Origin of the sequence: Desulfitobacterium sp. LBE, assembly GCF_007830365.1 — a bacterium.
GTDB lineage: Bacteria > Bacillota > Desulfitobacteriia > Desulfitobacteriales > Desulfitobacteriaceae > Desulfitobacterium > Desulfitobacterium hafniense.
In genome coordinates, this window is sequence record NZ_VLKD01000001.1 from 4,348,999 (window position 1) to 4,464,341 (window position 115,343).

The 115,343-nt window shown below is 47.1% G+C and carries 117 protein-coding genes, 4 tRNA genes, 1 pseudogene and 1 other annotated feature (2 of these 123 only partly in view); of the genes and pseudogenes, 90 read left to right on the plus strand and 32 right to left on the minus strand.

Features of this window, described 5'->3' with window-relative positions; all coding sequences use genetic code 11:
• From DESLBE_RS20450 to DESLBE_RS20510, 14 genes are all read left to right on the plus strand, one after another.
• Positions 1-607, plus strand: the end of a protein-coding gene (locus DESLBE_RS20450; protein WP_144678098.1) for a cell wall-binding repeat-containing protein. 2,015 nt of this gene lie to the left of the window's left edge; only the last 607 of its 2,622 coding nucleotides appear in the window; its start codon lies off the left edge, out of view; it ends in the stop codon at positions 605-607.
• A gap of 159 nt (positions 608-766) precedes the next feature.
• The gene (locus DESLBE_RS20455) at positions 767-1,462 is read left to right on the plus strand and encodes a Wzz/FepE/Etk N-terminal domain-containing protein (protein WP_144678099.1); all 696 of its coding nucleotides are present in this window, start codon (positions 767-769) and stop codon (positions 1,460-1,462) included.
• 14 nt (positions 1,463-1,476) lie between these two features.
• Positions 1,477-2,169, plus strand: coding sequence for a CpsD/CapB family tyrosine-protein kinase (locus tag DESLBE_RS20460; RefSeq protein ID WP_282433892.1), 693 nt, complete (start codon positions 1,477-1,479; stop codon positions 2,167-2,169).
• A 17-nt stretch (positions 2,170-2,186) separates the two neighbouring features.
• Positions 2,187-3,014 carry a CpsB/CapC family capsule biosynthesis tyrosine phosphatase gene (locus DESLBE_RS20465; protein WP_144678101.1) on the plus strand — a complete coding sequence of 276 codons (828 nt, stop codon included), beginning with the start codon at positions 2,187-2,189 and terminating at the stop codon, positions 3,012-3,014.
• Positions 3,015-3,406: 392 nt separating this feature from the next.
• Positions 3,407-4,801: a sugar transferase gene (locus DESLBE_RS20470; RefSeq protein ID WP_144678102.1), complete on the plus strand. Its 1,395-nt coding sequence runs from the start codon at positions 3,407-3,409 to the stop codon at positions 4,799-4,801.
• 127 nt (positions 4,802-4,928) lie between these two features.
• Complete coding sequence (locus DESLBE_RS20475) at positions 4,929-5,792, plus strand: DUF4422 domain-containing protein (protein ID WP_243131361.1); 864 nt, start codon at positions 4,929-4,931, stop codon at positions 5,790-5,792.
• 370 nt (positions 5,793-6,162) lie between these two features.
• Positions 6,163-6,402 (plus strand): hypothetical protein, encoded by a 240-nt coding sequence (locus DESLBE_RS20480; protein WP_144678103.1) that lies wholly within the window; start codon positions 6,163-6,165, stop codon positions 6,400-6,402.
• Between the two features lie 213 nt (positions 6,403-6,615).
• Positions 6,616-6,912, plus strand: a complete 297-nt coding sequence (locus DESLBE_RS20485; RefSeq protein WP_144678104.1) for a hypothetical protein — start codon at positions 6,616-6,618, stop codon at positions 6,910-6,912.
• A gap of 208 nt (positions 6,913-7,120) precedes the next feature.
• A complete protein-coding gene (locus tag DESLBE_RS26675) occupies positions 7,121-7,291 on the plus strand; it encodes a hypothetical protein (protein ID WP_172625469.1) in 171 nt (56 codons plus the stop codon).
• Positions 7,292-7,680: 389 nt separating this feature from the next.
• Positions 7,681-8,940: a glycosyltransferase family 4 protein gene (locus DESLBE_RS20490; RefSeq protein WP_144678105.1), complete on the plus strand. Its 1,260-nt coding sequence runs from the start codon at positions 7,681-7,683 to the stop codon at positions 8,938-8,940.
• A 97-nt stretch (positions 8,941-9,037) separates the two neighbouring features.
• Positions 9,038-10,288 (plus strand): hypothetical protein, encoded by a 1,251-nt coding sequence (locus tag DESLBE_RS20495; protein WP_144678106.1) that lies wholly within the window; start codon positions 9,038-9,040, stop codon positions 10,286-10,288.
• Entirely contained in the window at positions 10,269-11,345 is a 1,077-nt protein-coding gene (locus DESLBE_RS20500) for a polysaccharide pyruvyl transferase family protein (protein ID WP_282433900.1), read from the plus strand. The genes DESLBE_RS20495 and DESLBE_RS20500 overlap by 20 nt, the downstream gene beginning before the upstream one ends.
• 306 nt (positions 11,346-11,651) lie before the next feature.
• Positions 11,652-12,872 carry a Coenzyme F420 hydrogenase/dehydrogenase, beta subunit C-terminal domain gene (locus DESLBE_RS20505; RefSeq protein WP_144678108.1) on the plus strand — a complete coding sequence of 407 codons (1,221 nt, stop codon included), beginning with the start codon at positions 11,652-11,654 and terminating at the stop codon, positions 12,870-12,872.
• A gap of 21 nt (positions 12,873-12,893) precedes the next feature.
• Positions 12,894-13,904 (plus strand): glycosyltransferase family 2 protein, encoded by a 1,011-nt coding sequence (locus DESLBE_RS20510; RefSeq protein WP_144678109.1) that lies wholly within the window; start codon positions 12,894-12,896, stop codon positions 13,902-13,904.
• A gap of 217 nt (positions 13,905-14,121) precedes the next feature.
• On the opposite strand, the gene DESLBE_RS20515 is transcribed toward DESLBE_RS20510, so the two are convergent.
• The 3 genes from DESLBE_RS20515 to DESLBE_RS20525 all read right to left on the minus strand — a co-directional run bounded on the left by DESLBE_RS20515 (position 14,122) and on the right by DESLBE_RS20525 (position 15,300).
• Positions 14,122-14,577 (minus strand): DDE-type integrase/transposase/recombinase, encoded by a 456-nt coding sequence (locus tag DESLBE_RS20515; protein ID WP_172625470.1) that lies wholly within the window; start codon positions 14,575-14,577, stop codon positions 14,122-14,124.
• On the minus strand, positions 14,546-14,941 hold the full coding sequence (locus DESLBE_RS20520; protein WP_144678111.1) for an IS3 family transposase: 396 nt from the start codon (positions 14,939-14,941) through the stop codon (positions 14,546-14,548). Before DESLBE_RS20520 ends, DESLBE_RS20515 begins: the two co-directional genes overlap by 32 nt.
• Before the next feature lie 71 nt (positions 14,942-15,012).
• The gene (locus tag DESLBE_RS20525; RefSeq protein WP_144678112.1) at positions 15,013-15,300 is read right to left on the minus strand and encodes a transposase; all 288 of its coding nucleotides are present in this window, start codon (positions 15,298-15,300) and stop codon (positions 15,013-15,015) included.
• Positions 15,301-15,578: 278 nt separating this feature from the next.
• Here DESLBE_RS20525 and DESLBE_RS20530 point away from each other — a divergent pair, with 278 nt between their 5' ends.
• The 6 genes from DESLBE_RS20530 (at position 15,579) to DESLBE_RS20550 (ending at position 22,445) form a co-directional block, all read left to right on the plus strand.
• Positions 15,579-17,531, plus strand: coding sequence for a pyruvate formate lyase family protein (locus DESLBE_RS20530; protein WP_144678113.1), 1,953 nt, complete (start codon positions 15,579-15,581; stop codon positions 17,529-17,531).
• A 6-nt stretch (positions 17,532-17,537) separates the two neighbouring features.
• A complete protein-coding gene (locus tag DESLBE_RS20535) occupies positions 17,538-18,980 on the plus strand; it encodes a flippase (protein WP_144678114.1) in 1,443 nt (480 codons plus the stop codon).
• Positions 18,977-19,756, plus strand: coding sequence for a radical SAM protein (locus DESLBE_RS20540; RefSeq protein WP_144678115.1), 780 nt, complete (start codon positions 18,977-18,979; stop codon positions 19,754-19,756). Before DESLBE_RS20535 ends, DESLBE_RS20540 begins: the two co-directional genes overlap by 4 nt.
• A 29-nt stretch (positions 19,757-19,785) precedes the next feature.
• Complete coding sequence (glf, locus tag DESLBE_RS20545; RefSeq protein WP_144678116.1) at positions 19,786-20,892, plus strand: UDP-galactopyranose mutase; 1,107 nt, start codon at positions 19,786-19,788, stop codon at positions 20,890-20,892.
• Positions 20,893-21,319: 427 nt separating this feature from the next.
• Positions 21,320-21,478: a hypothetical protein gene (locus DESLBE_RS26680; RefSeq protein WP_172625471.1), complete on the plus strand. Its 159-nt coding sequence runs from the start codon at positions 21,320-21,322 to the stop codon at positions 21,476-21,478.
• A gap of 316 nt (positions 21,479-21,794) precedes the next feature.
• Complete coding sequence (locus tag DESLBE_RS20550; protein WP_144678117.1) at positions 21,795-22,445, plus strand: hypothetical protein; 651 nt, start codon at positions 21,795-21,797, stop codon at positions 22,443-22,445.
• A 299-nt stretch (positions 22,446-22,744) separates the two neighbouring features.
• On the opposite strand, the gene DESLBE_RS20555 is transcribed toward DESLBE_RS20550, so the two are convergent.
• On the minus strand, positions 22,745-22,945 hold the full coding sequence (locus DESLBE_RS20555) for a hypothetical protein (protein ID WP_144678118.1): 201 nt from the start codon (positions 22,943-22,945) through the stop codon (positions 22,745-22,747).
• Between the two features lie 192 nt (positions 22,946-23,137).
• Between DESLBE_RS20555 and DESLBE_RS20560 the strand changes: the two genes are divergently transcribed.
• From DESLBE_RS20560 to DESLBE_RS20575, 4 genes are all read left to right on the plus strand, one after another.
• Positions 23,138-23,563: a hypothetical protein gene (locus DESLBE_RS20560; RefSeq protein WP_144678119.1), complete on the plus strand. Its 426-nt coding sequence runs from the start codon at positions 23,138-23,140 to the stop codon at positions 23,561-23,563.
• Between the two features lie 81 nt (positions 23,564-23,644).
• The gene (gene galE, locus DESLBE_RS20565) at positions 23,645-24,637 is read left to right on the plus strand and encodes a UDP-glucose 4-epimerase GalE (RefSeq protein ID WP_144678120.1); all 993 of its coding nucleotides are present in this window, start codon (positions 23,645-23,647) and stop codon (positions 24,635-24,637) included.
• 18 nt (positions 24,638-24,655) lie between these two features.
• On the plus strand, positions 24,656-25,123 hold the full coding sequence (locus DESLBE_RS20570) for a VanZ family protein (protein WP_144678121.1): 468 nt from the start codon (positions 24,656-24,658) through the stop codon (positions 25,121-25,123).
• A gap of 3 nt (positions 25,124-25,126) precedes the next feature.
• On the plus strand, positions 25,127-25,339 hold the full coding sequence (locus DESLBE_RS20575) for a transcriptional regulator (protein WP_144678122.1): 213 nt from the start codon (positions 25,127-25,129) through the stop codon (positions 25,337-25,339).
• 12 nt (positions 25,340-25,351) lie between these two features.
• On the opposite strand, the gene DESLBE_RS20580 is transcribed toward DESLBE_RS20575, so the two are convergent.
• From DESLBE_RS20580 to DESLBE_RS20600, 5 genes and pseudogenes are all read right to left on the minus strand, one after another.
• Positions 25,352-28,105: a phosphodiester glycosidase family protein gene (locus tag DESLBE_RS20580; RefSeq protein ID WP_144678123.1), complete on the minus strand. Its 2,754-nt coding sequence runs from the start codon at positions 28,103-28,105 to the stop codon at positions 25,352-25,354.
• 288 nt (positions 28,106-28,393) lie between these two features.
• Positions 28,394-28,705, minus strand: a complete 312-nt coding sequence (locus tag DESLBE_RS20585) for a type II toxin-antitoxin system RelE/ParE family toxin (protein ID WP_172625472.1) — start codon at positions 28,703-28,705, stop codon at positions 28,394-28,396.
• A complete protein-coding gene (locus DESLBE_RS20590; protein ID WP_005817008.1) occupies positions 28,692-28,964 on the minus strand; it encodes a type II toxin-antitoxin system Phd/YefM family antitoxin in 273 nt (90 codons plus the stop codon). Before DESLBE_RS20590 ends, DESLBE_RS20585 begins: the two co-directional genes overlap by 14 nt.
• Positions 28,965-29,042: 78 nt before the next feature.
• Positions 29,043-29,609, minus strand: a complete 567-nt coding sequence (locus DESLBE_RS20595) for a DUF3102 domain-containing protein (RefSeq protein ID WP_144678125.1) — start codon at positions 29,607-29,609, stop codon at positions 29,043-29,045.
• A pseudogene (locus DESLBE_RS20600) lies at positions 29,602-30,468 on the minus strand (DUF3102 domain-containing protein). The gene DESLBE_RS20595 and the pseudogene DESLBE_RS20600 overlap by 8 nt, the downstream one beginning before the upstream one ends.
• A 156-nt stretch (positions 30,469-30,624) precedes the next feature.
• Between DESLBE_RS20600 and DESLBE_RS20605 the strand changes: the two are divergent.
• From DESLBE_RS20605 to DESLBE_RS20620, 4 genes are all read left to right on the plus strand, one after another.
• A complete protein-coding gene (locus tag DESLBE_RS20605; RefSeq protein ID WP_144678126.1) occupies positions 30,625-31,005 on the plus strand; it encodes a hypothetical protein in 381 nt (126 codons plus the stop codon).
• A gap of 183 nt (positions 31,006-31,188) precedes the next feature.
• Positions 31,189-33,357, plus strand: coding sequence for an aminodeoxychorismate synthase component I (gene pabB / locus DESLBE_RS20610; RefSeq protein ID WP_144678127.1), 2,169 nt, complete (start codon positions 31,189-31,191; stop codon positions 33,355-33,357).
• Positions 33,358-33,365: 8 nt separating this feature from the next.
• Positions 33,366-33,527: a hypothetical protein gene (locus DESLBE_RS20615; protein WP_243131362.1), complete on the plus strand. Its 162-nt coding sequence runs from the start codon at positions 33,366-33,368 to the stop codon at positions 33,525-33,527.
• A 23-nt stretch (positions 33,528-33,550) separates the two neighbouring features.
• Positions 33,551-34,366 carry an aminotransferase class IV gene (locus tag DESLBE_RS20620; protein ID WP_144678129.1) on the plus strand — a complete coding sequence of 272 codons (816 nt, stop codon included), beginning with the start codon at positions 33,551-33,553 and terminating at the stop codon, positions 34,364-34,366.
• Positions 34,367-34,434: 68 nt separating this feature from the next.
• On the opposite strand, the gene DESLBE_RS20625 is transcribed toward DESLBE_RS20620, so the two are convergent.
• Positions 34,435-34,806, minus strand: coding sequence for a helix-turn-helix transcriptional regulator (locus tag DESLBE_RS20625; RefSeq protein WP_011460970.1), 372 nt, complete (start codon positions 34,804-34,806; stop codon positions 34,435-34,437).
• Positions 34,807-34,956: 150 nt separating this feature from the next.
• On the opposite strand from DESLBE_RS20625, the gene DESLBE_RS20630 reads away from it, so the two are divergent.
• The 3 genes from DESLBE_RS20630 to DESLBE_RS20640 all read left to right on the plus strand — a co-directional run bounded on the left by DESLBE_RS20630 (position 34,957) and on the right by DESLBE_RS20640 (position 36,339).
• Complete coding sequence (locus DESLBE_RS20630) at positions 34,957-35,190, plus strand: helix-turn-helix transcriptional regulator (RefSeq protein ID WP_144678130.1); 234 nt, start codon at positions 34,957-34,959, stop codon at positions 35,188-35,190.
• Between the two features lie 273 nt (positions 35,191-35,463).
• On the plus strand, positions 35,464-35,637 hold the full coding sequence (locus DESLBE_RS27150; protein WP_243131409.1) for an HD domain-containing protein: 174 nt from the start codon (positions 35,464-35,466) through the stop codon (positions 35,635-35,637).
• A 222-nt stretch (positions 35,638-35,859) separates the two neighbouring features.
• Positions 35,860-36,339, plus strand: a complete 480-nt coding sequence (locus DESLBE_RS20640; protein ID WP_005816992.1) for a hypothetical protein — start codon at positions 35,860-35,862, stop codon at positions 36,337-36,339.
• A gap of 117 nt (positions 36,340-36,456) precedes the next feature.
• Here DESLBE_RS20640 and DESLBE_RS20645 read toward each other — a convergent pair whose 3' ends face one another.
• The 4 genes from DESLBE_RS20645 to DESLBE_RS20660 all read right to left on the minus strand — a co-directional run bounded on the left by DESLBE_RS20645 (position 36,457) and on the right by DESLBE_RS20660 (position 40,015).
• Positions 36,457-37,971, minus strand: coding sequence for a VanW family protein (locus DESLBE_RS20645; RefSeq protein WP_144678131.1), 1,515 nt, complete (start codon positions 37,969-37,971; stop codon positions 36,457-36,459).
• 174 nt (positions 37,972-38,145) lie between these two features.
• Positions 38,146-38,709 carry a polymer-forming cytoskeletal protein gene (locus DESLBE_RS20650; protein WP_144678132.1) on the minus strand — a complete coding sequence of 188 codons (564 nt, stop codon included), beginning with the start codon at positions 38,707-38,709 and terminating at the stop codon, positions 38,146-38,148.
• Between the two features lie 4 nt (positions 38,710-38,713).
• A complete protein-coding gene (locus tag DESLBE_RS20655; protein WP_144678133.1) occupies positions 38,714-39,640 on the minus strand; it encodes a M23 family metallopeptidase in 927 nt (308 codons plus the stop codon).
• A gap of 30 nt (positions 39,641-39,670) precedes the next feature.
• A complete protein-coding gene (locus tag DESLBE_RS20660) occupies positions 39,671-40,015 on the minus strand; it encodes a LapA family protein (RefSeq protein WP_015945215.1) in 345 nt (114 codons plus the stop codon).
• A gap of 338 nt (positions 40,016-40,353) precedes the next feature.
• Here DESLBE_RS20660 and DESLBE_RS20665 point away from each other — a divergent pair, with 338 nt between their 5' ends.
• From DESLBE_RS20665 to DESLBE_RS20715, 11 genes are all read left to right on the plus strand, one after another.
• Positions 40,354-41,412, plus strand: coding sequence for a PP2C family protein-serine/threonine phosphatase (locus DESLBE_RS20665; protein ID WP_035243138.1), 1,059 nt, complete (start codon positions 40,354-40,356; stop codon positions 41,410-41,412).
• Positions 41,413-41,465: 53 nt separating this feature from the next.
• Positions 41,466-41,915 (plus strand): ATP-binding protein, encoded by a 450-nt coding sequence (locus tag DESLBE_RS20670; RefSeq protein ID WP_026198754.1) that lies wholly within the window; start codon positions 41,466-41,468, stop codon positions 41,913-41,915.
• 19 nt (positions 41,916-41,934) lie between these two features.
• Positions 41,935-42,237: an STAS domain-containing protein gene (locus DESLBE_RS20675; RefSeq protein ID WP_005816983.1), complete on the plus strand. Its 303-nt coding sequence runs from the start codon at positions 41,935-41,937 to the stop codon at positions 42,235-42,237.
• Between the two features lie 31 nt (positions 42,238-42,268).
• Positions 42,269-44,194 (plus strand): methyl-accepting chemotaxis protein, encoded by a 1,926-nt coding sequence (locus DESLBE_RS20680; RefSeq protein ID WP_144678134.1) that lies wholly within the window; start codon positions 42,269-42,271, stop codon positions 44,192-44,194.
• A 259-nt stretch (positions 44,195-44,453) separates the two neighbouring features.
• Complete coding sequence (locus DESLBE_RS20685; protein ID WP_005816981.1) at positions 44,454-44,630, plus strand: aspartyl-phosphate phosphatase Spo0E family protein; 177 nt, start codon at positions 44,454-44,456, stop codon at positions 44,628-44,630.
• A 91-nt stretch (positions 44,631-44,721) separates the two neighbouring features.
• Positions 44,722-45,609, plus strand: a complete 888-nt coding sequence (locus tag DESLBE_RS20690) for a D-amino acid aminotransferase (RefSeq protein WP_144678135.1) — start codon at positions 44,722-44,724, stop codon at positions 45,607-45,609.
• Positions 45,610-45,702: 93 nt separating this feature from the next.
• Positions 45,703-46,950 (plus strand): A/G-specific adenine glycosylase, encoded by a 1,248-nt coding sequence (gene mutY / locus DESLBE_RS20695; RefSeq protein ID WP_144678136.1) that lies wholly within the window; start codon positions 45,703-45,705, stop codon positions 46,948-46,950.
• A 22-nt stretch (positions 46,951-46,972) separates the two neighbouring features.
• Positions 46,973-48,637, plus strand: coding sequence for a S41 family peptidase (locus tag DESLBE_RS20700; RefSeq protein WP_144678137.1), 1,665 nt, complete (start codon positions 46,973-46,975; stop codon positions 48,635-48,637).
• A 51-nt stretch (positions 48,638-48,688) separates the two neighbouring features.
• A complete protein-coding gene (locus DESLBE_RS20705) occupies positions 48,689-49,027 on the plus strand; it encodes a MazG-like family protein (RefSeq protein ID WP_005816977.1) in 339 nt (112 codons plus the stop codon).
• Between the two features lie 203 nt (positions 49,028-49,230).
• Positions 49,231-50,091 (plus strand): cell wall hydrolase, encoded by an 861-nt coding sequence (locus DESLBE_RS20710; protein WP_144678138.1) that lies wholly within the window; start codon positions 49,231-49,233, stop codon positions 50,089-50,091.
• 109 nt (positions 50,092-50,200) lie between these two features.
• Positions 50,201-51,208, plus strand: coding sequence for a hypothetical protein (locus DESLBE_RS20715; protein WP_144678139.1), 1,008 nt, complete (start codon positions 50,201-50,203; stop codon positions 51,206-51,208).
• A 92-nt stretch (positions 51,209-51,300) separates the two neighbouring features.
• On the opposite strand, the gene DESLBE_RS20720 is transcribed toward DESLBE_RS20715, so the two are convergent.
• Genes DESLBE_RS20720 through DESLBE_RS20730 form a run of 4 tightly spaced genes read right to left on the minus strand, consistent with a single transcriptional unit; the run spans position 51,301 to position 52,760 of the window.
• Positions 51,301-51,510: a hypothetical protein gene (locus DESLBE_RS20720; protein WP_005816973.1), complete on the minus strand. Its 210-nt coding sequence runs from the start codon at positions 51,508-51,510 to the stop codon at positions 51,301-51,303.
• Entirely contained in the window at positions 51,507-52,094 is a 588-nt protein-coding gene (locus DESLBE_RS20725; protein ID WP_005816972.1) for a hypothetical protein, read from the minus strand. Before DESLBE_RS20725 ends, DESLBE_RS20720 begins: the two co-directional genes overlap by 4 nt.
• 19 nt (positions 52,095-52,113) lie before the next feature.
• On the minus strand, positions 52,114-52,239 hold the full coding sequence (locus DESLBE_RS27355) for a hypothetical protein (protein WP_005816971.1): 126 nt from the start codon (positions 52,237-52,239) through the stop codon (positions 52,114-52,116).
• Positions 52,240-52,250: 11 nt separating this feature from the next.
• Positions 52,251-52,760, minus strand: a complete 510-nt coding sequence (locus tag DESLBE_RS20730; RefSeq protein WP_005816970.1) for a YlbF family regulator — start codon at positions 52,758-52,760, stop codon at positions 52,251-52,253.
• A gap of 207 nt (positions 52,761-52,967) precedes the next feature.
• Here DESLBE_RS20730 and DESLBE_RS20735 point away from each other — a divergent pair, with 207 nt between their 5' ends.
• From DESLBE_RS20735 to DESLBE_RS20775, 9 genes are all read left to right on the plus strand, one after another.
• Positions 52,968-53,264: a UxaA family hydrolase gene (locus DESLBE_RS20735; RefSeq protein ID WP_005816969.1), complete on the plus strand. Its 297-nt coding sequence runs from the start codon at positions 52,968-52,970 to the stop codon at positions 53,262-53,264.
• A complete protein-coding gene (locus DESLBE_RS20740; RefSeq protein WP_005816968.1) occupies positions 53,254-54,408 on the plus strand; it encodes a UxaA family hydrolase in 1,155 nt (384 codons plus the stop codon). Before DESLBE_RS20735 ends, DESLBE_RS20740 begins: the two co-directional genes overlap by 11 nt.
• A 74-nt stretch (positions 54,409-54,482) precedes the next feature.
• Positions 54,483-55,769 (plus strand): nickel-dependent lactate racemase, encoded by a 1,287-nt coding sequence (larA, locus tag DESLBE_RS20745; protein ID WP_005816966.1) that lies wholly within the window; start codon positions 54,483-54,485, stop codon positions 55,767-55,769.
• Positions 55,770-55,989: 220 nt separating this feature from the next.
• A complete protein-coding gene (locus DESLBE_RS20750; protein ID WP_005816965.1) occupies positions 55,990-56,973 on the plus strand; it encodes a tripartite tricarboxylate transporter substrate binding protein in 984 nt (327 codons plus the stop codon).
• Positions 56,974-57,055: 82 nt separating this feature from the next.
• Entirely contained in the window at positions 57,056-58,567 is a 1,512-nt protein-coding gene (locus DESLBE_RS20755) for a tripartite tricarboxylate transporter permease (protein ID WP_005816964.1), read from the plus strand.
• Positions 58,560-59,012, plus strand: coding sequence for a tripartite tricarboxylate transporter TctB family protein (locus tag DESLBE_RS20760; RefSeq protein WP_005816962.1), 453 nt, complete (start codon positions 58,560-58,562; stop codon positions 59,010-59,012). Before DESLBE_RS20755 ends, DESLBE_RS20760 begins: the two co-directional genes overlap by 8 nt.
• Positions 59,013-59,158: 146 nt before the next feature.
• A complete protein-coding gene (locus tag DESLBE_RS20765) occupies positions 59,159-59,884 on the plus strand; it encodes a FadR/GntR family transcriptional regulator (protein WP_018212372.1) in 726 nt (241 codons plus the stop codon).
• A 56-nt stretch (positions 59,885-59,940) separates the two neighbouring features.
• The gene (locus DESLBE_RS20770; protein ID WP_144678140.1) at positions 59,941-60,996 is read left to right on the plus strand and encodes an Ldh family oxidoreductase; all 1,056 of its coding nucleotides are present in this window, start codon (positions 59,941-59,943) and stop codon (positions 60,994-60,996) included.
• 98 nt (positions 60,997-61,094) lie between these two features.
• Positions 61,095-61,781, plus strand: a complete 687-nt coding sequence (locus DESLBE_RS20775; RefSeq protein WP_011460949.1) for an SGNH/GDSL hydrolase family protein — start codon at positions 61,095-61,097, stop codon at positions 61,779-61,781.
• Positions 61,782-61,843: 62 nt separating this feature from the next.
• Here DESLBE_RS20775 and DESLBE_RS20780 read toward each other — a convergent pair whose 3' ends face one another.
• Positions 61,844-62,578 carry a ZIP family metal transporter gene (locus DESLBE_RS20780; RefSeq protein ID WP_005816957.1) on the minus strand — a complete coding sequence of 245 codons (735 nt, stop codon included), beginning with the start codon at positions 62,576-62,578 and terminating at the stop codon, positions 61,844-61,846.
• Between the two features lie 136 nt (positions 62,579-62,714).
• Here DESLBE_RS20780 and spoIIR point away from each other — a divergent pair, with 136 nt between their 5' ends.
• On the plus strand, positions 62,715-63,365 hold the full coding sequence (gene spoIIR, locus DESLBE_RS20785; RefSeq protein WP_011460947.1) for a stage II sporulation protein R: 651 nt from the start codon (positions 62,715-62,717) through the stop codon (positions 63,363-63,365).
• Positions 63,366-63,444: 79 nt separating this feature from the next.
• Here the strand turns inward: spoIIR and DESLBE_RS20790 are convergent, their stop codons facing one another.
• Positions 63,445-64,251, minus strand: a complete 807-nt coding sequence (locus DESLBE_RS20790) for a LytTR family transcriptional regulator DNA-binding domain-containing protein (RefSeq protein ID WP_011460946.1) — start codon at positions 64,249-64,251, stop codon at positions 63,445-63,447.
• Positions 64,252-64,467: 216 nt separating this feature from the next.
• Between DESLBE_RS20790 and DESLBE_RS20795 the strand changes: the two genes are divergently transcribed.
• From DESLBE_RS20795 to DESLBE_RS20850, 12 genes are all read left to right on the plus strand, one after another.
• Positions 64,468-65,187 carry a GerMN domain-containing protein gene (locus DESLBE_RS20795; RefSeq protein ID WP_011460945.1) on the plus strand — a complete coding sequence of 240 codons (720 nt, stop codon included), beginning with the start codon at positions 64,468-64,470 and terminating at the stop codon, positions 65,185-65,187.
• A 315-nt stretch (positions 65,188-65,502) separates the two neighbouring features.
• Positions 65,503-66,009: a MarR family transcriptional regulator gene (locus DESLBE_RS20800; RefSeq protein WP_005816949.1), complete on the plus strand. Its 507-nt coding sequence runs from the start codon at positions 65,503-65,505 to the stop codon at positions 66,007-66,009.
• Positions 66,010-66,057: 48 nt separating this feature from the next.
• Positions 66,058-66,672, plus strand: coding sequence for an HD-GYP domain-containing protein (locus DESLBE_RS20805; protein ID WP_005816947.1), 615 nt, complete (start codon positions 66,058-66,060; stop codon positions 66,670-66,672).
• Positions 66,673-66,766: 94 nt separating this feature from the next.
• Complete coding sequence (gene murI / locus DESLBE_RS20810; RefSeq protein WP_005816946.1) at positions 66,767-67,654, plus strand: glutamate racemase; 888 nt, start codon at positions 66,767-66,769, stop codon at positions 67,652-67,654.
• 31 nt (positions 67,655-67,685) lie between these two features.
• Complete coding sequence (gene glmS / locus DESLBE_RS20815) at positions 67,686-68,096, plus strand: methylaspartate mutase subunit S (protein WP_005816944.1); 411 nt, start codon at positions 67,686-67,688, stop codon at positions 68,094-68,096.
• 9 nt (positions 68,097-68,105) lie between these two features.
• Complete coding sequence (gene glmL, locus DESLBE_RS20820) at positions 68,106-69,488, plus strand: methylaspartate mutase accessory protein GlmL (protein WP_015945203.1); 1,383 nt, start codon at positions 68,106-68,108, stop codon at positions 69,486-69,488.
• 20 nt (positions 69,489-69,508) lie between these two features.
• Positions 69,509-70,963 carry a methylaspartate mutase subunit E gene (locus tag DESLBE_RS20825; protein WP_015945202.1) on the plus strand — a complete coding sequence of 485 codons (1,455 nt, stop codon included), beginning with the start codon at positions 69,509-69,511 and terminating at the stop codon, positions 70,961-70,963.
• 22 nt (positions 70,964-70,985) lie between these two features.
• The gene (locus DESLBE_RS20830) at positions 70,986-72,254 is read left to right on the plus strand and encodes a methylaspartate ammonia-lyase (protein ID WP_015945201.1); all 1,269 of its coding nucleotides are present in this window, start codon (positions 70,986-70,988) and stop codon (positions 72,252-72,254) included.
• A gap of 109 nt (positions 72,255-72,363) precedes the next feature.
• On the plus strand, positions 72,364-73,371 hold the full coding sequence (locus DESLBE_RS20835; protein ID WP_015945200.1) for a 2-hydroxyacyl-CoA dehydratase family protein: 1,008 nt from the start codon (positions 72,364-72,366) through the stop codon (positions 73,369-73,371).
• Positions 73,372-73,417: 46 nt separating this feature from the next.
• Positions 73,418-74,218, plus strand: a complete 801-nt coding sequence (locus tag DESLBE_RS20840; protein ID WP_005816935.1) for an acyl-CoA dehydratase activase — start codon at positions 73,418-73,420, stop codon at positions 74,216-74,218.
• Positions 74,219-74,265: 47 nt separating this feature from the next.
• The gene (locus tag DESLBE_RS20845) at positions 74,266-75,135 is read left to right on the plus strand and encodes a fumarate hydratase (RefSeq protein WP_005816933.1); all 870 of its coding nucleotides are present in this window, start codon (positions 74,266-74,268) and stop codon (positions 75,133-75,135) included.
• 2 nt (positions 75,136-75,137) lie between these two features.
• On the plus strand, positions 75,138-75,695 hold the full coding sequence (locus DESLBE_RS20850) for a Fe-S-containing hydro-lyase (protein ID WP_015945199.1): 558 nt from the start codon (positions 75,138-75,140) through the stop codon (positions 75,693-75,695).
• Between the two features lie 94 nt (positions 75,696-75,789).
• On the opposite strand, the gene DESLBE_RS20855 is transcribed toward DESLBE_RS20850, so the two are convergent.
• A complete protein-coding gene (locus DESLBE_RS20855; protein WP_015945198.1) occupies positions 75,790-76,545 on the minus strand; it encodes a cytochrome b/b6 domain-containing protein in 756 nt (251 codons plus the stop codon).
• Entirely contained in the window at positions 76,526-77,560 is a 1,035-nt protein-coding gene (locus DESLBE_RS20860) for a 4Fe-4S dicluster domain-containing protein (protein WP_018305608.1), read from the minus strand. Before DESLBE_RS20860 ends, DESLBE_RS20855 begins: the two co-directional genes overlap by 20 nt.
• A gap of 781 nt (positions 77,561-78,341) precedes the next feature.
• Here DESLBE_RS20860 and DESLBE_RS20865 point away from each other — a divergent pair.
• The 16 genes from DESLBE_RS20865 (at position 78,342) to DESLBE_RS20940 (ending at position 92,482) form a co-directional block, all read left to right on the plus strand.
• Positions 78,342-79,589 carry a globin-coupled sensor protein gene (locus DESLBE_RS20865; protein WP_005816927.1) on the plus strand — a complete coding sequence of 416 codons (1,248 nt, stop codon included), beginning with the start codon at positions 78,342-78,344 and terminating at the stop codon, positions 79,587-79,589.
• Positions 79,590-79,657: 68 nt separating this feature from the next.
• Entirely contained in the window at positions 79,658-80,881 is a 1,224-nt protein-coding gene (locus DESLBE_RS20870) for an HD-GYP domain-containing protein (RefSeq protein ID WP_015945196.1), read from the plus strand.
• Between the two features lie 138 nt (positions 80,882-81,019).
• Positions 81,020-81,706 (plus strand): O-methyltransferase, encoded by a 687-nt coding sequence (locus tag DESLBE_RS20875; protein WP_005816924.1) that lies wholly within the window; start codon positions 81,020-81,022, stop codon positions 81,704-81,706.
• Between the two features lie 110 nt (positions 81,707-81,816).
• Positions 81,817-82,701: an alanine-tRNA synthetase second additional domain-containing protein gene (locus tag DESLBE_RS20880; RefSeq protein ID WP_005816923.1), complete on the plus strand. Its 885-nt coding sequence runs from the start codon at positions 81,817-81,819 to the stop codon at positions 82,699-82,701.
• A 104-nt stretch (positions 82,702-82,805) separates the two neighbouring features.
• A complete protein-coding gene (rph, locus tag DESLBE_RS20885) occupies positions 82,806-83,549 on the plus strand; it encodes a ribonuclease PH (RefSeq protein ID WP_015945194.1) in 744 nt (247 codons plus the stop codon).
• A 14-nt stretch (positions 83,550-83,563) separates the two neighbouring features.
• Positions 83,564-84,172 carry an XTP/dITP diphosphatase gene (locus tag DESLBE_RS20890; RefSeq protein WP_026198757.1) on the plus strand — a complete coding sequence of 203 codons (609 nt, stop codon included), beginning with the start codon at positions 83,564-83,566 and terminating at the stop codon, positions 84,170-84,172.
• A gap of 70 nt (positions 84,173-84,242) precedes the next feature.
• A tRNA-Pro gene (locus DESLBE_RS20895) sits at positions 84,243-84,319 on the plus strand.
• A gap of 52 nt (positions 84,320-84,371) precedes the next feature.
• Positions 84,372-84,448, plus strand: a tRNA-Arg gene (locus tag DESLBE_RS20900).
• A gap of 15 nt (positions 84,449-84,463) precedes the next feature.
• Positions 84,464-84,539: transfer RNA gene (locus tag DESLBE_RS20905), tRNA-His, on the plus strand.
• A gap of 367 nt (positions 84,540-84,906) precedes the next feature.
• Positions 84,907-85,593 carry a DUF3800 domain-containing protein gene (locus DESLBE_RS20910; RefSeq protein WP_015945192.1) on the plus strand — a complete coding sequence of 229 codons (687 nt, stop codon included), beginning with the start codon at positions 84,907-84,909 and terminating at the stop codon, positions 85,591-85,593.
• Positions 85,594-86,092: 499 nt separating this feature from the next.
• Positions 86,093-86,866, plus strand: coding sequence for an IclR family transcriptional regulator (locus tag DESLBE_RS20915; protein WP_015945191.1), 774 nt, complete (start codon positions 86,093-86,095; stop codon positions 86,864-86,866).
• Positions 86,867-87,090: 224 nt separating this feature from the next.
• Positions 87,091-87,729, plus strand: a complete 639-nt coding sequence (locus DESLBE_RS20920) for a hypothetical protein (protein ID WP_005816917.1) — start codon at positions 87,091-87,093, stop codon at positions 87,727-87,729.
• Between the two features lie 206 nt (positions 87,730-87,935).
• A complete protein-coding gene (locus DESLBE_RS20925; RefSeq protein WP_011460927.1) occupies positions 87,936-89,180 on the plus strand; it encodes a (Fe-S)-binding protein in 1,245 nt (414 codons plus the stop codon).
• 53 nt (positions 89,181-89,233) lie between these two features.
• Complete coding sequence (locus DESLBE_RS20930) at positions 89,234-90,526, plus strand: FAD-binding oxidoreductase (protein ID WP_015945190.1); 1,293 nt, start codon at positions 89,234-89,236, stop codon at positions 90,524-90,526.
• A 19-nt stretch (positions 90,527-90,545) separates the two neighbouring features.
• The gene (locus tag DESLBE_RS20935) at positions 90,546-91,925 is read left to right on the plus strand and encodes an FAD-linked oxidase C-terminal domain-containing protein (RefSeq protein WP_005816912.1); all 1,380 of its coding nucleotides are present in this window, start codon (positions 90,546-90,548) and stop codon (positions 91,923-91,925) included.
• A gap of 203 nt (positions 91,926-92,128) precedes the next feature.
• Positions 92,129-92,482 carry a cupin domain-containing protein gene (locus DESLBE_RS20940; protein ID WP_015945189.1) on the plus strand — a complete coding sequence of 118 codons (354 nt, stop codon included), beginning with the start codon at positions 92,129-92,131 and terminating at the stop codon, positions 92,480-92,482.
• Between the two features lie 389 nt (positions 92,483-92,871).
• On the opposite strand, the gene DESLBE_RS20945 is transcribed toward DESLBE_RS20940, so the two are convergent.
• Positions 92,872-93,219, minus strand: a complete 348-nt coding sequence (locus DESLBE_RS20945; protein ID WP_005816909.1) for a metalloregulator ArsR/SmtB family transcription factor — start codon at positions 93,217-93,219, stop codon at positions 92,872-92,874.
• Between the two features lie 377 nt (positions 93,220-93,596).
• On the opposite strand from DESLBE_RS20945, the gene DESLBE_RS20950 reads away from it, so the two are divergent.
• The 5 genes from DESLBE_RS20950 to DESLBE_RS20970 are packed head-to-tail and all read left to right on the plus strand — an operon-like array spanning position 93,597 to position 99,604.
• Positions 93,597-94,409, plus strand: a complete 813-nt coding sequence (locus DESLBE_RS20950) for a class I SAM-dependent methyltransferase (RefSeq protein WP_144678141.1) — start codon at positions 93,597-93,599, stop codon at positions 94,407-94,409.
• A 57-nt stretch (positions 94,410-94,466) separates the two neighbouring features.
• Positions 94,467-96,038: an ABC transporter substrate-binding protein gene (locus tag DESLBE_RS20955; protein ID WP_011460923.1), complete on the plus strand. Its 1,572-nt coding sequence runs from the start codon at positions 94,467-94,469 to the stop codon at positions 96,036-96,038.
• Positions 96,039-96,041: 3 nt separating this feature from the next.
• The gene (locus DESLBE_RS20960) at positions 96,042-96,998 is read left to right on the plus strand and encodes an ABC transporter permease (RefSeq protein ID WP_011460922.1); all 957 of its coding nucleotides are present in this window, start codon (positions 96,042-96,044) and stop codon (positions 96,996-96,998) included.
• The gene (locus DESLBE_RS20965) at positions 96,999-97,880 is read left to right on the plus strand and encodes an ABC transporter permease (RefSeq protein WP_005816902.1); all 882 of its coding nucleotides are present in this window, start codon (positions 96,999-97,001) and stop codon (positions 97,878-97,880) included.
• 26 nt (positions 97,881-97,906) lie between these two features.
• Positions 97,907-99,604 (plus strand): ABC transporter ATP-binding protein, encoded by a 1,698-nt coding sequence (locus tag DESLBE_RS20970; RefSeq protein WP_144678142.1) that lies wholly within the window; start codon positions 97,907-97,909, stop codon positions 99,602-99,604.
• Positions 99,605-99,725: 121 nt separating this feature from the next.
• Here DESLBE_RS20970 and DESLBE_RS20975 read toward each other — a convergent pair whose 3' ends face one another.
• Both DESLBE_RS20975 and DESLBE_RS20980 read right to left on the minus strand, forming a co-directional pair.
• Complete coding sequence (locus tag DESLBE_RS20975; protein ID WP_144678143.1) at positions 99,726-100,181, minus strand: hypothetical protein; 456 nt, start codon at positions 100,179-100,181, stop codon at positions 99,726-99,728.
• Between the two features lie 171 nt (positions 100,182-100,352).
• A tRNA-Leu gene (locus DESLBE_RS20980) sits at positions 100,353-100,435 on the minus strand.
• Positions 100,436-100,595: 160 nt separating this feature from the next.
• On the opposite strand from DESLBE_RS20980, the gene DESLBE_RS20985 reads away from it, so the two are divergent.
• From DESLBE_RS20985 to clpX, 3 genes are all read left to right on the plus strand, one after another.
• Positions 100,596-101,714 carry a glycosyltransferase gene (locus DESLBE_RS20985; protein ID WP_005816897.1) on the plus strand — a complete coding sequence of 373 codons (1,119 nt, stop codon included), beginning with the start codon at positions 100,596-100,598 and terminating at the stop codon, positions 101,712-101,714.
• A gap of 394 nt (positions 101,715-102,108) precedes the next feature.
• Complete coding sequence (gene tig, locus DESLBE_RS20990) at positions 102,109-103,389, plus strand: trigger factor (protein WP_005816896.1); 1,281 nt, start codon at positions 102,109-102,111, stop codon at positions 103,387-103,389.
• A gap of 39 nt (positions 103,390-103,428) precedes the next feature.
• Complete coding sequence (gene clpX, locus DESLBE_RS20995; protein WP_005816893.1) at positions 103,429-104,694, plus strand: ATP-dependent Clp protease ATP-binding subunit ClpX; 1,266 nt, start codon at positions 103,429-103,431, stop codon at positions 104,692-104,694.
• A gap of 182 nt (positions 104,695-104,876) precedes the next feature.
• On the opposite strand, the gene DESLBE_RS21000 is transcribed toward clpX, so the two are convergent.
• The 7 genes from DESLBE_RS21000 to trpC form a co-directional block, all read right to left on the minus strand.
• Complete coding sequence (locus DESLBE_RS21000) at positions 104,877-105,470, minus strand: aminodeoxychorismate/anthranilate synthase component II (RefSeq protein WP_011460918.1); 594 nt, start codon at positions 105,468-105,470, stop codon at positions 104,877-104,879.
• Positions 105,471-105,518: 48 nt separating this feature from the next.
• The gene (locus tag DESLBE_RS21005) at positions 105,519-106,970 is read right to left on the minus strand and encodes an anthranilate synthase component I family protein (protein WP_144678144.1); all 1,452 of its coding nucleotides are present in this window, start codon (positions 106,968-106,970) and stop codon (positions 105,519-105,521) included.
• Entirely contained in the window at positions 106,961-107,827 is an 867-nt protein-coding gene (trpA, locus tag DESLBE_RS21010; protein ID WP_015945185.1) for a tryptophan synthase subunit alpha, read from the minus strand. Before trpA ends, DESLBE_RS21005 begins: the two co-directional genes overlap by 10 nt.
• Positions 107,828-107,904: 77 nt before the next feature.
• Complete coding sequence (gene trpB / locus DESLBE_RS21015; protein WP_144678145.1) at positions 107,905-109,104, minus strand: tryptophan synthase subunit beta; 1,200 nt, start codon at positions 109,102-109,104, stop codon at positions 107,905-107,907.
• Positions 109,105-109,137: 33 nt separating this feature from the next.
• Positions 109,138-110,148, minus strand: a complete 1,011-nt coding sequence (gene trpD, locus DESLBE_RS21020; protein ID WP_005816888.1) for an anthranilate phosphoribosyltransferase — start codon at positions 110,146-110,148, stop codon at positions 109,138-109,140.
• Positions 110,145-110,858, minus strand: coding sequence for a phosphoribosylanthranilate isomerase (locus tag DESLBE_RS21025; protein ID WP_144678146.1), 714 nt, complete (start codon positions 110,856-110,858; stop codon positions 110,145-110,147). The genes trpD and DESLBE_RS21025 overlap by 4 nt, the downstream gene beginning before the upstream one ends.
• Positions 110,846-111,658 carry an indole-3-glycerol phosphate synthase TrpC gene (gene trpC / locus DESLBE_RS21030; protein ID WP_144678147.1) on the minus strand — a complete coding sequence of 271 codons (813 nt, stop codon included), beginning with the start codon at positions 111,656-111,658 and terminating at the stop codon, positions 110,846-110,848. Before trpC ends, DESLBE_RS21025 begins: the two co-directional genes overlap by 13 nt.
• A 75-nt stretch (positions 111,659-111,733) precedes the next feature.
• Positions 111,734-112,214 (minus strand) — a binding site (T-box leader).
• Between the two features lie 134 nt (positions 112,215-112,348).
• Here trpC and lonB point away from each other — a divergent pair.
• Together lonB and lon are read left to right on the plus strand one after the other, a co-directional pair.
• Positions 112,349-114,088, plus strand: coding sequence for an ATP-dependent protease LonB (gene lonB, locus DESLBE_RS21035; protein ID WP_144678148.1), 1,740 nt, complete (start codon positions 112,349-112,351; stop codon positions 114,086-114,088).
• 106 nt (positions 114,089-114,194) lie between these two features.
• Positions 114,195-115,343, plus strand: partial view of an endopeptidase La gene (gene lon, locus DESLBE_RS21040; RefSeq protein WP_018305616.1) — the 5' end (the start) only. It continues 1,266 nt past the right edge of the window; 1,149 of the gene's 2,415 nt are visible here — the first part of the coding sequence; the start codon lies at positions 114,195-114,197; its stop codon lies beyond the right edge, outside the window.

A 115,343-nucleotide genomic window follows, 5' to 3' on the forward strand; every position in this document is an offset into this window, starting at 1 on the left:
AGCGAGTCCGGAACTTGTAATTACGTCTATAAAATCAAGAGATGTGAATTGGCTCGAATTCGGCAAGAGCATCAAAGCAACTGTTAGTGCGGATGGAACCGTAGCTATGGACACATTGATGGGCGGTTTAGATACAAATAACAATGGTGTGTCATTAGGTGCCTTTCGGATGGCTTTTGGTGCTGATAGTGTTGTAATCACAGGAAAACTCCAGAAATCAGGTTATACTGATAGCAGTACGATAACGGTAACCATTGATCTGGGTGCGAATCTAAACACATCTAGAATCGAGAACCAGTGGATGGTTATAGAAAAGGAAGCCCAAAAGCAAGTTAAGGTCACAATCAAACCTGGCCAAGGCACCGTTACCTTGGGTACTATTACCCAAGGCGGGAATTTTAACTTTGCGCAAGTTGTTGCCGCTTTGGCCATCGATGAAATAAATTATACGGGTGGTGCTCTGTCAGCGGAACAACTTAAAGCCCTAATTGGTATTGCATCCAATGAAGCTTTTAATGCGGTAAAGCTAAGCCAGCTTGTTGATAAAACTATTACTTTTGGCGGAGCTGGAAATAACGAGTACACAGTAACTTTTGTACAAGGATAGTTTCATTTCAACCCGAAGACTTTAAAGTGGATAAGGCTCTCATTGGCTTGTCAAGGAGAGCCTTATTTAATTGTACTTATAAAAAGCAGATAGAGCAGGATTTAGTCATTTCTTGGCGAATAATGATTAATTGGAAAGATCTGCAATAGGGGGGCCACTATGGAAGAGCAAGAAATAGATCTGATTGAGCTATGGGAAGCTATAAAAAAACGCTGGATAATTGTAGTGATTATCCCTCTTATTGCCGCACTAACTAGCGGGATCGTGAGCTTTTTTATTCTTGATCCCGTTTATAAGGCATCTACGACTTTAATCGTAGGGAAAAAGGCATCTGAGGAACAACAAGCCTCACAGCTTTTAGACAATAGTGTCTTGCAGGCCAACAAACAATTGGCTCTCACTTACAGTGAGATTGCTAAAAGCAGAACGGTTGAAGAAAATGTGATTAATAAGCTGAATCTCCAATATACAAAGGAAGAGTTAGATAAGAAGATTACCGTGGAATCGGTTAAGAACACGGAGATTTTGGCCATTTCCGTACAGGATAAAGATCCCTTACTGGCTGCTGCAATCGCTAATACCATGGCTGAGAAGTTTTCTGAGTCGGTCATTAATATAAAAAAGGTAGACAGTGTGAGTATTGTTGATAGGGCGGTTTCTCCGAACCAGCCGGTAAAACCCAAGAAAACCCAGAATATTTTGATCGCCTTTGCTGTAGGACTCGTAGTATCAGTGGGCTTGGCTTTGCTGCTTGAGTTCTTGGACAACACCATCAAAAACGCCAAAGATGTAGAAAAGATTTTAGGTCTCCCTGTCCTGGGGGAGATTCCTATATATGAGACAGATAAAGCCTAGGAAGGAAGATTGTTTTGCGTCGTTATAGTGTTGAGACTTTAGCTAATCCAAAATCCGCTGTTTCAGAGGCATATAGAACTCTGCGCACTAATATTCAATTTGCCAATGTGGATAATGTAATCAAAAAGATTCTGTTTACCAGTGCTGGACCCGGAGAAGGCAAATCTTCAACCGTCGCTAATTTGGCGGTAAGCATCGCTCAATCCGGAAAAAGTGTTCTCATCATCGACGGAGACCTGCGCAACCCTACACAGCATAAGATTTTTAATGTCCCTAATACTCATGGCTTATCCACAACTCTTGTGGAGGAGATCCATAGTTTGACCCATAGTGTTAAAACCTTTACCGAAGGCTTGGAGCTTCTTCCGGCAGGACCTATTCCTCCGAATCCTGCAGAGCTTTTAGGATCTAAAAAAATGAAACAGCTTCTTTTTGATGCAGCCAAGGCTTATGATATCGTCTTGATCGATTCTCCTCCCACCATCGCTGTAACAGATTCCTCAGTTCTTGCCCAAAGCGTAGATGGCGTGGTTCTTATCCTGGCTGCAGGAGAAGTGAAGCAGGAATATGCCTTAAGGGCAAAAGAACAGTTGGAAAAGGTCGGAGCTAAAATCATCGGCACAGTCATAAACAAAGTGGAGTTAAAGACCAAGGAGCATTATTATTACTATTACTATCATGGTGAGAATCGGTCCCAATCAATTTAGATTGTGAAGTGAGCTTAATGATCGACTTGCATTGCCATATTATTCCAGGTGTGGATGATGGAGCACCGGATCTGAGCGAATCGCTGTTGATAGCGCAGCAGCTTGGCCGGGCAGGATTTGAGACGGTGGTCGCAACCCCTCATGTCTTGGAAGGCAGGAATTACCTCACTTGCCAGGAGATACTTGAGGGAACCCGGATGGTTAATCAGGCCATTGAAGAAGCTGGACTTAAGCTAAAAATTCTACCAGGAGCAGAATGCTATATCTTTCCCGAGCTGCCTCGCTGGGTGAAAGAAGATAAGATTATGACTCTGGGCAATATGAAAAAATTTCTCCTTGTAGAGTTACCTATGCTTGATGTTCCCTTATATACCGAGAAAGTATTTTTTGAACTGCAGGTCATGGGAATCACTCCCATCCTCGCTCATCCGGAACGGAATAAAGAATTGGCCGATACACCCCTGCGGTTAGTGGAATGGGCCAACAAAGGGGTCCTTCTTCAGTTGAATTTGCGCAGCCTGGATGGCCGGTATGGAGAAAAGGCGAGCCAGTGTGCTCAGCTGCTCTTGGAAAACAGGCTGATTCATTGCATTGGCTCTGATGCCCATCGGGTTATGCAGGAGAATGCCTATCAGAACACCTTGAGCATATTGCTGGATGCTATAGGAAAAGATGCCTATGAAGATATTACCATCAACCTACCCAATCAGGTTCTTGCGGGAGAGAGGTTGGAACACCTGCGTGAGTATTGGCTCACACAATATAATAGGACAAAAAAATCCGGATTTTGGAATAATCTGTTGACCGGCAATCTCTTGAAAAGAAAAAAGCCCTATAATATCTAAAAGAAAAGTTTTAGGAAAGAATAAAATCGGATATTGTATAAATTTTTGTAGTTTCATAGAGAAAAATGTCGAAATAATTTTGTGCTATAATAAAAGGAAATAAGACATTTGTGTAGAAAATTAAATATATTATAGAGGGGCTAAAGTCCTATAGGGCTTATTAGGGCTTATTAGGGCTTTGGCCCTTTTTTAGTAGATGGACAGATTAAAGATTAAAACGAAAAGTGTGATATTTTTTGAGATCAGCTTGAATTGCATCCATATAATTGCCTGAATGTTCTATTGTGCATTTTGCTTTAAGGCTTGGGTGAGGATCCAAGTCTTAATTCTTTAGTAAAGGAGTAATCAAAGCTGATTACTTCTGATAACCGGAACAGAAAGGTAGCGATCGAATGTTAAGGGAAAATGGGGGAGTATTGGATCAACTGTCTGAATTAATGGATATCTCTCTTATGGGGCTGAGTTTTTATCTTATCATCAATCTCTATGAGGCTAAGGGGGTATTCACTGATCTGGATATTCCGCTGAGTTATTTTTTGTTCTTTTTTATCTATATCCTTCTATGGATACTCAGCGCCAATGCTTATAGAGTATATGGTTCTAGAAGGTTCATGTCCTTGCGGCGTGAACTAATACAACTCACTAAGGCTCACTTTTTGGCTTTCGCCATAGCTCTTGTGTTGCTCAGCTTATATAACCCCCGCTTCATTAACAATCGCTTTGTATTCTATTACGAGGCGACCGTTCTTCTGCTTACCTTCAGTGTTCATATACTCATCAGAGTCATTCTGCAAGGGATGCGGAAATCCGGCCGCAACACTCGGTATGCCCTCTTACTGGGAAGCGGTCCTGCTGCTAAACAGTTCCTTGACAAAGTACATAAGAACCCTCAGCTGGGTTATAGAGTGATCGGGTATCTGGCACCGGAGAGAAACGGTGCGAATCTGCATTATCTGGGCGATTACGGGATGCTGGAAACCGTATTAAAACAAAAGATCATAGATATAGTCGTAGTTACAGCTTCCATATCTGACGAAGGAATAAAAGAATGTCTTGAATTGGTCAATACCATGGGTAAAAATGTGGTGATCATGCTGGATGAGACTGTATCCAAGGTGGCACGTAGCAGACCCGTGGATTTTGGCGGCTTGCCTATGGTGGCTTATGATAGCTATCCTAGGAGGCCCTGGCAAGAAGCTGGCAAACGCCTTTTTGATTTTTGGATGACAGCCATAGGTCTACTGCTCATCAGCCCTTTGCTGGGCCTCATCGCCTTAGCGATCAGGTTCACATCTAAAGGTTCTGTGATTTTCGCTCAGGAACGGGTAGGGCTTAACGGCAGGGTGTTCAAGATGTATAAATTCCGCTCCATGGTCCAGGATGCTGAAAAGCAAAAAGAAAAGTTGACCCACCTTAATGAGATGACTGGTCCGGTATTTAAAATCAAAAATGATCCCCGCATCACTCCGGTGGGCGGATTCTTAAGAAGAACCAGTCTGGACGAGTTACCTCAACTCTGGAATGTGCTCAGAGGAGATATGAGCCTGGTAGGCCCCAGGCCACCCCTGCCCAGTGAGGTCAACCTCTATGACCCCAAACACCGCAAACGCCTGGCAGTCAAACCAGGGATCACCTGCATCTGGCAAATCAGTGGCCGAAATGAGATAGACTTTGAACAATGGATGGAGATGGATGCAGAGTATGTGGATAAGTGGTCGTTGTGGTTGGATGTGGAGATATTGGCGAAGACAGTGCCGGCGGTGCTGATGAGGAAGGGGGCAAGTTAGGGCGGGGAGGTTAAATTACAGGATGGATTATTTTTGGAGAGAGAATGCGGAGTCAGATAGTGTGAATGAAAAGCATTCTTCATTGGGGGAACGATAAGAGAGTGATTTGGCGAGGAGGCGTGAACAAGTGACAAGAGAACTGAATATTGAAGGTTCGAGCCATTGGGAGGCACCCGCAACAGATGGTACCCAATGGGTTTCTAATACCCCAACCCAAAAAGATATAAAAATCTTAATCGCTACGCATAAGCAGTACCGTATGCCGGCCGATGATATTTATCTCCCCATTCATGTTGGCAGAGCCGGCAAGGAATTAAACATTGGAATTCAAAGTGATGACATAGGCTATAATATCTCCGCTAAAAATCCCTGTTTCTGCGAACTTACCGCTCTTTACTGGGCTTGGAAAAACCTTCAAGCCGATTATATAGGGTTGGCTCATTACAGACGGCACTTTATAATTGGGCGCAGTTCTGACAAATGGGACAACATTCTAAGTCGAGAAATACTAGAGCGCCTGTTGCATAAAACGGATGTAGTGTTGCCTGAAAAAAGAAATTATTATATAGAAACCAATTATAGCCATTACATACATGGGCATGAGCGTATGGGAATAGATAAAGCTATAGATATACTTAAAAGGGATTATCCTGATTATGCTTTTTTCTGTGATAAGGTAATGAAAAGGACTTGGGCCCATATGTTCAACATGTTTATTATGAAAAAGGATAAGTATGATGCCTATTGTGCTTGGATTTTTGATATTCTTTTTAAGTTGGAAAAAGAAATTGATATTTCGATGTGGTCAGCGTTTGAGAAGCGAGTCTATGGGCGCATCAGCGAAATGTTTCTTGATATTTGGGTAGAAAGAAATAAGATTAATTATGCGGAAGTGCCTGTCGCTTTTATGGAGAGGCAGAATTGGTTGCATAAGGGCGGGATGTTTTTAGCTAGGAAAATGGGGGTTGTAAAGAGAAATGAAAGATTTTAAAATCAAGAGTGATGCAGTTCTACAATAGTATTTCCAACTCCATAACCCGAGTTCCAAAGATCATGGGTCAAATTTATCAATAAGGACTTGAAAAAACGCTTGTTTACCGTGCCAAAATAGATATGGATCAACTGCTCGCAACAGCGAATCCGGCAGTCGGCGTTGAAAAGGTACCTGACCACTTCGCAAGGGAATGGGGCTTGCTCGGCATCTTCTTTAGTACGCTATAAGGGTTTTTGCCGTTCTCCATCTCCTTGAATAGGCTGTAGCAGCTGTTTGCTTTTTGTAACCAAGATTCCCGCCGAAAAATAACGAGGTGAGGCACCTATTATCCATCAAAGAGACAAAGGCTCCGGGATTACCTACGCCTATGAATCTGTTTCGTATTAGGACAAAGAAACAATCGCGTGCTAAACGTACATTTATTGGCCGGGTAGACCCGGATACGGGGGAAATCCTCCCCATAGGCGGCAGAGGCCGGAAAAATCAAGAGACTACTGTCGCTGTAAAAAGAGGGCCGGTTCCCTCCCATCAAACGGCAGGGAAGTTCTTTCGAACCACTTATCTTTTCGATGCCATTGGGGAAAACTCGGCATTGCACACGATTTGAAGCAATGCTTTCCAGGGATAGAGAAACAAACATTATCGATTGTCTATTACTTAATCCTTGAGGACAAAAAACCCTCTATCGCTTTGAAAAATGGAGCCATTTACATAAGCATCCTTATGGCAAAACATCTTCTCCCAACGCTACAGCGAAATCTTGGCTTCCATTACAGAAGAGTCTAAAAGCCAGTTCTTTCGTTTGCAAGGGAAACGGCGAATGGACAAGGAGCTCTGGGCCTATGATATCACGTCCATTTCCAGCTATTCGGAAGGGTTGCGTCAAGCCCACTACGGAAAAAATAAAGAAGGGGACCCTCTGGCATCATTGAACTTGGCGCTGGTCTTTGGCCAAACGTCTAACCTCCGTTTTACTACCGCAAGTTGCCTGGAAACAAAGATCACCATGAATCTGCTGGCGGAGTTCTCTATACACGGCTACCCCAAGGTCAAGCTTGTGATGGACCGAGGATTTTACAATGACGCAGCATCAACGCGCTGTTCAAAGTACATTTGAAATTTTAGATTTCGGCCAAGATGTCCCTGTCTTTCATCCGCAAAGAATTGGATGGGCTCTTTGACCGCTTTCGCACGTTTGAACACTACAATGAGAAGTGCGAACTCAACGAACCGCTCCTATAAAGGCGATACAATCAACGCACCCAGACGCTTCTGCCTGCACTATTATTACAACATCGACCAAGTTGCCGAGGATGGAAAAGCCCTTGGATCGCAAGTTGATTGGGTTACGGCAGGAGCTGGAGTTTGGCCGCAGAAGGTTGGAGCATGAGTCGCAGTACAAGAAATACTTTGAGGTCAAGACCACACTCAAACGGGGACCACGGGTTACCGTCAACGAAGAAGCCTTTGCCAAAGCCAAACGATATTATGGGTAACGCTACTGTCGAAGAGCAAACAAAGAACGGGAATCTTTTTAAAGTTAAGATGCTCAATTTTAGTATCGTCTAAGACGATCATATCGCCAACAGTCAGTCTAGTATCTATGTTTTTCCTGTAGTTGAGCAAGCCTAACCAAGGAAAGCCGGAGCCACTGAAACGGCCAAGAAAAAAGCCGATGAAAGGCACTTTGAGCGATGTTCTCACCCGAAAGAACCTGAATACGTCCTACGCGATTATGGGGGCGGAAACGTCTAGTCTTTTTTAGAGATTTGCGAAATAATTTTTGTTTATTGTCGAGGTTTTGAATAGCCTATAAATGGCAATCAACTGCATAAGGCCTGTGAATTAGAACTGGAGCTCCCTGCTTTAAGTAGGATACTGAATATTGATTGCGTTTATAGAATTTGGATCTGGCTCGCTAAAGATGATTATTTTTTATTTAGAAAGTTGCGTGGTTAATGTGGATAATATATCGCATAATTTAGTAAAATTACCAGGCAAACGCATAATGTATTGTGATTGCAATTATCCTTTAGATTCAAGGCCGCAAAAAGAGATTAAGACTCTAATAGAGCACGGATTTGATGTATTTTGTGTGGCATGGGGAAGAACAAAGACGGCTCCGATCGAAACCAAGAAACCCTTGGATGCACACCGCAATTACATAGGTGCCTTTATTCACGAAGAATCTGTTTACGGTGGTGGCTTTTTGAAAAATATATTTCCGCTTTTGAAATTCCAGATCCGCCTGTACCGTTTTCTTAAAAAGAGAAGAGATCAATATGATGTCATACATGCGTGTAATTTTCAAACTGCGTATGTGGGGGAAAAAATTGCACGTAGATATGGGAAAAAGCTGGTATATGATATTTTCGATTATTATGTGGACAGCCATACTTTTCGTGGCCCGCTGAAGCTTTTGAGAGGGATTGTGGAGAGCATAGACATTTGTGTGATAAACAGCGCCGATGCAGTGATTATCTGTTCGGAAAAGCGCCGAGAGCAAATCAGAAAAGCTTCTCCGAAACTTCTTGAAATTATATACAATACACCGCCTAAAGTCGAGATTAATTGCTGTAAAGATCAAATTCAACTCGATACACAGGGGTTGATCAGGGTTGGATATGTAGGACTACTTAACGCTGAAAGACCGATTGTGAAATTGGCTGAGATTATTTCTGAAATTGATGGTATTGAATTACATTGCGCAGGTTATGGACTGGATGCACAAACGATAGCATCGCTGTCGGTTAACTTCCCAAATATATTTTTTTACGGACAGCTTTCTTATGAGCAAACTCTTTCTTTGGAATCAAAATGTGATATTCTTCCCGCACTGTATGATCCGGAAATTCCAAACCATTATTATGCTGCTCCAAATAAATTTTGTGAAGCTTTAATGCTGGGCAAGCCTCTGATTATGATCCGGAATACTGGAATGGATGAGTATGTGTCTATGTATGATATTGGAGAGATTGCTCAATCGGCAAACAAACAGGATATCAAAGTAGCGTTGCTCAAGCTTATTGATCGGAAAGAGGAATGGGCAACTATGTCCGTCACTATGCAACGTCTATACGACCGCGAGTTTAGTTGGGCTGAGATGGAAAGGCGGTTATTTGACGTTTATGATAGAATCAAATAGGCATTTTTGCAAGAATTCAATCAATTATCGCACACATATACGCAGAAATTCGCTCCTTTCAACTATCTTTACTGTTGCCATTGTTTTGAGTCCCATTTTGAATATCTATTACAGCATACCTCCGGTCGGATGGGGCGATTTGCTTTTAGTAACAGTTACGCTATGTGTAATGATTGATACAATAATTACTCGAAAAGGTTATAAATTAAATTTATATATATTGTTTTTAGCCTATTCTTTTCTTGTTTCACTTTTTGTTTCCATGTCTTTAGATAGTTTCCCTATTTATGAGTATATTTCTAAATATGCCCGAATCATTCTCTATGCACTGATTTTTATTTGCTATTCGCGGGACTATTTCAACATCCTCTTTGGGGCGAGATTTATTCGAAACTTATCTATTTTTGTATCCTTAATTCTAATTATACAAGCGATTTACCATAGACTGTTTAATGTAGGGACATTTTTGATAATTCCCAACACGAATTTAAATTACAGTATAGTAAACTACGCAGAATATTTGCAAAGTTATTATTTCTTAGCTTACCGACCTTCATCTATTTTCCTAGAGGTCGCACACTTTGCTCAATATACAGCTGTTGGTCTTGTGCTGGCCCTGTTTCCATTTGACCAAAAAGAAAAACCTCATTTTAAGGCAGCAGTTATCATTACTATAGCGATTCTATTTTCCTTGTCTTCCAATGGGTTGGTAATCGCGACTATAGTTTGGACAATCTATTTGTACAAAAGCAGTCTTTACAGATTAAACTCTCTTAAATTGCTTCTGACCTTCACCTTCTTACTAGCTGTTGGCTGGTTTATCATCCAAAAGACAAATGTTCTTGATATGTTTCTTTACCGGCTATCTACAATCGGAGTACAAGACTCAACAACTGGAAGCCTTCGTCTTTTGCGTGGATTGGACTATTTTCGCCAATTCGATCTTGTGAATCAAATATTTGGGATTGGGTTCGGCAACTATGTGGACTATGTTACAGATCACTCCTTGTTCTCCATCTATAATGGGAATATTGAGACAACCAACGAGTATATGAATGCACTATCGTATGTGTTGGTGTCTTGCGGACTGGTTGGATTTGTAATATATCTTCTTTATTGGTTCGTATGTTTCAAAATTGCGAATACTTCGCAAAAAGTGATGCTCGTTGTTTTTTTTATGTTGCTTTCCACATCTAGTATTTTTTTGATGCCTATATATATGGTTTTTGCTGTTTTTATTTCACATCGTGATGCTACGATTCCATTTTTGAAAAAGAAGAGCATGGGTAGCAGGTGCTTAATATTTAGGAGGAAGTACATTGAAAGTTTTGACAATCACTTTACATAATTCGTTAAATTGTGGATCGTCCCTTCAAGCATATGCATTGCAGCAATTCATCCGCAGCTTAGGGTACGACACCCAAATCATCGAATACAACCCTAAGTATGTGGCCAATGAAGGACATATAGTCAGAAATTTTCTCAAACGTATATTCATGGGCAGGCAGTACAAAAGCAAGCGGAGGTCTTTTCAAATGTTTAAAGAACGTTATCTTGTTTGCACGGATCGATGGTATTCGTCTCTCAGCGAGCTGGAAACTGATTGTCCTCAAGCTGATGTCTATATCACCGGGAGCGATCAAATTTGGAATACGGGATACCCTTGTGGAAGGGATCCTGCTTTCTATCTTTCTTTTGTGAGGAATAAGCCGAAGATTGCATATGCTGCCAGCCTTGGCGAAAGGCATGAGAAAAATGAGAATATGGAGCTTAAGGGATGGTACAAAAATAAGCTTAACGTTTTTAGCTATATTTCCGTGAGAGAACGCGCATCAAAAATCTTTTTAACGGATGCGGGCCTTCAAAATATTGATTTTGTATGTGATCCTGTTTTGTTAGTTGAGCGGCAGGACTGGTTGAAATTTTGTACTTCTAACCCTTATGGCGATTATATCGTGGTTTATCTTGTGGAGAAAAGCAAGTTGCTGAATCAGTATGTAATGTACCTAAAAAGATTGTATGGATGCAAGGTTATCCTTATCGGTAGCTTTTTAAATAAATGCCATAATGATATTCAAATCTATAACGATGCTCCCATTGATTTTGTTAATTTAATATACCATGCAAAATTTATTATTACCAGTTCGTTTCATGCGACAGTATTCTCTCATATTTTCTCCAAGGAGTTTGCTGTTATAATGCCTAAAAGCAACGCTGAAAGAATTGAAGACTTTCTTTCTCTAACCAATATGAAGGATAGAATTGTGCAGTCGGATACAGATTTTTCTATAGCCACTAGACGGCCTGATTATACAAAAGCGCATCAACTTTTGGATAAGCTAATTTTACACTCTAAGGATATGATTAAAAGTGAACTAGCCAAGCATTGCAGGGGGAAAGAGTAAAAAAGGCTATACTGTTTTTTAGCATTGCCCTGAAGCGGTCAAATGTACCCATTAATCCGGGAACTAAGAATGAGACCAAGCAATTGTAAATCATCTTGTGTGTAGCAGGGCAGCATGTTACGGGGAATGCAGCCATAGATGCTCTGAAAACAACTATATTCGAACAGTATCTAGAATGGTCTAAAGGCAGTCCCTTTTGTTGGTTAGAACAAAGCTTCCAACTCCGTATGGATATGAAAGGCTTCTGTGTGGAGTGCAGATGTTTTGAAACAAGCATAGCATCATTAAGGAAAAGGGGGAAAGAATATGCGTGTTGATGAAGTAAACAAGACAGATTGCACCGGTTGCAGGGCTTGCGAACATATCTGTCCCAAACACTGTATTACTATGAAAGCGGATGCTGAAGGATTCCTCTATCCTTTCGCGGATGAGAGCGCATGTATAAATTGTGGGCTATGTTTCCAGCGTTGCCCGCAGACCTTTTTGACAATCCCTCCCAACGCATTTCCAGCTCCCCTTGTTTACGCCGCCAAGCTTAGGGATCGCACAGTGCTACTCAAAAGCTCCTCTGGCGGTATATTCACTGCGCTTGCCCAGTCTGTACTGGATAGAAACGGAGTTGTGTTCGGCTGTGTGTTTGATAAGGGCATGCATGCTATCCATACCGCTTCCCAGGACATAGCTGGCACATATCCAATGCGAGGTTCCAAATATGTACAGAGTGACACCGGAGATACATACGTGCAAAGCAAACAACTCCTGGATGGCGGACGCATCGTTTTATACACAGGGTGCCCCTGCCAAATAGCAGGGTTGCGTTCTTACTTGGGAAGAGATTATCCTAATCTGCTGGCCATTGATCTGGTGTGCCATGGGGCACCAAGTCCGAAGTTGTTCGCAAAATATCTCATGTGGCTCGAAAAAAAATATAAAAGCAAGATCTTCTCTTATGAGTTTCGCCATAAAGGAAAAAATGGTTGGGGCATGGGGCTGCGTGTCCGCATGAAAAAAGGTGAACATATTTTTGTGCGAGAACCTATTGCTGCGTTGGATCCGTATATGTCAAGTTTTTTGGAGGCACGAACCTATCGTTCCTCTTGCTATGCGTGCCATTATGCCACAAAGAAGCGTACAGGAGATATCACAGCCGCCGACTATTGGGGGATCGAAAGATTCCATCCGGAGTTTTACGATGCATGCGGTGTTTCTCTTGTGCTGGTGAACACCTCCAAGGGCACTGAACTGTTTAAGAGTATATCTGGGAAAATTGAATCTCTCAACTCTACTTTTGAAAACGCATCGAATATGAATACCAATTTATATAGATCGGCTCAAAAGCCTGCAGACCGTGATCTGATCTACGCGGACATTGATATCTTGGACTTTGAAGCGATTACCCGCAGGTATCTTCGCCCATCCCTTCCCAAAATCACGCTGATTTTACTAAAAGCATCAGTTCCGCGTGCCATGAAAAAGCAAATAAAAAAAACCTTAAGATTCTTTACTCGTAGAAAGGATTCTTTATAAGAATTTAGGAGGATAATATGCATGGATAAGATATTAACAGTTGTAGTGCCTGCATATAATGTGGAGCGTTATCTCTCCGAAACGCTTGATTCCATGATAAGGATTTCCAATCTGGACGTGCTCGAAATCATTGTTGTAGACGATGGGTCTCAAGATGGCACCGCGCAATTTGCTCAAAAGTATGCGGAGCAATATCCTGATACGATTTTTATCATTTCTAAGAAAAATGGAGGGCATGGCTCCACGATTAATGTTGGAATCCAGCACGCCAACGGTAAATATTTTAAAGTGATCGATGGTGATGACTGGGTAAATTCGGAGGAATTTGATGAATTCATCAGGGAACTTTTATCTTCTGACGCCGACCTAGTCGTCAGTCGGTATCATGAGGTAAATACGAATACAAAAGAGCACAAGGCAATCCATGTATTTCAAAATCCTTGTAATATTATCATACCATTTGACCAGGCGGGAGATGACATTTTCTACCCTATGCACGCTTTTACTATTAAGACAGATATATTAAAAACTTATGGTATTGTGATAGACGAAAATTGTTTTTATGTAGACATGGAGTTGGTGCTGCTCCCAATTCCATATATCAATACTGTTTTGTTCGTTAACCAGTATGTGTATATGTACCGTATAGCCCAAGTCGGACAAAGTATATCTGCGCAAGGTTGGTATAAACACCGAAATGATCATTTGACGGTACTGACCACATTGCTATCGTTTTATGATAAGATACAGAAAGATTCGCGTATTCCTTCTTTTCATAAGCATTACATATATAAAAGGCTGGTACAATCTGTTGCCGCACGTTTTACAATCGGGCTTAAGTTTGAGTTTGAGCAAGCAGTTGCTTATGCGCTTGAAATAAAGTCATTTGACATATGGCTCAAAGATACGTATCCGTGTTTTTACAAGGCGATTGCCAAGCGGGGTTTCGTTCGCTTTTTTAGAAAGCTTGGATATAGCCCTGGGATTTATGGCATATCATCCGTTATTCGTAAGCGAGTCAAATTTTACTAATGAAAGGAATTGGAATTATCAAATTTAGTTTAGTCCCGAAACTCGTAAATCCGGCAAATACCTATCCTGCGTCCCCCGGTGAAGTCAAGGGTAAGGTGGAGATTTTTCAGCGGCTTTTTGCTGAAAAATACGACCTGACCTTGACGAACTCCTTTTTTACCAGACTGGAAGGAGGTCTTGCGACATTCTTTCGGAGCAAGGCCTTGATTACCCGGTTCTACACCGCCTTGCTTAGCTGATCTCTGTAATAGAGAGAACGCTTGACGAGCGGAGGATACCCTTCGTTCGTCGTGTAAATCCTTCTTCGGTTGTAATAACTCTCTATAAACCTAAACACTATGCTCTTTACAGTTTCCATCTTCATGGTTTCGGTTCTAATCTTATAGATCCGTTCCTTCTTCAACGTGGCGAAAAAAGATTCCATTCTGGCGTTATCAAAGCATCTTCCGGTATGACTCATGCTCTGTATCGCTCCATGGGCGGCTAACATATCACGGTAAATCTTGCTGGTAGACTGACTGCCCCTATCACTGTGGAAAATCATACCATACGCCTGATACGTCTTAGCCGCTGAAGTAAACGCATCCATACAAAGCTCAGCTCTCATATGCTCCGCCATTTTTAACCCTACGATGGTTCCGTCAAAACAATCCAATATGGCAGCTAAATACAACTTGCCGTCTGCTGTAGGAATTATCCCCCAGCCATTTTTTATTGGGCGATGAAGCGGTAAAATCCTGTTTAATTAGGTTTTCGCTGGCTTGGGCTGCAGGATCTGCCTTGGTAATTCCTTGAGCATGGAACGTTTTCTTAAGCATGAGATGATGCTCTTTGCAAAGCTTAAGTACCAAATAATAGCTCCCGGTATAGCCATAGAACAACTTCAAATCCAAATAGATTCTATACGCTCCATAGTCTGGATTCTTTGCACGAATCTCACGGATCTTAGCCAAAAGGTCATGATATTTATAGGGGCGGTTCTGATGCTTAAGCCATTGATAATAGCCGGCTTCACTAACCTTTAAAACCTTACACATTTCTTTAGTGCTATGCTTGGTTGATTCTTTAACCTGTTGCACCCTTATAAACTTAAAGAGGTCTCGTGCCGCTACTTCTTTTGGCTCTCTGCGAAAAAACCAAGCGCTTTTTTCAGAATATCATGGGCTGATTCCAGTTCTTTGATCTTCTTTTCCAATGCTCTCATTTCCGCGGTTTTAGGGTCTAATCGGGGATGGCCGCTGCCGACAAAGGCTATAGCACCATGTTTTTTAACCTTGCCACGCCATGTGTATAGTGTTGTGATAGGAACCCCTAATTGCTCTGAAGCTTTTGTGGGTCCGATCTCGTAGGATAACTTGATGGCTTCTTCTTTGAAATCTCTGTCATAAACTCGCATCTGGATACCTTCTTTCTCTAATGGCTATTGTTTCCAGAATTACGAGTTTTCTGACTCAACTAAAATGATATCACTCCAAATCTTTTTCTCCGAACATTGAGATGCCTTGATTTGGGAGACTCTTTGGTAACATATAAATATCTTGATATTGCATAATGGAGTGGCTGAAGCGTTAAAGTGAGTAAATAAAAAATTATGAGTTTAAATATTTATCGTGGGAGGAATTATGGTACATCTTTTAATAAATTAGGGAATAAGCAAGAAAGGGTTATTTAACAATGTCAAATAAATACTTAAACAAACTGTTAAGAATGTCAAAACGCATTCCTGCTTCCGAGTATCTTCGTGCATTAATCGGCATATGGGTTTATACTAGCTCCGATATAACGGGAAACATATGTAAAATTCTCCGCACTTCCCGAATTTATATTAATCAAGATAGTAGGTTTGTTTACTCTATTGATCCCTGGAAAATCATATGGGCGCGAGGGAAAAAGATAGTTAGCAACAATACACCGGCCTATGAGCGAATTCTGAAATATGGGCTGAAAGAACTGTGTCCAAGCGATATCAACCCATCAGTAGAAAAACGCCGTCGGGTACTCGATGGGGTGATAGCTTATGCAACGAAACTGCAAAAAGCTGTTGAGCATAGTAACCACCCGGACAAGGCAATTATTGCCGCGCAATTGACCAATATGCAAACAAAACCGGCTTCGGATTTCCGTGAGGCTTTGCAACGGATTCTTTTCGCAAATAGTCTTATTTGGCAAGCCGGACACCGGCTTAACGGACTTGGTCATCTAGATAGTATACTTGAACCGTATTACACGGAGGGCGTTTCAGATGGGACACTGACTCGAGCGGCAGCAAAGGATTTACTGCGGGATTTCCTTAAAGCGTTGCATGAATATTACTGGTACAAAAGCCAGGTGTTAGTGGGGGATACAGGGCAGATTATCATTCTCGGGGGAGATGATGGTAAGGGTGGCTATGTCCATAATGATCTAACTGAGCTTTTCTTGGAGCTTTCCAAAGAACTTGTGTTGCCTGATCCCAAAATTCTACTGCGGGTGAACAAAAATACGCCGCGGCGATTATATGAACTTTCGCTGGATAGCATAGCTACCGGTTGCGGCGCGCCGCTTTTTACCAATGATGATGTGGTTATTCCCCAGCTGATTGCGTTTGGATATGACAAAGAAGATGCCTATAAATATGGGACAAGCGCTTGTTGGGAGCCGCTGATGGTTGGTAAAAGTTCTGATGCGAACAATGCGGCCTCACTGAATTTGCTTAAGCCACTACTTGCTGTTTTCGATAAGGAAAAACTGAGCGATATAACATTGTTTGACGATCTGTTTTCCGCCTATGCTAAAAGCTTAAGCAACGAAGTTCAGAATGTGTTTGCGCTTTCTCAGGCCAAACCCTTTGTGGAAGCACCGCTGTTGTCATTGTTCATGGATTTAGACGATCCGTCCAAAGACATCTCTGAAGGGGGATGTAAGTACAACGGGGTGGGTATTACGACCGTTGGCATGGCGAATGCGGTTAATTCATTGCAAAACATCAAAAATCTTGTGTTTGACAGTAAAGAATTAAGCTTATCTGAATTAAATTCAAAAAGGGTAGAAGGCTTTTCTGCTGAATGGGCTAAGGAGTTAAAAGAAAATGCTATTTTCGGACATGATCTAGAAGGGGCAACTGAACTTACGGAAAAAATCAAAGTGGTCGTAAGTACTGAAATCGCTGATTTTCGCACGAACTTGGGTGGTAAAGCAAAATTTGGTCTTTCTTCGCCTTCTTATATTGATTCAGGAAAAACAACGGGCGCATCCTTTGACGGGAGAGATGTTGGAGAGCCGTTGGCTGTCCATATTTCCGGCGCATCGGGGTTGGCACCTACTGAACTTGTTTCTTTTGCCTCCGGGCTGGATTACAGCGGTAATAAATTTAACGGCAATGTGGTAGACTTCTTTGTTTCTCCGAATTTCACAAAAAATAACTACGATAAATTTGTGGATTTTCTAATGCTCAGTCAAAAGCGAGGTTATTTCCAAATGCAAATGAACGTCGTATCAGCAAAGACACTTACTGAAGCCAGGAAGAATCCCAAAGCTTTCCCGGATTTGGTTGTCCGTGTATGGGGCTTTTCCGCATATTTCAAGGATTTGCCGGATAGCTATAAAGATGTCTTGATAGAACGTGCTCTTGCAGCGGAAAGCAGGTAAAGACTTTTGCCATCAATAAAAAAGAATTATCTTTATAATCTGACATATCAGATTATCGCAATACTGGTTCCACTTATAACGACCCCATACGTATCCCGCGTCCTTGGAGCCGAAAGTGTTGGGGTTTATAGCTTTACCAACTCCATTGTAACCTATTTCATATTATTTGCTGCATTTGGCACGGCCTTGTATGGCCAGCGTCAAATTGCATACGTGCGAGAAGATAAAGCACAGCGAAGCCAGGTTTTCTTCGAAGTTCTATTACTCCGGGTGATTTTTACATCAGTCTGTACAATTGCCTATTTTGGTTATCTCATTATTTTTACCCCTCAAAATATGTCGGTATATTGTATGCAAGGTATTTTGCTGATTGCCGTGGCGTTTGACATTTCGTGGTTCTTTATGGGATTGGAGCAGTTCAAGAGAACCGTCATGAGAAATGTCGCAGTAAAGCTATTGGGAATGGTACTCATTTTTATCCTTGTAAAATCTCCGAAAGATATAGCTTTATACGCAGGAATACTAGCGGGTTCCCAGTTTATCGGCAACATATCATTATTTCCATATCTGCGTGGATTAATTAGCTTTTCAGGAATAGGAAAGATCAACCCGTTTAGGGACACAAAGACAATCACCACCTTGTTTTTTCCAACTATCGCCGTCAGCGTTTATACCGTTCTTGACAAAACAATGATTGGCCTCTTTACTGATACGGCAGTTCAAAACGGATATTACGAACAGTCTGAAAAAATTGTAAAAACAGCGCTTACCTTAGTTACATCCCTTGGAGTGGTCTGTATCCCACGTATTGCGGCCGCTTATGCGGCAAAAGATATTGACGCTATTAAAAGAATCATATTCCGGAGTTACCGCTTTGTTTGGCTGCTTGCGTTGCCTTTGATTGGTGGGATAATTGCACTGGCGAGCCAGTTTTGCGGATGGTTTTATGGCCCGGGGTGGGACGAGGTCCCGGTCTTGATATCTGTATTCTCCTTCTTGCTGATTGGCATCGGAATCAACAATGTTACAGGCGTCCAGTATCTAATACCTGTGGGCTTGCAAAATGTTTTTACCGCCACAGTTATTGCGGGAGCTGGAATCAATGTTGTTTTGAACTTGTTGCTGATTCCGCGTATGGCTGCTTTGGGTGCGGCACTTGCTTCCGTGGTCGCTGAGATAGCAATTGCGGTTATACAATTGATTTATGTGAGAAAAACATTCCCTATCAAGGATGTTGTTGCGCCTATGCCGAAGTACCTTGCTGCTGCTGTTTTGATGACGGCGCTGTTATGGTGGGCAAGGGGATTTTTCCCATCGACAATATGGGCGACGGGTGTTCTCTTTGTCGCTGGAAGCGCAGTATACGCAGTAAGTCTTTTGATATTAAGGGATTCATTCTTTTTAGAAATCTGTAAGCAAATGCTGCAAAAAGTGAGGCGACACACGTGAGTGATAGAGTATTGGTTACAGATATTCAGAGGTTTTGCCTTCATGACGGCCCCGGTATACGCACAACCGTATTTTTTAAAGGTTGTTCGTTGCATTGCCCCTGGTGTGCGAATCCTGAGACAATTTCGCCTGTGATTCAGGAAGTCACGGTTGGCAATGGCAATATCATGACTTTTGGGGAATATAAGGGACTTGGTGAGATTGAGCAGATAATCCTCAAAGACTCACCATATTATGAAAACGGCGGTGGCGCAACATATTCCGGCGGGGAGCCGCTTCTTCGCGCTAAAGAGATTGAGCCATTATTATCAAGTTTGAAGGTTAAAGGTATTAATCAATGTGTGGAGACTTCTCTTTTCGTTCCCCCTGCATTGTTGGAAATCGCCACCAGATACATCGACGAGTGGATGGTAGATTGCAAAATTATTTCTGATGCCGAAAAATGCAAGGCGGTTTTAAGTGGAAATCTGCAACGATATTTCGATAACTTGAAGACTCTTTTCACACAAATTGATCCAGCGCATGTCACAATACGCATTCCGTTCATTCCTGGGTTTACAGACGACGAAGACAATTTGGGTGAAATTGCGTCATTGATGGCTATATACAAACCAGGCGCAGTAGAGATATTAGAAGCACATAACCTAGGGAAAGCAAAGTACGAGAAATTGGGCCAACAACCTCCGGAATACAAAAAGCCCTTGGTGGAGTCTATGGAAGCATTTGTTGAAATTTTAAAAACGAATGGATTGAACGGAAAAGTTCTCAAAATATAACAATTGTGATCTGAAAGGGTTGTGAAAACATGTATAACTTCTTAATCATCGGTGCTGGTCTGTACGGCGCGGTAATAGCGCATGAAGCAATAAAGCGCGGTAAGTCGGTCCTTGTCGTAGACAAGCGAGACCATATCGGCGGAAACATCTATACCCACGCTGTTGACGGCATCAACGTCCATCAGTATGGCGCACATATTTTCCACACCTCGGACAAATCCATCTGGGATTATATAAACCGATTTGCCGAGTTCAATAACTATGTAAACAGCCCCATTGCCGATTACCATGGTGAGATTTACAATCTGCCCTTTAACATGAATACCTTCAGCAAAATGTGGGGGATAAAGACCCCGGACGAGGCGAAAGCAATAATAGAAGAGCAAAGGGCAGAAATAACCGATGAGCCGCAAAATCTCGAAGAGCAGGCTATTTCGCTTGTTGGCCGGGACATCTACGAAAAGCTGATTAAGGGCTACACGGAAAAGCAGTGGGGTCGCCCCTGCACGGAACTGCCTGCATTTATCATTCGCCGACTGCCGGTACGGTTCACTTACGATAACAATTACTTTAATGATCGTTATCAGGGTATTCCCCTTGGAGGATATACCGCAATCATTGAGAAAATGCTTAAAGGCGCGGAAATCAGGCTTAATACCGACTATCTTGGGAAGAAAGCTGAGATGGATGCGTTAGCGGAAAAAGTGGTTTACACCGGACAGATCGATGCCTATTTTGGATATAAATTGGGCGAGCTGGAATACCGTAGTGTTCGCTTTGAAACGAAGGTGCTGGATACGAATAACTACCAGGGCAACGCTGTGGTCAATTACACGGACAGGGAAACACCCTTTACAAGGATTATTGAACACAAGCACTTTGAGTTTGACACGCAGCCAAAGACGGTAATCAGCCGCGAATACAGTGCCTCTTGGAAGCGCGGTGACGAACCTTATTATCCGATAAATGATACGAAGAATAGCGCTTTATATGAAGAGTATCGCAAATTGGCGGCTCAAAAGTCAAAAGTATTTTTCGGCGGACGTCTTGGTGAATATAAGTATTACGATATGGATGTTACTATTAAATCAGCCTTAGCCCTGGCTTCAAAAGTGTTGCGATTAGGAGAATTTTAAATATGGGTGTTTTACTGACCGGAGGCCTGATACATTGGTTCCCACATATTTGGGGGCAAATCTTGACGATTATGAAGTGATATGTTTAGCGAAGGAGCAGGATGTCGCTCTGGTTAATTCAAGTGTTAGGAAATGAAGATGCATGGAAAAGTATTATGGTAGGAAATAAATCAATTGTAGTAGCAAAAATGAAAGAGCTGGAGGATAGCTTCATTGATTAAGGAAATGTTTAAGAAAAAGGCACTTTATGGGGAAAAAGGGCGTCTTAAAGACTGGTATGATGAGCATTTGGAAAAGATAGGAACAAATTGGTGTTCGGAATGCATCTAGTTTATTAAAATATCTAAATGTAGAGAATCAAAAACTTTTTGTTTTTATTAGCCCAACTTCAAATAAAGGTATTTATGAAAAAGTGATCTTCCATGAATTGGCTTTCTTAACCTGCGTGGAAATGCATATATCCGATAAGGAAGTCATCGGAGTAGAAAATGATGAAGAAATTGAAAGCGTATTTGGTGTTTCAAAATTTATCAATGATGGAATATGCGATGCTAAAGAATTAAAAGAAAATAGCTTTTATATTTGATTTAAACAATAAGTTTCTTTACCCAATTCATAAGCGTTTTCGAATTGTAAAGACACGTATTAAAATAGAGCGCTCAACACTCCAAAAACTGCAAAATCTCAGCGATATATGCAAGAAACAAGTGTTAGTTAAATACTTCAATATTATTGGGTATATTCAAACAGAAAAAATTGATTTTGCCATTTATAAGAGGCGGTAGGATTTTAACCCCAAACATGGATTGAGGAAGGATTGCAGAAGTTTGATGAATGGTATGTGGACTATTATGGGGTGAGATAATCTATTCTCATCGAAAATCCTGAGAGGTAGTTGAACAATGAAGAGCAAATTTTTTAAAATTGTGGGAAGCATAGTGTTGATTATTACTATAGCTGGATTCTGGGGATATAACAAATATTTCAAGCCTGATCCGGCAATCCAGCAGCAACTTGTAGAACAATTTGGTGAAGATTTCTTTTCTTTTGAGGATGTAGAGCCGGCTGGCGAAGTAGGTTCAGAAAATAGTGAAGGGAAAGTTAAAAGTCCTTCCCAGAAAGATGGTAATGAAGAGACTAATGTAGATACTGATGCTGTTATAATTAAAGAGAATGTAGACAATCAAAACTCTGCACCACCGAAACAGGAGAATACTGAACCTGTCACTCTGGAGCAAATCGACAATAAGTATCAGCCTCAGTTTACTCATCTGCAGAATTTAGCCGTAAGCCGTTTGGATACATTGTTTGCGACAGCCATTCAGGAGTATAAAGAAGGGACATTGAGCCGTTCACAGCTTTCCCAGAAATATATACAAGCGGCTACCACCCTTGAAGCCAATGTGGACAACCAATTCTATGCTGTATTGGCTAAGATGGAAAAGGAGCTGAACGGGAATAATCTGGCCACGGATAGTGTAAATGTATATAAAGTAAAATATGAAAACGCTAAGTTAGATAAGCGAGCCCAGCTATTCGCACAAGTAAGATGAGCATAACGAAAGAGGGGTGTAAACCTTAAAAAAGGAGTGACCACAACAGTTAGTTGCATCACCCCCTGAGAGTTTTCTTATATCATTTTAGATAGTAGGCTGGTGCCGATAATTGTAAGTAAGGCAAGTACTACCGTCCCACCGATTATGATGAAGTTTTGTTTTTTAGTACTTAATTTATGCCAGATCAAATAAAATCCCTCCATAGAAAGTGCTACACTGCATTCTAGCATAGGAAATTTACTGGAACAATACGGCATAAGCCCTTTAATGGGTGGGCAAAAAGTCCTACATTCTGGTTATTTCATTGGCAAGATGTTTTCATAAATGTGATTTAGGATATGCCTTTCAGTGTCTTTTAAATTGTCAAATTGATATTGAAGTACGGAACCTGATGATAGAAATTTGGTCACATAGTAATCCTTAGGGCTGCTTTGTTTGATCGTCCAATAGCCATCAAGATCACCAATAACATAATAGCTACTATCATACATATGCACGTCCAGATCCCTCCTAGTGACAAAATAGTATTATATCTATTATAATGCAATTTCGTTTATTTTTGGAGTGAGGTTTCCGAAAATTCGATAAACTATATGCTGTTTTAGTACATGATATCTCCCTTGCCAAAGCACCCAAAATGAGTTACCCTAAAAAGGACTCGAAACCTAGAAAAGGATGTGAGTAGCACTATGCTAAAAAAACTATCGATGGGCTTGATAATCCTCGCCTTGATTTTTGGGATTGGGGGATGCGGAGGCAAGACTAATGGTGAAAACCAACCTCAAAATCCCTCCACCGGGCAGCCCCAGCAAGAGGAACCTGTGAAATCAGAGTATCTGACACCCATCCCGGAAGGGACACCTCTTGGTGAATCCAACGCGAAGCTGTCGGAACAGATTATGGGTCAGAAAGATGTGCTGGGCACGCAAATCTACGAACAAATGGAAACTGTCTTTGGGGATATTACCTTTAATGCCGGGGTGGACAAGGCTTATGCCAACCAGTTGATCAAAGAGCTGCTGGCTCAGATGAAGACCAATTATCCGGGAAAACCGCTTACCGCTCAAGCCATCAGTGACGGCCAGGTCATAGATTCCGTCAATTTCAAACCTTGATACCAGCGTTCTAATTTTGCACAAAAAATTACCCAGCCACCTATGTGGTTGGGTTTTGACTATTTTTTCTGAGGTGGAGCGATGAAGAAGATTTTAGTATCGGGCGGGGCCGGGTATATCGGCAGCCATACGGTCCAGGCCTTGACTGAAGCCGGGTACGGGCCGGTAGTGCTGGACAGCTTAATCACCGGGCACAGGGAGGCTGTACACGGGGGTATTCCTTTTTATCAGGGGGATATAGCCGATGCAGAGCTTGTCACAGACATCATAAAAAAAGAAGAAGTCCGTGCAGTGATCCATTTTGCCGCACGGAGCCTGGTGGGAGAATCGGTGCAAAAGCCGGATCTTTATTTTGAAGAAAATACGGCGAAGACCAACCGTTTTGTCAGCACTTTGCTTCAAGGCGGCGTGAACACCATTGTCTTTTCTTCGACAGCGGCCGCTTATGGCAATCCTGAAGAAATTCCGATTCTGGAAGAGTCCCACACAGAACCGATCAATCCTTATGGGGCTTCTAAGCTGATGATTGAGCAGTCCTTTTATTGGTTAGAGCAGGCTTATGGTTTAAAGTGGATGGCTCTGCGCTATTTTAACGCGGCAGGAGCGGCCTGGGACGGCTCTCTGGGGGAGGATCATACGACGGAGACCCATCTGATTCCACTGGTCCTCAAAACGGCCCTGGGACAAAGAGAGGCCATCTCCATTTTCGGCACCGATTATAAGACTCCCGATGGGACTTGTATCCGGGATTATATTCATGTCCTGGATCTGGCGGAAGCGCATATCCGGGCTTTAGAGGCATTGGAACAAGGGGTGCCCTGCGGTGCTTATAATGTAGGAACCGGAACAGGGTATTCCGTACGGGAAGTGATCGCCATGGCCGGGAAGGTGACCGGCCTAGATATTCCCGTGCTGGAAGCTCCCCGCCGGGAGGGAGATCCGGATCGGCTGGTGGCCAAAGTCGAGAAGATCCAAAGAAGGTTAGGGTGGCAGGCTCGCTATAGTGATCTGGAGACCATTATCAAGACGGCCTGGCAGTGGCATCAAAAACATCCCTATGGCTATGGGGATTGATCTTGGAGATAGAATCAGATGCAGGATAAAGAAGGACAAAATAACTTAAGATTAATTCTTATCATCTCATGGGTGGCCGTCTTCCTTTGGATGGGCATCATCTTTTATCTGTCCGCTCAAATGGCGGCTCAGTCCGATGAACTAAGCCAGGGGATCGCGGAAAGGCTGCTTAGTGCTGTCGCTAAGGCCTTTCCAGGGTTGAATGTGGATTACATCCAGTCAAATTTCCTTGTCAGGAAATCTGCTCATTTCTTAACGTATTTAGTTCTCAGTGTATTGACCATGAATGCTTTAAGAAGGAGCGGCATCAAAGGAGTGCGGCAAATCGCCATTGCCATAGGGATCTGCGTTCTCTATGCGATTAGTGATGAGGCGCATCAGCTCTTTGTTCCGGGGCGCAGCGGTCAGCTTAAGGATGTGCTCCTCGATAGTGGGGGAGCTATTGTAGGCGCCGCTCTATATAGATTGTTCGAGAGGAGAGAATAAGCAGTGTTCTTCAACTGGGGGTTTATGAAAAAGACAGTGAGGGAATTAAGGAAAAATCAGTACCTCACAGCCAAAGATCTGGCCGATAAGCTCCATATTGATACTATCGATGTTCTCAACATGGACGATAAGAGGCTTAAAGATATTGAAGAGCCTCTTAAGTCGGAGATGATTCCCATCCTTAGAGGGGACTATATGGACAGGCTGCCGAATTAAGATAAGCAGACTCTAGTTTTCTGCATCTGGCTTAAATTCATAGAAAATTTCCTCTCCCAGCACCGTCGCTTGCAGGGATTGGGCAATGCTGATATAGCGTACGCCGCGGTCAAGCTCGCTTTGATCCGCAGGACCAGGGAAAAGGACCCAAATGTTCTTGCCGGTTGCTTCCCGGTAATTGGCCAGCGTATCTTTCAGCAGCTGTGCTTCTTTGGCATTGATGAAATCGGCCGGGCTGAGGGACATGAGGAGAAAGAGATTGGCGCTCTGGATGTCATCCAGGGCTGTGAACAGCCGGGTCCATTGCTGCGGATCGCTTCTCCTCAGCCCGCCCTGGCTTACATCCAGATGGAGGAAAGTGCTGTTTTGATAAGTAGAGGATTGATACCCTGAACCGGCGGCCAGTATAAGTGTTTGGGCATCCCCGGCTCCCGCCTGGGTGATGGGAGCGGTGTAAACCCCCGGTGCATTGCCGCCGGTGAGCAAGGAAAACAGGAAATTGTCGGGACCGGAGGTGAAATCAGCCTGCCGGTTCGCTTCGTCTTTGGGAAGGGTATCGGCGGGGATGGTGCTCGGATCGATAGTCGGGCGCTTCTGGATCAGAGCCGACAATTCGTCAAAATAGATCTTCCCCCAAGGGTTGGCGGGATCGGTGTTTTCTATGTAGAGTCTGGTGAGATAAGCGGGAGAGTCGATCCCGGATAAGGACGCTGTGCTCTCTTTCCAGCCGGTCCAATTAAGGTCGGAAGTAAATTCGACGGTGTGTTTCACATTGGCGGAGTCTATGACTTCTCCTTTGATGCGATTCGAGTTGGGGCTGATATTATAAAGCCACAGGGATAACCCGGTAGTGGCCGGATCAAGGGGGAGCCCCTGATCAGCAAAGAGGACAGAGATCTGGTCCTCAGAGTTACCGTATAAGAAATCATACACCAGCTGTCCGGAAGACTCCCCGGCGTAGAATTGCTCAGTGCTGAGCTCGAAATAACCCTGGCCTGTTTGCGGGTCGGTTTGGAAGCGTGGTTCATCCGACCGGCCGGAGCTTTCGAAGGGATGCAGGAGCTCCATGGAATCCAAGGTAACGGCAACGGCGCTGTAGGCATGGGTGTCGCCGACGCCGGCCCGGATATAGCCGGTACCGGTGGTGACGGGGGTGAAGATGCCGGCTTCGCAACTACCGATGTCGCCGTCAACGTTCCATTGAACATCCCGGCCTTCGATGACCGCGGCATAACCTTGGGGGTCGAGACCTTTTACCCGGATGGCTTTATTTTGGTACAAAGGAAGGTCGAATTTGGCTGGATTGAGGGTAAGCTGCACCGGGGCGCTTAAGACCCGGATCTCCAGCTCCGCCTCCAGCCCGTCGAGGGTGGCTGTTACTTTCCCTGTGCCTGGGGAAGCCGGATAAAGGATATTGTCCTGAAAGCTGCCGTCGATCCCGCTGACATCCCACTGAACTTCTCTTGGGTCGAGCTCCACCGGATTGGCATAGCGGTCGATGCCCTTAAGGGAAAAAGTTCTCGAAGTATCGGCAAATATGTTGGTGTCTTCGGTCTCAATGATCAGGCGATCCAGCTGGCCGGCGGGGGCTGCGGAGAAAATCCCGATGCCTGACGCCACATTTCTTAGGATGCCTTCGGAAGGAAGGTTGACTACATTAGGGGAAAAGGCCCCGGGCTGTCGGGCGGCCATGGTGGTGGATGCGCCGCCGTCAAACATAATAGCCTGATACGCCCCTAATTCCAGCATCAGCTCGGCGGATTCCTGCTGGGTCAATCCGATGCTGTTATCCTGTCTTCCATCAACTGTAACCAGGATGAGCTCGCTCCCATCTTCAGTACTCCCGGCTATGGTCCGGGGGTTCCGTTGATTAAAGCTGGCGGTGCTGTAAGAAAAAGTGGCGGGGATTTCTCCGTCCTGGATAAGAAGGGAGGTTCCGGTGGTGGACATCTTCAGGTCGTTCCAGTCCGGCGTGGAGGTGACTTGGAATTGGAGCTGTTCTCCAGGGGCGGCCTGTTCCAGAAGCTTGGCCGCCTGCTCGCCCCGGGAGACGACGACGAAACCTTCCTCGGGAATCTCGGCGGCAGGCTGTCCTTCCCGGATCTCCAGGATTTTGTTCCCGCTTACGACGGTTTCAACCAGATCCGGGCAGTTTTCGGAGGCGCCGATGGCCACAGGTCCCCACTTGCGATCCAGGACCGTAAGGTCTTGGTAGTCCTGCCTGCTCGGCTGGTTGTACTGGGTAACGGCAAAGGCGGTATCGTTTCCGGTGATGAGGGTAAGGTCATTTTTCCAATAGTGAAAAAGCAGCTGATTGGCATAATCAATGGAAAGGGAGGCCATTTCATTTTTGCTCCGGTTATACCAGGCGGAGGTGGACAAAAGATCGCCGGCCCGGATGGTGGGGCCGTCTGCATAGCCTTTGCCGGCGGTGAACGGATTAAAGAAACTGCTGTTGACAGCAGCCACAGCCCCTTCCCTTTCGGCCAGGGCGGAAATGCTGACAAGGTCATCGGTGATCGAGTCATTGCTTAGGGTGTCAATTTTCACATAAGGGTTACTCATATCCACACGCAGCACATTGATATTCAACCAGCCGCCGGTGGTAAAACGGGATATGTTCTCCAGGGTTACGCCGTTCGTAACGGTTTGTTGGGAATGATCCTGGTAGAGGACGGGCAATTGGGCCATTACCGTGTTGGGAAGCGCCGTCACACTTAAAAGCGCAGCAAGAAACAGGGCCGGAATTTTTCTTAATCTCTTCATGATTCTCTCCTCAATAAAAGTGTTGATAAGACTTCAATCAGATTCCTGGGTTAAAAAGTGAACTCATCAAAAGGGGCTGAATCTGAGAGTGTCTCTATTTATATAAGACGTAATCTCTTGTCCCATTCTAACATTAATAAATAGAAGAGGGTAGAACGAGCAAACTCCCGCCAAGGCAAAAAAGAGGGCTGGTTTACGGTTTTTGTCACTAAAAAAGTTTGCCTATCCCAAATCGGATTCGTGTCCGATTTGGGATAGGCAAACTAAGGGTGGCTAGAGCCTGGCTTTTCACCAGAGAATATTTGAATGATTACGCCTTCCATGCAATACACGATGGATTTCTACAGTGTTATCATCTGTGACAAGGATGTAGAAGACTAGATAGGGTTCCACAACAATCATTCGGTAGCCTTGTGCAGCAATCTTTTTATCTCGTGGAATGGTTCCCATTAAAGGGAAATCTGCCAGATTGCCGATAGCTGCTTTTATTTTTTCAACCATATGGATAGCTGCTTCAGGGTCCTCCATACGAATGTACGTAATGATGGATTTCATGTCGTCCTGGGCAATTTGCAGTACCTTTATCTTATACTGACCCACGCGCCAACGCCTCCAGCTCATCCATGGCCTTGTCAAAGTTCAGAGCAGGCACTCCGCTCGCTTTTTGTATTTGTGCCTCCAGTAGCTTTTCACGTATTTCTAAGGTGCGTTCACGTTTTTCAAAGGCTTCAATGCTCATTACCGCCAAATCTCCTTCGCCATTGACCGTTACATAGACCGGTTCTCCGGTTTCATGACAAAGCTTGGAGATTTTACTATAATCGTTGCGCAAAGCGGTCGAAGATTTTATGGTAGGCATTCATTTCCTCTCCTTTGAACAGATGTTTTTATTCTGCTCACATTCTGCTCATATTATACTCGAATTAAGGAGGAGCCGTCAATTGGCTTGAGGGGGCTGGTCTTTGAGCCGTTCCACCATATATGAAGCCAGCTGGCCGGCGTCCTGGCTGCATTTTTCCTTAGTCTGAGGGTCAAGCCTGGCGAGTTGATCCAGAGTGGTCAGCAGCTCCTGGAAGGCGTCGGTGATAGTTTGGCAGCAGGCGGTGTATTTTTCCTCATAGTTCGTGACGAGGGAGGGTGCGGGCGCTCTCTGTTCCTTTACAGCCTGACTCAATTGCCGGGTGGTCATAGCGCCAAGATCATGCTGCGCGATAAATGCTTCCCGCTCTTCTTCGGGAAGGCCAAGGAGCAGGACCGCCTTAGTGTAGGTTAAATTCCCAAGCGCTTGGGAATTTGGATCGTCATCTGCCAGGGAGAGAAGTTTAGGTCCATACGCTTTATATAGGTTCATTAGGTTTGCCGCCGTGCTCTTGGAAAAACTGACCGATTCCTTGAGCCATTTCAGCCATTCCCCATGGTTGAGCAATTCCTTGGCTTCTTTCAGGAGGCGGCCCACCTCAATGGCGTTTTTCAGCAGCATTTTTCTGGACTCCCGGTTATTCATAGGTGGGATGGGTTCGGACCCCTTTCATGTTGGTAGTGACAACAGGGGGCCATTCTTTGAGCCGTTCCACCATATATGAAGCCAGTTGGCCGGCGTTCTGGCTGCATTTCTCCTTAGTCTGAGGGTCAAGTCTGGCGAGTTGAAGCAGAGCGTTCAGCAGCTCTTGGAAGGCGTCGGCGATAGTTTGGCAGCAGGCGGTGCATTTTTCCTCATAATTCGTGACAGGGGAGGTTTCGGTGGCGAGTGTAGGTGCAGGTGCAGATTTGTCTTTAGTACTGCTTTCCCGCTGGGGCTTGACGGTTCTGGTGACATATTGGATTTGGATATCCCCTGAATTTTGGGGCGTGGGCCGGGCTGGGGATTCAGTTTGGAGCTCAGACTGAGGTTCAGCCTGAGACTGAGGCTGTTCTTTGGCCGGAGTAGGTGCTCTCTGCTCTTTGACGGCCTGACTCAGCTGTCTGGCTGTCATATTGCCTACATCATTCTGGGCTGCAAATTCTTCCCGCTCTTCTTCAGGGAGACCCAGGAGTAAGAGCGCTTGGGAGTAAGTCAAATTCCCAAACGTTTAGGAATTTGGGTTGTCATCTGATGAAGAGAGAAGTTTAGGTCCATATTCTTTATATAGGTTCATCAGGTTTTCAGCCGTGCTCTTGGAATAATTGACAGATTCCTTGAGCCATTTCAGCCATTCCCCATGATTGAGCAACTCCTTGGCCTCTTTGAGGCGGCGGCCCACCTCGATGGCGTTCTTCAGCAGCATTTTTCTGGATTCTCGGTTAATGGCGTTGATTTCCGCCGCGATGACAAAAGGTGTGCGTTCAGTGCTTGAAGCATTCATGAGTCGGCCCGTCCTTTCCATTGTGAATCTACTTATAAAGTATGCGGACGGGGTGGGAATGGTGAAAATGATGTGCCTTTTAAAGCAGGATAAATCATGGTATACTTTTAATAGAAAGCGAATCAGCAGGAAATTTGTGTGTTGCAGGCCTGTAAAGGCGAAAAGGAGGAAAACCGGATGTCAGACGAGGATTTTAAGTCCTTTGTAAGGAAGGAACTAAGCGACATCAGACGGGATATGGCTCAAATGCAGCAAATGACGGCAGACTTGATTCGGATTGTCGGCAATACCAACGGGATGCTGGAAGAAGTTCAGCAAGATGTCAATGTGATGAAGCAGGACATCGGTGTGATGAAACGAGATATTGATGTGATGAAGCAGGACATCGATGTGATGAAACGAGATATTGATGTAATGAAGCAGGACATTAATGTGATCAAGCAAGATCAGAAGAGAATGAGCGGTACCCAGGAGGAGCAGGGGAGAGTTTTGGAAATGCTGTCCTATCGTTCCTTAGCTCATGATGCGGATATCAGGGATTTGCGCAGGGTAAGATAGATACTTAAATCCATAAGCTGCTTATTTAAAAAGGGCAATTTGGACTCACCTTCCAAATTGTCCTTTCGTTCATTAAGAATCCTGTTTCACTAAGAGGAGATTAGCTGAAGTGTATAGAATATTCAGGCTTAGGAAATTTGTCGATTTGACGTAAAATGCAGAAGCGAAGGGAGTCTAGCAACGTTGATCTTTATACTGGATAATTTTGATTCCTTCACCTTTAACCTGTATCAATACTTCGGGGAATTGGGAGAAGAGGTTGTGGCACTGCGCCGTGATCAGTGCACTATTGATGCAATTGAAGAGCTTAAGCCTGAGCTGATCGTTATTTCCCCCGGACCCTGTGCACCCCGGGATACCCAGTTCACTTTGACGGTGATTGATTACTTTAAGGGCAAGGTTCCCATCTTGGGAGTCTGTCTCGGGCATCAGGCTATCGGTGAGATTTTGGGGGGGGAGGTCATTCGGGCCAAGGCGCCGGTTCATGGCAAAGTGTCTGAGATTCATCATGACGGCCAAGGCGTGTTTTTCCAGCTGCCCAATCCCCTGACGGTCACCCGTTATCATTCCCTTGCTTTAAGGCGGGAGAGTTTGCCTGAGGAACTCCTGATTACCGCAGAGACAGCTGATGGTGAGATTATGGGGATTCGCCACCGGGAGCTGCCCCTGGAAGGAGTTCAATTCCATCCGGAAGCCATTCTGACGGAAAAGGGGCATGACCTGCTGGGAAACGCGGTCAAGAATGCTCGGACATGGTGGCAGGCCCAGGGTCAAAGTGGGCACAATTCGCCATGGGTGATTCAAGAGCTGGATATAGACCTTCAGCCGATTGAGTTGCTGGAGGCCTTTAAGGAAAGTGAGTACCCTTTTTTCCTGGATAGCGGGAGGAACTATGGAGGGTTGGGGCGGTATTCCTTTATGGGAGCTTTTCCTTTCCTGCAAGCCAGTGCCTGCAGGGATGGGGTAGAGGTGAAGCGCTTTGATGGGGAAGAAGGGCTGAACAGCAAGGAGGGCCTAAGCTCACTTATCGGGCAGGAATGGCTGGCCTATCCTGAAGGAGAATCCCTAAAGATTCTGGATGATTTAGTGGAGCGTTATCGTGTCTTCAATCCCACGGAATTCCCCTTTGTGGGGGGAGCGGTGGGCTTTTGGACCTATGATTTGAAAGATGAGTTAGAGAAGATGCCTCAAAGCGGGATCAATGATCTGGACCTGCCCTTGTGGCGGTTTAGTTGGTATGACGGGATAGTAGTTTATGATCATGAGAACCGCCGCTATACCTTGCTGGCTTGTGGTATGACAGAGTCCGGAGAATGCCGGAGAGCCCTGGCCCAGGCAAGAGTAGGGCGGCTTGTCAGGGTGCTGGCGGGATTTCTTGAGGAGCATGGCGGAAAGGAGGACCACCCAGAGACGGCAGAAGCTTACCAAAGGCAGATAGGAACCCGGATAGGAACCCAGCAAGAAAGTTCGGGAACTTACCAAGGGCATGATGGAAGCAAAGATATGGAGCAGCCTCAGGAGCGGGTTCATTATACGGTGAGTAAGGAGCAGTATCTGCTGGATCTGCAGCGGGTTATCGACTACATCTATGCCGGAGATATTTATCAGGCCAACCTGACCCAGCGTTTCCAGTTTCCTTATACCAAGGAGCCTATGGCATTATATAAAGCCCTTCATGCCCATAACCCTGCTCCCTTTGCGGCCTTTTTGCCCTATGAAGACTTCCAGATTCTCAGCAGTTCCCCGGAACGCTTTGTACAGATCAGCGCCCAAGGTGAGATAGAGACCCGCCCTATTAAAGGAACCCGTCCCCGGGGCAAGACTCCGGAAGAGGATGAGGCTTATGCCAGGGAGCTCACAGAGAGCACGAAGGATCGGGCGGAGCTGACCATGATCATCGATCTCCAGCGCAATGATTTGGGGCGGATCTGCCGCTATGGTTCGGTAAGGGTCACGGACTTGATTCGCCTGGAGCAATACCCTACCGTATGGCATTTGGTATCCACCATTGTCGGCAAGCTGAAGCCGGAACTGAAAACCAGTGAGATCCTGAAAGCCATCTTTCCCGGAGGTTCCATCACCGGGGCGCCGAAGATTCGGGCCATGGAGATCATCGAAGAGCTGGAGCCGTATAAGCGGGGGCTTTACACAGGAAGCATCGGTTATATGGGCTTTGACGGAGCCTGGGATACCAATATTGTGATCCGGACCATTCTCTTGAAAGATGGCCAGGCTTATTTCAATGGGGGCGGAGGAATTGTGGCTGACTCTGTTCCCGAAGAAGAATACCAGGAAGCCCTGCAGAAGGTGAAGGCTTTGCTCAGGGTATTATCTTATCCGAGTATTGGATAGTAGAGCCGGTGGATAAGACGGTAGCTGTATTTACTTTGCAAGAGGATGGACGCTATGGGCGGCCCCAGATGTATGCTGAAGAAGATAAGATCACGGTCAACTTCTTTCCGGATTTTATGGTGGATTTGCGACAAGTTTTTGAAGGTATATTAATCTTAGTGGAGATGTAAAAGGGGAAAAGGAGGATTCGGATTTGCTGGATAAAAATGACCGGCTGGTGCTCTTTGGCTATGGAATTTTTGAAACCCTAAAAGTCAATGGCCTGCATATTGAAGTTCCCCGGTTGCATTACCGGCGCATGTCCAAGGGAGCGGAACTGCTGGGTATTCCTATGCCGAGTTATGAGGTGTGGAGAGAAGCGTTGGAGCAAAATGTGCAAAGGGAGGCCTCCGCTGCCCGCAGAGAGGGCACGGCCTTTGCCCTAAGGGTGACCTTAAGCGGGGGAGCGGGGCAGGAAGTACCCCCCCAGTGGCTTTATCATAGCCGTCCTATCCCCTATACGGAAAAGGACTATCAAGAAGGGATACCGATAGCCATCTTAAGTCGTCCTCGCAACGAATATTCCCCTCTGGTACAGATTAAGAGCACCAACGCTATGGAGAGTATTCTGGCTAAGCAAGAAGCTGAGGAAAAAGGAGCCAGAGAAGGACTTTGGCTCAACACCAAGGGCTGCTTAGTGGAAGGGACCCTGAGCAATTTGTTTTTCGTCAGGAAAGGCACTCTTTACACTCCTTCTTTGCCATGCGGTTGTTTGCCGGGAACTCGCCGCCAAATTGTTCTGGAGTGTGCGCAAAAGCTTGGCATTCCATGGGTGGAGGGGGAGTTTCCCCTGGCATTCCTGGAAGACGCTGAAGAAGTCTTTTTGACCAACGCTTTAATGGGGATTCTGCCGGTGAGTCGGGTGGATGGGCGAAGGATTGAGGTAGCAGATGCTGCGGAAAGGTCTCTGCGGCTGCGCATTAATGAGTTCTATCATAATTACATTACCAGCTGCGCCGGTTCTCAATAATTCCGGCAGCTGTCAGGATACTAGAAAACCTCACGCTTTTTATAAACGTGAGGTTTTGGCTTATGGACTTATTTCTTTATTCGTGCGATAACATCAATCAGGCTGCCCAGCAATTCAGGAGTCAATCCTGCCTCTTCAGCTTTCTGAAGAGTGGGCAGGTAGGCTGAATAATGTTCTTTAAGGTAAAGGGGGGATTTCTTGTCATTTTGCTTATACGCTATGGCAGGTGGTGTGCCTGGCTCTTCTATTAATAGTGAAGCCACGGAGACATTCAGTGCTTTGGCTAATCGGTATACTGTATCTATGCTGGTAGATTGGCGCTTGCCGGATTCAAGCTGGCTGATAAGACTGCGGGCGACGCCGGATATCTGGGACAACTCGGCGGCGCTTAGTTTCTTGTCTTTGCGTATTTTTCTGAGTTGTTTTCCTAGTTCAAGCACGAGATACCCCTCTCCATTTTGCGATGATTAGACATATCAATGATACGCTTCATTCTTGCTGAGGGTTCAATTTCCTTTAATTATTTACAAGATTAAGCGTTGTGTGCTATACTATTCGCAATATTATACATCATGAAGGGGATAGCACAGATGGAGAGGGATAATAATTTGCGCGAATGGCGTTTAGCCAATGGTATGACATTGAAAGAGCTGGCCAGGAGGACCGGTCTTGATTATAGGTACCTGAGTCAACTGGAAAAGGGATTGCGTAAAGGGACCCCCAACACCTGGATTAAAATCTCGAAAGAACTGCAGGTGCCTGCTAAAACCTTCTTTCCTGATGAGATTAAGGAAGCCGGAGCTAAGTATTCATGTTTTGGGTAAATATATTGCTTAATTTCTATATATGGCATGAAGGATTTTGGTCAAACTTATAGAATATAGTGATGAGAACAAACGTATGTTTGGGGGATTCTTATGAAGACGTTTAGAGACCCTGTGCATAATATTGTTTCTATTGATAAGCAAAGTGAAAAGGTTTTGCTCGATTTAATCGATACCAGGGAATTTCAAAGACTTAGACACACCAGGTAGCTAGGGCTCTCCTCATTTACATACCCAGGTGCTGAACATACGAGATTTATACACTCATTGGGAGTGGTTCATTTAACAAAGCGGTTTATAGATAAGATCTCTACTTTAAAAAATATTGATCAAAAATATATTGGTGAGCTGCATGATAATCGTATGCTTGCACTAGTTACTGCGTTAGTGCATGATATCGGACATGGCCCATTTTCCCATGCTCTCGAAAAGACGAGCCACGAGTAGTTCTTATAAAGATCACTATATAACCCAAAAACCAAAGTCTGAAGGTAGCGAAAACGAAAAAGAAGCATCAGAACAAATCTTTTTATTTGATAAAAGCGGAAATGGGATAGAATTATCCAATAAGTCAAAAATTATCAATCAGATAAGAAATGAAGGTATTAAAATAGATAGGATGTTTATACCTGAACAGATCAGAAGATTAGTTTAAGGGAGGAACCAGTTATGTTTCTGGGAGCAAACTATCTGTTAGAGATTTTTTCAAAAGGAGAAATCAAGGGTAGGAAGAAATTACAAAAAATCGTATATCTATTAGAACATAAGGGTATGGATGCGCCATATAGATACAGTTATCATCGTTACGGACCATATTCAGCTCAGTTGCAAGAAGAGATTGAGTTTTTGGTGCAACATGATTTTATTGAAGAAGTCACCAAGAATGGAACCTATGAATATAAAATAACCGATGAAGGAGAAAGATTCAGAAAGCAAATCGGTCAAAAAAATGTCTCTATAAACAATGAGCTTTTGGCTAAACTTAATGAGGAGAGCTCTCAATTCCTAGAAATGCTAAGCACGTATATATTCTTGTTGGACTCAGGGTATGAGCAGAATGCTGCCAGAATTAAAGCAGCTGAACTTAAGCCACATCTAAAGGATTTAATTCCTAAGGTCTGTGAATATTATAGCGACAAATTGAATTAGAATAATAAGTTGAAACTTAGAGTGAGCAAAAAGAATAAGATTAAAAAAAGAATCCGACCATTCAGGTAGCGGATTCTTTTCTTTTAACTCTCTTAAAATTACAGGCTTTATACTCTATTATCCTTCCGCATCCCCTGGGGCTTCTGTTCCGGGTTCACCCTCAGTCTCAGAGGCTCCGGCACCTGAATTGGTGCTTTCCGGTTCAGTGGGGTCAGGTTCGGCAGGTGTTTCCGGTTCCTGAGGAGTTTCGGGTGCCGGCTGCTCAGGCTTGGGGTCCGGCTTGGGTTTAGCGGGCAGCTCCGGTCCCTTGACGATGATCTTGTTGGAGGGGATATAGGAGCTTTTTCCCAGGCTCTGGGTTTCCACGACCTGCCCGTTGACCTTGATGGTACGGGTGGCAGTAGCTATATAGCCATTTTGGCCGTTTTGTTTAACGATCTGGGTTCCGGGGGCCAGAGTCGGGTCATGGATGATTTCGGTTTCAAAGGGAATCACCTTCTCCACTTGATTGGTGATGAGGATTTCCTGTCCTGAAGTTTTTTTCCCGTAGAACTCAATGGTTACGGAGCCGTTGCTGATTTTGGAGCGGAGGAGGAGATAGCCGCCGGTAGTGTTGCGCATCTTCAGGTCGATGGCCCCATAGACCACGGTAGCGTCCTGGCCAAGGGGGACATAGGCTACAGCCAGACCATGATTCGTCCGCTCTTCGATCTTCAGATTGGCTAAAAGTCCGGTATTATAGAGGGTACTGGAGACTTGGCAGATTCCGCCGCCCAGGCCGGGAACGAATTCGCCGTTGACCACGATGAGAGCATCCTGGTAGCCTTTATCGCCGGTCCGTTCGCCAACGATTTCATTAAAGGATATGATTTCTCCAGGCTCAATCAGGGTTCCATCCAAGGCCTCGGCAGCGAGACGAACATTGGCCGTACGCTCGAGATTGGCGGCATCAAACCAAGTGGTATGGCTGGCAATCAGTCCGTCAATTTTCTTGGCCTCCAGATCCGCCGCTCGGAGCGCCGGCGCTACTTCCTGAAGCTCGACTTTAAGCGGTGCAGGATCTTGGAAAGGCTCCAGCTCTTTGATCTGGTTCACCAGGGCATCCGCCTGGACAGCTTGCCCCGGTTGATCGGGCTGGATTTCCATAAGATTATTGGCGCCGATTTTAAAAGTGGCATCCACTGGTTCTTTATTCAATAGACCAAGGCTTTCGGCGAGGGTTTCGGCGAGCCGTTGTTCATCCCAGGTCAGTCCCAGCTCAAAACGGGCATCCTGGGCAGTGGCTGCTTTTTGGGTTCTGGCGAAAAGGGAGGCCTTGCGGCCAATCTTATAGGCTTCATTGAGCGGGGTCTCTAAATCCACTTGGGGATTCAGAGCAGCCAGGGGAAGAGTAATGACCTCTCCGCCCGCCTGAAACTCCAGAGGCTGGGCTAACCAGTTTTCAAGGGTTTGATTGATTTTTTCCTGGGCCTGCTCTTTGGTCAGGCTGCCCACGTCGATCCCGGAGATGGTGATTCCTTCACTGAAAAGGTGGTCATCTTTGGCGTAGAGCATAAAGTTAATCCCCAGAGTGATGGCCAGGGTGAGGCTGATAAACAGCAGGGCTAATCCTACATATTTTTTGGTTTTCAAGTCTTTTCCCCCAAATTAGTCATCTGTCATACGTACTTATAATAATTCCACGCAAAAAAGAAATTTCCTCTATACAAGTAATGCTTGGATTGCCTATTTTTGTAATGGCCTGCAAGAAATTTTGCTGGTAAAAGAGGAGTGTCACCACTGAAGCAGTCGGTGACACTCATTTGATTATCTGCGCCGGGATTTTGTCCTTCCATAAGCGACATTTCTGCTTGCGGTCGGGTTATCTGAGTCGGTTTGTTCTTCCTCAAGGGGATCCAAAGGCTTCAAAATATCCTCCATGTCAGCCTCTGCTTCGGCTTCTTTGCCATGGTTTGCTGCTGCCGGGATTTCTTCTGAAGGCCGCGCCGGCTGCTTCGCATCCTCCAAGAGGCGGCTTGTTCCAATAAACTGGGCTCCCTGGTCGATCTTAAGCTGCTTGCTGAAGATACTCCCTTTCATACGGGCAGTGGAACATAGTTCCAAGGACTCCTGAGCGACGATATCTCCCCGGACCTCCCCCGAGATGCTGATGGCACCGGCCTGTATATTGGCGTCGATGACAGCGCTGGGCCCAATGATCAGGTCCCCGTTCAGGGCAATCTGTCCTTGGATTTTTCCGTCGATACGGGCACTGCCTTTTAAGGTAAGCTTGCCGTTAAATTCGGCATCAGCAGCGATATAGGTTGTCTCGCCTGAATTGGCGGAAAAAGTACTGGAAGTGCGTTTCGGACTTTCTGGTTTACCCCACATGCTCTCATTGCTCCTTTGTAAAATCAGTAAATTGCAGAGGATCGACAGTCTTGCCATTGACCCTGGCTCCATAATGAAGATGGGAACCGGTGCTGCGACCGGAGTTGCCGCTATAGGCGATGAGATCGCCTTTTTCTACTTTATCCCCCACTTTGGCCAGCAGGCGGGAATTATGGCCGTAGATGGTTTCGATGCCATTGCCATGATCGATTTCGATTAAATAACCGTAAACCCGATCATAACCGGAGACAGAGACGACCCCGGATGCTGTGGCATAGACCTCAGTGCCATAATCACAGGGAAAGTCCACACCGTTATGAAACTCCTTGGAATATCCGCCAAAAGGGTTGCGGCGGTAACCGAACTCTGAAGCCACGGTGAGCGGTATCTTTAAAGGGGCGAGGCTGGGAGTGTGCTCAATTTCCTCCTGATATGCCAAGGCCAGGTTGTAGTAGTCCTGAAGAAGGTTTAATTCATGGGAGATTTGTTCCGGATCGCTGATAACGGCCTGAGAAGCAAAAGGCGTTGCTTCCCCCCGGCTCAGCTCTGCAGACGCTGTCGACTTCGTTCCGGTAGTGGAAAAGGAAGGGGTCTCACTGGGATCCAAATTCAGGATGGACATCAGTTTGAGTTCTAACTCCTGGATTTGGGAAATATCTTGAGTTACCTGGAGAGATTCTTCCTTAAGGCGGACGATCTCCTGGTCCTTGACCTCATTTTCCTGCTCTAGCTGTACCATAGCGGCCAGCTGGGCTTGCTGAGATCCTACGGTATGTGAAAGGTAGAGAGTATAGGAAAATAAACTGATCACAAGCAGACCCAATGAACACAAGCCGGTGATGACGAGGCGCCTGCCCTTAAGGGTCACCTGAAATTGCCGGGTGGGGCCATGATCCGGAGGTATCATTAAAAAGGTATATTTGTTCTTCACGAATCCAGACTCCTTTTTCTTTTATCCTGGTCAGCCAGGAGGAAGAGCGGTGTCTTCCTTGTCGGCAGGGTTAGTTTCCGTGGGGACCATATCCTTTGGCACCAGATCTTTGGGCACGGCATGATCCTGTGGTTCGCTTTTGGCTTTGATTTCCGCTTTAGCCTGGGCTCTGACTGTTCCTTTTAAGCGGAACTCCCGCCAGATAGCCATGAAAAAGACGATAAGAGCTCCGGCTAAAGCCGCGCCTAAGATGATTAATACTAAAGGAACCTCGGCCACATACCAAAAGAAGTTTATGGCCACAGGGGCAGCATTCTGTACGGCAAAAATGGCGACGAATAAAGCAACCAGCAGGGTGAATATCAAGAAGATCATCTAAGCACCCCTTTCTTTAATCTTATTCAGCATTCTGAAAAATTAAGAGAGACCATCCTTCATTTTCGACCTTATCCTTGGGGAATCCTGCCACAAGACGAAAAACCTGCAAAATTTTCTTGGCCTCCGCTTAGTTTAGACAAAAACTAACCTTAAAATTATTTGCAAATTATTTCCCGTGTTTAAACTGAAGCGTGCAGGAATAACTATAAATTAGCGAGAAGATATAAGGTTAATAAGCGTGCTATAAAGGCGAAGAAGTATCGTACTGTGAGGAATTTATAGTGAAAGAGGAGAAGAATCGAAGGTCTTTGTCCTGGAATTGGCCCTTGAATGTGATGGACTATGATCAATCCACCCAGCATATTTTTGCTCAGGTCTTTGAGTTTGCTCAGGAGGGTATCTGCATCACCAATGCCCAAGGGGATATTATCTACGTCAATCCCGCTTTTACGAAAACCACAGGCTTCACCCTGGAGGAGGCTCTCGGGAAAAATCCGCGGATACTCAAATCCGGGCGGCATTCCTATGGGTTTTATACACAGATGTGGAGGGATTTGACTAAGAAAGGCCAATGGCAAGGAGAGATTTGGAATAAGCGGAAAAATGGGGAGATCTACCCGGAATGGCTGAACATTCATGCGGTTCGCGATGAGAAAGCCGTACTTACCCATTATGTTTCTATTTTTCGGGATATGACTGACGAAATGCTGATTCTTAAAGAAGTTCAATTAGCGGGACAGATTCAGAAAAATATTTTAAGGTCCGATTTCTCTGATGAACATCTCAGGATGAGGAGCATCTATCTCCCTTACCACCATCTGAGCGGGGATTATTATGATTATCGCTGGGATGAGAAGAACCGGATCCTGAAAGGGTTCCTCTTTGATGTCATGGGTCATGGGGTGGCGGCAGCGCTGCAGGTGACCGCATTAAGAGTTCTTTTTCGTCAGGTGGTAGGACGCAAAATCCCCCTGGCGGAGAAGGTGGAATGGGTGAACCATGAGGCAAAAAGCATTCTCCCCGAGGATAGTTTTGCCGCGGCTATCTTTTTCGATATCGACATCGGTCAGGGCAAGTTCAGCTATGTCATGGCCGGAATCAATCATTTGCTGTACTATTCGTCGGAAAGGGGACAACCGGGTATCAGGGTCTTAAGCCAACCGGGTCTCTTCCTGGGGATTTCAGAGCACGCGGAGTTTGAAGAGCATGAGTGTTCCCTTAAAGCCGGGGATGGGATGATTTTCCTCACGGACGGATTTTATGATTTGGTTCAAGAGAAAGAATGCCCTCTTCAGGTCATGACCATAGAAAGCACTATGCATTGGCTGGATTCCTTATCCACAGGCAACGAACTGAACGATGATGCCACTGCGTTAGGATTTATCTGCTGCTAGCCGCCGGTAGTTGCAGCAAAGGAGCGTAATGAGAGAAAAGGTGGGTGGGGGATATGCGGCAAAAGCTTATGCGTAAGACCTTTCATTCAGCGCAGGAGTATCGCCATGAGCGGGAACAATTGCACCAATGTCTGCAAAAGGCTTTAGGGAATAGGGGTGGGGAAACAACCTTATCTGAGAATGAAGTAACGATGCTGGAAGTTGCCCTGAATGAGGCAGTAAACAATGGATTTAAGTACGCCCAGGGCAAGGTCTCTGCTCCCGCGGTAACGCTGAGTATGTATGTGCTTCACTCCAAGTTTCTGGTCATTCGGGTCAAGGACAATGGGAGCGGATTCCGGGCAGATCAAGTGATGGCTAAGGTCTCGGCCTTGGAGGAAGACGAGGAAGAATGGGAGTGGGGAGAGTCCGGCCGGGGGATATACATCATGGAAGCGGTTATGGATGAAGTTCGTTATAATGCCAAGGGCAACTCTGTGGTTCTTTTAAAAACATTAGCTTAAAAATAGGGGAGGAAAAATCATGTCAATAGATATTCGGGTGGACAGGCAAGAGGTTTTTGTGGAATTGGAAGGTAAGATCTATGTGGAAGACGCTGCCGTCATGAGAGAAAGGCTGCTCCCTCTGATCGAACAAGGGAAGTCTCATTTTATTTTTGATACGCATAAATTAAACTATATCGACAGTTCAGGGCTGGGTGTGCTGGTAGCCATTCATAAGCGCGCTATTGAGCGGGGGGGCGGGATTATTGTTCAAGGACTCCAGGGCGCGGTTAAGGAGCTTTTTCAATTAACCCGTCTCAACAAGGTGTTTGAGATACGATAGGGGGTATTATGCTCAGGGATGAGGTGATAGCATGAAAATTGGGGTCCGGTTTCGCGTTTTGGGAGCATTTATTGGCATTATCGCCATCTTTGTCATAGCCATTGTGATCACCAATTATTTGCAGATTAAGATCAATGACGAGGTGGACGATATCTTTGGCCATACGGCCTTGATGACCTCAGCACAAGCCATGAAGACAGAGGTCAGCAGTGCCCGGAATGGGAGTGAATTCACAGCTGCCAGGACATGGCTTGAGCAGATGAGAGAGAATGAGCACTTGTCTGCCGAGGATCGGCAGGACTTAGATAAAATCGCAACCATGTTGCTTGCCTCTGAGGGGGCTCCCCTGCTCCAGACTTTGGATGCCTTGATCGAGAGACAAACAGAGGTTTTAGCCGCTAATCAAGCATTGATTTATAAGAATATTAACAGGATGACCTGGGTGAGCTGGGGCGGAACTCTGGTTGCAGTTTTGGCCGCTTTGTTCATGGCCTATCTGTTGACACGTTATATTTTGCGGTCCATCAGCGAACTGCAGGAAACCATGAGCAAGGCTGGGTTAGGGGATTTGACGGTTTCGGCCCCTGTCCATTCCAGTGATGAATTCGGGGATCTGAGTGCCGCCTTTAATGTGATGATGACCCGCCTGTCCGATGTGGTGAAGAATGTCCGGGAACTGACGGAGAACCTGGCGGCGGCCTCTGAGGAGTTGGCTGCCACCAGCGAAGAAGCAACGGTGGCCGTGGCTGAGGTCAGTGAAAGCATGCAAAATGTAGCCAACGAGTCCGATCTGGGGGCAAAGTCCATCGTGGAAGCTTCACAGGTACTTTTAGAGCTTTCCTCCCTGACCCAAATCGCCAAGACCCAAAGCCAGTCGGCGGCGGTAAACTCCCAGCAGACCATGGAGACGGCTGACCAAGGTAAAAGCACGGTGGATGATGCCATTAACCGGATGCATACTATTCACGCCAAGACGTCAGAGACAGAAGAATTAATGCAGCAGCTCAGTGAACTCTCCAAGCAGATCGATTCCATTACAGTGACCATTACCGGGTTGGCGGATCAGACCAATCTGCTGGCTTTAAATGCAGCCATCGAGGCCGCCCGGGCCGGGGAGTCCGGCCGTGGATTTGCTGTAGTGGCGGAAGAGGTCCGGAAACTTGCCGAGCAGTCCACTCAAGGAGCAAAAGATGTGGCAGGTCTGGTCCAAAAAGTTCTGCTCGGAGTGGAGGATGTGGTTCAGGCTACCAAGTTAACCCGCCAAGAGGTGGAACATGGGGTTCAGATCATGAACCAAGCCGGCAGTGCCCTGAATAATATCTATGGCGCCGTCAAAAAGACCGCTGAAGACGTTCACTCCAGTGTGGAAGTCACCGATTCAGAGGTAGCCAGTTCAGAAAAAATCGTGACCTTGATTAATTCGGTGGCAACGGTTATTGAGAATACATCCTCTCATGCTCAACAAGTGGCGGCATCTTCTGAAGAGATCAATGCCTCCCTGGAGACGGTGGCCACAACGATTCAGGGTACCGCTTATATGGCTCAGGATCTGAATCAGAAGGTGGAGCATTTTAAGCTGGCCGACTCAAACCTGACTACGGTGGAGATCCTGGAGAAAGCTAAAACCGATCATTTGCTGTGGAAATCCCGGATTGTCAACATGCTTAAAGGCCTTGAGGAAGTGGCACCGGAAGAAGTGACCTCTCACCAGCATTGCCGATTAGGAAAATGGTATTTCCGGGAAGACAACACCCTCAAAGGCTATCCGGAATTTAAGGCGTTGGATGAACCCCATCATCAAGTTCATAAAATGGCCCAGGAAGCGGCCAGGGCCTACCATGAAGGGGATGTTAAGCTGGCCCAGGCCTGCTTGAAGAGGCTGGATAAGCACTCCAACAAGGTCATTAAATGCATCAATGGCCTGATCGAAAAAGAAAAAGCCAAAGAAAAGCAATAAGGCTGGGCAATGAGACAAGGGGACAGGAACCTTGTCTCATTTTGATGAAAAACGTCGGCTAAACCTCGACATTATTTTCGATATTTTTTTAAATATTTAGTTTAGAATAATTTTCAGAACTTGCGGCTTTGTTTCTGGAAAATTTGTCAATGCCAGTGTGACTAAAATAACTCTCGTAATATGCATTGCATCAACATTCGTGCTTCTGCAATCTTGTAAACTGAAGCTGTTACCATCGAAGAGAAAGTAGTTGAATGCTATGGAACATGTCGATTTGCTTGAGGAAATTGAAGAGCTCAGATGTCAACTTTATACCTTATCCTGTGATAAGGATCTGGCGGACCCTGAGGTGGTCCGGATGAGCCAGGAATTGGACAGCCTATTAAATTTATATTACCGGACCTGCCTTTCACGAGATTATCGGAAAGTTGGCTGAAGGGCTGGGTTACTCACCCCAAAGCAGCGTGTGCTTTGGGGATTTTTGTGTTATTATTTTTATTAAAACAAGGAAGCAGAGAGGATGAAGTATGTTGGATTATACAGGGATTGCCTGGGTTAATGGTGAATTTTCCAGCTTGCAGGAGGCCCGGGTTCCTTTTTTGGATCGAGGATATTTCTTTGGTGACGGAGTCTATGAGGCGGTCAAAGTTTGGGATGGTAAGCTCTTTGCCTTGCAGGAGCATCTGAAGCGTTTTGAAAGGAGCATGAAGGAGATTCGTATCACCCCGCCTAAGACCACTGGGGAGCTGACAGCCCTTGTCTTAGAGAGTGTGGAAAAAGCCGGCCTTCCCAATGCCATGGTGTATCTGCAGGTTACCCGGGGGATTGGACCCAGGATGCATGCTTTCCTGCCGGAAGGCGAGCCGATGGTCACTTTATTTGTGGCCCCCATGACCTCTGTAGAAGAAAAAGTGCGTAAGGCAGGGGTAAGCTGCATTACAGTGCCTGATGAACGATGGGCTCATCCTCATATTAAGACCCTTAATCTTCTGCCCAATGTATTGGCCAAGCAAGCTGCGGTAGAGCAGGGCGCCTATGAGGCGATTTTAGTGCTGGGTACAGAACCTGGTGGGGGGTTGATTACGGAAGCCTCCAGCAGCAATGTGGCTGCAGTCATCCGGGGAAAGGTTGTGACCCCACCTCTTAATGGACGAATCCTGCCTGGCGTAAGCCGGGCAATCATGCTGGAGACCGCCCGTGAGGCTGGAATCGAAGTGGAGGAGCGGGAGATTACCCTTGAGGAGCTGCGCAGTGCTGAAGAGATTATTCTTACCAGTACGGGGTGCGAGGTCTTAGGCGTAGGAAGGCTGGATGATGTGACAGTGGGAGAAGGGGGAGCCGGCCCTATGACTGAGAGACTGTATGAGATTTTTATGGCAGGATGGGAGAAAAGGCTGACAAGTGTAAAATCTTGAGGGTTGTTTTTTCATCAAACAATGGATAGACTGGGTCCCGGGGGTTAATCCTCGGGATTTCTCTTTAAAGTCGACAAAAGAAGAGGGGATAGAGTGGGTATAATAAACTCTTCAAAATTAGTGCAATGGTTTAATCAGGTCAAGAGGGATTTGCCTTGGCGCAGGACAAAAGATCCCTATGCAATTTGGGTATCTGAAGTGATGCTTCAGCAGACTCAGGTGGTTACCGCTATTCCGTATTATCTGCGGTTTATGGGACGGTTCCCCACCCTCTCTCACCTTGCGGAGGCGGAGCAGGAAGAAGTGCTGGAGTTATGGCGGGGATTAGGGTATTATTCCCGGGCCAGACGCTTGTGGGAGGGGGCCCGCTACGTGGTGGAGACGGCGGAGGGAAGGATGCCGAAGGATTATCAGTCCCTCCTTCATATTAAGGGTGTCGGTGAATATACTGCGGCAGCCATTGCCAGCATTGCTTATGAAGAACAGGTTCCGGTCATGGATGGGAATGTGAAACGGGTGCTGAGCCGCATTCTCCGTTGGGAAGAGGATGTGGAGAAAGCCCGGTCAAGACGCTTTTTTCTTGAATACCTTGGGGAAGTGATACCCGGAGATTGTCCGGGGGATTTTAATCAAGGAATGATGGAGTTGGGGGCAACGGTATGTACTCCGAAGCATCCCCGCTGTGAGCAATGTCCCCTCCAAGCGGACTGTGAGGGTTTTGCCCTGGGTGATCCCCAAGTGTACCCTGTGAAAAAAAGCAAAGAGAAACCTGGGTCAGCTTGGCGGCCTACCTTGATCCTGCTGCACCAGGGGCAGGTGCTCCTGAAGAAAAGGCCCTCCACAGGGCTTTTGGCTGATTTGTGGGAGTTCCCCGGAGAAGAGATGATGGTACCCCCATGGGAGAACTATAGAGGGGGCAAGGAATTCTCCGCAGAGGCCGTGAAGGTTGCGGAGAGAGTTGGCGAAGAGACAAGCCGGTACAGATACAATTTAGATTTTGCCTGGCATGAGCTGTATAAGAATCAGATAGGGGATGCCGCTTGTGATGAGGTTGTGCAGGAACTGCTGAGCCGCCGGCCCAGCCGGAAGGGTCCTTTAGTTCATACATTTAGTCATCGACGCTGGCAGATCTATTGGCTGGTCCTCAATCTCGATGAGGTGATGGATAAGACGGCGCGGGTCAGGGAGAATGAGGATTCCCTGAAGGGGGATGGCCTATGTTGGCTGGATGTTAAGGAATTGGACAAAATCGCCTTACCCGTGGCCTTTCAAAAAGTTTGGGCAAAAGTACAATCTGACCTCTTAACCGACAGGATTCACAGAAGGCACGTCGAATTCTAGTTGAGATAAGGGGGATAAAGTGATGACCAAATTCAGTGTGTTTTGCAGCAAGTTGATTAAAGCCAACACAAAAGCGGGAAGAATCCTTACGGCTTCCGCTTTGGCCTTGATCTTAACCGTATCCGCTCCGGCTGCGGCTTTGGGGAGTCCGGTAGACGATGTGCGATCCTTATTGGAGAGCCAATATGTGGATCCGGTGGATCCCTGGGTGCTCAGCGCTTCCAGTGTTGAGGAAATGCTTAAGCGATTGGACGATCCTCATACTGTCTTTTTTACGCAAAAAGAGTACCAGAACTTCCTTAATTCCATGGACTTAAGTTTTTCCGGGATCGGAGTATATATTGAACTGGAGCCGCGGGGCTTAGAGATTGTCGGTATCATCCCGGGTTCACCGGCTGAGGAAGCCAAACTCAAAACAGGGGATATTATTGCTCAAGTCGGCGGCCAAAGCCTGGCGGGGCTTTCTCAAGATGCGGCGACCACTCTGATCAAGGGCCCCGAAGGGACCACTATAGATATCGTGGTCCTGCGGGGAGAAGAGCGCCTCAGCTTAAAGGTGGCCCGGAGAGCGGTGGAAGTTCCTACCGTGAGCGGGGAAATGCTCAATGAAGATATCGGCTATGTGGCCATAGAGTCTTTTGGGGAGACCACTGAAGAACTATTCGAGCAAGTGATTAAGGAGTTGGACAAACAAGGGGCCGATGCCTGGGTCATGGATCTGCGCAATAATCCGGGCGGATATTTGGACTCAGCCTTAAGCCTGGCAGGATATTTCATTGGTGAACAGACAGCCTTGCAAACGAAAGACCGCTCACAGAAGTTTGAGCCTTACCAGGCAGAAAAGCAGGAATTTATAATTGCTGAGCCGGTGATATTCTTAACCAATGAAAACAGTGCCAGTGCTTCAGAGATCCTGACGGCAGTGGTTAAGGACTACCAAAAGGCAGCGGTGGTAGGAACCAATACTTATGGCAAGGGCTCTGTCCAGAGCTTATGGCAGCTCACCGACGGGGATGTTCTGAAGATTACAGTGGCTAAGTTCTATTCTCCTTATGGAAAGGAGATCAATGGGGTAGGGATTTCCCCCGATGTGGAGATTCTGGAAAATGATCCCCTGGAGATGGCTGTATTGATGTTGGCAGGATCTATTCAGGAGAATGGTGATGGACAGGAAGTCGCGGACCTTGTTCAGTTCACCGCCGGGGGTAAGGATTGGAACATTTCCCTTGAGGAAGCGAGGGATCCTGAATACTGGTCGGCTTATCGGGAACTTATTCAAAACAACTCCTTCCCCGGAGGATTTTCCTGGCGGCATAACTCAGATTGGGCAGCCATTTCCCAGAGTGAACAGGATGCCCTATGGCCTTTATTCTATCCAGGCTATCATGGGATGAGCGAGCTTAAGGACCTTGCCGTTGATAAGACCTTTACAGTGCGGTTTACAGCTCCCATCGATTTTAAGAGTGTGACCGAGAATTCTTTCGAACTGATTGAGAGTGAGAGCGGCAAGCGCATGCCTGTGACCTTTGAGCAAGTGGATGAACGTTCAGTCAAAGTGATTCCGCAAGGCCTTCTCGAACCGGAGAAAACCTACTGGCTCCTTACCCATCAAGGAATTGCCGCTAAGGATGGCTCTATCCTGAAAGAAGGAGCGCTGACCGTCGGGACCACCGGGGCAGGTCATTAGGTTTCGGGCAGCGGCTTATTGATAGGTGTGTTAACGCAAGGGAGTGAGCTGATGGAGAAGAAGAGTGGAGATGCTGGGCTGTGCTGCTCAAAGACGGTTACCTTACCCCGTTTAAACCGGCTTAGCCCCTCTTTGGAGAGTACGGCTCTGAAGATAATGGAGGAGTCGGGAGAACTGGCTCAGGCCATTGGGAAGTTTCGCGGACTTAACGGGGAGCGGTTGAGGGTCAAAGAGACTGAGGCCATGCAGATGGTGGCTCAGGAACTTATCGATGTGGCCCAGACAGCGGTGACGATGATGTTTGTTTTAGAGGAACAGTACGGTATCGACATTGAAAAGATCTTAGAGGAGCATGTCTGTAAACTTAAGCAAAAGGGCTATTGTGATTAATATGTGATTGATGAGAATGGGGGCTGTTTCCTATACTTTTGGCAAAAAGTAAGGGGACAGCCCCTGTACTATTTTGGGTTGTTTTGCCAGGCGGCGAAGCTTAATAAGTGCATAAAATTACAATTGATTTCGGTGAATGTTATAAAAATCATCCTTCTTGGGAAAGACTAGAAATAATTTATGAACTCAAGAGGTGATTTTGTTTGCCACACCGAAGATGCCGAAAAACCACGGCGATTTTCCTATGCTTGGTCATGACATTATTCTGGTGTCAAGGAATGGTATGTCCAGTCAATGGAGAATTAGGTACGAATACTTTTGAAATAGTGGATATCGAAGTTTTGGATGCGGTCCAAATCGTTGATCTCCAAGCAATGGGTGTCAACCGCGGCGAAGCGGAAAATAGGCTCAGGGAAACAGACAATAGTCCCGCAATGGAAGAAACGGTAACAGAACAAGAGGAAGCTGCTCTCAGTGATGAATTGGCTGTCCCAGAGGATGAACAGATGATCGTAGTGCAGAGTGGAGATACTTTATCAGCAGTTGCTCATCGGTATGGAACAACGATTGCCGAACTGATGAAGCTCAATACGATCAATGAACCCAACACCATCGGCGCAGGTCAGACACTGCGCATTCCCTCTAAAGGAGAGACAATAGCGGATTCAGCCGCGGAACCATCCCGCGGCAGAGCTCCGGTTATTCAAGTTACTCAGGAAGAGTTGGAACTCCTGGCCCGTGTGATTCATGCTGAGGCAAGAGGGGAAGATTTTGAAGGACAAGTGGCGGTAGGGGCAGTGGTGCTCAATCGGGTTGAGGATCAGCGTTTTCCCAATACGATCCATGATGTAGTGTATCAGCCGGGCGCCTTTACAGCTGTCCTCGATAAGCAAATCCATCTTACCCCCAACCAAAATGCTTATCGTGCGGCAGAGGCCGCTTTAAACGGCGAAGATCCCACCGGAGGGGCGATTTATTATTATAACCCCAGGACAGCCACGGATCGTTGGATTAAGACCCGGCCTGTGGTAAAAACCATCGGCAACCATACCTTCAGCATCTAATTGAATCAGAGGGACAGGTCCCTTGATTCAAATATCATTTCTACCTAACACCAAATATCAAGGTGGCACATATTCTAAAGGGAGAAGTTTGTCGTCGGGAGGGAGAAATGTGAGATTTACCTGGGATCAGGGAAATGGTTCCTTTGGACAGATGGACCCGAGAGTACCCCGCCGCCTTGATACCTACCAGGGAATGTCCATGGGAGGGATGCCTGGACAAAGTCCGGGATGGGGCCAAAGCGTTCATCCGTCAACCACGGCTGGGGGAGGCTATAACTATGGGCCGACCCCGGGTGGAATGGGAATGCCCTCCGCCGGGATGCCGCCGCTGGGTATGTCTGCAGGAATGCAGGGCATGGGTCCAATGGGTCCTTCCCCTGGAGGAAGTATTCGCAATAACTTAGGATCGGAGTTAAAAAAGCGAGGTTTTTTCCAAAAGGATGGCCAAATCAATAACTCACGTGGCGGGGTTTTTGGTGCCAAATCCTACAAATCAGCGACACAACCCCAGGGAGGAAAAACTATGACAGGTCCTTTTTCATTCTTAAGCAGCGGGGGTGGAGCGGGGGCTCCGGGGATGCAGCCCCGTCAATTGGTTTTGGAAGCTGCTCAGCCAGGCGTAAATGCCAATGGCATTGCCTCTATTTCCAATGATAATGTGTTTTCTTGTATCGCTAATTTGCCGTCGCCGAATTCTTTAGTAGGACGGGTGGGCACTTATGCGGCTTATCTTGTGGACAGCAAGGGTCAAACCGGATTTTTGGCCGGTGTCTTAAGGCCTGTGGGCAATGGCGTGTATCAAGCTCAGTTTCGCAGTCAGGTTCCTCTCCATCACTACAGCCGGGTCATTATTACCGTAGAGAATCCTCAACAGCTGGGCCATGTTCCCCAAGGTCCTATTATTCTGCAGGTGAGACAAGCACCGGGACCGATCCGTTTCCTGGCTCCCATTAAGAAAGCTGGAGGGTCTGTATGGGGTAAGGTTACCGGGTTGGTGCAGAGACGTTCCCCAGCCCCGGAGATTATGGAGGGGGTTGCCCCTGAAGGAGGAATGATTCTTCCCGAGGCAGGTGCTAATCTGCCGGGAGATTCGATCATAGAACCAACCCAGCCGTAAGCAGCATCAGCCAAAGTTTATGTAAAGCCCAGTGCAGGTGACAGTATAGTTTTGGGGTCAGAGGGAGCTCGGTTATAGCTGAGCTCCTTTCTTTATTGGCATAAGAAAAAGGCAATCATAATGATCAAGAACAGAAAGCCGATACTGCTTAAGGTGATGATGATGCCTAAAGTTTTCAAATGGATGGAGGATAATATGGAGTTTGCCGAAAAGACAATAAAGAAAAAGAGGGTAAGAGCAATGAAGCTGGCTCCTGCTGCCGGCGTGTTGAAGACAATGCCAAAATTCCTGCCCTGGCTCATAAATTACCCCCTCCATTGTTATTAATATTGGCTTGTTCGGTTAAGAACTGAGCAATGATGGTGATGACTGAGACGATTAAATTTCCTGGAACCCCGGGAAGTTGAAATAAGGGAACATTGAACACTGAGTCCGGTGTACCATCGAAGGTCCCAAAGGGACCGCTTATGGAGAGGGAAAAACTTAGATGGTCAGGAAAGAGGGGTTCATCTCCCCAGGATGCCGCCGAAGGGGCGGTCTGAAAGGCACCGCCGGGACGTATAGCCTGCCCCTGAGAGGTTCTCTGAATGAGATCAGCCAGTTGATCCAGAGTCAGGGTGACTGTATAGGACTCTGATGGAGTTCTTGGGGGAGAGGGGGGGGCCGCCACCAGGGAACGCTTGACCAGAAAGTTCATAAGAATGTCCAGGCCGGCCACCACCAGGCCGGCATAAGGCAGTTCCACCCTGGCCAGGGGGAAGAGAACGGCGGTGACCGGGACGAAGGGGATGTTGCGCTGGATAGGGCTGGTGACAAGCAGGGAGAGGGAGAGGGGAGCGACAGGCAGGGGGCAGATAGATTCATTCGCTATAGCCAAGTCACTCACCTCCTATCTTGCTTGAGGACTAAAAAAACCAGGTGTAGAGGATAAGAAACCCTCCGATGGTGATCACAATCAGAAAGGCCAGGAGGGTGACAGGGTGGAGAATCTGGTTTTCGAAGCGGGGACCGCAATAATTTTGGGGCCGCATCAGAAGATTCCCTAGCGTTCTTCGGGCAGACCGGGAATTTTAAAGCCCTGGGGCAGCTTTAGTCCGGGAGGAAGCTTCATATCCTTAGGAATTTCCATGGTCTTGGACTGCTGGCCCCCTCCTATGGATTCCAAAACCTTTTGGGCCATGTTTTTGATTTCGTCAGGCAGGGGAAGCTGATCGGCGCTGGGCATGCCATGGATGGTTGTAGTAATGGTGAGATTAACCATGGCCATGACCCGTTCAAAGCTTTGCTGGGCCTGAAAATAGGTGCGAATCAGGGGATGTTTGTTGATCAGGCGGACTTTAAGATCGATAAGGGCCAGAGCATCTTTTTCGGGAATGACCTTACTGATCATCTGAGTGGTAACGATTTGGCGTTCCTTTTCCTGATATTGGAGAAATGCTTCGTTGGCTTCCGGGTCGGCTTTGATGGCCGCCTCTGCGGAAAGGATAGCTTGTACTTCGGGGGTTTGTTTGAGCGCTTCCCCAAGTACCCTGGCCTTGTCAATGTAGCTCATTAATGGGGCACCTCCTTCGATTCCTTATACTAAAGTATGCTTTAGAGGTGGTGAAGGTGAGAAAGAAAGGTTCATCAATAATTCGTGAAAAAACTCTTTAATACATATTGACAGATCGTGACGGATCGTATAAACTGAGGCTAGTGGTAATACCACATACAACATACCACTAGAACGAGTGGTAAAAAGCACAAAGGAGGAAATGAGATGAGCAGCCATAAATTCTTATTGCATGAGGCTCAAGATGATGTTGGCGTCGCCGTGCAGGATATTAAGGCCGGCGAGAAAGTCATGGGCGTGGACATTCATAGCGGGGAAGAATTCCATGTCACAGCAAACCATGACATCCAACTGGGACACAAAATTGCTCTCAAAAGCAAGAAACAGGGTGAAAACTTAATCAAGTATGGTGAAAATGTGGGCAAAGTAACCCAGGATATTAAGGTGGGAGACTGGGTACATACTCATAACTTAAAGACTGCGAGGTGGGATTATGGAAACTAAGATCTTAGGCTATCGTCGGGACAATGGGCGTATCGGTATTCGCAACTATGTGCTTATTCTTCCTGTGGATGATTTGTCCAATGCTGCTTGTGAAGCAGTTGCCAACAATATTGCCGGAACTCTGGCACTTCCCCATCCCTATGGCCGTATCCAATTCGGAGCCGACCTTGAGCTGCATTTCAAGACCATTATCGGAGCGGGACGCAATCCCAACGTGGCGGCTGTCGTCGTTATCGGTATTGAACAAAACTGGGCGAAGCGAGTCGCCGATGGCATTGCTGAAACCGGTAAACCTGTAACCTACTTCGGTATTGAGGGCCATGGTGATTTAAAAACCATTGAAATGGCTTCCCGCAAAGCCCATGAATATGTAAAATACGCCACATCTTTAGAAAAAGTAGAATGTGAACTGAAAGATCTGGTGGTGAGCTTCAAGTGCGGTGAATCCGATACGACTTCGGGTCTTGCAGGAAATCCCACAGCAGGTGTAGTCGGTGACCGTTTGGTGGAAATGGGCGGCACGGTTATCTTTGGCGAAACACCTGAAACAACGGGAGGAGAGCATATTCTCGCTAAACATTTTGCTACGCCCGAACTTGCTCAGGAATTTTTGAGAGTCCATAAAGAGTATATGGATATGATTGAATCCAAAGGAGCCGATCTTTTAGGTACACAACCAACCCAAGGGAATATTGCCGGCGGTTTGACAACGATTGAAGAAAAAGCCATGGGCAATATTCAAAAGGCCGGCAAGGTCCCCATTATTGGTCTTTTGGAAATGGCAGAAGAGCCGACAAAACCAGGACGCTATTTCATGAATACTTCGGCAGCGGCAGCTGAATGTGTTACACTCATGATGGCAGCCGGAGCAACCCTTCATATTTTCATCACGGGTCAAGGCAATATCGTGGGCAACCCCATTGAACCTGTGATCAAAATGTCGGCGAATCCGAAAACTTGTGAATTTATGTCTGAGCATATCGATGTGGATATCAGCGGCGTGCTCAGCAGAGAGCTGACTCTTGATCAGGCGGCAGATAAAGTAATGGAATGCGTAGTGAAAACAGCACGTGGCTGCTTAACTGATGCCGAAGTGCTCAATCACAAGGAGTTTGTGCTTACCCGCCTCTATCCCAGCGCATAAAAATAGGGGTCGCTCATTCAAAAACAGCGATGGTAAAGGGAAAATCCAACTCTGAGTGAGGCAGGGGTGAAAGTGTGAAAACAATTGAATTGCCTTATGGGCATGGGACACAAGCTTGCTTGATACCCGATGATGTTGACTGTGTCTATGGTAGATTAAAATCGGTAGAGCCCACTGCTGAAGCCGGCGAACAAATTTCGGCAGCTTTACAAAATTTAATAGGGAATATCAATTTTGATAAACTAAGAAACGCAAAGTCAGTGGCTATCGCTGTGAGTGATATGACACGTCCTGTGCCCTCTCGCCTCATTGTGGAGAAGCTGCTGCCCTGGCTAGCCGAATTTGGAATCCATGGCGACCAAATTACAGTGCTTGTGGGTGGCGGACTGCATCATCCGGCAACTCAGGAAGAGATGAATTATATATTGGGTGAGGAATTGCCCAAAAAAATAAAACAAGTTCTTCCCCACGATGCGGATGACAGAGACTGCCTAAATTTTTTGGGCACCTCTCCCTTAGGAACTCCTGTCTATGTCAATCAACATTTTGCTCAGGCGGATTTTAAAATTGTGACCGGTATGGTTGATGCCCATCAATTTATGGGATTCACCGCAGGCGTTAAAGGTGCGGTCATTGGCTTAGGCGGAAGAGAGACGATCACAGGGAATCATGTCCGGCTTTTTCAACCCGGTGCTGAACTGGGGCAAATGGAAGGAAATCCGGCGCGGATCGATTTAGAGGATTGCGGCCGGATCATTGGGGTTGATATGATTGTCAATGTTGTACTTAATACCCAAAAGAAGGTCGTTAAAGCTGTTGCCGGTCATCCCAGGACAGCCCATGGTGTTGCGGTTGAATTTGCCAAGAGTATTTTTGGCGTACCGATGAGTTCGGCTGACATTGTCATCGCATCCCCGGGAGGGTTTCCGAAAGATATCAACGCCTATCAGGCTCAGAAAGCCTTAACCCCGGCCTTGCAGCTGGTTAAGCCGGGAGGAGTCATCATCTTAGTGGCTCAATGCAGCGAAGGGTCTGGAGAAGAAAGCTTTGCCAAGACCATGGCCTTATATGATAATCCGTCAGACCTTGTGACTTCCTTTAAAGAAAAAGAGTTTGTGATCGGTCCTCATAAAGCCTATCTTTGGACCAGAACATTTCTAAAAGCGAAAACAATCCTGGTGTCTGACAAAGTATCCCCGGAATTAGCCAAAGCTCTCATGGTTAAGGTTACGAAGAGCCTGCAAGAGGCCATTGATGATGTTATTCCTGATGATACAGCTGGTTTGAAAATAACGGTATTACCGAATGCCAACTCTGTTATTCCTATATTGAGAGATGAGAGTAACGAGACTGAAACATGATGAGCAGGCTAAGTGCTTCTTTTTAAAGAAGCACTTAGCAGCAATAACAATGTGTCTAAAAGCTAGTGAAAAGAAACATTTGAACAAATATCTATCAAACGAAGTACCTACCTCTTGATTTTATCGATCTTGATCATTTCCAAACGATGCGAAACTTCGAATAACATTTACCATAAATAAGTAAAGTTGCGATTTGGAGATAATAGGGAGGCTTTAGATTATGAAAAAGAACAAAGTTCTTTTAACATTTGTTGTCACACTAATAATCGTATCATTAGCGCTTACTGGGTGTAGCAAAGCGAGCTCTGGTGATTCTGCAAAGTATCCTAGCAAACCTGTTAATATGATAATAGCTTTTAGTGCTGGTGGTTCCAGTGATGTTCAAGCACGTATCATGCAAAAGTATTGGAATGAACTCGTTCCTGAGCAACCCTGGGTATTCAAATATACTACGGGTGCAGGCGGAGCTATTGGCTTTGCAGAAATGGCCAGATCGGCACCGGATGGATATACGATAGGCGGGGTTAATGTACCTCACATGGTTCTTCAGCCTCTGGGCCAGGGGGCTCAGTTCAAAATCGAGGACTTTGAATACATAGCTCAGGTAGTGAACGATCCTCAAGTCATTGCAGTTCTTAAAGATAGTAAATTTAACTCAGTTCAAGAAGTAGTGGACTATGCAAAGGCGAATCCAGGGAAACTGAAGGTGGGTATTGTGGGAACCTTCACAGGTCATCATCTAATGCTCCTGGAACTTCAGGAAAAGACGGGCATAGAACCTGCTCAAATCGTCTACAAGGGTGCTGCTGATCAGAATGCTGCTCTTTTAGGCGGCGAACTGGATATTATGATCGGTAATGTGAATGATGTAATGCGCAGCTTGGATATGATAAAAGTTTTGGGAATCGCAGCCGAGGAAGAGCACGAATTCCTGCCAGGTGTCCCGACACTGAAAGAGCAGGGAATTGATATTGTATCTGATATTCGCCGCGGTTTCGTTGTTCCTAAAGGGACAGATCCTGAAGCCCTTCAGTTTTTACGCGATGTCTTCAAGAAGATAAATGAGAACCCTCAATACATAGCGGATATGAAAAAGGCTGGGCAGCCAATGGAATACATGCCGGGTGAAGATTTTGAAAAGTATGTGTACGGCCAAAACGATAAAGCCGAGAATCTGCTTAAGAAGTTCGGGTTAATTAAGTAAACACTATAAGTAAACAATGCCAATAACTGATTTGTTGTAGGGGCGAGGACTATTCGCCCCTTTTAAAAAGGAGGTTGCCGGGGTGTGGGAATATTTGTTGCCAAGTCTTATTAATATTTTTTCTCCTTTTAATTTATTTCTTTTGATAGCAGGCATTGCCGGAGGTATTATTATCGGTGCACTTCCCGGCTTAACAGCAACTATGGGAGTAGCGCTGATGGTTCCTGTCACATTTGCAATGAATCCGATCAGTGGTCTTATTATGTTAGGTGGTATTTATCAAGGTGCAATCTATGGTGGTTCAAACTCAGCCATTTTGATTAATACTCCGGGAACTCCTTCTTCCGTTGCGACTACCTTTGACGGCTGGCCAATGACTCAAAAGGGTAAAGCTCCGGAGGCATTAAATACAGCTCTGGTTGGATCGGCTTTTGGGGGGATTGTCGGTGCTATATTCCTCTTGCTTCTCGCCGGACCGTTGGCTCGATTTTCGCTGATGTTCGGTGCCGCAGAATTCTTTTGGCTCTGTATATTTGGCTTGAGCACCATTGCTGCTATGTCCCAGAACAACATAGCCAAGGGGCTTGTGGCCGCCGCTTTGGGGATGTTAGTTGCAACAATAGGTTTGGATCCGGTTGGAGGAGCCCCACGATTCACTTTCGGAAATTATTCTCTTGTTCAGGGAATTGAAGTCATTCCAGCGATGATCGGTTTGTTTTCTTTTTCTCAGGTGATCAGACTGGTGGGCAGCAGTAATGAAAATATCGCTTCTTATACTCAAGAGAAAGGAGTCATATTTCGGGTCCTGCGCTCTGTATTTTTGAAGTGTAAGGCTAACCTTCTCCGGTCATCTTTGATCGGGACTATGATTGGTATCCTGCCTGGGGCTGGCGGAGAAATCGCTTCGATTATTTCCTATAATGAAGGGAAACGCTGGGATAAAAACCGCAGCCAGTACGGGAAAGGTTGTATGGAAGGCGTGGTAGCCAGTGAAACGGCCAATAATGCTGTGATTGGCGGTAGCTTAATTCCAATGCTGACACTGGGAATTCCCGGAAGTGCTGTAGCGGCGATCATCATGGGCGCCTTGTTAGCTCATGGAATAGTGCCTGGATTTAAGATATTTGAAACGAATGGTGAATTAGCTTATACCTTTATCAACTCTCTTATTATAGGAAACCTATTCATGGTAGTCATAGGTGCAATCCTTATTAAAGGAATTGCGAAGGTTCTTAATATCCCGACCCCTTATATCGGCGTTGCCATTGTTGCTTTAGCAGCGATAGGTTCTTACGCAATCAGGAATAGCATGCTTGATGTTGTCGTAATGCTGGTTTTTGGTCTAATAGGATATTTGAGCGATAGAATTGGCCTTGATGTTGGAACAATGGCTTTGGGTATTATTCTTGGCCCGATTGTTGAAGATAATTTTACTAAGGCTATTGCGCTGGGAACGGCAGATGGCTCTGTCCTCGGCGGCTTCTTTGGTAGCACTATCTCGGTTATTTTGATTATATTAACCCTGGCCTCAGTATTTTCACCCTATTTGATTGGTAAACGGCTGGCTAAAAAGGGGGCGAATCAAAATGACTAAGAGTAGGACAGATATTCTAGCCGGCTTAGCATGCCTTGTTGTAGCACTGGTGTTTTATATTCAAGGCATGGATTTAAGTCCGAAAGCTGACCTTTACCCCAAAATACTGGAAATCTTTGTTGCCGTGATGGGGGTATTTTTAATTACTCGGGGGGCGCTAACTGCTAGAACCTCTTCAAAGGTTGAAGAAGTAGATTTTGATAGGATTAAGGGCATTGTTATCGTTATCGCTTCTATTCTGTATGTAGCAGCTATTTACTACATTGGGTTTTATGTATCAACGCTTTTTTTCCTTGTTCTTTGCTCGTGGTACTTAAGCCAAAAGGGTCTAAACATCAGAGCCTTCAGTATATCAGGCGGGTTTGGTTTATTCCTGACAGTATTATTGTATCTTTTATTTACAGCAATTCTTAAAGTTCCAACACCTGAAGGCATATTATTCTAGTAGTAATTAAAGTAATAAAACGAATTAAACTAATTATGATATGAATAGAAGGGTCAATAAACCTAAAAGTAAATCGTTTATTGGCCTTTTATTGTGGGAAGTGGTATTATATATTACCAGAGAGTAGTGTAAGGGTGGTATAGATAGTGTTTGAACCAGTTAAAACTCATGGTAATCTATCTGAGGAAATTGTGAAACAAGTTGTCCAGAGTATCAGTAACGGTGAACTTAAGCCAGGGGATAAACTGCCTGCTGAACGGGAAATGTGCAATGTGTTTTCGGTAAGCAGAACAGTGGTCCGTGATGCCTTGAAGACTTTGGCAGGGCTGGGCATGGTTACGATTCGCCATGGTCTGGGGGCTTATGTCAATGAGGTGGATGAACAAGTCGAGGATGTATCACGGTTAGCGGCACTGCTCCAGATAACCCAGGGTACTTTTGATGAAATATTTCAAGTTCGAGAAATATTAGAAGGGTATGCGGCATTATGGTGTGCTCAAAATGCCGATGATAAGGACATCGAAGAGCTTGGAAAGATCGTCAAGAGGGGTAAAGAGCTGGGCTCTGCCAGTGATGGTAAGCTTGCTTTACTTGATGCAGAATTCCATCTTAAGATTGCTGAAGCATCGGGCAATAAAGTCCTCAAGCGTCTGATGATTAACATCCTGGATTTAACCGGAGAAATCAGAGACAGCAGCTTTAAGATTCCCGGACGTCAGTATTTGTCCGTTTTAGAGCATGAAGCGATTTATGAGGCAATTAAACAGCGTGATCCGGAGTTGGCGTTTCAGAAAATGATCAAACATATTGAAACTGTGGAAGATGATCTTCATTCGAACGCTCATGTGAGGGAGAATACCTGGGATGAATAACCAATCAGTTCAGGCAGGTTAAGGACAGGATGATAGATCAGGAGGAGGTTGCGGGAATGAGTCAGATGTTCTCTGATCAGGCAGTAAATGATTTTTGCCAAAGGCTTTTAGAAGCAAGTGGTGTGCCGGCAACTGATGCCGAAATTGTTTCATCCATATTGGTGGATACGAGTCTGGAGGGTATCGATACCCATGGGATTAGCCGCTTACCGGTTTATCTGAAGTGTCTGTTAAAGGGGCGCATCAACCCAAAGCCCAAGATCCAGGAAACCATCGATGCTGCCGTGGCCCGTGTGGACGGTGATAACGGACTCGGCCAATTAGTTGCTTATCGCGCTATGAATAGTGCTATCGACCTGGCAAAAATCTATGGTATAGGTTTTGTAACGGTGAAGAACAGCAATCATTTTGGAGCGGCTTCTACCTATTGCAAATTAGCTGCCGCGCAACAAATGATCGGGCAAGCCTATACCAACTCACCGAGCGGTATTCCGCCTTGGGGAGGGAGGGCTCCCTATTTTGGCACCAATCCAATCTCATATGGATTTCCTCATGCCGAGTATCCGGTTGTCGTCGATATGTCTTCATCTACGGTGGCTCGCGGCAATATTATTTTAGCGGCTAAAAATGGTGAGGAGATTCCGGAGGGCTGGGCGATCGACAAAGACGGGAAAGCTACGATAAATGCCAAGGCTGCACTGGAGGGCGCGGTTTTGCCCATCGGCGGAGCGAAAGGCTATACCTTGGCTTTGGCAGCCGAGGTGATGGCGGGCATCATCAGCGGTTCTGCTTACGGATCTCATGTGGGCTGGATTTATGATGAAGGCAGAGAACCGGTGAATATCGGTCATAGTTTTTTGGCCATAAATATTGCCAAACTGATACCGGTTGAAGAATTCAGCCAAAGGATGGGTGATATGATCCGGGAAGTTAAGGCAATACCGAAGGCTGAAGGGATTACGGAGATTCGGATTCCGGGTGAAAGGCGGCAGGCCAACGCCGAGCAGCGCAAACAAGACGGAATACCGGTTGCCGAGGGGCTGTTGCAGGAGCTTAATATGCTGGCTGAAAAATTGGCAATCCCTATACTCTCATTTTGCCCTCATGGGTAGTAATTATATGAGAGAAATTCTCGGCGAGGGAGGGATTGGGAAGAGATACGTAGAATACTGGCTTATTGAAACATTGCAAAAGGGGATGACCACACAGTATGCGGACGTATCGGATTGAAATTCGTTTAATTCAACTTTCGGTGTTTTTAAGTGTGCTGGTAGTGATTGCCGGCTTTTTAGGATTATGGGACAATAAAGACCAGGGGCAAGCTGCCGCTCCTCCCGGGCAGGAAGAACCGGCACCCGCTTTGGAGAATACGAAAGTCGTGGCCATAGGAGATTCCTTTACCTTTGGTTATCCTGGCAATACGGAAAATTCCTGGCCGGCGGTTTTGGGGCAGACCTCCCAGATTGAAGTGGTGAACAAAGGGCTGAAAAGTCAGACTGCCCAGGACCTTTACTCCCGTTTTGATGCGGATGTGCTCGCTGAAAAGCCGGGCCGGGTGATTATTTTTGTGGGGAACGGCGATGCCATTAAAGAGGTACCCCTTGAGACCTTCCAACAGCATATAAAGGCTATGGTGGAAAAGGCTGAGAGCAATCACATTATTCCGATTCTCGCCTTGCCCTTACCTTATACAGGAGTTCAAAACACCATTAAGGAATTCAGAGAATGGGAATCAAGCTATGCTAAAGAAAAGAATATTCTCGTTTTAGATTTTGCGACCGTGCTCATGGATGCCGACAATGTATACTTGGAGGGGTTATTATCCAAGGAGGCCAATTACCCGTCCAAAGAAGGCTATAAGCTTATGGGGGAATATGCCTCACGAGTACTCGATTAGGTGAATCAAGGGGACAGGTACCGTTTTTCAATATGAAAAACGGTACCTGTCCCCTTGATTCACTAGTGGAGAAAGCTTATTCCGGCAAAGAAGAGATATCCCAGGACTCCTCCTAAGAGGGCGTAGCGGGGATGGCGTTCACGGGAAAGGGGCCAGAGCTCCGCAAAAACCAGGAAGGCCATAGCCCCCCCGGCCAGGGCAAGAAAAAAGGAGAGGGAATTTTGCACACTGTCAATAGCCAATAAACCGATCAGGGCTCCAAAAGGGGTGAAAAAGGCAATCCCAAAATTCAAAAGAAGTATTTTCCAGCTTTTTATGCCCGCCATTTTTAGGGGAGCTGTGGTAGCCATGCCCTCCGGCAGATTATGTAAGGTAATGGCCATAGCAATAAGAACCCCCAAATCCTCTGTGGCCTCTTGCCCAAGGGCGATGGCCATGCCCTCAGGGAGGTCGTGAAGCGCGATTCCCGCAGCCACTAAGAGTCCGATGCGTTTCAGCCGTTGGCGCCGCGGGAGGGGCAGGGAAGGGGGAGAGGCATTAAGCTTTTGATCAGCCAGTTTCATAAAGGCTAAACCGATGATAAAGCCAAGGATGACCTGGCTTAGGGGGCCGATCTGCCAGGCTGTAGGGAGCAGGTCCAGGGAAACGACAGCAAGCATCACACCCCCGGCTCCGGCAAGCAACATCGCCAATACCTGCTCTTTAGGGCGGCCGAACATTAACACCACCAGGCTGCCCAGGGTTGTGGCAAGCCCGGCAATGGTACTGACCCAGAGGATAGGGAGCCAATCCTGCATGAGCTATTCCTCCTCAAAAAGTAAGAACCTAAGTCTACTTTATGAAAAAAAGGATTAAACTATGTCTAAACCCATACTCACCTTGGACATAATGAAATTAGAAGGATTTGTTGCAAGGAGAGAGAGGGTTCTGGGCGTGAAAGAGTTTAAACAGGCTGATTATTTTAAAAGGATAGAGATAATACTTATTATTTTCCTGACGGTGCTTTTTCAGGTGGAGGTTTTTCATTCTTCGTTTGCCTATGCACGCTCTGTGGAGCAAGCGAAGGATCTGCTGGAGGTTGCGCAGATGGCGGAGAATGGAGAAGACCTGATTCGTTTTCATGTGATAGCCAATTCGGATGCCGAGGAAGATCAGGCTCTTAAGCGGGCTGTACGGGATGCCATTCTTGAAGAGATATCTCCACAGCTGGCCCAATCCCAGTCTTTGGAGCAGTCCCGCCGGATCTTGACAGAATTGCGTCCGCTTATGGAAGAAATCAGCCGGAAAGTTATTGCGGCTTGGAGCAAAGATTATTCGGTTAAAACCGAATATGGCGAATTTATCTTTCCGACGAAGTCTTATGGTTCTTTGATTCTCCCGGCAGGGGAGTATGAGGCAGTACGAGTTGTCATCGGTGAAGGAAAGGGTTCCAATTGGTGGTGTGTGCTTTTTCCGCCTCTATGCTTTGTGGATATTGGTCATTCCACAGCCCAGCCTGTGGACGGGAAACCTGGGATACCCTATGAGAAGCCTAAGGTAAGATTTTGGATCGTGGAGAAACTTGTTCAACTGTTCAAAAAGTGAAAAAAGGGGACAGGGGTGAAAAATGGGGACAGGTACCGCTTTTCATAATTGAAAAACGGTACCTGTCCCCATTTTTTCACTAGAGACCGAGGATTTCTTTGAGTTTGCGGGATTGGGTACGGCTGACGGGGACTTCGCTGCGCTCATGGTCATCCACCACGATGGAGTAGGTGCCGTTGAAATAGGGGATGAGCTCGCGCATGCGTTTAATATTGACCAGGTAACAGCGGTGGGTGCGGAAAAAGAGATTCGGATTCAGGCGGGCTTCCAATTCTCTCAGGGTAAAACGGGTGAGGTAAGACTCTTTTTGAGTTTTGGCAAAGACATTGTCTTTATCTGTATAGATATAAACAATTTCCTCAGGGCGGAGAAGAATGGTTTTGCCCCGTTGCTCTACCGGGATGACTTCCAGAGGGCGGATGGTGCTATTCTCTGGAGGTTGTTTGGGGAGGGGGGTGTCGGTGGCGGTTGTGGGTTCGTCAGGTTCGGATAAAGAGGGTGAGGCAGGCGGGGTGCCGGCACCATGTTGAATGAAAAGTTTTTTAATGGCTTGATCAAGGCGTTTGGGGTTAATGGGCTTTAATAGATAGTCCAGGGCGTTTACACAGAAGGCATCTACGGCAAATTCTTCATGGGCTGTGATAAAGATGATGGCTGGGGAACTCTCTTTCTCTTTGAGTTGTCGAGCAAGGTCGATTCCTTTAAGTCCAGGCATATCAATATCCAGAAAAACTACCGAATATTCCAGGTTATTGATCAGTTCTAAGGCCTCGATGGCGTTGGCCGCTTCTCCGATAACCTGAAGATCCGTATAGTCTTGGAGTAAATAGCGAAGCTCTTTGCGGGCGGGGGATTCATCGTCGACAAGTAATGCACGTAACTTCAAGAGTCCCACTCCTTTCTGCGGTGGTATGAAAAAACTAGTTCTTTTTTCATACTATTCTGATAATATTCTAAGATTCCTTCTTTTTCAATGTGAAAAAATTAAAATGGGGATTTCCTGGAGGACCTGTACTATTTCTCCGGACAAAGCATAGCATTAAATAGAAAAGCCGATATCCAGGGCGACAGAGATCCATGAAGTTGGATAGGAGGAAAAAGCATGAAAAAATACTTATTTTACTTAGGAGTGCTTTTAATAGCGACCTTTCTTGTCGGGTGTGGAACACTGCAAACTCTGGTGAAAGAAGACAGTGAGCCCTCTTCTTTTGCAGATTGGATTGGCAGTGCCAATGAAGAAGTGAATGTCCCGGCCACCAGCAATCTTGGGGATGGTAAAATGATCAGTCTTTATTTTCCTGATTCAACGGGCAAGCAGCTTATCAAAGAGGAACGGAATATCCCGAAAACCTTAAGTCTGGCCCGCGAGACGGTAACTCAATGGCTAATGGGGCCTGCAGTTCAGGGCGAGGCCCAGGCGGCAGTGGATCCCGCCACAACCCTGCTGGATATTGCTATAAAAGATGAAGTGGCTATCGTTGATCTGAGTCGGGAATTCACGCAAATGCATGGCAATGTCAACCAGGAAGTTGCAGTGTATGGCTTAGTGAATACTCTCACTCAATTTCCCACCGTTCGGGAGGTCACCTTTAGAGTAGAAGGCAAACCTTTGACCCAATTGGGCAGCCTTGATGTGACCCGATTATCCTATCGGGAAGGGTTGGTCAAAGGTGGAGGAAATCTCTCGGGAGGCAGCAACAGCGTAGTCTCTCCTGCACTCCCCTCCAATACAAATACAAATACCAATACAAATACCAATACAAATACAATGGACTCTCCCAGCGGGCTCAATATTTTCTCTTCTCAGCTATCGGCCAGCTAGTGCCTTGCGAGTGTTTCGATGCATGAAACTGAGTTTCATTATAGGAGTAAAAAGAAGAAGCTCATCATTAAGTTTGAAAAGTATTATAATATAAATTCTTCATTTTGAATAGGGTTAAGTGAAATTATTTTAATCATCCAGGCTTTTATTGGCCTGGATGATTCTATGTAGGTCATGATTTTTTATAAGCGGTAAAAGTGCAAAATTTCATAAAAAAGATCTTAAGGCATGTTTTTTTTCTCCAATTTATGCTAGAATAGAAAAAATAAAAAGATTGAAAATTATAAAAATTTTCTACTTAGAGGGGGTAGAGGAATGGAAGTTAATGAGGAGTTAAGTAGAGAACTTGAGGAGGCCATACGCCGTTCGAATACCGTCATCTATCGCAGGGGGCAAGCCCTTCTGGCGGAGATGGGCATTTCAAATCCTCAATTTAATACGTTGCTGGCTCTTTATGAGTTTGGGCCATTGACAATGGGAGATTTGGGGAAGCATTTGTTTACTGCCTGCAGTACCGCCACGGATTTGGCCGATCGTTTGGAACGGGATGGCTTGGTAGAAAGGATTCGTGATTCTAAGGATCGCCGCATTGTCAGGATGCATTTGCTTACTAAAGGGAAAAAGATGGTTGAAGTGATTATGAACGAGCGCTATCGTTTCCTGGAAGAAGTCTTAGCGGGCTATACAGCTGATGAGCACCGGCTCATCCTCGAAAGCCTTAAACACTTGATTGACCGGGTGGAGAGAACGGATAAGACCTATCCCGTAGAGCTGGAAGCCGTTCGAAATATAAAGAAAAAGTTAATTTTAAGTCCCTCATAAAGGTTTTTTATGACGAGGTGTCGAATACTCCGACTCATGTAGCTTTGGATGAAACCAACCCATTCACTTAAAAGCATCATGGGACATACGGAGGAAATCAGCATGACAAGCTGGGACATCATCAAGTATATTGAATGGATTGAGAAGAAGGATCCTTTAACCTGCAGCCATTGCAGTAAATCTGCTGAGTATGCGATATTCCTCGGTAAAAACATCGCTCTGGCAGCCGATGAATTAGCAGTATTAAGTATTGCCGCCCCCCTTCATGATTTAGGTAAGATTAAAGTTCCCGATGAAATTCTCGGGAAGCCGGCTTCCTTAACCCAGGAGGAATTTAAGGTGATTCAATGCCATCCTCTTTGGGGTGCTGAGATGATCTTAGATAATGCCGGGAAGAATCTTGACTGGCTGCGTGTGGCTGAAATTATCCTCAATCATCATGAACGGTTTGATGGCTGCGGATATCCGGCAGGCATAGGCGGCAGACAGATCCCTTTTCTGGCTCAAATTGTTTCCATCGCCGATGCTTATGATGCTATGACATCGGATCGCCCTTATCGCAGTGCCATGTCGGAGGAACAGGCCAGAAGGATTTTGCAGCATGAGGGCGGCAAGCAATTCCATCCCGACTTAGTCGAAGAATTCGTCAGGTTAATTGCATAAATGAAGTGAAAGCGAGGAGCTATTCCTCGTTTTTTGTTTGACTAAAGTTTTCTTTGTTCTGTGGTTTTTTGGATGAAAAGAGAGTAGCATATAAATGGAAGTTCAGCTGGTAACTGAAGCGGGACCAAGGGGAGGAATTAAATTGGCTCAGCATGTAATTGGGATGTTTGATTCGGGAGTGGGCGGTTTGACGGTCATGAAAGAGATAGTGACCCAGCTTCCGGATGTTCAGATCATTTACTTCGGAGATACGGCTCGTGTGCCTTATGGGAATCGGAGTAGGGAAGAACTGATTCATTTCGGAGAAGAAATTATCTCGTTTTTAATTGAGCAGGGAGCCGAGGCTATAGTGGTGGCCTGCAATACCAGTTCAGCCAATGCGGTGCCGGTGTTGAGGGAACAATTCAATTTACCTTTGATTGGAACGATTGAACCAGGGGCGAAGGCGGCGATTCAGGCAACGGCAACAGGGAACATCGGGCTGATTGCCACAGAAGCCACGGTGCGCAGCAAAGCCTATTCCTCCGCGGTGAGGCGGATATTAAGCAAGCGGCGGGGCGGGCATGCCATTGAATTGGTGAAGGCCCAGGCTTGCCCTCTTTTCGTCCCCTTGGTGGAAGCGGGGCTTTCCCATTCACCGGAGGCCAGAGGAATCGCCCGTACTTATCTGGCTCCTATTCAGGAGGCTCAGGTTGATGCGTTGATTCTCGGGTGTACCCATTACCCTTTCCTGGCACCCGTCATCCAGGAAATCCTCGGGGAAGAAATAATTTTAGTGGATCCGGCTCAGGCCATGACGGAGGAGTTGAAGGAAGTTCTCAAACAGTTGGAGTATAACCGGGAAAGTGGGCAAGAGACCCATAAGGCCCCCGGCCATCACCGCTTTTTTGTAAGCGGGGACCCGGTGTTGTTTGAGCGGGTAGGGAATACTTTGCTTCCCGATCAGATTCACGATGTAAACCAGGTGAACTGGAATCGATAGACCGATGAGCTATCCGGAGGAGGGATGGTAAGTGGAAGGGAAAACCTTGGTGCTGGGGGTTATTGGAGCGGATGTCCATGCGGTAGGGAACCGGATCCTGGATTATGCGTTTACTCAAGCAGGGTTTAAGGTGATCAATATAGGGGTCCTGGCCTCTCAGGAGGAGTTTATCCGGGCGGCTATAGAGACGGCTGCCTCGGTGATTATGGTGTCTTCCCTTTATGGACATGGCGAATTGGATTGCCGGGGACTCCGGGAAAAGTGCCAGGAGTCAGGTATCGGAGATATTCTGCTCTATGTGGGAGGGAATCTCGTCGTAGGGAAGCAGGAATTCAGTGAGGTTGAAAAGCGCTTTTTAGCGATGGGATTCAATCGGGTTTATCCTCCCGGAACCATGCCTGAGGCAGCTATTGAAGATCTGCGCAAGGACTTGGAGCTATAGGAGGGATGAATGGTGCAGGAAATCCTTCTCATCGATTTTGGCAGCACCTACACCAAAGTAACCATCGTGGACCTGGAGCGGGAAGAGATTATCGGGACGGCGGCCGCGGGGACAACCATTGCAAGCAATATTATGGAGGGGCTCAACCATGCCTTAGCTCAGATTCCCCAACCTCCGGGGGGCTGGAATTTTGCCCGGAAGCTGGCCTGCAGCAGTGCCGCTGGGGGATTGAGGATGATGGCCAGCGGACTGGTCAAGGAATTGACTGCTGAAGCCGCCCGCCGGGCTGCCCTGGGAGCAGGCGCCCGGGTGCTGGAAGTTTTTAGCTATGAATTGACTTCTGAAGATATTGAAAGAATAGCCCAAGCTCAGCCGGATATCCTTCTCTTAGCAGGAGGCACGGATGGGGGCAATAAAGAGATTCTCTTAAAGAACGCGGAAAAGCTCCTGGAGCTGCCTTTCTCGCTGCCTGTGGTGGTAGCGGGAAATAAGGTTGTTTCTTCCCAGGCGGCGGAGATAGTGCGTTGTAAGCACGATCCGGTAGTGGTGGCGGGAAATGTCATGCCGGAGCTTAATGTGCTGGAAGTAGAGTCGGCACGGGATGCTATCCGGGGAATTTTTCTGAATCAGATTGTCCGGGCCAAGGGACTGGACAAGGCGGAGACCTTTATTGAACGGGTGATGATGCCCACTCCGGCGGCTGTTCTTTCTGCCGCGGAACTATTGTCTCAGGGCTATGGTGATGAAAAAGGCTTGGGTGAGCTTTTGATCATTGACGTGGGAGGGGCCACGACGGATATTCATTCCATTGCCGCCGGGGAGCCCAGCAAGCCGGGAGTGATGCTGAAGGGGCTGCCGGAGCCCTATGCTAAGCGCACGGTGGAAGGGGATCTGGGGATGCGCTATAGCGCGGAAGCTCTGGTCGCTGCCTCAGGCAAACGCTTGCATCAGGTTTTGGGCTGGCGGGACGAGGAGATACAGGAACAGTTGGGCTTTGTTCAGGCTGATCCTTGGCGGGTTCCCCAGAATGAACGGGAAGCCTCTTTTGATACGGCTATGGGCAGGATGGCTGTAGAGCTGTCTATGAAGCGCCATGTAGGAACCCTCCAGGTAGTCTATGCTCCTTTTGGTGTCAGCTATGTCCAGCAAGGCAAGGATTTAACTCAATTACCGGTGGTAGTGGGAACCGGCGGAGTCCTTCTGCATCATGGGGAACCCTTGGCAGTTTTGCGCGGCGCCCTTTTCAATGCCGCAGAACCTACTTTTCTTAAGCCTCAAAACCCGGATTTCTATTTGGATCAAGATTATATTTTGGCCTCCATGGGACTGTTGCGGGAGGTTAATCCCCTTGTTGCCCTGCGTTTGCTGAAGAAGTATTGTGTAAAGCTCTAAAGACAGAGGAGGTCAGATCAGTGGATCTAACGAATCGGATGATGGAGCCGGAAGAGTTCGCCCGCCAGCGTCAAGAGGTATTGAACCAATGGGCCACTGGGAGGGACGTGGATTTCGAGGAAGCGGTGGCTTATCATAAAAACCTGCCCAGAAGCAAGAACTTTAGCTATAAGCTGGCAGAGGGTAAAGCCAGGGGAATCACCTTTGCCCAGCCCCGGGCCGGAGTCGCTCTTCTCAATGAGCATTTGGAGCTCTTGCGCTTTTTAGAAGAGGAAGGGGAGGCGGATTTCCTCCCGACCACCATCGATTCTTACACCCGGCAGAACCGCTATGGGGAGGCTCAGACCGGAATTGATGAGAGCCGCCTGGTGGGGCGTTCCATGCTCAATGGTTTCCCGGCAGTTAATCATGGGGTGTCAGCCTGCCGCCGGTTGATTGAACACCTCAAGGTGCCGGTTCAGGTTCGGCATGGCACTCCGGATGCCCGGCTTTTGGCGGAGATTACTTTGGCGGGAGGGTTCACCGCTTACGAAGGGGGAGGTATCTCCTACAATATTCCTTATGCTAAAGATGTTTCCATCGAGAAGTCTATAAAATATTGGCAGTATGTGGACCGCCTGGTTGGCATGTATGAGGAAAAGGGTGTCAGTATTAATCGGGAGCCTTTTGGTCCTTTGACCGGTACTCTTGTGCCTCCTTCAGTATCCCATGGGGTGGCAGTGATCGAAGGTATCTTAGCAGTTGCTCAGGGAGTACGGAGTCTGACCCTGGGCTACGGTCAGTGCGGTAATCTCCTGCAGGATGTGGCGGCAATCCGGACTTTGCCCTTATTGGCTGCTGAATATCTTAACAAGCTGGGCTATACTGATTTTGATATTACTACGGTCTTTCATCAATGGATGGGAGGTTTCCCTCAGGACGAGGCCAAGGCTTACGGTGTCATCTCCTGGGGAGCGGCAGCTGCAGCTTTAGGGAAAGCCACGAAGGTTATTGTCAAATCTCCTCATGAAGCCTTGGGCATCCCCACCAAGGAAGCTAATGCGGCGGGAATCCGTACGACGAAGCAGATCCTGAACATGCTGAAGGACCAGAGCTTGCCGATGACTGAGGAGTTGGCCTTAGAGGAAAAGATGATCGGGGAAGAGACCCGGGCGCTCCTGGATAGAACCCTTGATTTAGGAGAAGGGGATATGGCTGTGGGAGCGGTCCGTGCCTTCCAGGCGGGGGTTATCGATGTGCCTTTTGCCCCCAGCCGCTATAATGGGGGGAGGATTCTGCCGGCGCGGGATTCCCAGGGAGCTGTGCGGGTGCTGGAGTTTGGGAATCTGCCTTTCTCTGAGGAGATCAAGGAATTTCACCGGGAGCGGATTGCCCGGCGGGGAAGGGATGAAGGCAGGGAGCCCTCCTTCCAGATGGTTATTGATGATATCTATGCCATTGGCAAAGGGATGCTGGTGGGGAGGCCGCGCAGCTAATCAGACAGAGGAGGTCTTATCTGTGAAGATTGTTGATATGATCGCTTCGCCGGGCTTAACAGGGTTTTACTTTGATGATCAGCAGGCGATCAAAGCCGGGGCGGGTCACGATGGGTTTGCCTATACGGGGGCTCCTGTGACCCCTGGATTTCGTGCTGTTCGTCAACGTGGGGAGTCGATTTCGGTGATGCTCATCCTGGAGGATGGGCAGGTAGCTTTTGGAGATTGTGCAGCGGTTCAGTATTCAGGGGCTGGGGGGCGTGATCCTCTTTTTTTGGCCCATGATTTTATCCCGATGATTATGGAAGAGCTCCGCCCTAAGCTGGTGGGGAAGGAACTGGATTCTTTCCGGAAGCTGGCAGACAGTATCGAGCATTCCCGGCGGCCCACTGGGGAACCCTATCATACAGCCATTCGCTATGGGGTGAGCCAGGCCATTCTGGATGGGGTGGCTAAAGCCAAAAAGCTGACCATGACGGAAGTGATCCTCGGGGAGTATCAGCTGCCTTTGGTGCTGGAGCCGGTGCCCATATTCACACAGACCGGGGATGAGCGGTATGCCAATGCAGACAAGGCCATAATCAAACGGGCCGGAGTGCTGCCCCATGCTCTCATCAATAATGTGGAGACTAAGCTGGGCAAGCATGGCGAGCTGCTGCTGGAGTACGTGAATTTGCTGAGGGAGCGGGTGATTCGTCTGGGTGATGAAGCTTACTGGCCTATCCTGCATATTGATGTTTATGGAACCATCGGGATGGCTTTTGCGGATGATGTGGAGCGCATGGTGGAGTATTTCGGGGATCTGGAAAAAGCGGCGGAACCCTTTCCTTTGCGCATTGAAGGCCCTATGGATGCAGGAAATAAGGAAGGACAGCTGAAGCAGCTTAAGAGGCTGCGTGAAGCCCTTAAGGAGGCGGAAGTTAAGGTCGAGGTGGTTGCCGATGAATGGTGCAACACCTATGAAGAAATTGTAGAATTCGTAGATGCCCAAGCGGCGGATATGGTTCAGATTAAAACTCCGGATCTGGGTGGGATTCAGAATACTATCGAAGCGGTGCTCTATGCCAGGAAGTTTGGAGTGGGTGCTTATGTGGGCGGTTCCTGCAATGAGACCGATGCCGGTGGCCGGACTGCCGTCCATGTAGCGTTGGCGACCCGCCCTGACCAAATGCTGGCCAAGCCCGGAATGGGTGTGGATGAAGGGTATATGATTGTGCATAATGAGATGAATCGGACTTTGGAGCTTTTGCGCTATAAAGCCGGGTTGAAAGCATCAGGCTGTAAATCATAAGGTTATAAATCCTAAGGTAATGCAAAATCCTTGGTATTTCTTCCGGATAGTTATAAGATAATAACATAGGGCATGATGACAGAAGTTATGTGGAGAGGCTTGGAAGCGAATGAGCAAAATTGGGTTGACTACGACAGTACCGGTCGAAGTAATTTATGCAGCCGGGGATACACCGGTGGATTTGAATAATATTTTTATCTCGGATACCAGGGAAGCGATGCTGAGGATTGAGGAGGCGGAGCTGGCCGGGTACCCACGGAATGTGTGCGGCTGGATTAAGGGCTTGTATGCGACGGCTCTTAAAAGCCCGGAAATCAAGAAGATCGTGGCGGTAACCCAGGGGGATTGCAGCAACACCCATGCCTTGATGGAGACTTGGTCGGAAGAGGGAATCGAGATTATTCCTTTTGCCTTTCCCTATGATCGGGATGGAGATATGCTCAGACTCCAATTGGAGAAGCTGATCACGGCTCTGGGGACCACCTGGGATCAGGTGCGGGAGCAAAAGGTCCGTTTGGATCAGGTACGTCAGCTGGCCTGGGAGATCGATCGCCTGACTTGGCAAGAGAATCAGGTCAGGGGTTTTGAAAATCATCTCCACCTGGTTTCCTGCTCAGATTTCAATGGAGATCCGGAGGGATTTGCCCGGGATCTGGAAGGCTTCATTGCCGAGGCCAGAGAACGGGAGCCGCTTAACCTTCAATTCAAAGGCCGTAAAAAAAGAGAACTCCGGCTTGGGTTCATGGGAGTGCCGCCGATTATGCCGGATCTTTATAATTTCCTGGAGGAGCATGGGGCACGGGTGGTCTTTAATGAAGTGCAAAGGCAATTCAGCATGCCCTTTGCCACCGAAGATATCGTGGAGCAATATCAGCTTTATACTTATCCGTATAATGTCTTTGGACGGATTGAGGATGTGGCGCAGGAAGCGGAACGGCGGCAACTGGATGGGCTGATCCATTATACTCAGAGCTTCTGCTATCGCCAGATTGAAGACTTGATTGTCCGCAGACGCTTGGATTATCCGATTCTCAATCTTGAAGGTGAGAATCCTACAGGTTTGGATGCTCGGAGCAAAATGAGGCTGGAATCCTTTTTGCAGATGCTCCGCGATTGATTCTTCTCTGATGGTAAAAACTGTTATATAATTTAGGAGTAAGTGAATGACAATAGTATGTGGAATAGATCTGGGAAGCCGGAGTGTCAAGATTGCGGTGATGGAAAGTTCATCAGAAGGGCTGCCGCCGCAGCTTAAGCGCCTGGAACGGCTGGATACCATTGGCTTTTATCGGGAATATGGCCGCAAGGTTCAGGGGAAGCTGGCCGTTGATTTTAAGGCCTTGGGCCTTCCTGAGGTGGATTGTTTGGTTTCAACAGGTTACGGACGCAACACCTTGGAGGTGGCCGGCGGAGAAACCATACCGGAATTGAAGGCTCATGTCAGAGGGGCAATCTTCCAGACAGGGCTGAAGGATTTTACTTTGGTGGATCTGGGCGGCCAGGATAGTAAGATCATCGCTGTAAAGAAGGGCCGGATGGTGGATTTTCAGACGAATGATAAATGTGCGGCATCCTCAGGGAGATATCTTGAGAACATGGCCAATGTCCTGGGCATGACCCTTGAGGAGCTTGGCGAGCATGCCGCCGATCCGGTGGAATTGAATTCTACCTGTGCAGTCTTCGGTGAAAGTGAATTGATCGGCAAGATTGTGGAGGGAGAGCCTATGCCCCGCCTGGCGGCGGGAGTTAATGAGACCATCGTTAAACGTATCCTCCCACTTCTTCGTTCCTATACCAGTGATATCATCGTGTTTACCGGAGGAGTGGCTCATAATAAAGCCGTCCGGGAGCTTTTGCGGGAGGGGACTGCTAAGGAAGTCGTCGTCCCTCGGGAGCCCCAGTTCAATGGAGCGATTGGATGTGCGATCTATGGGTTTGAGGAGCTCGGGGAAGAAGAGGATTAGAGGGGTAAGAGAAGTAAGGGGAGTTGTGAAAGGAGGCTGCTAAAGAAGTGCCAAAGGTTATCCATGTGGATCAGATTGTTGAGGCAGTGGAAGAGCTTTGTATCGGAGCCAATTATGATCTCGGTGACGATATGATGCTGAAGTTCAGGGAGGCTTTGCAAACTGAAGAATCTCCCTTGGGCTGTGAAGTATTTGAGAGGTTAATCGAAAACGCCACCATTGCTCATGAGGAGCGGGTTCCCATGTGCCAGGATACGGGCATGACGGTGATCTTTGTGGAGTTGGGGCAGGAGGTTATGATCACCGGCGGAGCTTTAAAGGATGCTTTGAATGAGGGCGTTCGGCGCGGGTATGAAAAGGGATACCTGCGTAAATCGATGGTGAAGGATCCCTTTGACCGGGTGAATACCGGGGACAACACACCGGCGATTATCCATTATGACATCGTGCCCGGAGATCAATTGAAGATTACCGTTGCCCCCAAAGGAGCAGGCAGTGAGAACATGGGTGCTCTGAAAATGTGTAAGCCATCGGAAGGCTTGGAGGGAGCTATACAATTTGTGGTGGATACGGTGGAGAAGGCCGGGGGAAATCCCTGCCCTCCCATTATCGTAGGCGTAGGTGTAGGCGGAAGCATGGAGAAAGCCACTTATCTGGCGAAAAAGTCCCTCCTGCGCCAAGTGGGGGAACCCAATGCAGAAAAACGTCTGGCGGATATCGAGCAAGAGATACTGAAAAGGGTGAACAAGCTGGGAATCGGCCCTCAAGGGTTTGGGGGTACGAATACTGCTCTCGGCGTTCATTTGGAAGTTTATCCCACCCATATTGCCTCCCTGCCCGTTGCGGTAAATATCCAATGTCATGCAGCCCGCCATCAAGAAGTTGTCTTAAAGGGCAGACAAGAAGGGGAGGAATGAAAATGAGTGAAACATTTCGTCTGGAACTTCCCCTGACCCAGGACAAAGTGGCTCATCTCAAAGCGGGGGATAGTCTGCTGCTTAGCGGCGTGATCTATACCGGCCGTGACGCCGCCCATAAAAAGATGGTGGAGGCTTTATCCCGGGGGGAGGAGCTTCCCTTTGATGTACACAATCAGGTGATCTACTTTGTGGGTCCCACCCCGCCTAAACCGGGTCAGGTTATCGGCTCAGCGGGCCCCACCACCAGTGGCCGGATGGATGCTTATTCCCCTATGCTGATTGAACGGGGGCTGACCGGCATGATTGGCAAAGGATTGCGCTCTGAAGAAGTGATCAGTGCCATGAAGAAGCATGGCGCGGTTTATTTCGGAGCCATCGGAGGTTCCGGAGCGCTGTTGGCGAAGCGGATTATTTCAGCAGAGGTTATCGCTTATCCGGAACTGGGACCGGAAGCCATCCGCAGGCTGGAGGTCAAGGATTTCCCGGTGATGGTGGTCATTGATAAGCATGGCAATAACCTTTACGAGTCAGGAAAGGCCCAGTATCGGCAAGAGTAAGTTCATTTTAAGCAGAAGGCCCCGGGATTCGTTCCCGGGGCCTTCTGCTTAACCATATTCTTGGCCGGCGTCCTTCGCGGCATAGGGATCAAGATTAACAACCTGGATGGCCGGTTTCATTCCTGCTCTGTTCCCTATCGTGATGTTCCTCGTCCGTGAAAAACGGGACCTGTCCCTTTGATTCAGGCTTTTTGCACCACAGGACATGGCGGTGTTCCGCGTAGTTGCGGTCAATGTAGCCTGTGAACATGCCGGGGAGAAGGGCGCGGTTTTCCTTAAATATAAAGGCTGCCAGATGACCGATGATGCCGAGGATCAGCAATACGGTGCCAATATTATGCAGCATAGTGGTCCAGAAAAGAAGCGAATAGGGCAGCTCCACACCGGGGAGGTTTTTATACATTTTGATTAAGCCGGTAATGATGAGCAGGAGCACATTAAAGCCAATATAGAAATAGGCTAATCTTTGTTCAGCCAGGTATTTTCCGCAAGGGGGTTCTTTGCATTTCGTGATCATGGCTTTAATGATCAAATAGGATTCTTTGAAGTCACCGCGGCGGGGAAAGATATCAAATTCTTTGCGAATAAAGGCATTAATAATGTGGTAAAAGACGACAAAAATCAGGAGAACAGCCGCCAGGTAGTGAAGGTTAATGGTGATGAAGTAGTCCCCCAGCCATTCCGATCCAGGGAGCTTCGTGACATTATAGCGGTTATAGAGAGGCATTTGACCAAAGCCTGTCAAAATCAGCAGGAAGATGGCAAAAGCAGTCGTCCAGTGAACGAAACGGTTAACCAAGTTTTGCCTCAAGAGTTTTTCTCTTTTTGACTTAGGGGTTGTTGTGGTCATGTTCTTCCTCCTCTTGATCACCTTTCAAAGTGCGATAGGCAGTGATACCGGCCGCGGCGGCTCCGGCAAAGGGTGCCAGGAGTGCGCTGTAGAATAAGCCCTTTTCGCTTTCAAGATAATTATCCACTTTAACGGGCATACCTGGCCGGCCGGGAGAATTATCTTCCTTTTGTTTTTTATCAGCCTTTATAGCCTGGTCAATTTTTTCGAAGGGAACGCTGGAAATGTAGAGAGTGGAGGTTCCTCCATTCTCCAGATCGCCATACACATAGCCGCCCATATCCTGGGCTTTCTTGCGGGCCAGGGCTTGAATCTCCTCACGGGGGCCAATGGTCAGGGCTTCCCGGGGACAGGCCTGGATGCAGGCCGGTTTCTTGCCTACGGCTAAAAGGTCGCTGCAGAGATCACATTTATACATGACCCCGCCCCCTGCTAAATCGGGAGCAATCTGGAGGTATAATCCCACTCCCGCCTGGCGTTGGGGGATACCCCAGGGGCAGACGTCACGGCATTTTGCTCCCCCGAAACAAACTTCATCATCAATGGAAACAGCCCCGGTGCTCTCTTTGGAAATAGCGCTGAAAGGGCAAAGTTTCAGGCAGGTTGGGTTGTCGCAATGCATACAGCGCCTGGGCACGTGGATCTCGTGTTGGAGGCCGTTATGCTCGACCTTGACTTTATCGACGAAAGTCCAGTTGTAGGGAGTGAGGCGGGTAGTAAGTTCTCTCTTGTCAGACCAATCCTCCACCTTTTTTTGAGGCCAATAATACTTGAGGGGTTTTTGCGGTTCCGGGAATCGGCTTTGATTGTGTTGGCGGCAGGCGGCTACGCAAAGTGGAGTCGGGCTGTTTGGACAGCCGTCACATCGGGTTAAGTCGATTAAGGTGCCAAGCTTTTCCCCGCGCTGCTCAGCGGCTTTAACCGGATCGCTTAGTCCGGTCGCCGTCAATGCTCCCAGCAAGCCGGCTGCGGTAGCCCGCTTGAGAAAAGTACGGCGGGAGAAGTTGTTGTTCATACGGATACCCCCTATAGGTATAATAAGCGTTAGTTATTTTTTATCATATTTCAGGCAATATTACAAGAAGAAAATTTAAAAACTACCTGTCGTAAAAAAGTCATAAATCTAGATGATCTGCCATAAATATACATCAGTTGTGGAAATATTTGTTCCTTAACAGGTGAAAATGACACCATATTCTATGTGAAATTTCCCCGCAAATTTTAAAGAATTCGGCCAAATTCTCTCATTTATTCACGAAAACTGTTCACGAAAACTTCACACTTTCTTAAGAAGAAGTTAAGAAATATTTGCTATACTTTGGTTATTGAACTCTGGGCAAATCAGGCTTGGGAGTGACCGGAATGAGAGGAGATGGCTGGTTTGAATGTCTGCCCAATGTGTAATTCGCGAGAGATTGGTAAAATAAATCGGGGAAGATTTTTTTGCGGTGAATGTTGTCATGAATGGACTGTTGAGACTGAAGGACATATAACGGTATATAGAATCACCAGCGACGGGACTATAGTACGCTTGCGTAAAGGGAATAACCCGGCTAATCTGTCAACAGCAGCAAGCTGATTAAGGTTCTTTTTTCTTTAGATTAGCATTACTGTTATTGATAAATTGCAATAACAATCCTTTAGGAAAAAATCCTGTAGACTAGATATTCTGCAGGATTTTTGTTTTATGAACAGAATGTTATATACGTGCAGCAGTGAATTGCTCACACTGAAGAAGTAAGGTATATAAATGTTATAAAATAAAAGGAAATTTAGAGTGAAGAGGGGAAGCCGGCATGATTAACCTCCATCAATTTGACCTGAATGAGTCTATAAAGCTTTTAAAATTAGAGCAGGACCAATTGCTGCTGCTGAAAGAATTTAAGCCTGTTATGGAGCAGGATGTGGATCAAATCGTTGATCAGTTCTATGCTCATATTACGAAGATTTCTCAACTGAACGGGATAATCAAGGAGTTTTCTTCTGTAGAGCGGCTCAGAGGTTTGCAGAGAAATTATCTACTCTCGATTTTTCCCGATGTCATCGACGAAGGGTATATTATGAGCCGGATCAGGATTGGGGATGTACATAAGCGTATTAATCTGCCGCCCTTTGTTTATTTAAGCTCTTATCAAACCTTCTTTGACTTGATTTTGCCAAGAATTTTTGCCCATTATCGAAAGAAGCCGGAGCAGGCTTTGCGGTTAAGCCTTGCCGTACTGCGGATCTTCAGCTTTGATCAGCAAGTGGTGATGGCCAGTTATATCCAGTCCTATATAGCGGATCTTGATAAGAAAGAGGAGCTGGAAAAAGCCTACGAGGAGATTGACGTTTTGCAGCACCGGGTCAGTGAAGCCAGCCAGGCCCTGGCAGCGACTTCGGAACAGACCGCTGCTTCGGCGGCTCAGATGCATGAGGCGACTGAGCTCATCTCGCAAAATGCCGGTGATGCGGCAGATTTTTCTCGTAAAGTGGATAACCTGGCTCAGGAAGGGGCCCAGAAGATTCAACAGATTTCCGAGCGTATCTTAGGGCTGGCAGGGATGTCGGAAAAAATGCAGGAAAAGATGGCGGAGCTTGATCGCAGTTCGGCCCGGATCGCCAATATTACAGATGTCATTAAAGAAATCGCTTCCCAAACCAACCTCTTGGCCCTTAATGCGGCCATTGAAGCCGCCCGGGCCGGGGAGTCCGGCAGAGGGTTTGGGGTGGTGGCGGAGGAAGTGAAGAAACTCGCCAATAATTCTGAGCAATCGGTTAAGGAAATCAGCACTATGATTGCAGTAACCCGGCAAAATACCACGGCCGTGAGCAAGGTGATTGAAGATACGACCAAGGCGATGCATGAAGCGGCATCTGAAGCGCAGGAAGTGGTCGCCCGCTTTGGGGACATTATGAGCGCTATTCAATCCAGTATTCAGCAGGTTCGTGAGATCGCTACCCAGATCGACGCTCTGACCATGACGGCCGGCCAGATTGGGGCTGCTTCCGAAGATGTGGCCAATTCAGCAACATCACTGGCCCAGATGGGATTAAGGGAGTAAGTGAGCATGGGACTAAACTTAAACAATGGTGAAGCATGGAAGCGCTTAGTTTGAGAAAGAGGGATAGTGTGCGATCAGAGGCATCTTATATACGCAGGATGTGGAATTTTTCTAAAGCATTGGATCTTGCCTTGATTGACGAGGAGGTTAAAAAAGGGTTACATGTCCCTTTTGGTTTAAGGCATGGGGAAAGGGTCGGCTATATTTCTCTAAAGATGGGGATTGCTTTGGGGTTGCCCCACAAAGAGCTGATCCAACTTCTCATTGCGGGTTTACTGCATGATATAGGTGCTGTGGGAGGGTTTCATAAATTTCATGGTACTCCTTTTTGGATGAAGGAACATACCCTTTTAGGGGCGGAAATTGTCCATCGTTTTCCGGATGGGGAAGTGCTGTCCGAGATTGTCCGCCACCATCATGAAGCTCCTCATCCGAACTATGGTGTGTTGAGGATTGAACCAGCTCAGGTCAGTATTAAGGCCAGGATTATTTCTCTTGCGGATAAGGTGGATGTAAACTTAAGCCGTAAAGTGTTGAGCCGTGTGGAGCGCGAAAAGTTAATCCAATGGATCAAAGACCATGAAGGAAAACAGTTTTATCCGGAAGTTATTCCGGCCTTTATCCAAGTGGCGGCTACGGAGGCCTTTTGGCTTGATCTGGAACATCAAGATCTGATGAAGATCTCCCTGGCTCTTCTTTTTGACGAAGAGGATGTTCAACCAGCACCTAAAGTATGCGATCAAGAGACCGGTGTCCTGGCTTCTACCTTTGCGGATTTGATTGACCAAAAGAGTTCGTTCACAGCCCGCCATTCCCGCTCGGTGGCCGACACGGCCCAAAAACTGGCGGAAGATCTTGGCTGGGAAAAGCAGGACACCAGGGAAATCTGGGTGGCAGGTATGGTTCATGATTTGGGAAAACTGGCCATACCGAAGAAAATACTTGATAAGCCGGGGCCTTTGGATTCTGATGAGGTTGAGATGATCAGGACCCATACCTATCATACCTATCATCTTTTGGCGGGGGCCGGTTTCCCTCAGCGTGTGACCCAATGGGCTGCTTACCATCATGAACGTTTGGACGGGAAGGGCTATCCTTTTGGCATTGGTGCCGATGGATTGGACACGGGTGCCCGCCTGATGGCTATAGCGGATATGTTTGCAGCTTTAACTGAGGATCGGCCTTATCGGAAGGCGCTTAGCCCAGGTGAAGCCCTCGCTATTATTCAACGCGGGGCTGGGACTGCAATGGATCCGGTCCTCGTAGAGCATGCACGCAAAATATTGACTTAAAATCAGTGGGGCAAGGTACGGCAAACCTTGTCCTGTTTTTATGGGCAAAGAAGGCTTTGATTATGAATTGTTATTTTAATAAATCCGGGTTATGATACCCATTGAGGAGAATTAACTGCTGGAAATGTAAGGAATTAGGTGTCACAGAGTACTGGTGCTGAAGAAGGTGTCAATGTGTTTTATTCTTTTGAGTTAGAGCAATATCTCGGTGAGCTGTTGCCCAGACGAGATGATTTGTTTCTGGAGATGGAAGAACAGGCGCTCAGGGAGACGATTCCGGTGGTAACTCCCCCTGTGGGAAATTATTTGTCCTGGCTGGTTAAGGTTAGCGGTGCATCCCGAATTCTTGAAGTGGGAACGGCCATCGGCTATTCTACTCTGTGGCTGGCTAAGGGCTTGGCAGGGCGGGCAGGAAAGATTGTCACTCTGGATCTGAATGTGGATCGGGCCACTCGGGCGATCGAGTATTTTAAGCGCGGAGGGGTGGCGGAGAAGATTCAGGTGGTCATGGGAGATGCACGAAGAATTCTGCCGGATTTTCCCCGGGGCGAATTTGATTTTATTTTTGTGGACGCGGCCAAAGGGGAATATCTCGATTATTTAGAGCTGGTAACTCCTTTGCTGGGTGATGGGGGGATTATGGTCGTAGATAATGTCTTGTTTCGGGGCTGGGTGGTGCCCGGCTCCGAGTATGAGCCGAAATATGAGCGTATGGTCAGCCGCTTGCGGGAATTTCTAAAGCTGCTGACCGAGAACCCGGAGCTGCAGACCAGCATTCTTCCTTTAGGCGATGGTCTCGCTGTGAGTATTCGCAAATGTTCTTAACCCAAAAACTTTGCTTTTCAAATGCCCGTTTCCTGTCTACAATAGAAGGTAAGCACTGGTCTTGAGGGGTGGTGGCAAAGATTTCTAAACTTTTTGTCCATGACCATTTAATGCAGGCAGTATATTTTGCTCCACGGGGGAAAAAGCGTTTGCTTTTTTTGGGAATGAACCTTCAGCAGAGGTATCTTAGCTCTGATGATCATTTGATTGGTTTTCTCGGTGATGCAGGGGCGGGAAAGTCTGTGCTCATTCGCGGTATGTTTCCTGGTTTGGAATTGACCAATGATGATCAGGGGATCAATATACGGCCCCTCCCTTTGATGGACGATGCGGAACGCGGCCATTTTCGCGCTCATACTTACCATTTGGATGTGCGGTTTGAATCAGCTTTTACTCAGTCCTGGAGATTAGCCGAGTCTATCAAGGCCGCCCTCAGCAAGGGGCGCCGGGTGGTTGTGGAACATTTTGATTTAATCTATCCTTTTTTAGGTATTAATGCAGAGATGCTTGTTGGGGTGGGGGAAGAGGTGATTGTAACCCGTCCCACGGTCTTTGGTCCGGAACCCGAAAGTATAGCAGACATTGTCTTTGAATCGATCAAATATCGGCGCATGGCTCACAGTGCTGAAGATATTACTTCAATGATTCTTGAGGAAATGGGTTTGGAGCGTCCTGAGGTTCATAGTGATATTAAGCATGGATTTGTCTTGGAGTTTCCCGAAAAACCGGACATCGATTTGGATATTGTGGAACAACGGGTGTTGGAGCTGATTGACGCGGATTGGCCCATTAGTTTTTCCGATGATGAGCATATACGGGTAGGTGAGATGCTCTACCCTTGTACAGGCCCGCGGATCCATATTAAGAGAACATCGGAGATTAAGGGATTTCACTTGCTTAAAGAATTCCGTTTTGATCCGGTGGAACGTCTCTATACCATAGCCGGAATCGTCGGAGAGGCAGAAGGCCCTAACCGTTCCCTCCTGACTTTATGAATTGAATCAGCGAATTTCTGATAAAATAGACTAGGATTTACCATGGGTTGCATAATAGGTTAAAGCCATGGTGCCGGATAACAAATGAAAAGAGGATAACTGTAATGAAGCGTTTTGATGGCCGTGAGGCCTTTGAACTAAGACCGGTTAAGCTGACCCGGGGATTTACCAATATTCCTGAGGGCTCTGTGCTTATCGAGGTTGGTCAGACAAGAGTGATTTGTACTGCTACCGTGGAAGAGAAGGTACCGCTCTTTAAAAAAGGCACAGGTTCAGGCTGGGTTACAGCAGAATATTCCATGCTTCCCCGAGCGACTCAGACCCGGAATCCCCGTGAGTCCAGCAAGGGTAAACTGACGGGCCGGACCATGGAGATTCAGCGTTTAATCGGGAGAGCTTTGCGCTCGGTAGTGGACCTTAAAAAACTCGGAGAAAGAACCATCTGGCTGGATTGTGATGTGATTCAGGCTGATGGGGGGACCCGGACCGCTTCCATTACCGGAGCCTATGTGGCTTTAGTGGATGCGGTCAATCACCTGTTGGCCAAAGGGCTGATCAAAGAAAACCCTATTCTCGACTCTCTGGCCGCAGTTTCGGTAGGAAAAGTCGATGGTATGGCCCTCCTGGATCTTGCCTATGAAGAAGACTCCAAAGCGGAAGTTGATATGAATGTGGTGATGACCGGGCAGGGGAAATTTGTGGAGATTCAAGGAACGGCTGAGGATATTCCTTTTGGCCGGGAGGAATTGGATCAATTTTTGGAGTTGGCTGAGAAGGGTATTCAAGAACTTATGGGAATGCAAAAGGCTGCTGCGCAAGTGGGGACCGGCCCTTTGTCTCAAAATTGAAAGCGGGTTGTTTTATGAAGGTTTTGCTGGCGACACAAAATAAGGGGAAAGTCAAGGAGCTTCAGGATCTTCTTTTGGTCGAAGATATTGAGGTGCTTTCTTTAGGAGATCTGGGTGAGTGGGAAGATGTTGAGGAAACGGGGGCGACCTTTGCGGAGAATGCGGCCATGAAGGCAAGAATTGCGGCCCAGCGTACAGGACTGGTATCTCTTGCCGATGATTCCGGTTTGGAAGTGGATGCTCTCCAAGGGGCACCGGGAGTCTATTCGGCCCGTTATGCCGGAGAGCCAAAGGATGATGACAAAAATAATGATAAGCTTCTTCAAGAATTGGAAGGGGTGCCGGAAGAACAAAGGACGGGGCGGTTTCGCTGTGCTTTGGTTATTGCCTGCCCCACTGGGGAAGAGTATTTGACAGAGGGAACGGTGGAAGGGCGCATTCTTAATGAGCGTCGTGGCAAAGAAGGGTTTGGCTATGATCCGCTCTTTTATTTGCCCGATTTTGGCCGAACCATGGCTCAGCTGAATCTAAGCCAAAAGAATAAAATCAGTCACCGGGCTCAGGCATTCCGCCAGGCTGTTCCCATACTTAAAGAGCTTGCCCAGCGGGATGAAGACGCTTAATAGTTTAAAAACTTTAAAAAACGCTTGACTCTGGTGAACGAATCGGATAGAATAATCATTGTCACGAAAACGGGGTATAGCGCAGTTTGGTAGCGCGCCTGCCTTGGGAGCAGGAGGCCGGGGGTTCAAATCCCTCTGCCCCGACCATTTTTATTGTGTCCGAAGTTCTCAGGTCAAGCGGAGAGTATCCCATTGTTGGGCGCCTGTAGCTCAGTTGGATAGAGCATCTGCCTTCTAAGCAGGTTGTCGGGAGTTCGAATCTCTCCAGGCGCACCATTTAAATTTAACATGGTGGTTGTGGCGAAGTGGTTAACGCACCGGATTGTGGCTCCGGCACTCGGGGGTTCAAGTCCCCTCATCCACCCCATTACGACAAAGCAGCGTCAGGAATAGCTTCCTGACGTTTTTCTTTTTAAGTATCGGGAGTGAATATGTGGTGAGTCCGGCATGGTGATATAATCAGAGTCCGGCACGGTGGGGGTATTCCAGAATTACGCAGTTGAAATCTTTCTTATGGTTCTCTTGGCCAGAGAAAATAAGGGAGGTTTTAGAAAACTGTTAACCTTTTGAAGGGGATTCAATAATTCTAGAGGCGTATGTTTATAAAACTCTTTAGAATAATCCTAGAATGAAGTTTGTCGACAATTTTTAATAATCCTGACTAATTGATATGTAATTATAAAATTCCGACAATTGGTGTTATAATAGGTACATGAATTTCTGGAGGATTCCGAATGAATATTTATATTGATGAATCTGGGAGTATGACCCATGAAACAATATTGCCTCAGAATAGATACTTTACCATGGCTTTAATCTTAACTCAGGAGCCAGACAAGCTAAGAAGAGTGTACAAAAGATTTGTACAGAAATATTTAAAAGAGTTAAAAGATGGCAATAGTGATAATAAAATGTTTACTGGAGAGAACTTCCTGGAATTAAAAGGTTCGGCTTTTACCCCGAAAATGAAAAAGAATTTTGTAGACTTTATTTGTAAAAATAATCTCTTTCAGATATTATATATCAAAATTGATAATACACAAGCGACAGCTAACCTTTATAAGAACAAGGCAAGAGCCTTTAATTATATATTGAAGTTGGCTATTGAGTTTCTATATAATCGAGAAATACTTACTGATCGAAATTTAACTTTAAACCTTGATGAAAGAAACGTAAAAACTGAAGCAAGGCATCAATTAAAGGAGCACCTATGCACAGAATTTTCTACTGGAAGAAATATTGTTGATGAGGTCCAGGTTGAGTATTTCGACTCTTGTAATAATAAACTTATACAGTTAGCAGACGTTTTTTCGAATATACTTTATTCCAATCTTTTAACCTCTGGGAAGTATGATGCAGAAATTAAATCTATGGCTGATAATGGATATTTAGTAGGTGTATTTAAATTTCCGCCGGTATGAATTTCATGGTATATTGTGAATACTATTATATAGTAGCATCAACAATAAGTCCTATGGTATGCCTTTATCAGGGTCTGCGCTCAATGAGTGTCATTCATAGGCGATTGGTGCTACAAAATTTTATTGACTTTTATTATTTTATATTATAAAATTCAAAGTAAGTTAACAGTAAGTCCCGAGTACACGCCGTTGTCTTGGTAAGTGGTATGTGTTATCATCGTGTTCGGGCAATTAACTGAGCTAGTTATGAAGATCCTTGATTTATTCTAGGGTCTTTTTTCATTGGAAATTATAAGAGTTAGTAGTTCAAGTCCCCTCATCCACCCCATATGAGTATTCAGCACTGGAGGAATCCAGTGCTTTTTGTATGAAAATTATACATTTAGGCACATTCATGACTTGACTTCAGTTTTTAAAAAAGTCATACTAGGCAATAGGTAGTAGTTCGAAACAGAGTTTCGGTTGATGAAACTTTAGCAGCCGATTGGAGGATTTTGCAGTGGCAGAAAAATATGTACAAACCTTAGAACGTTCGTTGGATATACTTGAAGTTTTGGCCCACACTGAGGAGCCTTTAGGGGTTACCGAAATCGGTAACCGAATCAGTCTTCATAAAAGTACGGTGCACCGGATTTTGCAGACCCTGTGTTATCGTGGATATGTGGAAAAAGAAAAAAACAGTGAGCGCTATAAATTGGGAATTAAAATAGTGGAACTGGGAATTCGCTTCTTTAATGATCTGGAGATACGCATAGTGGCTGGACCTATCCTGGAGGATTTAGCGAAGTCACTGGATGAAGTGGTTCACTTAGTCCTTCATGATGATGGTGAAGTAGTCTATATTGACAAAAGGGAAAGCTCCCATGTGGTAAGTATGCGTTCCAAAGTTGGACGCAGAGCCCCTATGCATTGCACTGCGGTAGGGAAAGCTCTCCTTTCGACAATGCCTGAGGAAGAAGTCATGAGAATTCTGGAGACCAAGGGAATGCCTGGCTATACGCCCAATACCCTGATAGAGCCGGCGAAGCTCTTGGAAAACCTGGATGAAATCCGCAATACCCAGATTTCGGTTGAGTTTGAGGAAAATGAAATTGGGATTATCTGCCTGGGTACACCTGTCTATGATTTTTCCGGACGGGCTATTGGGGCTATCAGTGTCTCCGGTCCGGCAGCGAGGATAAGAGAAAAAGGCATCGAGCATATAGGACAGGAACTGAAGCGCAGCGGGGAAATTATTTCTGCTAAGTTAGGATATAGCTATTTTAAACGGTAGAATGTTAAAATGTTTAGAAAATTTTATTCTTGACGTTTAAGGCCAGAGATGATAATATAGCCACAAGAAATATTGAAACTCCGTTTTAAAGAACGGAACAAATTCAATATTTCTTCCCCACCATTATTTTCTATACCCATTTTCTTTTTTTTAAAGAAAATGTGAAACGCAGTTTTATAATGTGGGACAAAAAAGAAAGAGAATAAAAAGAGGAGAGTGACGGAATGAGCGCCATGAGATTACCTTTAACAAACTACAACCCTGTAAAACTATGTCAAGGATGTTTCCAACACGACGAGACTAAGGTAGCGGCACAGATTCTGTCCTACCAGCTTGCTTATCACTTGCTGAAGCGTTATTCGGGAACTTGGCAGGTTAAGAAAGATGAGATTCTCCTTCAATTAGAAGGTACGGCTCACCCCATGCATTTTGAGCTGAATACAGGTGTCTTGAGATATAAAACCATCCGGACATCCATTGTTTCGAGGTACAGCGTGGAGCGTGGCCTCAATGAATTGGCTGAAGAAATCAGCAAGGATTTTGCTTTACCGGACAGCCGTGGTGAATTTCAAGATCCATTAATGGGCCTTTTTGTTAAATTGATTGAGATCTATCACGCTCGCTGTGGTCTGAGAATTGTCCAATGCGAAAAAGGACAGAGCCTTGCCGGTTGGGAATTAGCTTTGGGCGATGAAACCCTCCGTGGCTGGATTAGTTCCGACGGGGTAATGGAGAATCGTTTTGGAGAACGGTATAACCTCCAAGACTGGTTCGCTCTGCGCCCTGAAAAGATGGCGGCCTATGTCTTTGGATTCTATCGCTTCTGTAATAATTATCCATCGCCGATTAGACATATAAATTAGTAAATGATGTCAGATGACAAAAACGAGATCAGGATAGGCCTGTCTCGTTTTTTTTGTGAAGACCCTAAAAATTAATAAACATTTTCACAATGGGTTGAAAGAAAATATGGATGAGTTATAATAGTCTCAGTAACTTGAATTGTTACGCAATTTTAACTATTTGATTCGGTGGTCTGACCATCTAACAGTGAAGGGGGAAATTAAAAGTGGGGGTTTTAGCAGAAGTCTATGAAATGCTAAACACGTGTAACAGATGTGGTTTCTGCCATACTGCTTGTAAAACATACAAAGTGGATGGCGCTGAAACTATGGTTTCACGGGGAAGGGTCCAACTGATCAAAGCAGTCGCTGATGGTGTCATTGAGGCTGATGCAGATTATGAAGATTCCATCAACAGCTGCTTGCTTTGCGGAGAATGTGCAGTTGCTTGTCCAAGTGGTGTTAGTGCCAAAGAATTGGTCATGGCGGCCCGACGTGATCTGAAACTAAGACATGGTGTGAAACCTTTCGTTAAATCTTATGCGCTTAAGACCTTAGCAAACCCGAATAAGCTGGAACGAGCCTTTAAACTCTTTGGCGGTCTTGGTAAAAATGTCCTTAATAAAGTCGATGGCATGGATTATTTCCGCGGCGTGGATATTAAAGGCATGAATGTGGCAAAAGTCCCATTCTTAAACCAAGTTCCCGAAAGGATTCTCGTCGCTCAACCCAAGCATAAAGTTGCTTTTTATGTGGGTTGCTTCTTAAACTTTTCACTTGATGATACAGCTCACTCGGTAGTTAAAGTGTTAACTAAAAATGACTGTGAAGTCATTATTCCCAAAGAACAGGTCTGTTGCGGATTGCCTCAATACGCCTATGGAGACTTCGAGACCGCTAAAGTCAATGCCCGCAAGACCATTGACACCTTTATGGCTAAGGATGTGGAGGCCATTATTACCGCCTGCGGCTCCTGTGCGGCCATGCTTAAAGAGGATTATCTGAAACTCTTTGCCGATGATGCGGCGTATCTTCCCAGAGTAAAGAGCTTCTGTGCTAAAGTCAAAGAGTTCTCCGAGTATATGGCGGAAATCGGCGTTGATGAGAGCAAATTCCATAACTCTACTCCGGTCAAGGTAACTTATCACGATCCCTGTCATATGGTGCGGGGAATTAAAGTGACAGCACAGCCTCGTCAGATGTTAAAGAGCCTGCCGAGAGTAGAATATATCGAGATGTTTGAAGCCAACCGCTGCTGCGGAGCTTCCGGATTGGTTCAGGCATTCTACCATGAAATGTCCACCAAGGTTACCCGGGAGAAGGCCAAGAACATTCAAGACAGCGGAGCGGAAGTAGTGGCCACCAGCTGTCCTGCATGTATCATGAGATTGCAAGGCGGAGTCAGCATGGCCGGTCAAAAACAAAAAGTAATGCATGTGGCAGATTTGATGGCTAAAGCTTACGAGAACTAGAATCTTGAAGATGAGTCTGCTTCTAATGTAAATGAGTGGAAGGGCGGGTAGTCATGAGCAATACAATAAGTGAGTTAAAAGGGATTGTGGGCGATAATTACGTCTTGGACAATCCTGCCGATATGGCACAATATCTTAAGGGAGACGGTAAGCCGGTGGCTGTGGTCTTCCCCGGAGATGCCGAAGAAGTATCCAAAGTTGTTAAATATGCCAATGCACAACAGCTTAAGATATCAGTTGCCGGAGCGGTCGCTGATACAAAGGGCTTAGAGGGCGGAATTGCCCTGGTCATGAATCGCATGAATAAGATCCTCGAGATCGATAAGAAAAATTTCGTTGTCACGGTAGAGCCTGGTATGCTTCATCAGGATTTCATCCAAAAGCTGGAGGCTGACGGATATTTGTTCCCGGTAGAGCCCTATGCGGTGGATACCAGTTCCGTGGGCGGCTGCTTTGCCATCGGGGATTCAGATTCCAAATCCTTTAACTACGGACCGACAAGAACCTTTATGATGGGCTTTGAAATGGTTACGCCTACCGGTGAAATTATGTTTATCGGCAATAAATGTATTAAAAATGTTTCCGGTTATGACTTCATTCACTTCGCAGTGGGCAGCCAAGGCACCTTTGGTATCTTTACTAAAATTTTAATTAAGCTTTTACCCCAGCCGGCTGCCAAGAGAGCCATCGTGGCCCGGTTTGATTGTTTGCAAAAAGCCAATGCCACCTTCAGTACCTTGATTAAACGCCATATTCATCCCGATCGGATGAATCTCGTGAGCAAGGATCTGGCCCAGGAGATTCTTCCCGGAGAAGGACATCTGGTCCTCATCGACCTGGAAGGATTCAATAAATCCGGAACCAACTTAGCCAATGAAATCGCGTCTATCTTCACCTTAGGCGGCGGTAGCGATGTTGCGATCATCGAGGATAAAGAAGCTTATGAGAAAATTATTAGTGGCTGGCTTAAGGTTCGTCAAGGGCTGAACAACGCTCCGGATAATGTACTGGAATTTGCAGTGGGTCCCATGAAGATGTCTCAGGCTTTGGCTCAATTAAAAGCAATACAAGGGGAGCTGAACAGCGGAGTCGTAATAGAAGGGCTCTTGGGAGTTGCCCGTGTGGTTCTGCCCAAAGATGCCGATAAAATGGCTTTGGCCGCCAAAGTCAACAAAATGGCCATGTCCTTAGGCGGCAATGTTACCGGCCTCCTTGGTCATAAACTGATGTGTGACATGTTCAATGACGGGGAGATGTGGTCGGAAACCACCGGTCTCCTCAGTGAACTGCGCAGCAAATTCGACCCCAACGGGATTCTTAATCCAGGTGTAAGTCTGTTGGCTTAATAGAGAAGGAGGGCTGAAAATGTTATCGCAAACGATTGTTGATCGACTGAAAGAGATTGTCGGAGAGAAAAACGTGGTGACCAAACCAACAGAACTCTTCGCTTATGGTTATGATGGTACATTGCTCAGCGGCGATGCCATCGGCGCAGTGTTTCCGGAAACTACGGATCAAGTGGTTGAGCTGGTTAACTATATGAATGAGCAGGATATCAAGCTGGTCCCACGGGGTGCCGGCACCAATGTCAGCGGCGGTACGATTCCTTCGGAAAAATCCATCGTCATTAACTTTACCCGCATGACCAAAGTGCTGGAGATCGATACGGAGAATTTCGTCGCCGTGGTTGAACCCGGAGTCGTTAACTTTGACCTTCAGCAAGAACTGGAAAAGGTCGGATTTTACTATCCCCCCGATCCGTCTTCCTGGAAAGCCTCGACTCTCGGCGGAAATATCGGGGAGTGCTCCGGCGGACCCCGTTGCTTCAAATATGGAGTAACCCGTGATTCTATTCTGGGCTTGGAAGTGGTTCTGCCTAACGGAAAGGTGATTCGGACCGGCGGGCGGAACTTCAAAAGCGAGCCTGGTTATGATTTGACCCGCATCATCGTCGGTTCTGAGGGGACGTTAGGTTTGGTCACCAAGGCTTATCTGCGTATCTTACCAAAGCCTGTCACCAAGAAAACCATGCTGGCCATTTATAATAAAGTCGAAGATGCTTCCCAAACGGTTGCCGATATCGTGGCCGCCGGAATTATCCCCACAACCTTGGAAATGATGGATAATCTGCTGATTAATACCACGGAAGATTATTGCCATGCCGGACTTCCCCGGGATGCGGGAGCTATTCTGATTATTGAGATTGACGGCTATCCGGAAGACATGGATGAGCAAATCGAAACCATCCGTGAAGTAACGAAGAAAGCCAATGCCCGAGACTTTAAGATTGCTCAAACGGCGGCTGAAGTGGATCAAATCTGGCTTTCCCGCCGGGTTGCTTTCGGTTCGGTGGCTCGTGTTAAACCTTGTTATTCGATTCAGGACATTACGGTGCCGAGAAGTGAATTCCCCCAAGCTATTGAAGGAATTCTTAAGATTGCCAAAGAGTATGATATGATCATCGGTCTGGTGGCTCACGCCGGAGACGGCAACCTCCATCCTTTGGTGCTCTTCGATCAACGGCATGCCGACGAGGTGGAACGGGTTCATGGTGCAGAAGGAGCCCTGAGCAAGCTGGCTGTTTCTCTGGGTGGAACCATGAGCGGTGAACACGGCATTGGTGTGGTCAAGAAAAAATATATGGATGTGGAATTTACACCGGGAGCTATGGAAGCTTTCCGTAAACTTAAAAAAACCTTTGACCCGGCTAACCGTTTTAACCCTGATAAAATTATTTCCATCTAATTTTTCAAGGGAGCTGCTCCTTTTATCAACCGAAAGGTTATCAAGGTGCAGCTCCCTTTCTTGCACTATCAGATCTCTATAAAATAATTTGCTTAGGTTATCCAAAGGGACCTTTTACAAGAAAGGGAATGTGATAAAATATACATGGAAGTGTGTACATATCCTAGCGGAAGGGAAAAATTATGATATAGGAGTTGATTGCTGTGGAAAAAAGACTGTATGATTTAACCAAATTGACTAAGTTTAACGCAGATGTACCCCAAAAAGTGGTTGTTTATCAATCGGAAAAAACCCTCGCCGCCATGTGGTGTCTGGAGCCAGGTCAAGAAGTATTCCTGCATATGCATCCCAATGCCGATGATGTATGGATTTGCCTTGAAGGGGAGTCAGGCCTGTACTTTGCCGGAGACGGCAAAGAAGTTCCCATTTCCAAAGGTATGGCTGTTCTCGCTGAACCGGGACAGACTCATGGCATGAGGAACACCGGTAAAGATCGCTTCGTTTTTATCGGCGTGGCTGCTCCTGTTCCTGTTCAAACGGAAAGATTGGATAAGTAAAGCAATGGCCTGCTGATTGCCATGAAAATGAGAGCATTTTTGGATAAAATTTGCTGAGCTGCCCCCCTTAAAATGTCATCAAGTTTTCGTAGTATAAAATGAGAGCACTGATAACGAATTCAGGGCAGAACCCAAACGGCTTTGCAGCAGTTCCCGGCAGAATTAGGTCTAAGAGGCCGCTAAAGCCGAGACCGGGGGCTGGGGCCTGAAGATTGTAAGAACTGGCAAAACTCCGGTCGTGACGACGCTCGGGGGAATAGGAAGTCAAACAAAAAAAGCTGTAGAACTTAGACAAAAAGCGCAAAATGGGCTGTTGCAACAGACAGCCCGGCAAGTAACAAAAAGAAGGTCTCCGACAGATCAAAATCTGCCGGAGACCTTCTTTTGTTTTATGATTTTGCGGAAGGGTTTTTATTTTCGCAATACTGATGGTCGCCGGTCAAGTGTTGGCGGCACCCTTTACGCGGTGCATCATATGCAGCAATAGAGAGAAGTGATTGGGCTGTTTTTTCTAATAACTCTCTCTTTACATCATAATGGGTATAATAACCTCTTTTTTCACCTGTTACCAGTCCGGCTTTGCGTAAAATCTGAAGATGTTGGGAAACGGCAGCTTCCGAAATACCCAGTTGCCTCGAAAGGGCACCTACACAAAAATCAAAATTCAAAAGAAGATTGATAATTTTAAGGCGTGTTTCATCGGATAAAGCTTTCATGACTTTGAGAAGATCATCCACATTAACAACTCCTAGCTTGTACCCCCAATGTACCAGGAATAGCAGGCATATTATCTTAAATATGTTTTAGGATACAGTGATAGCTGGGCAGTGTCAAGGTGAAACTGCAGGATGGGGGTAATCCTTAGGCAGCTTTGAAAATAACACAGGGCTATCCAATAAATTAATTAAGTAATTACTAATTTAAATAAGCAAAAACTATTGTAAAAATTGATGAATTATAGTAATTTATATATAAATGAAATCGATTTGCATTATCATTTATTTGCTGAAAAAGCTAAGGTTTAGACCTTGTTTAAATAAAAGAGGTAAATATTTGAGCAAGGTGGATTTTTTTTTAATAAGTTAGCCTAAGCTAACATGAAAGGAGTTTTGATGTGGATAAGACAATTTATGAACAAATGCTGCTCAAGAATTACAAGGGGGCGGAGGGAGCAGAGGAAGCCTGGGATGCCAGGGCTAATCATTTTTACAAGTCTCAGCAGAGGGGCCGTTCGGAGTTGGTGGAAAAAGTTACGGCAATTTTACAGGAGAGGGGTCTTTTGGCCGGAGCCGATCTATTGGATATTGGAGGGGGCAGCGGACGGTATGCGGTTCCTTTTGCAGCTCATGCCGAGCATGTGACCATTACGGATATTTCTGCGAATATGCTGGAACTGGCGCGACGCAACGCTCAAGAAGCAGGGGTAACCAATCTTACTTATGCCAAGCTGGAATGGACGGGAGCAGATTTGGCAGCTTGGCAATGGCGCAAACGCTTTGACCTTGTTTTTGCTTCCATGTGCCCGGCCATTCGTTCTCCTGAAGGCCTTTATAAAATGCTGGAGGCCGCAAAGGGGTTTTGCCTGATCAACCAGTATATTGAAGCCACTGATTCCCTATCGGCCTATTTGACGCAGGTTTTGGATCCTCCTCGTTCCTATGAGCCCCATAATGACAGGGATATGGTACAGGCTGTATTCAATCTTTTATGGCTGGAGGGTTACGAACCGGAGATTTGCTATTTAAGACAGAGGGAAGTGACTTCCTTTACTGTCGAAGGGGCTGTCGAACAGTATGGGGGTCGTTACCACCAGGCAGCACAGCTTAAGCGGATGGATCTTGCTGAATTGATATCCAGGCACGCCGGACAAGTAACATTTTCAGTAGATAGTAAAGCGACCCTGGCCATGATCTTATGGAAAGTGTAAGTCAAGGCATAATGCAGAGACAGTAAAGGTCAGAAGTAAAAAGGTGGAGGAATTAAGATGATTCGAAAAGTGAAGCGGTTCTCAGCGGGTGCGGCTGTTTGGATAGCAGCGCTTGCTATGTTGTTTGGTCTTGCCGGATGCTCAGGAGAAAAGACTGTCACAGAAACTATCGGGGACAATGTTCAGAAAGAAGATATGCTGATCCTCCGTCTGGCAGGTGGGGATACAGGGCTGCCCAATCCATTCAAGCATGTGCCCCGGGGTCCCGGAATGTCCAAGATGCAATTGCTGTATGATTCCCTTCTGGAAAAAGACGAAGAGGGCAATATACCGTGGCTGGCGGCGAGCTGGGATATCAATGATGACGGAACGGTCTATACCTTCCATCTGCAGAAGAATGCCTTATGGCATGACGGCATCCCTTTAACAGCGGAAGATGTGGCGTTTACCTTGTCTTATTATAAGGAGCATCCCCCTGTTTCCAATGATTTGCTGGCCGGCGGAAACTATATTGTTGAGCAGACCCGGATAGTGGATACCTATACCATTGAAGTTGCGTTTGACCGCTTTGATAATAATTATCTGACCAAGATTGGCAACGTCCGTATTTTGCCTAAACATATCTGGGAGAAAGTTGCGGATCCGGCAGCCTATACAGGAGAGGATGCAGCGATAGGAAGCGGACCTTATCAGCTGGAGACCTATGATCCCCAGCAGGGTGCCTATCGTTATGTGGCTTTTGAGAAGTATTGGGGACTGAAGCCGGCCGCTGCGGCCATAGAATGGGTTCCGGTCAGCGACAGCATCCTTGCTTTTGCCAATGGGGAAATTGATTTGATTAATGCTTCCCCTGATATTCTGCCTAACTATCAGAATAACCCGGAATACACAATCAAAACCGCTCACTCTTATCATAGCTACCGCTTGATGATGAATATGGAAGCAGTGGAGGAATTGCAGGATGTTAATCTTCGCCAAGCCATGGCTTATGGAATCAATCGCCAGGAGCTGGTGGATAAAGCAGCCCGGGGAGCGGCGTCGCTCAGCAGCCAAGGCTATGTGCTCCCTGTGAGTCCTTGGTATAACGAGAACATTGAGCAGTATGACTATAATCGGGACAAAGCCCGTGAACTGCTTGCCGGGAAGACCTACTCCTTTAAACTCCTAACGGACAATTCTGCCGACGGCATCAAGGTGGCGGAGTTGGTGAAGTTGTCCTTGGCCGAAATCGGGATAGAAGTCACTGTGGAAAGTGTGGAAGCCAAAACCAGAGACAATGCTGTAAATACCGGTGAGTACCAGCTTTTGATTATCAATTCAGGGGGAATGGGAGGAGATCCTGATTACCTGAGGACGGTTTATGGAAAGGGCGCTAAGACGATTAAGGGCTGGTCCAATGATGAAGCTGTCGCTCTTGCCGAGGCTCAGGCAGCCGAACGAAATGAGGGGGCCCGTCAAGAGATGATTTCAGAGCTGCAAAGCTTGATCGCGGATGAAGTGCCGATGATTATGCTCCACGGAGCCCTGGATAATTTCGTATACCGCCAGGCAACCTATGATGGCTGGATGTTCCGTTATGATCACAGCAAATGCGATCATAATAAGTTATCCTATTTAATTCGCGGCTAGATTATGAAAAAACATTATCTCGGTGTGCTTTTAGTAATTATCTGCATTAATTTCTTTTTGCCCAGACTAATGCCCGGAGATCCCTTTCTTTACCTTTCGGTAGAAGACGGAAATGTCTCCGCTGTATTCTCACAAGAGCAGATAGACCATTATAAAGATTATTATGGATTGGCTAAGCCCCTGCCGCTTCAATTTTGGCAGTATATTACGGGCTTGCTGCAAGGGAATTTGGGTTACAGCATTTACTATAATACTGATGTTGCAGAAATGATCCTGACCCGCATTCCCTGGACATTTTTTATCGTGATGACCTCATTGGCACTGAGCAGCTTGGTGGGCACGGCTTTAGGAGCCTTGTCCGCCTGGCTGCGGGATAAGCCGCTGGATAAATTTCTTTATGGGGCAATGGTGGTTTTTGCGGAGATTCCTTCTTTTTTGCTGGGAGTGCTGTTTTTGTTTGTATTTGCCGCCCAGCTGCAGTGGTTTCCTTTGTCAGGAGGAAGTGCCGTCTTTGCTTCCTTCAACTCTATGGGAGAACGGCTGGGGGATCTTCTGCATCATGCCGTTTTGCCGGTTTTGACTTTGGCCCTGACTCGTGTAGGAAGCTTTTATCTTTTATCACGCAATAGTATGCTGACTGTACTTGCCAAGGACTATATCCGCACAGCCAGAGCTAAGGGTCTTAAACAAAGGAGCATTATCTTCCGGCATGCTCTTCGCAACGCTCTGCCGCCTGTGGTAGCAAGGGTTTTCATGAGTATGGGGGCCATGTTTGGGGGAGCGGTGTTGATTGAGACTGTTTTTGCTTATCCCGGAGTCGGACGGCTGATGCGTGAAGCGGTGCTTAATCGCGATTATGTTCTGATTCAAGGAATTTTCTTAGTGATTACACTTACGGTGCTTCTGATGAATTGGATTGCGGAGCTGGTTTACAGAAAATTGGATCCAAGGGTGGGATAGATGAAACAGATCTTCACTACAATAAGTGTCGGGCGGAAAGGCTGGTTTCTTCCCTTAAAAGGGTTCTGGACGTCCTTTTCTGGATATGGGAAGTTCGGGATGGGGGTTATCCTGTTCCTGGTATGCTTATGTTTAATGTCCTTTTTCTTTTTGGGAGAACTCCATAAAATCCCCAGCGGCAATGCTTTAGAGCCGCCGGGCCTTAACCATTGGCTGGGGACGGACGATTTGGGTATCGATATCTTTGCCCAAATCTGCCATGGTGCGGCCATCAGTATGGCGGTGGGTTTATCAACGGCGCTGCTGGCGGGAATCGGGGGCGGTTCTTTGGGGATTTTGGCAGGTTATTACGGCAAGTGGATAGATAAGGCGATTACAGGTTTATGCGATTTGATGATGTCGATTCCTCAGCTGCCTTTGATGATTGTCTTAGGAGCCTTTTTTGGTGCGAGTCTGACCAATATTATTGTGGTTATTGCTTTGATCTCCTGGGTGGGACCTGCGCGGACAGTTCGTTCCAAGGTGCTCTCCATGCGCCATGAAAATTTTATTGTGGCGGCGAAAAGCTATGGGGCCGGTTTTCGCCATTTGGCGCTTAAACACTTTATTCCGGGGTTATTGCCGATTATTTCCGTCAGTATGATTCGTATTGTCAGCCATGGGGTGGTTGCGGAAGCGGGGCTTTCTTTTTTGGGGCTGGGTGATCCCCTTTCGAAAAGCTGGGGAATTATTCTTAATCGCTCCATTAACTTTCCGGGCATTTATTTTACGGATTTTTGGAAATGGTGGATTATGTCTCCCTTAGCGGCCTTGCTGCTCTTGGTTGTCGCAGTTGCTTTTATCAGCCGGGATCTGGAGAAAGTCGTAAATACTAAAAATTAGGATATTGTCAAGGAAGTTGGGGGGTCATGATGTCAGTTTTAGAGATCAATAATTTGTATGTCCGCTATGGGCAGGATACCGATATTAATGCCGTGCATAATGTCAGCCTGGGTTTGAATTCAGGAGAATGCATCGGTATCATCGGCGAATCGGGAAGTGGAAAAACCACGCTGGCTATGTCGATTATGGGTCTTTTGGAGAACTGCGCCCAAGTCAGCGGCAGTATCTGTTTTGAGGGCAGGGAGCTGATCGCACTGTCCGGGCAGGAACGTGACAGCTATCGATGGAAAAGGATTGCAGTTGCCTTTCAAAACAGCTTGGATGTCTTGAATCCCGTGATTTCTATCGGTGATCAAATCGGGGAATGTCTGATCAGGCATCTGGAAATGGAGAAAAAAGAAGCCCGGGCCAGAACGGAAAATCTAATCCGAATGGTCGGGCTGGACCCCTCTCTGGCCGCAGCATATCCCCATCAGCTTTCCGGGGGCATGCGCCAAAGGATATTGATTGCCATGGCTCTGTCCTGTGATCCCGATGTGCTGATTGTTGACGAACCGACCACGTCCTTGGACTCTGTATCCAAACAGGAGATGGTCCGGCTTTTGCTGGATTTGCAGCAGGAAAAGGGGTTTGCCATGTTGGTTATATCCCATGAGCTGCCCGTTATCGCGGCCATGACCTCCCGGATTTTGGTGATGTACACGGGCAATGTGGTGGAACAGGGCAATACAAAGGATATCCTGCATGATCCCCGGCATCCTTATACGCGAGGGTTGATTTACTCTTCCCCATCCATTCATCCCTACCGGGATATGTGGGGAATTCCCGGTGAGATTCAGATAACCCATGAACAGCAATGCCCTTTCTACAGCCGCTGCAATCAGCGGATTGAAGAGTGTCTCAGGGAACATCCCGTTTTGGAAGAGGTAGGGGAGCAGAGGCAGGTTGCCTGTCGGCGCGGGGGGATTGTTACCCTCTTGGCCGGCTCGGGGATCGAAAAAGCATATCACACTAAAAACCGCCGGGTCAAGGCTTGCCTGGACTGCAATATCGAAATCAAAGCGGGTGAAGTGGCGGCGCTGATCGGGGAGTCCGGATCAGGAAAGACCACTCTGGCCGGGATATTAAGCGGAATTATGGATGCCGACAGCGGCGAAGTGTATTTTGAAGGGCGCAAGGTGACGGGCAACAGCGAAACTGCAAAGCCGGAGGGCATTCAGATGGTTTTTCAGGATCCCATTTCCGCCACCAATGAGCATCTGACGGTCAGGGAGATTGTCCAGGAACCTCTTGATATTCTTAAAAAAGGTGAAAGGGCTGAGCGTTTGCAGGCGGTCAGAACGGCTTTAGGACAGGTACAGTTGCCTTATGATGATGTATTTATGCGCAGACGCGGCCACACCTTAAGCGGAGGGCAGCGGCAAAGGGTTGCCATCGCCCGAGCGCTGGTTATGAATCCTAAGCTGATGATAGCAGATGAAATCAGCTCCATGCTGGATCCCTCCAATGCGGCGAATCTGCTGCGGTTGCTTAAAGGGTTGCAGAATATCCGGGGATTTTCCATGCTGTATATAACCCATGATATTTTCTTGGCACGGAAAATCGCCGACAAGGTCTATGTTATGCGTCAAGGGAGGATCATTGAACAAGGTGCGGCGAGCAAGGTCTTTGATCATCCTCAAGAGGAGTATACGCGATTGTTGCTGGGGAGCGCTACAGTATAGGGCACAGTACCGGCAATGGTCACTTTCAGACAAAAGGGCTGTGATAAAATCTGATGAGATTTAGCACAGCCCTGCTTTGAGTAGTGAGAGTATTCGGTTAAGATGTCTTCATGAAGATTTTTTACTGTTCTGCTTGTTCTAATTTTTCCGCTCTGCTGCTCATTTCTCTAATATATTGGCTTTGCGTAATGGTTCCTTGACTTACCATACTTTTAAGCTGGGTTTCTGAATACTGGGACAAGTTGCTGGTGTCGGTGTCTTCTGTGGAAGCGTCTTGAAGCAGGGTTTTCACGGTAGAAGAGGCTTGGCTTAATTCTGTATTTTCCGATGGTTCGTTCTGTGAAGAGGAACTCCTGGCTGTTTGCATGCCTTTTTCACTGATTTCCGCAGTGTCTCCGTCGAAAGAGATGCCTACGGTGACAGTCCCTTCAGCAGTCGCTACAGCCGGTCCGGCTTTTGCTACAGTGGATTCTGCTTCCTTTTTAATAGTACCGGACTCTTTTTCTGCTTTATTAAGAGATGGCTGATCTTTTTTAAAGGAAAGTTCTGTGGAAGTGATGTTTCCGGTTTGGATCATGATCATTCCTCCTGGCTTTATGTATTTGAGGGAGAGATAAAGACATTTATCCTTTTGTATATAAAACAGTCTAATAGACAAACCTGAAAAGCAACTGAACTTTTGCTGAAAAGATTCTTAAAAATAAAAAACAACCATAGTATAGACTATGGTTGTCTGCAAGTACATTGATGGTGCGAGAGAAGGGACTTGAACCCCCACGGTTTCCCGCTGGAACCTAAATCCAGTGCGTCTGCCAGTTCCGCCACTCTCGCATTGATTTACTGTCTGATTATAGCTCAGTTTTCCTTAAATGACAAGCTTTTTAAAAGCATAATCAGTTATAAGAATGTGCAATTAAGAAAAACTTAAGTTTGAGATTTGTTGTTTTTGAGTTAAAATGGGAGTGTAAGTTAACCCAAAGGAGGATTTTGCGTGGGGGAGTTAAGGGTCTTAGTGTTTTCGGCGACCTTTGGAGCAGGTCATCTTCGCGCTGCTGAAGCGTTGATTGAAGCCGTCCGTAAAAAATCACCGGAAGCAGAGATTACGCACCTGGATTTTGGGGCATTCATCAGCAAAACATTAAATACAATTGTCAAGAATACCTACATTGAGCTTATTAAGCATACACCGAGACTCTATGGTATGTTTTATTATCGAACCTCTAAGATACGGCCTCAGTCTCTTATCCAGCGTTTTATCAATATATTGGGACGCAAAGAATTTCTGGACTATATCAAGGGGCTGAACCCTGATGTGATCATTTGTACCTATCCGGTGATCGCCGGCGTCTTGGGTGAACTGCGCTTTAAGGGTGTGATTCATGCTCCGGTGGTCTCTGTGGTCACGGATTATGGGGTCCATAGTCAGTATATCCAGCGGGGAGTGGACCTTTATATTGCAGGGTGCCAGGATGTTTATAAGGACCTGATTGCCGGGGGAATTGCTCGGGAACGGATCCGCATTACAGGAATCCCTGTCGATCCAAAATTTGAAGAGGAGCTTGACCGTGCGGAGATCGCCGAGAAACTTAACCTTAAGCTCATACGTCCGACCATTCTGGTGATGGTAGGGGCCTATGGGGTGCTGGGAGGCTCTAAGCACATCTGCAGGTTTCTGCTGGATTCGTCATCTCCCCTTCAGGTCCTTGTGGTCTGCGGACGTGACGAGAAGCTTTACCGCAGCCTGGAAGGTTTGGAGGGGCGCAATCCGATGGTTTGCTATGGGTATATTAATAATGTAGAGGAACTGATGAGCGTTTCCGATTTGGTGATCACCAAGGCGGGGGGGCTTACTGTATCGGAATCTTTGACAAAGAAATTGCCTATGATTATCTATAAACCCATCCCTGGTCAGGAAGAGGAAAATGCCTGCTTCTTAGAGCGGATTGGAGCGGCCAAGCTGGCGAAGACCGAGGAGGAGCTGGAAGCAACGATTCAATACCTTCTCAGCCACCCTGAGGAGATTGAGAGCATGCGCCGGGCGGCAGCCAAGGCTTTGCCGGGTCATGCTGCGGAAAGAGCTGTGGAGGAAATCCTGGCACTTGTTCAATAATTGGTTTCTTAATCTCAAGGAACATTGTCTAATAAGATCTGCCTGATAAGTTCTTGATTTATCTTGCACTGTCTGGTAGAATGGTCAGGTAAATTTGCTAATTTAAACCTTTGGAAAACTTTTCCCATGAAACGGATAACTCAATCTTTAGGTGGAGTAAACTTCATCGGAAGGAAGTTTCCTTTATGGAAACCTGCTTTGAGGGGGAACGCAGAGTTCCCCTTTTAGTTCATGTTCTAAACGGGCAGGGTCTGGCAGTAAATGACGAAAAATGTCAAGTTTGCCTTAAGGGAATTTCGGACACACTAGCTTCATCTTATGTTTTCAGGAACGCAGTTAGATTTTCCTTAGACTATAGAGTTTATTCCAAAGGAAGTATTAAGGGGGAGCACATATGTCAGTCAAAATGGAGAAAATAGAGAAGAATACTGTTGAACTTGAAGTTACCGTCGATGCGAAGGTATTCAGTGCCGCAGTAACCAAAGCTGCCAAAGCTTTAGCTAACAAAGTGAATATCCCGGGTTTCCGTAAAGGAAAAGCTCCACGGACCATGGTTGAGCGTTACGTGGGAACGGCTGCACTTTATAATGATGCAGTGGATGACATCCTCGGTGTTGAGTACATGAAAGCGGTTAATGAAGCTGGGATTGAACCGGTAGATCGCCCGGACGTGGATCTCATCCAAATGGAAGATGGCAAAGAGCTTGTTTTCAAGGCGAAGGTCACTGTGAAGCCTGAAGTCGAGTTGGGAAGCTACAAGGGTCTGGAAGTTGAAAAGACTGCGGCTGTCGTTACCGATGAGGAGCTTGAACAAGAGCTTCAGCGCAAGCAGGAACAACACGCCAAAGTTCTTAATCTCGAAGAAGGCACAGTTCAAGCTCAGGATACCGTGAATATCGACTTCGCCGGTTCTGTGGATGGGGTGGCTTTCGAAGGCGGAACAGCTGAAGGGTACGATTTGGTTATCGGATCCGGCTCCTTTATCCCAGGATTTGAAGAACAATTGATCGGCGCACAAATTGGACAGGAAGTTGATGTCAACGTTCGCTTCCCTGATGAATATCATGTTGCAGACCTACAAGGTAAGGATGCTTTGTTCAAAGTTAAGGTCAACAAGCTGAAGAGAAAAGAGTATGCACCTTTGGATGATGAATTCGCCAAAGATATCAGCGAATTTGAGACACTTGATGAATTGAAAGCTGATTTGAGAGACAAACTTATGACAGCGGCAGAACAACGTGCAGAAATGGAACACAAAAATGCAATCGTTGCCAAAGCTGTAGAAAATGCCAGTGTCGAGATTCCGGAGGCCATGGTGAACAGCCGGATTGACATGATGCTCGATGACATGGCGCAAAATCTTTCGTATCAAGGGCTGGATTTAGAAACCTATTGCCACTATACGGGAACCAGTATGGATACCATGAGAGAAGAACTTCGCCCCCGTGCTTCGGAAAACCTTAAAACCGAACTTGTTTTAGAAGCTATCGCTAAGGTAGAAGGAATTACAGTATCCGAGGAAGAATTAAACAATGAGTTGGCAAAACTTGCAGAACGTTATCAAACCAGTCCGGAAAATTTGAAACAGGCCCTCATGGCACGTGGTGATATGGGCATGTATCGTCAGAGCTTAGTTTCCGAAAAAACGGTAAACTTCCTCGTCGAGCAGGCATAGCCTATGTGCAGAGGTATTCTGTGCTAGAGAGGTGAGAGGATGGCAAAGTACAACGACGAAAAGAACCAGCTTAAGTGTTCGTTCTGTGGAAAGACTCAGGATCAAGTCAAAAAGTTGGTTGCCGGCCCTGGAGTTTATATCTGTGATGAGTGTATTGAACTCTGCAATGAAATCATTGAGGAAGAGCTCAATGAGGACTTGGGGATGGAGATAGGAGATATTCCAAAGCCCAAAGAAATTCGGGCAATTCTCGACCAGTACGTGATCGGACAGGACGAAGCCAAAAAAGCGCTGGCTGTAGCCGTGTACAACCACTACAAACGAATCAATCTGGGTATGAAAATTGATGATGTGGAGCTGCAAAAATCCAACATCGTTATGCTGGGACCCACTGGATCCGGTAAGACTTTGCTGGCTTCAACCTTAGCCAAAGTTTTGAATGTGCCTTTTGCTATTGCGGATGCAACCTCCTTGACGGAGGCCGGTTATGTGGGTGAAGACGTTGAAAATATCCTCCTCAAGCTCATTCAAGCCGCAGATTATGACGTGGAAAAAGCTGAAAAAGGTATCGTCTACATTGATGAGATTGATAAGATAGCCCGCAAATCGGAGAACCCGTCCATTACTCGTGATGTCTCCGGAGAAGGCGTCCAACAAGCCCTTCTCAAAATCCTCGAGGGAACCGTAGCCAGTGTTCCCCCTCAAGGTGGTCGCAAACATCCTCATCAGGAGTTCATCCAACTGGATACCACGAATATCTTGTTTATCGTGGGCGGGGCTTTTGACGGGATCGATAAGATCATCCAGAACCGCATCGGGAAAAAGGTAATGGGCTTTGGGGCTGAGATAAAGAAGAAGAGTGAGCAAAACATCGGGGAAACCCTTAGAGAACTTCTCCCTGCCGACCTCCTCAAGTTTGGTCTCATTCCGGAGTTCGTAGGACGTTTACCGGTCATGGTCAAACTGGATGCTCTGGATGAAGAAGCGTTGGTGCGGATTCTGACAGAACCCAAGAATGCTCTGGTCAAACAGTATGAAAAGCTTCTGGAGCTGGACGGAGTAGCTCTCGAATTTAAAGAGGAAGCCTTGAAGGCCATCGCCGAGGAAGCTATCCGGCGTAATACAGGAGCCCGTGGCTTAAGAGCTATCGTGGAAGAGATCATGCAGAATGTGATGTATGATTTGCCTTCCCGCAACGATGTGACCAAATGCGTGGTGACCAAGGATGTTATTCTGAAGAAGGAAGAACCCCTTTTGGTGACCATCGATAAAAGCAAGAAGAACAAAAAAGAAGAATCAGCATAAGACAGAGGGTGCCGCAAAACGTTGGTGAGTCAACGTTTTGCGGCACCCCTTTTTCTTTAACGCTATACTTCAGTCATGATTTTGGAGCTAGGTGTTGCAGAGTGCTAGTCCCAAAAACGAAAGCGCTTTCGTTTTTGGGACAAAGCTGGCTGATGGGCAGTTGCGATGATAGACTCTCCGCCCTACTGATGGTGAACCTGAGTAAGAAAAGAGCGCAGGATCTGGGGTCCTTCCGGGGTGAGAATGCTCTCCGGGTGGAACTGTACTCCATAAAAGGGGAAATAGCGATGGCGAATCCCCATGATCAGGTTGTTTTCCGTGCGGGCGGTGACAATAAAGAGAGGGCTCAGCCCAAGGGGATCGACCATGAGGGAGTGATACCTGCCGGCTAAAAACCCTTGGGTGCACTCCGCAAAAAGCTCTGTTTCGTCATGATAAATAAGGGATTGTTTGCCATGGACAATTTCGGGGGCGAGGATTATTTCCGAGTTAAAGGCCTGGGCAAGAGCCTGATGACCCAGGCAAACTCCCAGTAAAGGGGTGGGACGGCCTTCCTGGGCTCGTTCATTAAGGAGGCGGATCACTTCAAGGGAGATCCCGGCTTCGTTGGGAGTGCAGGGACCGGGTGAGATGACCACCCCATCAGGGTTTTCGGAAAGAAATTCCGCCCCTGATACTTCATCATTTTTGTAAACGGTAACCTTTTCTCCCAATTCACCGAAGGCTTGAACCAAGTTATAGGTAAAGGAATCATAATTATCGATGATGGCCAGCATAGGGAACCTCCTTTCGCAGTACTGTCAGAATATTATAGACCTTCTTTGTTATAGATCTTCCACAACCTTGAACAAAGCCTTCGCTTTGTGCAGAGTCTCTTCATATTCCCGTTGGGGAATAGAGTCAAAGACAATGCCTGCCCCGCTTTGCACGCTGACCTCATCATCCCTGATCATCAAGGTTCGTATGGTGATGCAGAAATCAAGATCCCCATTCCAGCGATAGATACCGAGGGCTCCGCCGTAAGGACCCCGGCGGGTAGGCTCCAGGTCCTGGAGGATTTCCATAGCCCGGACTTTAGGGGCACCGCTTAAAGTACCTGCAGGCAGAACAGCCTTTAGGGCATCCAAAGAATCGTATGCTTTGGCCAGCCGGCCTTCGACAGAGGAAACGATATGCATGACATGGGAGAAGCGTTCGACACTGCAGAATTTACCGACACTGACACTCCCGTAGTCTGAAACCCGTCCCAGATCATTGCGGCCTAAGTCAACAAGCATGGCGTGCTCGGCCATTTCTTTAGCATCGTCCAGAAGTTCTTGTTCGAGCTGTCGATCTTCCAGAGGATCTTTGCCCCGGGGACGTGTTCCGGCAATGGGGCGGGTTTGAATTTGTGAGCCGATGGAGGAGAGGAGAAGTTCCGGGGAACTGCCTACTAAAGTTTCCTTTTCGCCAAACAGGCAAAAGAGCCAGGGGGAAGGGTTGACAATCCGCAGCTTTTGATAGGCGGACCAGGGATCGATAGTCTTTTCCAGGGTAAAACGCTGGGAGAGTACGGCTTGAAAAATGTCACCGGAGTGGATATACTCTTTGATTTTTTCCACACGGGATATGAATTCCCCAGGCTGGAAATTGGCCTGCCATTGGTTTGGCCTGGTCACGGGATCAGATGGATGTTTTGTGGGGATTTCCGGTGCTGCAATCCCTGACGGAGTAGCTTCCTGAAGGTGATTATGATTCTGGCAGTGATGATGGCTTTGGCAGTGATTGTGATCTTGACAGTGATTTTGGGAAATCCAGTCCTCAAGGTGCGTTGACCAATGATCATAGAGCCTGCTCAGCTCCGAGTCATCTTCAGAGAATATCTCCAGGATGACTTTTTGTGAACTGGGGAGGAAGACCAGGTTGATGGGACAAAGGCGAAAAAAGTAACTGGGTTTCGCCGTCGTAGATTTGGGCTTTTGCCAGAGAAGTCCCCACTCATAATCCAGGTAGCCGATGATGCCGCTTTCACAGCTCCTGGCGGGGAAGTTTTGGCGGCAAAAGTCCCTGAGGTGAGCCAAAGGATCGGGAGGAAGGCCGGGTTCCCGGGTCTCAGGGGATAAAATCCAACCCTCGCCGAATCCATAATAGGTCCGTTGATGCTCTTCCTCATTTCCTTCCAGAAGGGTATAGCATTTTTCTCCCAGGGTTTCGGAAAACCGGAGCAGGTTCATGACCCAATCGGAATGGGGGGAGGGAAAAGGGTCGAGCCGCCACTCTTTCTGGATCACTCGCATGCAAGTTCCTCCCTGACCGATGTTTTTCTTAAGGAACCAATCCAGGCATAGATGTCCTGTTCGCGGTGCACTAGCTCGTGAGCAGGGAGCGCACAGGCATCGAGCTGGGCAAACTTTTGAACCAGAGCACTGCCCACAATGACCCCTTGGCAGGCTTGGCTCAATGTATGCACCTGGGTTGGGGATTGGATGCCAAATCCCACATAGCAGGGGGCGGAAAGAGCGGTCTGGAGGGAGTCAATGAATTGCAGGGTTTGTGGCGGAATTTCCGCATCTCCTCCGGTGATCCCGTTGCGGGAGAGGACGTAGATAAAGCCCTTCTGCTCCTGGGCAAGGCCATGAATGTGAGCGGGCCGGCTGGTCTGGGCAATCATGGGGATAAAGGCCAGGTGGTCCTGGAGAAGTTCATAAGCTCTTTGCCGGAAAGGTGTGCTTTCCCGCCATGGCAGATCAGGCAGTATCAAACCATCGACTCCGGCTGTGCAGGCTTCGCTGAGAAACCGATCATAGCCGTAATGAATGAGGGGATTGAGATAGCTCATTAAAAGCAGGGGAGTGGTCTGATTTTCCTTGCGGAACCGGGCGGCGAGGTTTAAGACCTTTTGGAGATTCATCCCCTGCTGCAGGGCTCGTAAGCCGGCGGCTTGGATGACAGGGCCATCGGCGATAGGGTCGCTGAAAGGAACGCCCAGTTCGAGAATATCGACCCCGGCCTTAACAAGGCCGGTTAAACGGCGCAGGGTGGTGTCACTATCAGGGTCCCCGGCCATGAGATAAGTGATCAATCCCATGCCCAAAGGGTTCTCGGGTGTTTTGAGGCGAGCTTTGGCCAGAGCTGTTTCTAAACGATCAGACACGGCATTCCCTCCTTAATTATTTTTTCTTGTTTGGTTCATTTGCTGTCTAACCATGCTGTTGGTAATCATGCTGGTGGTTAGTCATGAATAAAGTGAGCAAAGGTTTCCATGTCTTTGTCCCCCCGACCGGATAGATTGACAATGATGTGCTGGGCCGGGGAAAAGGTGGGGGCAATTTTTAGGGCATAAGCAAGGGCGTGAGCGCTTTCCAGAGCGGGCAGGATCCCCTCCGTACGGGCAAGAAGTTTGCTGGCCTCCAGGGTCTCGTTATCAGTTACGCTGACATAGCGGGCGCGTTCAATATCTTTCAGGTGGCTATGCTCCGGTCCCACACCGGGGTAATCAAGACCGGCTGAAACGGAGTGGGTGTCGGGAATCTGGCCCTCTTCATCCTGCAAAAGATAGCTGTAAGCGCCATGGAGAATGCCGGGACGGCCCAAGGATAAGGTCGCCGCGTGTTCTCCCCTGCCCGGGCCTTTTCCTCCGGCTTCAACCCCAATCAGTTGGACATGTTCATCAGCCAGAAAGGGATGGAAAAAACCGATGGCATTGCTCCCGCCGCCCACGCAGGCGACGAGCAGATCGGGAAGGCGTTCCCGGAGACTTAGGAATTGAGAACGGGTTTCTTCACCAATAATTCTCTGCAAATCCCGGACGATGGTTGGATAGGGATGAGGGCCGGCGGCGGTCCCAAAGCAGTAGAAGGTGTCCTGGGGGTGGGCAACCCAGTCTCTTAAGGCTTCATTGATGGCGTCTTTCAAGGTTTTAGAGCCTGTGGCGACGGAGCGGACTTCACTGCCCAGCATCTGCATGCGCAAGACATTTAAATGCTGCCGTTCTATATCCTTCTCTCCCATATAGACCACACAATTCAAGCCCATGAGGGCACAGGCGGTAGCGGTGGCAACTCCGTGCTGACCGGCTCCTGTCTCCGCAATGACCCGGGTTTTGCCCATTCGCTTGGCCAGGAGAATTTGGCCCAGGGTATTGTTGATTTTATGAGCGCCGGTATGATTGAGATCTTCCCGTTTGAGATAGATCTGAGCTCCGCCCAGGGATTCGCTGAGCCTTCGGGCATAATAGAGGAGGGAAGGCCGGCCTACATAGTCGGCTAAGAGTTCTTTCAGATCGTTCTGAAAGCCGGGATCATTGCGGACTTGGTTATAAGCTTCTGCCAGTTCATCTAAAACGGGAATGAGGGTCTCGGGTACATAAGCACCTCCGTAAGTGCCGAAGCGGCTGGCCAGAGGTGTAAAATCCTGGTCTTTGGCAATCATGGTGGAATCCTCCTTTTCAGTGTTACAAGAGTGCTAGGCGGAAGCTTTAAGCTTTTCCAATATACTTAAGGCTTTTCCGGAATCCAGACTTTCCGCCGCCAGAGCAATGCCTTCCCGGATGCCGGCAGCTTTGTTGGCCGCGTAGAGGGCGGTTCCGGCGTTGAGCAAAACAATATCCCGCTGGGGTCCTTTTTTCCCCTGAAGGATGCGGAGGGTAATTTGCCCGTTTTCCGCAGGGGTTCCTCCTTGGAGATCTTGAAGGGAGCAGAGGTTAAGGCCGTATTCTTCCGGCCGGATGATAAAGGGTTGTATTGCGCCGCCATCAATGAGGATGGCCTGGGTCGCACCTGTCAGAGTCACTTCATCCAGACCGTCCTCACCCACAGCCACGACGGCCCGTTTGCTGCCGAGAATTTGGAGGGCTTTGGCCATTTTGGGCAGCAGGGAAGGGGAGGAGACTCCCAGCAGCTGGTAGGGGGCACCGGCGGGATTGAGGAGAGGGCCCAGAAGATTAAAAATTGTTCGAATACCCAGTTCGCGGCGCTCCCTGGCGACTTTAGCCATAGCGGGATGATAAACCTGGGCAAAGAGGAAGGTCATGCCGATGTGCTGTAGGTGCCGTTCGCTGGACTCAGGGGTGGCTTTAAGTGAAATGCCCAGCTGCTCCAAAACATCGGCACTGCCGCAGCGACCGGAGGCAAAGCGGTTGCCGTGTTTGGCTACCGGGACTCCGGCTCCGGCGATGACAAAGGCCGCCGTTGTGGAGATATTAAAGGTACCGCTGCGGTCTCCGCCGGTGCCGCAGGTATCCAGCGTTCCCGCAGGGGCTTTGATTTTAAGGCCGGCACCTCTTAGAGCCTGGGCAAAGGCGGCGATCTCCTCAGGGGTTTCGCCTTTAAGACTTAACCCCAGGAGCAGTCCCCCGATCTGAGCCGGGGTCAGTTCCCCGGACAAAAGGTCCTGAACGACAGTGAAGGTCAGTTCTTCAGGGAGATTCTGTTTCTGGGAGAGGAGGGTTAAGGATTCATGAATGGCATAGGTCATAGGGGTGACTCCTTTCTTGCCTGTGAGATGAAGTGTTGGATTTTTTCACGATCCTTGCGGCCGTTCCGTTCCACTCCGGAGCTGACATCCACTCCGTAGGGCCGGGTTAAACGGATGGCTTCCAGGATATTGTCGGGGTTAAGTCCTCCGGCTAAAATCAGAGGATAACCAAGGTCTCCGACCTGATGCAGAAAATCCTGAAACTCCGGGGTGTGCCAGGGGAGGGGGATTCCGGTTCCCCCTGTCCTTCCTCCAGCGGACGAGTCCAAAAGGATCCCGTGAAGGGAGGCTGGGGGAAGTTCCCTGAAGGAAGTGGGAAGAGACGAAGAAGGAGAGGTTTCAACCAGGGAGAAATCAGGTGCGGCTGCGGAGGAATTGCCAGGGGCCGGTGCAGAGGGGAAGGAGAATGCTTTAATCTTTGTCACGGAGAGATGGCTGTAGAGCCGGGGATCTTCATTCCCATGCAGCTGAATCGTATCCAAAGAACACTCATGGACAATCCGGCCCACATGCTCAGGGGATGCCTGAGCAAACACCCCGACTTTGCTGATCAGGGGAGGTAAGCTCAGGATAATCTCCCGGGCAGTTTCCGGCTGGATATAGCGTTTGCTGTGGGGGACAAAGATAAATCCCAGAGCATCGGCACCGGCTTCAACGGCCCAACGGGCTTCTTCGCCAGTGCGGATGCCGCAGATTTTTATCCGGAGCATGGTTTCACCACCTTAGCACTCAGGCCTGCCTCGCGCAGGGAGCGGATATGCAAAGCAGGATCAGGGGACAGAAGGCAGGATTCGCCGACAAGGACCGCCTGAGCGCCATGGCTGGAGACCCATGCCGCATCTTCGGGAGTATGGATCCCGCTTTCGCTGACCAGAAGGCAATCAGCCGGGATCAGGGAACTGAGGGCTTGGGTACGGCCAAGGCTGATCCGGAAGGTCCGCAGGTCCCGGTTATTGATACCGATGATTTTCGCCCCGGCTTGGAGAGCCCGGGAAACATCCTCCTCATCACGGCATTCGACCAGGGCTTTCATTCCCAGTTCATGAGTCAAATGAAGCAGATTGGGGAGCGCGGCAGTGTCCAGAATTCCGGCAATGAGCAGAATCATATCCGCCCCCATAATGGCGCTTTCCATGACCTGATATTCGGAAAGGATAAAATCTTTGCGCAGGAGCGGAAGGGCAGTTAACATGCGGCTTCGGTGCCAGTCCTCAGGTCCCCCCAGGAAAAAGTCCTCCTCGGTGAGTATGGAGATAAAGGAGGCCCCGCCGGATTCATAAGCCTGAAGGGTTTCTTCCAGGGAGTGACGCCAGGGGATCTTCCCTTTGCTTGGGGAAGCGCGCTTGATCTCAGCAATGACATGAAAGGAATGGGGGGTAAGTTTTGGTTTCCCCGGGCGGCTAATGATTTTGCCCTCTAATTGCCGCTTAAGCTCGGCAAGGGGAAGCTGTCTTTCTCGAGCTTGGAGCCTTTTTCGTTTCGCGATGAGAATTCTTTCGAGAATATCCATGAGCAGTCACCTCCGCTGGTACTCTGTAACACTTAAAACTTCTGGGTTTTTTTACACTAAAAAAAGCCTTCCATCCCAAAGGACAGAAAGCTTCTGTGGTGCCACCTTAATTTGTACTTGTGTTGTGTATTGTGTATCCACAAGTACCTCTATCAGATACGGAGAAAACATTATTTTCATCTCTTGTTCATCCGGAGAGGGCGGCACTTTACTTTAAAATAAAAAAACTTCCCGTCCTTATGTAAAGGACAGAAAGTACTTCTGCGTTGCCACCTTAATTTATATGGGTCAGCGAAAGCCGCTGGAATTAAAAATGCTGTCCCATACCTCTAACCGGATGCGGAGAGAATGATTCATGCTCTCGATACCCGTGTTTCTATAACGGGAAACCCCCGGCTTGCCTACTGGACACCTCCATCCTGATGGTCAAGATGCAGATTCGTTCAGCTTGCGCTTCAGAGACCCATTCCACCAAACGGTTTGTATCAGCTCTCACCAACGCTGACTCTCTTGGACATTCCGGCTAAGGTGTACTCTTTCTCGTCATTAGCATTAACTGGATAAATTACTTGTTATTATAGGCTGCTTGAAAATAAATGTCAAATAGTATTTTGTAAAAAGTTTTCAAAAACTATTCTCTGGCAATACTAACAAAGGTATCAAGTATTTGCTTCAGGAGGGAATAGAACTATGGCTGGATTAACCGGAATCGTGATGATGGTGCAGCTGATCTTTGCAGTGATCATCGGTTTATATTTTTGGGGATTGCTCAAATCCCAACAAGGGAACAAGGTCTCCATTGAACGGGAGTCCAAGAAGGAGCTGGAGAAGCTGGAGAAGATGCGCAAGATTGCTCTTACCACTCCTTTGGCGGAAAAGACCCGGCCCACTCATTTTGAAGAGATTGTAGGTCAGCTCGAGGGAATTAAGGCTCTTCGGGCCGCTCTCTGCGGACCGAATCCCCAGCATGTCCTGATCTATGGGCCTCCGGGTGTGGGCAAGACGGCAGCAGCCCGTCTGGTTCTTGAGGAAGCAAGGAAAAACCCGATGTCGCCTTTTAAGGAAGACGCCAAGTTTATCGAAATCGACGGAGCTACCGCTCGTTTTGATGAGCGGGGAATCGCTGATCCCTTGATTGGTTCGGTTCATGACCCCATTTATCAAGGGGCCGGCGCTATGGGCATGGCGGGAATTCCCCAGCCCAAGGCCGGAGCCGTGACCAAGGCCCACGGCGGTGTGCTTTTTATCGATGAAATCGGGGAGCTGCATCCGATCCAGATCAACAAACTGCTTAAGGTGCTGGAGGATCGGAAGGTTATTTTGGAAAGTGCTTATTACAGCTCAGAGGATACCAATATCCCGGTCCATATTCATGATATTTTTCAAAACGGACTGCCGGCGGATTTCCGCATGGTGGGAGCGACGACACGGAGTCCTGAGGAGATTCCTCCCGCCATACGTTCCCGGTGTATGGAGGTGTTTTTTCGTTCTTTGCTGCCGGAAGAGATTGCTCAGATTGCCCGGGGGGCAGCGGCAAAAATGGAAACACCGATCACGCCCAGCGCTTTGAATGTGGCGAAGCAGTATGCCACCAATGGGCGGGAGGCGGTGAACATCGTTCAATTGGCAGCGGGTGTGGCTCAGACGGAAAAGAAATTGGAGATTAACGCCGCTACGGTGGAGTGGGTCGTGACTTCCGGACAATATGCCCCCAGGCCGGAACGCAAGGTCCCCTTGGTGGCGGAAGTGGGGTTGGTCAACGGTTTAGCCGTTTATGGTCCTAATATGGGAATGCTGATCGAGCTGGAGGTTACGGCCCATCCTGTTGCACCTGGCACCGGAGAGCTTCTGGTTACGGGCATCGTTGAAGAAGAGGAACAAGGGAGCAGCTTTAGGAAGACACGCCGCAAAAGCATGGCCAAAAGCTCTGTGGAAAATGTGCTCACCGTCATCCGGCGGCAATTAGGCATACATCCCCATAACTATGATATCCATGTCAATTTCCCGGGAGGAGTGCCTATCGACGGACCTTCCGCAGGGATCGCCATTGCCACAGCCGTGGTATCGGCTATCCGTAAAGAAAGGGTGGATAATTATTTGGCCATGACTGGTGAGTTATCCATTCGGGGCGGTGTAAAGCCGGTAGGTGGGATCGCTGCCAAGATTGAAGCGGCTCATCAGGCGGGATGCCGCAGAGTATTTATTCCCAAGGAAAATTGGCAGGAGCGCTTCAAGAGCTTTGCCGAAGGATTTGAGGTTATTCCTGTGGAGACCCTTAATGAAGTGTTGGCCAGTGCTCTTTTAGGTGAGCAAAGCAGCGAAAAAACCGAGAAGCACCCCGTACTGGATGAGATCTTGTCCCGTCTGGAGCTTAACCCCAAAACTCCTTCCGGCACGGTTAATTTGCCTGACCAAGGGCACTCATGCTAGAATAGTTCTAACGGAGAATGGCACACTAATAACAGTGTGCTTTTTTCATGTAAGGCAACATGTGCGAAAGCAGTGCTTTCGGGGTTTTCTTTAGGGAGGGAATTGCATGAGCAAAGAGAGAGAATTACCATTGCTCCCCTTGAGAGGGATTTTAGTCTTTCCATATATGGTTATTCATTTGGATGTGGGCCGGGAGCGGTCTATGGCTGCCATTGAGCAGGCCATGATGGATGAGCGGCTCATTTTGTTGTCTGCTCAGAAAGAGACAGAGATTGATTCGCCTGACCCCGATGATATCCACACCATCGGTACTTTAGCAGAGATCAAACAGCTCCTCAAGCTGCCTGGGGGAACTATGCGCGTCCTCGTGGAAGGGAAGAGCCGGGGAAAAATTCTTGAATTCATAACGGATGAACCTTATTTTAAAGTCCGGGTCGAAGAAGCTGAAGAGGGAGTCAAAGAGAACACCCCGGAAATCGATGCCCTGACTCATGGGGTCATCCACCAGTTTGAAGAGTATGCTAAGCTCAGTAAAAAGGTTCCCCAGGAAACCCTGGGAACGGTTCTGGGAGTTAAGGATTCTGGGCGTTTAGCAGATATTGTGGCAAGTCATTTGAATCTTAAGCTGGGAGATAAACAGGCTATTCTGGAGTCTCTGGAGGTTGCCCAACGGCTGGAGCGCCTGACGGAAATCATCATGCGGGAAAATGAGATTCTGGAGCTGGAGCGCCGCATTGGTCTGCGGGTGCGCAAGCAGATGGAAAAAACTCAGAAGGAGTACTATCTCCGGGAGCAGATGAAAGCCATTCAGAAGGAATTGGGAGATAAGGACGAAAAGCAGGCCGAAGTAGAGGAATATCGGGAAAAGGTCGCTCAGGCTAAGCTTCCGGAAGAAGTGGCAGAGCGGGCTTTAAAGGAAATCGATCGGTTGGAAAAAATGCCCCAGGCTTCCTCAGAGGGGACGGTAGTGCGTACTTATTTGGATTGGATTCTGGCCCTTCCCTGGACGGCCATGAGCAAGGATAAAACAGATATTAAACGGGCGGAAAAAATTCTCAATGACGACCATTATGGCTTGGCAAAGATCAAGGAGCGAATTCTCGAGTTCTTAGCGATTCGCAAGCTGACACCCAAGATGAAAAGCCCGATCATTTGTTTTGTGGGACCGCCGGGAGTAGGGAAAACCTCTCTGGCCAAATCGGTGGCCCGTGCTTTGGATCGGAAATTTGTGCGTATGTCTTTGGGCGGTGTCCGG

Excerpts from the sequence above, each read along its gene's own strand:
- DESLBE_RS20455 (WP_144678099.1), top strand. The coding sequence starts at position 767 with ATGGAAGAGCAAGAAATAGATCTGATTGAGCTATGGGAAGCTATAAAA.
- DESLBE_RS20465 (WP_144678101.1), top strand. The coding sequence starts at position 2,187 with ATGATCGACTTGCATTGCCATATTATTCCAGGTGTGGATGATGGAGCA.
- DESLBE_RS20470 (WP_144678102.1), top strand. The coding sequence starts at position 3,407 with ATGTTAAGGGAAAATGGGGGAGTATTGGATCAACTGTCTGAATTAATG.
- DESLBE_RS20480 (WP_144678103.1), top strand. The coding sequence starts at position 6,163 with ATGAATCTGTTTCGTATTAGGACAAAGAAACAATCGCGTGCTAAACGT.
- DESLBE_RS20485 (WP_144678104.1), top strand. The coding sequence starts at position 6,616 with ATGGACAAGGAGCTCTGGGCCTATGATATCACGTCCATTTCCAGCTAT.
- DESLBE_RS20505 (WP_144678108.1), top strand. The coding sequence starts at position 11,652 with ATGCGTGTTGATGAAGTAAACAAGACAGATTGCACCGGTTGCAGGGCT.
- DESLBE_RS20510 (WP_144678109.1), top strand. The coding sequence starts at position 12,894 with ATGGATAAGATATTAACAGTTGTAGTGCCTGCATATAATGTGGAGCGT.
- DESLBE_RS20520 (WP_144678111.1), bottom strand. The coding sequence starts at position 14,941 with ATGTGTAAGGTTTTAAAGGTTAGTGAAGCCGGCTATTATCAATGGCTT.
- DESLBE_RS20525 (WP_144678112.1), bottom strand. The coding sequence starts at position 15,300 with ATGCGAGTTTATGACAGAGATTTCAAAGAAGAAGCCATCAAGTTATCC.
- DESLBE_RS20530 (WP_144678113.1), top strand. The coding sequence starts at position 15,579 with ATGTCAAATAAATACTTAAACAAACTGTTAAGAATGTCAAAACGCATT.
- glf (WP_144678116.1), top strand. The coding sequence starts at position 19,786 with ATGTATAACTTCTTAATCATCGGTGCTGGTCTGTACGGCGCGGTAATA.
- DESLBE_RS20550 (WP_144678117.1), top strand. The coding sequence starts at position 21,795 with ATGAAGAGCAAATTTTTTAAAATTGTGGGAAGCATAGTGTTGATTATT.
- DESLBE_RS20560 (WP_144678119.1), top strand. The coding sequence starts at position 23,138 with ATGCTAAAAAAACTATCGATGGGCTTGATAATCCTCGCCTTGATTTTT.
- galE (WP_144678120.1), top strand. The coding sequence starts at position 23,645 with ATGAAGAAGATTTTAGTATCGGGCGGGGCCGGGTATATCGGCAGCCAT.
- DESLBE_RS20570 (WP_144678121.1), top strand. The coding sequence starts at position 24,656 with ATGCAGGATAAAGAAGGACAAAATAACTTAAGATTAATTCTTATCATC.
- DESLBE_RS20580 (WP_144678123.1), bottom strand. The coding sequence starts at position 28,105 with ATGAAGAGATTAAGAAAAATTCCGGCCCTGTTTCTTGCTGCGCTTTTA.
- DESLBE_RS20590 (WP_005817008.1), bottom strand. The coding sequence starts at position 28,964 with ATGCCTACCATAAAATCTTCGACCGCTTTGCGCAACGATTATAGTAAA.
- DESLBE_RS20595 (WP_144678125.1), bottom strand. The coding sequence starts at position 29,609 with ATGAATAACCGGGAGTCCAGAAAAATGCTGCTGAAAAACGCCATTGAG.
- DESLBE_RS20605 (WP_144678126.1), top strand. The coding sequence starts at position 30,625 with ATGTCAGACGAGGATTTTAAGTCCTTTGTAAGGAAGGAACTAAGCGAC.
- DESLBE_RS20630 (WP_144678130.1), top strand. The coding sequence starts at position 34,957 with ATGGAGAGGGATAATAATTTGCGCGAATGGCGTTTAGCCAATGGTATG.
- DESLBE_RS20640 (WP_005816992.1), top strand. The coding sequence starts at position 35,860 with ATGTTTCTGGGAGCAAACTATCTGTTAGAGATTTTTTCAAAAGGAGAA.
- DESLBE_RS20650 (WP_144678132.1), bottom strand. The coding sequence starts at position 38,709 with ATGTGGGGTAAACCAGAAAGTCCGAAACGCACTTCCAGTACTTTTTCC.
- DESLBE_RS20660 (WP_015945215.1), bottom strand. The coding sequence starts at position 40,015 with ATGATCTTCTTGATATTCACCCTGCTGGTTGCTTTATTCGTCGCCATT.
- DESLBE_RS20665 (WP_035243138.1), top strand. The coding sequence starts at position 40,354 with ATGGACTATGATCAATCCACCCAGCATATTTTTGCTCAGGTCTTTGAG.
- DESLBE_RS20670 (WP_026198754.1), top strand. The coding sequence starts at position 41,466 with ATGCGGCAAAAGCTTATGCGTAAGACCTTTCATTCAGCGCAGGAGTAT.
- DESLBE_RS20675 (WP_005816983.1), top strand. The coding sequence starts at position 41,935 with ATGTCAATAGATATTCGGGTGGACAGGCAAGAGGTTTTTGTGGAATTG.
- DESLBE_RS20680 (WP_144678134.1), top strand. The coding sequence starts at position 42,269 with ATGAAAATTGGGGTCCGGTTTCGCGTTTTGGGAGCATTTATTGGCATT.
- DESLBE_RS20685 (WP_005816981.1), top strand. The coding sequence starts at position 44,454 with ATGGAACATGTCGATTTGCTTGAGGAAATTGAAGAGCTCAGATGTCAA.
- DESLBE_RS20690 (WP_144678135.1), top strand. The coding sequence starts at position 44,722 with ATGTTGGATTATACAGGGATTGCCTGGGTTAATGGTGAATTTTCCAGC.
- DESLBE_RS20700 (WP_144678137.1), top strand. The coding sequence starts at position 46,973 with ATGACCAAATTCAGTGTGTTTTGCAGCAAGTTGATTAAAGCCAACACA.
- DESLBE_RS20705 (WP_005816977.1), top strand. The coding sequence starts at position 48,689 with ATGGAGAAGAAGAGTGGAGATGCTGGGCTGTGCTGCTCAAAGACGGTT.
- DESLBE_RS20720 (WP_005816973.1), bottom strand. The coding sequence starts at position 51,510 with ATGAGCCAGGGCAGGAATTTTGGCATTGTCTTCAACACGCCGGCAGCA.
- DESLBE_RS27355 (WP_005816971.1), bottom strand. The coding sequence starts at position 52,239 with ATGCGGCCCCAAAATTATTGCGGTCCCCGCTTCGAAAACCAGATTCTC.
- DESLBE_RS20730 (WP_005816970.1), bottom strand. The coding sequence starts at position 52,760 with ATGAGCTACATTGACAAGGCCAGGGTACTTGGGGAAGCGCTCAAACAA.
- DESLBE_RS20735 (WP_005816969.1), top strand. The coding sequence starts at position 52,968 with ATGAGCAGCCATAAATTCTTATTGCATGAGGCTCAAGATGATGTTGGC.
- DESLBE_RS20740 (WP_005816968.1), top strand. The coding sequence starts at position 53,254 with ATGGAAACTAAGATCTTAGGCTATCGTCGGGACAATGGGCGTATCGGT.
- DESLBE_RS20750 (WP_005816965.1), top strand. The coding sequence starts at position 55,990 with ATGAAAAAGAACAAAGTTCTTTTAACATTTGTTGTCACACTAATAATC.
- DESLBE_RS20760 (WP_005816962.1), top strand. The coding sequence starts at position 58,560 with ATGACTAAGAGTAGGACAGATATTCTAGCCGGCTTAGCATGCCTTGTT.
- DESLBE_RS20770 (WP_144678140.1), top strand. The coding sequence starts at position 59,941 with ATGAGTCAGATGTTCTCTGATCAGGCAGTAAATGATTTTTGCCAAAGG.
- DESLBE_RS20775 (WP_011460949.1), top strand. The coding sequence starts at position 61,095 with ATGCGGACGTATCGGATTGAAATTCGTTTAATTCAACTTTCGGTGTTT.
- DESLBE_RS20780 (WP_005816957.1), bottom strand. The coding sequence starts at position 62,578 with ATGCAGGATTGGCTCCCTATCCTCTGGGTCAGTACCATTGCCGGGCTT.
- DESLBE_RS20795 (WP_011460945.1), top strand. The coding sequence starts at position 64,468 with ATGAAAAAATACTTATTTTACTTAGGAGTGCTTTTAATAGCGACCTTT.
- DESLBE_RS20800 (WP_005816949.1), top strand. The coding sequence starts at position 65,503 with ATGGAAGTTAATGAGGAGTTAAGTAGAGAACTTGAGGAGGCCATACGC.
- DESLBE_RS20805 (WP_005816947.1), top strand. The coding sequence starts at position 66,058 with ATGAAACCAACCCATTCACTTAAAAGCATCATGGGACATACGGAGGAA.
- murI (WP_005816946.1), top strand. The coding sequence starts at position 66,767 with ATGGAAGTTCAGCTGGTAACTGAAGCGGGACCAAGGGGAGGAATTAAA.
- glmL (WP_015945203.1), top strand. The coding sequence starts at position 68,106 with ATGGTGCAGGAAATCCTTCTCATCGATTTTGGCAGCACCTACACCAAA.
- DESLBE_RS20835 (WP_015945200.1), top strand. The coding sequence starts at position 72,364 with ATGAGCAAAATTGGGTTGACTACGACAGTACCGGTCGAAGTAATTTAT.
- DESLBE_RS20840 (WP_005816935.1), top strand. The coding sequence starts at position 73,418 with ATGACAATAGTATGTGGAATAGATCTGGGAAGCCGGAGTGTCAAGATT.
- DESLBE_RS20850 (WP_015945199.1), top strand. The coding sequence starts at position 75,138 with ATGAGTGAAACATTTCGTCTGGAACTTCCCCTGACCCAGGACAAAGTG.
- DESLBE_RS20855 (WP_015945198.1), bottom strand. The coding sequence starts at position 76,545 with ATGACCACAACAACCCCTAAGTCAAAAAGAGAAAAACTCTTGAGGCAA.
- DESLBE_RS20860 (WP_018305608.1), bottom strand. The coding sequence starts at position 77,560 with ATGAACAACAACTTCTCCCGCCGTACTTTTCTCAAGCGGGCTACCGCA.
- DESLBE_RS20865 (WP_005816927.1), top strand. The coding sequence starts at position 78,342 with ATGATTAACCTCCATCAATTTGACCTGAATGAGTCTATAAAGCTTTTA.
- DESLBE_RS20880 (WP_005816923.1), top strand. The coding sequence starts at position 81,817 with ATGCAGGCAGTATATTTTGCTCCACGGGGGAAAAAGCGTTTGCTTTTT.
- rph (WP_015945194.1), top strand. The coding sequence starts at position 82,806 with ATGAAGCGTTTTGATGGCCGTGAGGCCTTTGAACTAAGACCGGTTAAG.
- DESLBE_RS20890 (WP_026198757.1), top strand. The coding sequence starts at position 83,564 with ATGAAGGTTTTGCTGGCGACACAAAATAAGGGGAAAGTCAAGGAGCTT.
- DESLBE_RS20910 (WP_015945192.1), top strand. The coding sequence starts at position 84,907 with ATGAATATTTATATTGATGAATCTGGGAGTATGACCCATGAAACAATA.
- DESLBE_RS20920 (WP_005816917.1), top strand. The coding sequence starts at position 87,091 with ATGAGCGCCATGAGATTACCTTTAACAAACTACAACCCTGTAAAACTA.
- DESLBE_RS20930 (WP_015945190.1), top strand. The coding sequence starts at position 89,234 with ATGAGCAATACAATAAGTGAGTTAAAAGGGATTGTGGGCGATAATTAC.
- DESLBE_RS20935 (WP_005816912.1), top strand. The coding sequence starts at position 90,546 with ATGTTATCGCAAACGATTGTTGATCGACTGAAAGAGATTGTCGGAGAG.
- DESLBE_RS20955 (WP_011460923.1), top strand. The coding sequence starts at position 94,467 with ATGATTCGAAAAGTGAAGCGGTTCTCAGCGGGTGCGGCTGTTTGGATA.
- DESLBE_RS20960 (WP_011460922.1), top strand. The coding sequence starts at position 96,042 with ATGAAAAAACATTATCTCGGTGTGCTTTTAGTAATTATCTGCATTAAT.
- DESLBE_RS20965 (WP_005816902.1), top strand. The coding sequence starts at position 96,999 with ATGAAACAGATCTTCACTACAATAAGTGTCGGGCGGAAAGGCTGGTTT.
- DESLBE_RS20970 (WP_144678142.1), top strand. The coding sequence starts at position 97,907 with ATGATGTCAGTTTTAGAGATCAATAATTTGTATGTCCGCTATGGGCAG.
- DESLBE_RS20975 (WP_144678143.1), bottom strand. The coding sequence starts at position 100,181 with ATGATCCAAACCGGAAACATCACTTCCACAGAACTTTCCTTTAAAAAA.
- tig (WP_005816896.1), top strand. The coding sequence starts at position 102,109 with ATGTCAGTCAAAATGGAGAAAATAGAGAAGAATACTGTTGAACTTGAA.
- clpX (WP_005816893.1), top strand. The coding sequence starts at position 103,429 with ATGGCAAAGTACAACGACGAAAAGAACCAGCTTAAGTGTTCGTTCTGT.
- DESLBE_RS21000 (WP_011460918.1), bottom strand. The coding sequence starts at position 105,470 with ATGCTGGCCATCATCGATAATTATGATTCCTTTACCTATAACTTGGTT.
- DESLBE_RS21005 (WP_144678144.1), bottom strand. The coding sequence starts at position 106,970 with ATGCGAGTGATCCAGAAAGAGTGGCGGCTCGACCCTTTTCCCTCCCCC.
- trpB (WP_144678145.1), bottom strand. The coding sequence starts at position 109,104 with ATGATTGCCAAAGACCAGGATTTTACACCTCTGGCCAGCCGCTTCGGC.
- trpD (WP_005816888.1), bottom strand. The coding sequence starts at position 110,148 with ATGACCTATGCCATTCATGAATCCTTAACCCTCCTCTCCCAGAAACAG.
- DESLBE_RS21025 (WP_144678146.1), bottom strand. The coding sequence starts at position 110,858 with ATGCTCCGGATAAAAATCTGCGGCATCCGCACTGGCGAAGAAGCCCGT.
- trpC (WP_144678147.1), bottom strand. The coding sequence starts at position 111,658 with ATGGATATTCTCGAAAGAATTCTCATCGCGAAACGAAAAAGGCTCCAA.
- lonB (WP_144678148.1), top strand. The coding sequence starts at position 112,349 with ATGGCTGGATTAACCGGAATCGTGATGATGGTGCAGCTGATCTTTGCA.